Origin of the sequence: Zafaria sp. Z1313 (genome assembly GCF_050563205.1) — a bacterium.
Taxonomy (GTDB): Bacteria; Actinomycetota; Actinomycetes; order Actinomycetales; family Micrococcaceae; genus JAZDCJ01.
Genome location: NZ_JBNWUK010000006.1, coordinates 1 through 111,296 on the forward strand (window position 1 = coordinate 1; position 111,296 = coordinate 111,296).

General features: G+C 71.2%; 106 protein-coding genes, 2 tRNA genes, 2 pseudogenes and 1 riboswitch (1 of these 111 running past the window's edge). Of the genes and pseudogenes, 64 read left to right on the top strand and 46 right to left on the bottom strand.

What is annotated here, in order from left to right; all coding sequences use genetic code 11:
* Positions 1-124 precede the first annotated feature (124 nt).
* Positions 125-1,531, top strand: coding sequence for an IS1380 family transposase (locus ACQ3I4_RS07670; protein WP_430632959.1), 1,407 nt, complete (start codon positions 125-127; stop codon positions 1,529-1,531).
* 222 nt (positions 1,532-1,753) lie between these two features.
* Here ACQ3I4_RS07670 and ACQ3I4_RS07675 read toward each other — a convergent pair whose 3' ends face one another.
* Both ACQ3I4_RS07675 and ACQ3I4_RS07680 read right to left on the bottom strand, forming a co-directional pair.
* Entirely contained in the window at positions 1,754-2,620 is an 867-nt protein-coding gene (locus tag ACQ3I4_RS07675; RefSeq protein ID WP_329861978.1) for a rhomboid family intramembrane serine protease, read from the bottom strand.
* Positions 2,621-2,731: 111 nt separating this feature from the next.
* Complete coding sequence (locus tag ACQ3I4_RS07680) at positions 2,732-3,277, bottom strand: peptidylprolyl isomerase (protein WP_329861979.1); 546 nt, start codon at positions 3,275-3,277, stop codon at positions 2,732-2,734.
* Between the two features lie 161 nt (positions 3,278-3,438).
* Between ACQ3I4_RS07680 and ACQ3I4_RS07685 the strand changes: the two genes are divergently transcribed.
* The gene (locus tag ACQ3I4_RS07685; RefSeq protein ID WP_329861980.1) at positions 3,439-4,389 is read left to right on the top strand and encodes a hypothetical protein; all 951 of its coding nucleotides are present in this window, start codon (positions 3,439-3,441) and stop codon (positions 4,387-4,389) included.
* Between the two features lie 94 nt (positions 4,390-4,483).
* Positions 4,484-5,350 carry a glycosyltransferase gene (locus ACQ3I4_RS07690; protein ID WP_329861981.1) on the top strand — a complete coding sequence of 289 codons (867 nt, stop codon included), beginning with the start codon at positions 4,484-4,486 and terminating at the stop codon, positions 5,348-5,350.
* Between the two features lie 19 nt (positions 5,351-5,369).
* Here the strand turns inward: ACQ3I4_RS07690 and ACQ3I4_RS07695 are convergent, their stop codons facing one another.
* The 12 genes from ACQ3I4_RS07695 to dnaA all read right to left on the bottom strand — a co-directional run bounded on the left by ACQ3I4_RS07695 (position 5,370) and on the right by dnaA (position 18,566).
* Positions 5,370-6,269, bottom strand: a complete 900-nt coding sequence (locus tag ACQ3I4_RS07695; RefSeq protein WP_329862017.1) for a DMT family transporter — start codon at positions 6,267-6,269, stop codon at positions 5,370-5,372.
* A 211-nt stretch (positions 6,270-6,480) separates the two neighbouring features.
* Positions 6,481-6,553, bottom strand: a tRNA-Ala gene (locus ACQ3I4_RS07700).
* A gap of 8 nt (positions 6,554-6,561) precedes the next feature.
* Positions 6,562-6,678 (bottom strand): DLW-39 family protein, encoded by a 117-nt coding sequence (locus ACQ3I4_RS07705; RefSeq protein WP_329861982.1) that lies wholly within the window; start codon positions 6,676-6,678, stop codon positions 6,562-6,564.
* 33 nt (positions 6,679-6,711) lie between these two features.
* Positions 6,712-6,785: transfer RNA gene (locus ACQ3I4_RS07710), tRNA-Ile, on the bottom strand.
* A 100-nt stretch (positions 6,786-6,885) separates the two neighbouring features.
* Positions 6,886-7,464, bottom strand: a complete 579-nt coding sequence (locus ACQ3I4_RS07715; RefSeq protein WP_329861983.1) for a DUF3566 domain-containing protein — start codon at positions 7,462-7,464, stop codon at positions 6,886-6,888.
* The gene (gene gyrA / locus ACQ3I4_RS07720) at positions 7,461-10,133 is read right to left on the bottom strand and encodes a DNA gyrase subunit A (RefSeq protein WP_430633248.1); all 2,673 of its coding nucleotides are present in this window, start codon (positions 10,131-10,133) and stop codon (positions 7,461-7,463) included. The genes ACQ3I4_RS07715 and gyrA overlap by 4 nt, the downstream gene beginning before the upstream one ends.
* A 54-nt stretch (positions 10,134-10,187) precedes the next feature.
* Positions 10,188-12,209: a DNA topoisomerase (ATP-hydrolyzing) subunit B gene (gene gyrB, locus ACQ3I4_RS07725; RefSeq protein ID WP_329862018.1), complete on the bottom strand. Its 2,022-nt coding sequence runs from the start codon at positions 12,207-12,209 to the stop codon at positions 10,188-10,190.
* 413 nt (positions 12,210-12,622) lie between these two features.
* A complete protein-coding gene (locus ACQ3I4_RS07730) occupies positions 12,623-13,276 on the bottom strand; it encodes a DUF721 domain-containing protein (protein ID WP_430633249.1) in 654 nt (217 codons plus the stop codon).
* A complete protein-coding gene (gene recF, locus ACQ3I4_RS07735; RefSeq protein WP_430633250.1) occupies positions 13,273-14,613 on the bottom strand; it encodes a DNA replication/repair protein RecF in 1,341 nt (446 codons plus the stop codon). The genes ACQ3I4_RS07730 and recF overlap by 4 nt, the downstream gene beginning before the upstream one ends.
* A gap of 16 nt (positions 14,614-14,629) precedes the next feature.
* A complete protein-coding gene (gene gnd / locus ACQ3I4_RS07740) occupies positions 14,630-15,517 on the bottom strand; it encodes a phosphogluconate dehydrogenase (NAD(+)-dependent, decarboxylating) (RefSeq protein ID WP_329861986.1) in 888 nt (295 codons plus the stop codon).
* Positions 15,518-15,584: 67 nt separating this feature from the next.
* Complete coding sequence (gene dnaN, locus ACQ3I4_RS07745; RefSeq protein ID WP_430633251.1) at positions 15,585-16,712, bottom strand: DNA polymerase III subunit beta; 1,128 nt, start codon at positions 16,710-16,712, stop codon at positions 15,585-15,587.
* 441 nt (positions 16,713-17,153) lie between these two features.
* Positions 17,154-18,566: a chromosomal replication initiator protein DnaA gene (dnaA, locus tag ACQ3I4_RS07750; protein ID WP_329861988.1), complete on the bottom strand. Its 1,413-nt coding sequence runs from the start codon at positions 18,564-18,566 to the stop codon at positions 17,154-17,156.
* A gap of 523 nt (positions 18,567-19,089) precedes the next feature.
* Between dnaA and rpmH the strand changes: the two genes are divergently transcribed.
* From rpmH to ACQ3I4_RS07790, 8 genes are all read left to right on the top strand, one after another.
* Positions 19,090-19,227: a 50S ribosomal protein L34 gene (rpmH, locus tag ACQ3I4_RS07755; protein ID WP_127513203.1), complete on the top strand. Its 138-nt coding sequence runs from the start codon at positions 19,090-19,092 to the stop codon at positions 19,225-19,227.
* Between the two features lie 104 nt (positions 19,228-19,331).
* Positions 19,332-19,754: a ribonuclease P protein component gene (gene rnpA, locus ACQ3I4_RS07760; RefSeq protein WP_430633252.1), complete on the top strand. Its 423-nt coding sequence runs from the start codon at positions 19,332-19,334 to the stop codon at positions 19,752-19,754.
* Complete coding sequence (gene yidD / locus ACQ3I4_RS07765) at positions 19,741-20,112, top strand: membrane protein insertion efficiency factor YidD (RefSeq protein WP_329861990.1); 372 nt, start codon at positions 19,741-19,743, stop codon at positions 20,110-20,112. Before rnpA ends, yidD begins: the two co-directional genes overlap by 14 nt.
* A 6-nt stretch (positions 20,113-20,118) precedes the next feature.
* On the top strand, positions 20,119-21,078 hold the full coding sequence (yidC, locus tag ACQ3I4_RS07770; protein WP_329861991.1) for a membrane protein insertase YidC: 960 nt from the start codon (positions 20,119-20,121) through the stop codon (positions 21,076-21,078).
* 3 nt (positions 21,079-21,081) lie between these two features.
* On the top strand, positions 21,082-21,624 hold the full coding sequence (locus ACQ3I4_RS07775) for a protein jag (RefSeq protein ID WP_430633253.1): 543 nt from the start codon (positions 21,082-21,084) through the stop codon (positions 21,622-21,624).
* An 88-nt stretch (positions 21,625-21,712) separates the two neighbouring features.
* Entirely contained in the window at positions 21,713-22,360 is a 648-nt protein-coding gene (gene rsmG / locus ACQ3I4_RS07780) for a 16S rRNA (guanine(527)-N(7))-methyltransferase RsmG (RefSeq protein ID WP_329861993.1), read from the top strand.
* Positions 22,361-22,704: 344 nt separating this feature from the next.
* Positions 22,705-23,595, top strand: a complete 891-nt coding sequence (locus tag ACQ3I4_RS07785; protein ID WP_430633254.1) for a ParA family protein — start codon at positions 22,705-22,707, stop codon at positions 23,593-23,595.
* A 622-nt stretch (positions 23,596-24,217) separates the two neighbouring features.
* Positions 24,218-25,447 carry a ParB/RepB/Spo0J family partition protein gene (locus ACQ3I4_RS07790; protein ID WP_430633255.1) on the top strand — a complete coding sequence of 410 codons (1,230 nt, stop codon included), beginning with the start codon at positions 24,218-24,220 and terminating at the stop codon, positions 25,445-25,447.
* Positions 25,448-27,731: 2,284 nt separating this feature from the next.
* Here the strand turns inward: ACQ3I4_RS07790 and trxA are convergent.
* The 5 genes from trxA to ACQ3I4_RS07815 all read right to left on the bottom strand — a co-directional run bounded on the left by trxA (position 27,732) and on the right by ACQ3I4_RS07815 (position 33,112).
* Positions 27,732-28,055 carry a thioredoxin gene (trxA, locus tag ACQ3I4_RS07795; RefSeq protein WP_329861995.1) on the bottom strand — a complete coding sequence of 108 codons (324 nt, stop codon included), beginning with the start codon at positions 28,053-28,055 and terminating at the stop codon, positions 27,732-27,734.
* 28 nt (positions 28,056-28,083) lie between these two features.
* Positions 28,084-29,061, bottom strand: coding sequence for a thioredoxin-disulfide reductase (gene trxB / locus ACQ3I4_RS07800; protein ID WP_430633256.1), 978 nt, complete (start codon positions 29,059-29,061; stop codon positions 28,084-28,086).
* A 102-nt stretch (positions 29,062-29,163) separates the two neighbouring features.
* Positions 29,164-30,792: an ABC transporter substrate-binding protein gene (locus ACQ3I4_RS07805; RefSeq protein WP_430633257.1), complete on the bottom strand. Its 1,629-nt coding sequence runs from the start codon at positions 30,790-30,792 to the stop codon at positions 29,164-29,166.
* Positions 30,793-30,891: 99 nt separating this feature from the next.
* Positions 30,892-32,589 carry a murein biosynthesis integral membrane protein MurJ gene (gene murJ, locus ACQ3I4_RS07810; protein ID WP_430633258.1) on the bottom strand — a complete coding sequence of 566 codons (1,698 nt, stop codon included), beginning with the start codon at positions 32,587-32,589 and terminating at the stop codon, positions 30,892-30,894.
* Positions 32,579-33,112 (bottom strand): NUDIX hydrolase, encoded by a 534-nt coding sequence (locus ACQ3I4_RS07815; protein WP_430633259.1) that lies wholly within the window; start codon positions 33,110-33,112, stop codon positions 32,579-32,581. Before ACQ3I4_RS07815 ends, murJ begins: the two co-directional genes overlap by 11 nt.
* 112 nt (positions 33,113-33,224) lie before the next feature.
* On the opposite strand from ACQ3I4_RS07815, the gene ACQ3I4_RS07820 reads away from it, so the two are divergent.
* On the top strand, positions 33,225-34,673 hold the full coding sequence (locus ACQ3I4_RS07820) for a CCA tRNA nucleotidyltransferase (protein ID WP_430633260.1): 1,449 nt from the start codon (positions 33,225-33,227) through the stop codon (positions 34,671-34,673).
* The gene (locus tag ACQ3I4_RS07825) at positions 34,666-35,256 is read left to right on the top strand and encodes a histidine phosphatase family protein (RefSeq protein WP_329862001.1); all 591 of its coding nucleotides are present in this window, start codon (positions 34,666-34,668) and stop codon (positions 35,254-35,256) included. Before ACQ3I4_RS07820 ends, ACQ3I4_RS07825 begins: the two co-directional genes overlap by 8 nt.
* Before the next feature lie 6 nt (positions 35,257-35,262).
* On the opposite strand, the gene ACQ3I4_RS07830 is transcribed toward ACQ3I4_RS07825, so the two are convergent.
* A complete protein-coding gene (locus tag ACQ3I4_RS07830; protein WP_430633261.1) occupies positions 35,263-36,504 on the bottom strand; it encodes a DUF418 domain-containing protein in 1,242 nt (413 codons plus the stop codon).
* 534 nt (positions 36,505-37,038) lie between these two features.
* Between ACQ3I4_RS07830 and ACQ3I4_RS07835 the strand changes: the two genes are divergently transcribed.
* Both ACQ3I4_RS07835 and ACQ3I4_RS07840 read left to right on the top strand, forming a co-directional pair.
* Entirely contained in the window at positions 37,039-37,185 is a 147-nt protein-coding gene (locus ACQ3I4_RS07835; protein WP_329862003.1) for a hypothetical protein, read from the top strand.
* A gap of 304 nt (positions 37,186-37,489) precedes the next feature.
* Positions 37,490-39,175, top strand: a complete 1,686-nt coding sequence (locus ACQ3I4_RS07840; RefSeq protein WP_430633262.1) for a formate--tetrahydrofolate ligase — start codon at positions 37,490-37,492, stop codon at positions 39,173-39,175.
* Here ACQ3I4_RS07840 and ACQ3I4_RS07845 read toward each other — a convergent pair.
* Positions 39,159-39,674, bottom strand: a complete 516-nt coding sequence (locus ACQ3I4_RS07845) for a DUF2306 domain-containing protein (protein WP_329862005.1) — start codon at positions 39,672-39,674, stop codon at positions 39,159-39,161. The genes ACQ3I4_RS07840 and ACQ3I4_RS07845 overlap by 17 nt on opposite strands.
* 127 nt (positions 39,675-39,801) lie before the next feature.
* Here ACQ3I4_RS07845 and ACQ3I4_RS07850 point away from each other — a divergent pair, with 127 nt between their 5' ends.
* Positions 39,802-40,431, top strand: coding sequence for a MerR family transcriptional regulator (locus ACQ3I4_RS07850; protein WP_329862006.1), 630 nt, complete (start codon positions 39,802-39,804; stop codon positions 40,429-40,431).
* Positions 40,432-40,476: 45 nt separating this feature from the next.
* On the opposite strand, the gene ACQ3I4_RS07855 is transcribed toward ACQ3I4_RS07850, so the two are convergent.
* Positions 40,477-41,562, bottom strand: coding sequence for an inositol-3-phosphate synthase (locus tag ACQ3I4_RS07855; RefSeq protein ID WP_329862007.1), 1,086 nt, complete (start codon positions 41,560-41,562; stop codon positions 40,477-40,479).
* Between the two features lie 65 nt (positions 41,563-41,627).
* The gene (locus ACQ3I4_RS07860) at positions 41,628-42,506 is read right to left on the bottom strand and encodes a hypothetical protein (RefSeq protein WP_430633263.1); all 879 of its coding nucleotides are present in this window, start codon (positions 42,504-42,506) and stop codon (positions 41,628-41,630) included.
* Between the two features lie 94 nt (positions 42,507-42,600).
* Between ACQ3I4_RS07860 and ACQ3I4_RS07865 the strand changes: the two genes are divergently transcribed.
* From ACQ3I4_RS07865 to ACQ3I4_RS07940, 16 genes are all read left to right on the top strand, one after another.
* Positions 42,601-44,079: a glycosyltransferase family 87 protein gene (locus tag ACQ3I4_RS07865; RefSeq protein ID WP_430633264.1), complete on the top strand. Its 1,479-nt coding sequence runs from the start codon at positions 42,601-42,603 to the stop codon at positions 44,077-44,079.
* On the top strand, positions 44,069-45,496 hold the full coding sequence (locus ACQ3I4_RS07870; protein WP_430633265.1) for a phytoene desaturase family protein: 1,428 nt from the start codon (positions 44,069-44,071) through the stop codon (positions 45,494-45,496). The genes ACQ3I4_RS07865 and ACQ3I4_RS07870 overlap by 11 nt, the downstream gene beginning before the upstream one ends.
* Complete coding sequence (locus ACQ3I4_RS07875) at positions 45,493-46,779, top strand: sensor histidine kinase (protein WP_430633266.1); 1,287 nt, start codon at positions 45,493-45,495, stop codon at positions 46,777-46,779. Before ACQ3I4_RS07870 ends, ACQ3I4_RS07875 begins: the two co-directional genes overlap by 4 nt.
* A complete protein-coding gene (locus tag ACQ3I4_RS07880; protein ID WP_329862012.1) occupies positions 46,770-47,399 on the top strand; it encodes a response regulator transcription factor in 630 nt (209 codons plus the stop codon). The genes ACQ3I4_RS07875 and ACQ3I4_RS07880 overlap by 10 nt, the downstream gene beginning before the upstream one ends.
* 106 nt (positions 47,400-47,505) lie before the next feature.
* Positions 47,506-48,477 (top strand): ABC transporter ATP-binding protein, encoded by a 972-nt coding sequence (locus ACQ3I4_RS07885; protein WP_430633267.1) that lies wholly within the window; start codon positions 47,506-47,508, stop codon positions 48,475-48,477.
* Complete coding sequence (locus ACQ3I4_RS07890) at positions 48,474-49,340, top strand: ABC transporter permease (protein WP_430633268.1); 867 nt, start codon at positions 48,474-48,476, stop codon at positions 49,338-49,340. The genes ACQ3I4_RS07885 and ACQ3I4_RS07890 overlap by 4 nt, the downstream gene beginning before the upstream one ends.
* Before the next feature lie 169 nt (positions 49,341-49,509).
* Positions 49,510-50,832: a sensor histidine kinase gene (locus ACQ3I4_RS07895; protein WP_430633269.1), complete on the top strand. Its 1,323-nt coding sequence runs from the start codon at positions 49,510-49,512 to the stop codon at positions 50,830-50,832.
* Positions 50,833-50,869: 37 nt separating this feature from the next.
* Positions 50,870-51,580, top strand: coding sequence for a response regulator transcription factor (locus ACQ3I4_RS07900; RefSeq protein WP_329861312.1), 711 nt, complete (start codon positions 50,870-50,872; stop codon positions 51,578-51,580).
* 9 nt (positions 51,581-51,589) lie between these two features.
* Entirely contained in the window at positions 51,590-51,754 is a 165-nt protein-coding gene (locus ACQ3I4_RS07905; RefSeq protein ID WP_329861304.1) for a hypothetical protein, read from the top strand.
* A gap of 62 nt (positions 51,755-51,816) precedes the next feature.
* Positions 51,817-53,115 carry a M18 family aminopeptidase gene (locus ACQ3I4_RS07910; RefSeq protein WP_430633270.1) on the top strand — a complete coding sequence of 433 codons (1,299 nt, stop codon included), beginning with the start codon at positions 51,817-51,819 and terminating at the stop codon, positions 53,113-53,115.
* Between the two features lie 28 nt (positions 53,116-53,143).
* A complete protein-coding gene (locus tag ACQ3I4_RS07915) occupies positions 53,144-53,770 on the top strand; it encodes a GNAT family N-acetyltransferase (protein WP_430633271.1) in 627 nt (208 codons plus the stop codon).
* A 194-nt stretch (positions 53,771-53,964) separates the two neighbouring features.
* Positions 53,965-54,270, top strand: a complete 306-nt coding sequence (rpsF, locus tag ACQ3I4_RS07920) for a 30S ribosomal protein S6 (RefSeq protein ID WP_329861299.1) — start codon at positions 53,965-53,967, stop codon at positions 54,268-54,270.
* 41 nt (positions 54,271-54,311) lie between these two features.
* Positions 54,312-54,896: a single-stranded DNA-binding protein gene (locus tag ACQ3I4_RS07925; protein ID WP_430633272.1), complete on the top strand. Its 585-nt coding sequence runs from the start codon at positions 54,312-54,314 to the stop codon at positions 54,894-54,896.
* Positions 54,897-54,963: 67 nt separating this feature from the next.
* Positions 54,964-55,203, top strand: coding sequence for a 30S ribosomal protein S18 (rpsR, locus tag ACQ3I4_RS07930; RefSeq protein WP_007269381.1), 240 nt, complete (start codon positions 54,964-54,966; stop codon positions 55,201-55,203).
* 17 nt (positions 55,204-55,220) lie between these two features.
* A complete protein-coding gene (gene rplI / locus ACQ3I4_RS07935; protein ID WP_329861290.1) occupies positions 55,221-55,679 on the top strand; it encodes a 50S ribosomal protein L9 in 459 nt (152 codons plus the stop codon).
* A gap of 143 nt (positions 55,680-55,822) precedes the next feature.
* Positions 55,823-55,939, top strand: a riboswitch (SAM riboswitch).
* Between the two features lie 56 nt (positions 55,940-55,995).
* Entirely contained in the window at positions 55,996-56,502 is a 507-nt protein-coding gene (locus ACQ3I4_RS07940; protein ID WP_329861289.1) for a flavin reductase family protein, read from the top strand.
* Positions 56,503-56,551: 49 nt separating this feature from the next.
* Here ACQ3I4_RS07940 and ACQ3I4_RS07945 read toward each other — a convergent pair whose 3' ends face one another.
* The gene (locus tag ACQ3I4_RS07945; protein WP_430633273.1) at positions 56,552-57,061 is read right to left on the bottom strand and encodes a hypothetical protein; all 510 of its coding nucleotides are present in this window, start codon (positions 57,059-57,061) and stop codon (positions 56,552-56,554) included.
* Positions 57,062-57,605: 544 nt separating this feature from the next.
* Here ACQ3I4_RS07945 and dnaB point away from each other — a divergent pair.
* Positions 57,606-58,979 (top strand): replicative DNA helicase, encoded by a 1,374-nt coding sequence (gene dnaB / locus ACQ3I4_RS07950; protein ID WP_329861287.1) that lies wholly within the window; start codon positions 57,606-57,608, stop codon positions 58,977-58,979.
* Between the two features lie 37 nt (positions 58,980-59,016).
* On the top strand, positions 59,017-60,456 hold the full coding sequence (locus ACQ3I4_RS07955; protein WP_430633274.1) for an MFS transporter: 1,440 nt from the start codon (positions 59,017-59,019) through the stop codon (positions 60,454-60,456).
* 43 nt (positions 60,457-60,499) lie between these two features.
* Here ACQ3I4_RS07955 and ACQ3I4_RS07960 read toward each other — a convergent pair whose 3' ends face one another.
* Positions 60,500-61,015, bottom strand: coding sequence for a GyrI-like domain-containing protein (locus ACQ3I4_RS07960; RefSeq protein ID WP_430633275.1), 516 nt, complete (start codon positions 61,013-61,015; stop codon positions 60,500-60,502).
* Between the two features lie 157 nt (positions 61,016-61,172).
* Between ACQ3I4_RS07960 and ACQ3I4_RS07965 the strand changes: the two genes are divergently transcribed.
* Positions 61,173-64,172, top strand: a complete 3,000-nt coding sequence (locus ACQ3I4_RS07965) for an aminotransferase (RefSeq protein WP_430633276.1) — start codon at positions 61,173-61,175, stop codon at positions 64,170-64,172.
* A gap of 379 nt (positions 64,173-64,551) precedes the next feature.
* Here the strand turns inward: ACQ3I4_RS07965 and ACQ3I4_RS07970 are convergent, their stop codons facing one another.
* The 3 genes and pseudogenes from ACQ3I4_RS07970 to kynU form a co-directional block, all read right to left on the bottom strand.
* Positions 64,552-65,001, bottom strand: a complete 450-nt coding sequence (locus ACQ3I4_RS07970) for a GNAT family N-acetyltransferase (RefSeq protein ID WP_430633346.1) — start codon at positions 64,999-65,001, stop codon at positions 64,552-64,554.
* A gap of 270 nt (positions 65,002-65,271) precedes the next feature.
* A pseudogene (locus ACQ3I4_RS07975) lies at positions 65,272-66,234 on the bottom strand (pirin family protein); the annotation flags it as partial.
* 21 nt (positions 66,235-66,255) lie between these two features.
* Complete coding sequence (gene kynU, locus ACQ3I4_RS07980; protein ID WP_430633277.1) at positions 66,256-67,545, bottom strand: kynureninase; 1,290 nt, start codon at positions 67,543-67,545, stop codon at positions 66,256-66,258.
* Positions 67,546-67,648: 103 nt separating this feature from the next.
* Between kynU and ACQ3I4_RS07985 the strand changes: the two genes are divergently transcribed.
* Positions 67,649-68,152: an Lrp/AsnC family transcriptional regulator gene (locus ACQ3I4_RS07985; protein ID WP_329861281.1), complete on the top strand. Its 504-nt coding sequence runs from the start codon at positions 67,649-67,651 to the stop codon at positions 68,150-68,152.
* 11 nt (positions 68,153-68,163) lie between these two features.
* Here the strand turns inward: ACQ3I4_RS07985 and ACQ3I4_RS07990 are convergent, their stop codons facing one another.
* Both ACQ3I4_RS07990 and ACQ3I4_RS07995 read right to left on the bottom strand, forming a co-directional pair.
* A complete protein-coding gene (locus tag ACQ3I4_RS07990; RefSeq protein ID WP_329861280.1) occupies positions 68,164-68,451 on the bottom strand; it encodes a MoaD/ThiS family protein in 288 nt (95 codons plus the stop codon).
* A gap of 2 nt (positions 68,452-68,453) precedes the next feature.
* The gene (locus tag ACQ3I4_RS07995; RefSeq protein WP_430633278.1) at positions 68,454-69,551 is read right to left on the bottom strand and encodes a WD40/YVTN/BNR-like repeat-containing protein; all 1,098 of its coding nucleotides are present in this window, start codon (positions 69,549-69,551) and stop codon (positions 68,454-68,456) included.
* A 106-nt stretch (positions 69,552-69,657) separates the two neighbouring features.
* Here ACQ3I4_RS07995 and ACQ3I4_RS08000 point away from each other — a divergent pair, with 106 nt between their 5' ends.
* From ACQ3I4_RS08000 to ACQ3I4_RS08040, 9 genes are all read left to right on the top strand, one after another.
* Positions 69,658-70,101 carry an SRPBCC family protein gene (locus tag ACQ3I4_RS08000; RefSeq protein ID WP_430633279.1) on the top strand — a complete coding sequence of 148 codons (444 nt, stop codon included), beginning with the start codon at positions 69,658-69,660 and terminating at the stop codon, positions 70,099-70,101.
* 162 nt (positions 70,102-70,263) lie between these two features.
* Positions 70,264-71,997: an ABC transporter ATP-binding protein gene (locus ACQ3I4_RS08005; RefSeq protein ID WP_329861277.1), complete on the top strand. Its 1,734-nt coding sequence runs from the start codon at positions 70,264-70,266 to the stop codon at positions 71,995-71,997.
* Positions 71,998-74,091, top strand: coding sequence for an ABC transporter ATP-binding protein (locus ACQ3I4_RS08010; protein ID WP_430633280.1), 2,094 nt, complete (start codon positions 71,998-72,000; stop codon positions 74,089-74,091). It begins immediately after the preceding gene.
* A 15-nt stretch (positions 74,092-74,106) separates the two neighbouring features.
* Positions 74,107-74,769 (top strand): pentapeptide repeat-containing protein, encoded by a 663-nt coding sequence (locus ACQ3I4_RS08015; RefSeq protein ID WP_430633281.1) that lies wholly within the window; start codon positions 74,107-74,109, stop codon positions 74,767-74,769.
* A 48-nt stretch (positions 74,770-74,817) separates the two neighbouring features.
* On the top strand, positions 74,818-75,594 hold the full coding sequence (locus ACQ3I4_RS08020; RefSeq protein ID WP_430633282.1) for a CPBP family intramembrane glutamic endopeptidase: 777 nt from the start codon (positions 74,818-74,820) through the stop codon (positions 75,592-75,594).
* Positions 75,595-75,596: 2 nt separating this feature from the next.
* A complete protein-coding gene (locus ACQ3I4_RS08025) occupies positions 75,597-76,817 on the top strand; it encodes an MFS transporter (protein ID WP_430633283.1) in 1,221 nt (406 codons plus the stop codon).
* The gene (locus ACQ3I4_RS08030) at positions 76,814-78,163 is read left to right on the top strand and encodes an MATE family efflux transporter (protein ID WP_430633284.1); all 1,350 of its coding nucleotides are present in this window, start codon (positions 76,814-76,816) and stop codon (positions 78,161-78,163) included. The genes ACQ3I4_RS08025 and ACQ3I4_RS08030 overlap by 4 nt, the downstream gene beginning before the upstream one ends.
* Before the next feature lie 50 nt (positions 78,164-78,213).
* Complete coding sequence (locus ACQ3I4_RS08035) at positions 78,214-78,801, top strand: hypothetical protein (protein WP_430633285.1); 588 nt, start codon at positions 78,214-78,216, stop codon at positions 78,799-78,801.
* A 47-nt stretch (positions 78,802-78,848) separates the two neighbouring features.
* The gene (locus ACQ3I4_RS08040; RefSeq protein ID WP_430633286.1) at positions 78,849-79,145 is read left to right on the top strand and encodes a hypothetical protein; all 297 of its coding nucleotides are present in this window, start codon (positions 78,849-78,851) and stop codon (positions 79,143-79,145) included.
* Positions 79,146-79,167: 22 nt separating this feature from the next.
* On the opposite strand, the gene ACQ3I4_RS08045 is transcribed toward ACQ3I4_RS08040, so the two are convergent.
* Complete coding sequence (locus tag ACQ3I4_RS08045; protein WP_329861266.1) at positions 79,168-79,479, bottom strand: hypothetical protein; 312 nt, start codon at positions 79,477-79,479, stop codon at positions 79,168-79,170.
* A 64-nt stretch (positions 79,480-79,543) separates the two neighbouring features.
* Positions 79,544-80,086, bottom strand: coding sequence for a CGNR zinc finger domain-containing protein (locus tag ACQ3I4_RS08050; protein WP_430633287.1), 543 nt, complete (start codon positions 80,084-80,086; stop codon positions 79,544-79,546).
* Between the two features lie 86 nt (positions 80,087-80,172).
* Between ACQ3I4_RS08050 and ACQ3I4_RS08055 the strand changes: the two genes are divergently transcribed.
* Positions 80,173-81,120, top strand: coding sequence for an EamA family transporter (locus tag ACQ3I4_RS08055; RefSeq protein WP_430633288.1), 948 nt, complete (start codon positions 80,173-80,175; stop codon positions 81,118-81,120).
* Positions 81,121-81,174: 54 nt separating this feature from the next.
* On the opposite strand, the gene dctA is transcribed toward ACQ3I4_RS08055, so the two are convergent.
* Positions 81,175-82,668 (bottom strand): C4-dicarboxylate transporter DctA, encoded by a 1,494-nt coding sequence (dctA, locus tag ACQ3I4_RS08060; RefSeq protein WP_430633289.1) that lies wholly within the window; start codon positions 82,666-82,668, stop codon positions 81,175-81,177.
* Positions 82,669-82,793: 125 nt separating this feature from the next.
* On the opposite strand from dctA, the gene ACQ3I4_RS08065 reads away from it, so the two are divergent.
* Complete coding sequence (locus ACQ3I4_RS08065; RefSeq protein WP_329861260.1) at positions 82,794-83,741, top strand: TAXI family TRAP transporter solute-binding subunit; 948 nt, start codon at positions 82,794-82,796, stop codon at positions 83,739-83,741.
* Between the two features lie 4 nt (positions 83,742-83,745).
* Here the strand turns inward: ACQ3I4_RS08065 and ACQ3I4_RS08070 are convergent, their stop codons facing one another.
* Genes ACQ3I4_RS08070 through ACQ3I4_RS08090 form a run of 5 tightly spaced genes read right to left on the bottom strand, consistent with a single transcriptional unit; the run spans position 83,746 to position 88,757 of the window.
* Positions 83,746-85,122, bottom strand: a complete 1,377-nt coding sequence (locus tag ACQ3I4_RS08070) for an ATP-binding protein (RefSeq protein ID WP_430633290.1) — start codon at positions 85,120-85,122, stop codon at positions 83,746-83,748.
* Positions 85,119-85,820 (bottom strand): response regulator transcription factor, encoded by a 702-nt coding sequence (locus tag ACQ3I4_RS08075; protein WP_329861257.1) that lies wholly within the window; start codon positions 85,818-85,820, stop codon positions 85,119-85,121. The genes ACQ3I4_RS08070 and ACQ3I4_RS08075 overlap by 4 nt, the downstream gene beginning before the upstream one ends.
* 30 nt (positions 85,821-85,850) lie before the next feature.
* Positions 85,851-88,139 (bottom strand): heavy metal translocating P-type ATPase, encoded by a 2,289-nt coding sequence (locus ACQ3I4_RS08080; protein WP_430633291.1) that lies wholly within the window; start codon positions 88,137-88,139, stop codon positions 85,851-85,853.
* A gap of 44 nt (positions 88,140-88,183) precedes the next feature.
* Positions 88,184-88,411 carry a heavy-metal-associated domain-containing protein gene (locus ACQ3I4_RS08085; RefSeq protein WP_329861255.1) on the bottom strand — a complete coding sequence of 76 codons (228 nt, stop codon included), beginning with the start codon at positions 88,409-88,411 and terminating at the stop codon, positions 88,184-88,186.
* A 16-nt stretch (positions 88,412-88,427) separates the two neighbouring features.
* Positions 88,428-88,757 carry a metal-sensitive transcriptional regulator gene (locus ACQ3I4_RS08090; RefSeq protein WP_329861254.1) on the bottom strand — a complete coding sequence of 110 codons (330 nt, stop codon included), beginning with the start codon at positions 88,755-88,757 and terminating at the stop codon, positions 88,428-88,430.
* Between the two features lie 83 nt (positions 88,758-88,840).
* Between ACQ3I4_RS08090 and ACQ3I4_RS08095 the strand changes: the two genes are divergently transcribed.
* The gene (locus ACQ3I4_RS08095) at positions 88,841-89,989 is read left to right on the top strand and encodes a lipid II:glycine glycyltransferase FemX (protein ID WP_329861252.1); all 1,149 of its coding nucleotides are present in this window, start codon (positions 88,841-88,843) and stop codon (positions 89,987-89,989) included.
* A 7-nt stretch (positions 89,990-89,996) separates the two neighbouring features.
* Here ACQ3I4_RS08095 and pstS read toward each other — a convergent pair whose 3' ends face one another.
* Positions 89,997-91,115 carry a phosphate ABC transporter substrate-binding protein PstS gene (gene pstS / locus ACQ3I4_RS08100; protein WP_329861250.1) on the bottom strand — a complete coding sequence of 373 codons (1,119 nt, stop codon included), beginning with the start codon at positions 91,113-91,115 and terminating at the stop codon, positions 89,997-89,999.
* Between the two features lie 21 nt (positions 91,116-91,136).
* Positions 91,137-92,510, bottom strand: a complete 1,374-nt coding sequence (gene nhaA / locus ACQ3I4_RS08105; RefSeq protein ID WP_329861249.1) for a Na+/H+ antiporter NhaA — start codon at positions 92,508-92,510, stop codon at positions 91,137-91,139.
* Between the two features lie 153 nt (positions 92,511-92,663).
* On the opposite strand from nhaA, the gene ACQ3I4_RS08110 reads away from it, so the two are divergent.
* Positions 92,664-92,831 (top strand): hypothetical protein, encoded by a 168-nt coding sequence (locus tag ACQ3I4_RS08110; protein ID WP_329861247.1) that lies wholly within the window; start codon positions 92,664-92,666, stop codon positions 92,829-92,831.
* Between the two features lie 22 nt (positions 92,832-92,853).
* Here the strand turns inward: ACQ3I4_RS08110 and ACQ3I4_RS08115 are convergent, their stop codons facing one another.
* Positions 92,854-93,273: a VOC family protein gene (locus ACQ3I4_RS08115; RefSeq protein WP_329861246.1), complete on the bottom strand. Its 420-nt coding sequence runs from the start codon at positions 93,271-93,273 to the stop codon at positions 92,854-92,856.
* Positions 93,274-93,453: 180 nt separating this feature from the next.
* Between ACQ3I4_RS08115 and ACQ3I4_RS08120 the strand changes: the two genes are divergently transcribed.
* From ACQ3I4_RS08120 to ACQ3I4_RS08155, 8 genes and pseudogenes are all read left to right on the top strand, one after another.
* Complete coding sequence (locus ACQ3I4_RS08120) at positions 93,454-94,791, top strand: GAF domain-containing protein (protein WP_430633292.1); 1,338 nt, start codon at positions 93,454-93,456, stop codon at positions 94,789-94,791.
* Positions 94,792-95,095: 304 nt separating this feature from the next.
* Positions 95,096-96,619, top strand: coding sequence for an acetaldehyde dehydrogenase ExaC (gene exaC, locus ACQ3I4_RS08125; protein ID WP_329861243.1), 1,524 nt, complete (start codon positions 95,096-95,098; stop codon positions 96,617-96,619).
* A gap of 111 nt (positions 96,620-96,730) precedes the next feature.
* Entirely contained in the window at positions 96,731-97,762 is a 1,032-nt protein-coding gene (gene adhP / locus ACQ3I4_RS08130) for an alcohol dehydrogenase AdhP (RefSeq protein WP_430633293.1), read from the top strand.
* A gap of 115 nt (positions 97,763-97,877) precedes the next feature.
* Entirely contained in the window at positions 97,878-98,297 is a 420-nt protein-coding gene (locus ACQ3I4_RS08135) for a DUF779 domain-containing protein (protein WP_329861239.1), read from the top strand.
* A gap of 109 nt (positions 98,298-98,406) precedes the next feature.
* On the top strand, positions 98,407-99,489 hold the full coding sequence (locus ACQ3I4_RS08140; protein ID WP_430633294.1) for a hypothetical protein: 1,083 nt from the start codon (positions 98,407-98,409) through the stop codon (positions 99,487-99,489).
* Entirely contained in the window at positions 99,486-100,109 is a 624-nt protein-coding gene (locus ACQ3I4_RS08145) for a DedA family protein (protein WP_430633295.1), read from the top strand. Before ACQ3I4_RS08140 ends, ACQ3I4_RS08145 begins: the two co-directional genes overlap by 4 nt.
* Before the next feature lie 200 nt (positions 100,110-100,309).
* The gene (gene rlmN, locus ACQ3I4_RS08150; protein WP_329861234.1) at positions 100,310-101,785 is read left to right on the top strand and encodes a 23S rRNA (adenine(2503)-C(2))-methyltransferase RlmN; all 1,476 of its coding nucleotides are present in this window, start codon (positions 100,310-100,312) and stop codon (positions 101,783-101,785) included.
* Positions 101,786-101,813: 28 nt separating this feature from the next.
* Positions 101,814-102,601: pseudogene (locus ACQ3I4_RS08155) on the top strand (amidohydrolase family protein); the annotation flags it as partial.
* An 83-nt stretch (positions 102,602-102,684) separates the two neighbouring features.
* On the opposite strand, the gene ACQ3I4_RS08160 reads toward ACQ3I4_RS08155, so the two are convergent.
* Complete coding sequence (locus ACQ3I4_RS08160) at positions 102,685-103,173, bottom strand: septum formation family protein (protein ID WP_430633296.1); 489 nt, start codon at positions 103,171-103,173, stop codon at positions 102,685-102,687.
* Between the two features lie 64 nt (positions 103,174-103,237).
* On the opposite strand from ACQ3I4_RS08160, the gene ACQ3I4_RS08165 reads away from it, so the two are divergent.
* Positions 103,238-104,053, top strand: a complete 816-nt coding sequence (locus ACQ3I4_RS08165) for an oxygenase MpaB family protein (protein ID WP_430633297.1) — start codon at positions 103,238-103,240, stop codon at positions 104,051-104,053.
* 1 nt (position 104,054) lies between these two features.
* Here the strand turns inward: ACQ3I4_RS08165 and ACQ3I4_RS08170 are convergent, their stop codons facing one another.
* On the bottom strand, positions 104,055-104,291 hold the full coding sequence (locus ACQ3I4_RS08170; RefSeq protein WP_329861229.1) for a PLD nuclease N-terminal domain-containing protein: 237 nt from the start codon (positions 104,289-104,291) through the stop codon (positions 104,055-104,057).
* 69 nt (positions 104,292-104,360) lie between these two features.
* On the opposite strand from ACQ3I4_RS08170, the gene ACQ3I4_RS08175 reads away from it, so the two are divergent.
* Positions 104,361-105,569, top strand: a complete 1,209-nt coding sequence (locus tag ACQ3I4_RS08175) for an aminotransferase class I/II-fold pyridoxal phosphate-dependent enzyme (protein WP_430633298.1) — start codon at positions 104,361-104,363, stop codon at positions 105,567-105,569.
* Here the strand turns inward: ACQ3I4_RS08175 and ACQ3I4_RS08180 are convergent.
* Positions 105,493-106,152 carry a GAP family protein gene (locus tag ACQ3I4_RS08180; RefSeq protein ID WP_430633299.1) on the bottom strand — a complete coding sequence of 220 codons (660 nt, stop codon included), beginning with the start codon at positions 106,150-106,152 and terminating at the stop codon, positions 105,493-105,495. The two genes, ACQ3I4_RS08175 and ACQ3I4_RS08180, sit on opposite strands and share 77 nt — an antisense overlap.
* A gap of 12 nt (positions 106,153-106,164) precedes the next feature.
* Positions 106,165-106,602: an acyl-CoA thioesterase gene (locus ACQ3I4_RS08185; protein ID WP_329861226.1), complete on the bottom strand. Its 438-nt coding sequence runs from the start codon at positions 106,600-106,602 to the stop codon at positions 106,165-106,167.
* Between the two features lie 154 nt (positions 106,603-106,756).
* Here ACQ3I4_RS08185 and ACQ3I4_RS08190 point away from each other — a divergent pair, with 154 nt between their 5' ends.
* The 5 genes from ACQ3I4_RS08190 to ACQ3I4_RS08210 all read left to right on the top strand — a co-directional run bounded on the left by ACQ3I4_RS08190 (position 106,757) and on the right by ACQ3I4_RS08210 (position 110,629).
* Positions 106,757-107,152: a DUF2695 domain-containing protein gene (locus ACQ3I4_RS08190; RefSeq protein WP_430633300.1), complete on the top strand. Its 396-nt coding sequence runs from the start codon at positions 106,757-106,759 to the stop codon at positions 107,150-107,152.
* A gap of 75 nt (positions 107,153-107,227) precedes the next feature.
* A complete protein-coding gene (locus tag ACQ3I4_RS08195; protein WP_430633301.1) occupies positions 107,228-108,187 on the top strand; it encodes an ABC transporter ATP-binding protein in 960 nt (319 codons plus the stop codon).
* Entirely contained in the window at positions 108,184-108,936 is a 753-nt protein-coding gene (locus ACQ3I4_RS08200; RefSeq protein WP_329861220.1) for an ABC transporter permease, read from the top strand. The genes ACQ3I4_RS08195 and ACQ3I4_RS08200 overlap by 4 nt, the downstream gene beginning before the upstream one ends.
* Positions 108,933-110,021 carry a sensor histidine kinase gene (locus ACQ3I4_RS08205; protein WP_430633302.1) on the top strand — a complete coding sequence of 363 codons (1,089 nt, stop codon included), beginning with the start codon at positions 108,933-108,935 and terminating at the stop codon, positions 110,019-110,021. Before ACQ3I4_RS08200 ends, ACQ3I4_RS08205 begins: the two co-directional genes overlap by 4 nt.
* The gene (locus ACQ3I4_RS08210; RefSeq protein ID WP_430633303.1) at positions 110,015-110,629 is read left to right on the top strand and encodes a response regulator transcription factor; all 615 of its coding nucleotides are present in this window, start codon (positions 110,015-110,017) and stop codon (positions 110,627-110,629) included. The genes ACQ3I4_RS08205 and ACQ3I4_RS08210 overlap by 7 nt, the downstream gene beginning before the upstream one ends.
* A 19-nt stretch (positions 110,630-110,648) precedes the next feature.
* Here the strand turns inward: ACQ3I4_RS08210 and purB are convergent, their stop codons facing one another.
* Positions 110,649-111,296 carry the end of an adenylosuccinate lyase gene (gene purB / locus ACQ3I4_RS08215; protein ID WP_430633304.1) on the bottom strand. It continues 762 nt past the right edge of the window, so the window shows 648 of its 1,410 coding nt (coding positions 763-1,410); its start codon lies beyond the right edge, outside the window — the gene reads right to left on this strand; its stop codon occupies positions 110,649-110,651.

Sequence of the window (111,296 nt, forward strand, 5' to 3'; positions counted from 1 at the left end):
AGCCTTGATCCACCGACCGTCACGCTTGAGGTGGGACGTAATTAAGCACGAAATGCCCGTCTGACCGGGAAGAATGGGACTTGTTCAGGGTTCCGTTCCACCGCGATGAGAGGGCATCTCGTAGATGCAAGTTTCCCACACCCGGGCCGCACTGTCAGTTTCCTTCGACGAACCGAACCTCGTCGGTTCCGCGGGGTTGGTGCCGGTGATGGAACTGGCGCGAGAATCGGGCTTGCACTCACTGGCCGGCAGGCAGCTGACGGTGCCGACGGACAAGGGCGCCAATGCCGGGGCGAAGGTCGCGGCCTTGGTGGCTGGCATGTGTGCCGGCGCCGATTCGATCGACGATATGGCGGTACTGCGCCATGGGGCGATGAAGCGGGTCTTCAGTGCCTGTTATGCGCCCTCGACGTTGGGCTCGTTCCTGCGCGCCTTCACCTTCGGGCACGTCCGCCAGCTCGACGCGGTCGCCACCCGGCTCTTGGCGAACCTGGCCGACCGGGCCCCGCTACTGGGCGCTCCGGCAGACGGCGCAGGAGGATTCGTGTTCGTGGATGTGGACGACACGATCATCGAAGTCCACGGCTACGCCAAGCAGGGCTCCGGATACGGATACTCCGGAGTCCGCGGGCTCAATGCCCTGTTGGCCACCGCCAGCACCGAGACTACGGCCCCGGTGATCCTGGGCCAACGCCTGCGCCGCGGCGCGGTGGGCTCCCCACGCGGGGCCTCCCGGTTCGTCGCCGACGCACTGGCCACCCTGAAGCGAATGCCTCCGGCCGCCGGCACCCGGGTACTGGTTCGCGCCGATTCCGCCTTCTACGGACACCCCACCGTGGCTGCCGCGCTCACCGCGGGGGCCGATGTCTCCGTCACCGTGCGGATGGACAAAGCAGTCAAGAAGGCCATCGCCACCATCGACGAGCAGGCCTGGACCGGCATCAAGTACCCACAGGCGATCTACGACGAGGGCACCGACACCTGGACCTCGAAGGCCGAGGTCGCCGAGGTCCCCTTCACCGCCTTCACATCCCGGAAGAAGGCCGAGAGGATCCCCGGACGGCTGGTGGTGCGCCGGATTCCCGAGTTGAACCCCAAACACGGCGACGGGCAGCCGACCTTGTTCGACACCCACCGGTTCCATGCCTTCTTCACCACCACCGATCCCGAGGTCCTGGATACCGTGGCCGCCGACAAGGCCCACCGACAACACGCGATCATCGAGCAAGTCAACGCCGATCTCAAGGACAGCGCCCTGGCCCACCTGCCCTCCGGACACTTCTGGGCCAACAGCGCCTGGCTGGCCTGCGCGGTGATGGCCTACAACCTCACCCGTGCAGCCGGGATCCTCGCCGCCGGGACCTTCACCCGGGCCCGCACCGGCACTATCCGGGCCCGGCTGGTGAACCTGCCGGCCCGGATCGTCTCCAGCGCCCGCAGAATCCGGATACGCCTGCCCGAGTCCTGGCCCTGGCAGCAAGCCTTCGAACGACTCTTCACCGCCCGCCACCGGCCACCGCAGCCCGCATAGAAGCCATCCACCAGCCGACACCGGCGCGACAGAGGGAACCCACCGTGGAACACGACCGGCAGCGAGGCCGGCTACACGGTCATGCCAAAATCCCGCTCAAGGCTGCTTCAGAAATCCAGCCCCCGACTACATCGCCCGTCGGTGGATCGAGGCTAAGTGAATTACACGGGTGTGAGTTATTAACAGTGTGGATAAACCCTGTGGATGGTTCGTGCTCCGTGGTCAGGCGCCGAAGACGCGCGCGGGGACGGTCTGCCATCCCACCCACGTCAGGACCGTCAGCAGGACCGCGACGGCAGCGATGCCGGCCCATTGAACAGTGGCACGGTGCTTCCCCCGCGGCGCGTACGCCATGATCGCGGCGAGCGCCGCCCCGGTCGCCAGTCCGCCGACGTGGGCCTGCCACGAGACGTTGAGCCCCGGAATGAAGCCGATCACCAGGTTGATGCCGATGATCACGAGGATCGGCGTGAAGTTCCCCCCACGCGCCCGCATCACCACCAGCAGCGCGCCGAAGAGGCCGAAGACCGCACCGGAGGCGCCCACGACGCCGATCCTCGGGTCTTCGAGCATCAGCACGGCGACGGAACCGCCGAAGCCGGACAGGAGGTACAGCGCGAGGAAGCGGATCCGGCCCAGCATCGGCTCGAGCGCCTGGCCGATCACGAAGAGCGCGTACATGTTGAACGCGATGTGCATCAGGAAGCTCGTCGAGTGCAGGAACGTGGCGGTCAGCATCCTCCACGGCTCGCTGCCGGTGTAGACCCCCGCGTAGAGCAGGCGGTCGGAGAGCGTGGGCAGCAGGAACTGTCCCAGGAACACCACCGCGCACAGGACCATGAGCGTGTAGGTCACCACGGGCCTGCCGTCCCGGGCGCGGCCGCCGAGGGCGGTGCGCTGGGTCGGCATCCGCTTCCGCGCCTCGTCGACGCAGTCTGCGCACTGCACGCCGACGGCCGCAGGACGCTGGCATTCGGGGCAGGCGGGGCGCCCGCAGCGCTGGCAGCGGACGTAGGAGGGGCGGTCCGGGTGTCGGGGGCAGACGGGGACCTGGCCCGCTGGCTGCTGCTCGGGAAGGCCGTAGGCCATGGGATCTCCTGCAGTGGAATCGTCGGTGGTTAAACGGAAGGGGTCCTGCCGCAGGTTCCATGGTCCCTGCGGCAGAACCCGCCGTGTTGCGCGGCCCTGGCCGCGCCGTGACTAGGCCTCGTCGATGTCGATCGAGGTGACGACGACGTCCTCGAGCGGCTTGTCGCGGCCGTCGGTCGGGACGGAATTCAGCTCGGCGACCAGCTTGCGCGAGGCCTCGTCGGTCACGTCGCCGAAGATCGTGTGCTTGCCCTGCAGCCACGTCGTCGGAACGGTCGTGATGAAGAACTGCGAGCCGTTGGTCCCGCGGCCCATCTGGATGCCGGCGTTGGCCATGGCCAGCTTGTACGGCTGGGTGAAGTCGAGGTCCGGGTTGATCTCGTCGTCGAAGCGGTAGCCCGGGCCGCCGACGCCCTGGCCCAGCGGGTCCCCGCCCTGGATCATGAAGTCGCTGATGATGCGGTGGAAGATCGTCCCGTTGTAGAGCGGGGTCCCGGTCTTCTCCTCGCCCGTCTCCGGGTGCACCCATTGCTGCTCGCCGGTGGAGAGGCCGATGAAGTTCTTGACCGTCTTCGGGGCGTGGTTGCCGAAGAGATTGACCAGGATGTCGCCCCGGTTCGTGTGAATGGTGGCCTTGTGCGTGGGGATTGCAGTCATGCGCCCCATTCTTCCACGACGCCCCCGCCCGCCTTGCTGATCCGCTACGCGGACAGTGAACAACCGGGGAGCCCGGGCCGCATATGCCCCGGACGGAATAGCACGCCCGGGGGCCACGGCGTAGGCTAGGCCACGATGCTCCAACAAATCGGGAGGAACGTGTGAAGAAGACAGAACGCATTGCCCGCGACCTGGGAGAGACGGTCGGCAACGGAGTCGGCGAGGCCCGCGACTGGGCCGCACCCCGCGTGGAGGCAGCCGTCCAGTGGGCCGTTCCCCGTCTGGAGAAGGGGATCGAGACCGCTTCGCCGAAGATCCAGGAGGGCCTGCACCGGGCCGCCACGGAGATCGCCGACGGCGTCGCCCGCGTGACCCCGAAGATCCAGGAAGGCCTGGACAAGGTCGCTCCGAAGATCTCGCAGGTTGTCGACCAGGCATCGCCCAAGCTCCAGGAGACGCTCGACAAGGCGACGCCGGCCCTGCAGCATGCCCGCGACGTCGTGGTGAAGGACTACATCCCGGCCGCCAGCGCGAAGCTCGGCGAGGCCGCGGACTTCACCGCCCACAAGCTCGACTCCGCGCGCTTCCCGCTGCCGGTCCACCAGGCCGTCGCGAGCGTGACCGGTGACAAGAAGGCCCTCAAGCGCGCCCAGACGGCCGCCGCCGAGGCCGCCAAGCAGGCCTCGAAGCAGCTCAAGAAGGAGCAGGCCCGCAAGGGACGCAAGCGCGGACTGCTGATCTTCGGGATCATCGCGGCCGCTGCTGCGGCGGGCGTCGCCGCGTGGCGCGCCTCGAAGCCGGTCGAGGATCCGTGGAAGGCGCCGGCCCCGGTCGAGCCCGCCCCGGTCCCGTCCTCCTCGGCGGCCCCGACCTCCGCCACGGCCGATGTCCCCGCGGCGGATGCCGCCGCTGCCTCGGCGCCCGAGGCCCCGGAGACGGAGTCCACGGTCGAGGAGGTGCGCGCCCACCTTGAGGAGGCCGCCGCTCCGGAGGACGCCGGCGACGTCGACGCCGAGCTCGCGGCCGACGCTGCCGGGGAGGCCGAGGATGCCGCCCCGAAGCCCGGTCCCCGCGGCGGGCGCCGGGCCTCTTCGGAGGACACCGCCACGTAGCACCCCGGAGGCCGCCAAGCGGTGGTCCGGGAAGGGGAGGCCTGTTGGCGCGGGCCTCCCCTTCCGTGCGTCCGGGCGCTGGTAGATTGGCGCTGTGATTGAGGACCAACCCTTCGGCGGATCCGGGCCCTACAGGCCCGCCGTCTCGATCGTCATCCCCGCCTACAACGAGGAGAGCGTGATCAGGCAGTGCCTGGTCGCCGCGATCTACCAGACCGTACCCGCGCACGAGGTGATCGTGGTGGACAACATGTCCACGGACGCCACGGCGGCCATCGTGACGCAGATGCAGGCGGAGTACCCGGAGGCCCCGATCCGGCTCGTCTCCCAGGACCGTGAGCAGGGGCTGATCCCGACCCGCAACTTCGGCCTCGCCCAGGCGAGCGGCGAGGTCCTGGGCCGCATCGACGCGGATTCCGTCCTCGAACCGGATTGGGTGGAACAGGTCTCCTCCGCCTTTATGGACCCGGAGGTCATGGCGGCCACGGGACCGGTCGTCTACTACGACATGCCCATGCGCCGCTGGGGCCTGAAGGCGGACGACAAGATGCGCCAGCTGGTCCTCAAGGTCGCCTACAAGCAGTACCACTTCCTCTTCGGTTCCAACATGGCGCTGCGGGCCTCCGCTTGGGCCGAGATCGCGGGCGAGGTCTGCCGCGACGAGGCGGACGAGTTCCACGAGGACATCGACATCTCGCTGCACCTGGCGGACCACGACCTGCTGATCCGCTACGTCCCGGCCATGGTCTCGGGGATGTCGGCACGCCGTCTCGAGGACTCGCCGAAGGACTACCGGTACTACGTCACGCGGTTCGACCGCACGTACAAGGCCCACCAGATCAACAAGCAGGTCCTGAAGATCCCGATGCTGATCTTCATGTCGATCTACTACCCGGCGAAGATGCTGCGCTACCTCCACACGGCGCGCAGTTCGCAGCCGGTGCGCCGCGGCGGCATCTGAGCCGAGCGGCAGCGTGACGTCAGTCGGCGCCGAGCCCGGGTTCGGCGAGGACGACGCCGGGGCCACGGCGCCGCTGTCCCCGCACGACGGCCACGAGGCCCGCGAGGATGAGCACGAGCCCGCCGTAGGTTCCCGCGGGCAGCCGCTCGCCCAGGAAGCCGGCGGCCAGGAGCGCCGCGGCGGGGATCTCGAGCAGGATGATCGTGGACACGGTGAGCGGACCGAGGGCGTTGAGCAGGTGGTTGAAGACGCTGTGGCCGAGGAGCTGGGCGCAGACGGTGAGCGCGATGATCCCGAGCCAGCCCTCGGGCGGGAAGCCCCACAGCGGTTCGTCGAAGACGAGGCACAGGGCCAGGAGGATCAGGGCCGTGAGGACGTAGCAGAGTCCGGTGTACGCGCCGGTCGACATCGTCTCGCGGGCCTTGGACCCCGCGAGCGTGTAGGCGCCAGCGAGCGCCCCGCCGACGAGGGCGAGGAGGTCTCCCCGCAGGGCCTCGGCCGAGCCGCCGAGGTCGAATCCGGTGATGACGACGACGCCGATGAAGGCCACCCCGATGCCGATGCCCACGAGCGGCGGGAAGCGCACGCCGCGCAGCACCTGGAACAGGGCGATCCAGGCGGACTGGAGGCAGACGAGTGCGGTGGCGGCGGCGACGGACGTCATGCGGATCGACGTCGTGAAGCAGACGAAGTGCAGGGCCAGCGCGAGGGCGGCCGCCGCGCTCCAGCCCCATTCACGCCGCCCCGCCCTGAGCAGGGAGGCGGGACGGCGGACCAGGACGGGTGCGGCCATGACGACGCCGCCGATCGCGTTGCGCCAGAAGGCCATGGCCATCGGGGGCACGCTGGGTGTCGCGGCGATGAGCGGGCCGGACGCCCCGACGCCGAGGACGCCGATGGCCGCCAGGAGGAAGATCACCCCACCACTGTGCCACCGCCGCCGGGCGGCTGCGTCGTCGGACACGATCCGTGACGCTTCTTCCCGCTTCCCGGTGCTCCCGTGCTCCGGAACCCGGCGAGTCGCATCGACCCGCCATGCCACGCTCGGGAGAAATGGGCAGTTGTCCTCGCGGATTCGATCGGGATGCGCGAAGGGCCCCGGGCTGCTGCCCGGGGCCCTTCGTCGTCGGTGGAGGCAAGGGGACTCGAACCCCTAACCCCCTGCTTGCAAAGCAGGTGCGCTACCAATTGCGCCATGCCCCCGTACGGGGCTAGTCCACCGAATCGGTCGACCGGCTCCAGGTGGACTTCTCCACCTCGGCATCCTTCCACTTATTGTAGGTAGCGATGCCCACGAGCGCGGCCGCGAGGAACAGCAGTCGTTTCATGGGGATCCTCCCGGACCGTCAGTGGGGATTCCGTGGGCGTACCAGGACTTGAACCTGGGACCTCTTCGTTATCAGCGAAGCGCTCTAACCGCCTGAGCTATACGCCCTCACCGTCCCATCAGGACGAGATATGACTTTACCCGACGATTCCGCGGGAAAACAAATCGGCCGCCCCCCGTGCGGGGAGCGGCCGAGGCGTTCCGCGGTTCAGTCGTCGGTCAGCGTGATGCCGATGCCGCCGACGAGCGTCGAGGAGATGTTGTAGAGCACGGCCGAGAGCATCGACAGCGCCGTGAGCAGGACGACGTTCACGACCGCGATGATCGTCGCGAAGGAGGCCACCTGTCCGAGCGAGGCGAGCTCCTGGAGGTTGAAGCTGCTCTCGGTCCCGGCGACCTCGCGCAGCAGGTCGTTGACCCGGTCGAAGATGCCCGTGAGGTCCAGGACGGTCCAGAGCACGACGGCGGCGACGACGGTCACGATGCCGAGGGCCACGGAGAGCAGGAAGGACATCTTCAGCACGGACCAGGGATCGATCTTGCTGACGAGCAGGCGGGCCTTGCGGACCTTGGCCTTGGGCGCCGGGCGCACGAGCTGCTGGGGGCGCTGGGCCGGGCGCTGCCCCGCCGGACGCGGCTGTCCGGGGCGCTGCTGGGTTCCGGCGGGACGCTGTCCCTGCGCCGCCGGGCGCTGGCCGGACGGGGCCTGCCGCGGTGCGGCCGGACGGCCACCCGGCTGGGAGGCCGGGCGCTGCGCTCCCGGGCGCGGGGTGTTGGGGGTGCTCACGCATTACCTCCGTCATTCTCGGTGCCTTCGGTGCCGTGGCCGGCGTCGTCCGCGGCCTCCGCTGGGGATCCCGCGGTACCTGCCGGGGCTTCCTGCGACGGACCGCTGCCGACGGCGTCCCGGGCTTGATCTGCATCCAACGGTACTGCATCGTCCTCGGGCTCGGCCGCCAGGCCGCGTTCGGTGTTCCTCGCCACGGCGATGATCCGGTCCTTCTTGTCCGGCTTCGCGAAGATCACGCCCATGGTGTCGCGGCCCTTCGCCGGCACCTGGGTCACGGCGGAGCGGACCACCTTTCCGCCCTCCATGACGACGAGGACCTCGTCCTCCTCCTGCACGATCAGCGCGCCGACGAGGTGCCCCCGGTCCTCGGCGAACTTGCCGACCTTGATGCCGAGGCCGCCGCGTCCCTGCACGCGGTACTCCTCCACGGAGCTGCGCTTCGCATAGCCGCCGTCGGTGACGATGAAGGAGTAGGAGCCCTCGGTCACGACGTCGGCGCTGAGCAGTTCGTCGTCTCCGCGGAACTTCATGCCCGTCACGCCGCTCGTCGCGCGGCCCATCGGGCGCAGCGCCTCGTCGGTCGCGGTGAAGCGGACCGACTGGCCGTTGCGGGAGACCAGCATGAGGTCGTCCGTCTCGGAAACGAGCTGCGCCGAGACGAGCTCGTCGCCCTCGCGCAGGTTGATCGCGATGACACCGGCCGAGCGGTTGGTGTCGTAGTCCGCGAGCCGGGTCTTCTTGACGAGGCCGTTCTTGGTGGCGAGCACCAGGTACGGGGCCTGGTCGTAGCTGCGCAAATCCAGGACCTGGGCAATCGTCTCCCCGGGCTGGAAGGCCATGACGTTGGCCACGTGCTGGCCCTTGGAATCGCGGCTTCCCTCGGCGAGCTCGTAGCACTTGGTCCGGTACACGCGGCCGAGGTTGGTGAAGAAGAGCAGCCAGTTGTGGGTCGTCGTGACGAAGAAGTGCTCCACGACGTCGTCGCCGCGCAGCTGCGCGCCGCGGATGCCCTTGCCGCCCCGGTTCTGCGAACGGTAGTTGTCGCTGCGCGTGCGCTTGACGTAGCCGCCGCGGGTGATGGTGACGACCATCTCCTCTTCGGGGATCAGGTCCTCCATGGACATGTCGCCGTCGTAGCCCATGAGGATCCGGGTGCGGCGGTCGTCTCCGTGCTTGTCGACGATCTCCCCGAGCTCGTCGGAGATGATGCCGCGCTGCTTGACCGGATCGGCGAGGATCGTCTTGTATTCGGCGATCTCGAGCTCGAGCTTGGCGTGCTGGTCCTGGATCTTCTGCCGCTCGAGGGCGGCCAGGCGGCGCAGCTGCATGTCCAGGATGGCCTGGGCCTGCACGTCGTCGATGTCCAGGAGCTCCTTGAGCCCCTCGCGCGCGTCCTCGACCGTGGAGGAACGGCGGATGAGGGCGATGACCTCGTCGAGGGCGTCGAGCGCCTTGAGCAGGCCGCGCAGGATGTGGGCCTGCTCCTCGGCCTTGCGCAGGCGGAACCGCGTCCGGCGCACGATGACCTCGACCTGGTGCGCCACCCAGTGCCGGATGAAGGCGTCGAGGGACAGCGTGCGCGGCACGCCATCGACGAGCGCGAGCATGTTGGCGGAGAAGTTGGACTGCAGCTCGGTGTGCTTGTAGAGGTTGTTCAGCACGACCTTGGCGACGGCGTCGCGCTTGAGCACGATCACGAGGCGCTGGCCCGTGCGGCCCGAGGACTCGTCGCGCAGGTCGGCGATGCCCTGGATCCTGCCGTCCTTGACGAGGTCGGCGATCTTGATGGAGAGGTTGTCCGGGTTGGCCTGGTAGGGAAGCTCGGTGACCACGAGGCACGTGCGGCCCTGGAGCTCCTCGACGTTGACTACCGCGCGCATCGTGATGGAACCGCGGCCGGTCCGGTAGGCGTCCTCGATGCCCTTGTGGCCCAGGATCAGCGCGCCGGTCGGGAAGTCGGGTCCCTTCACGCGCTTGAGCAGCTCCTCGAGCAGCTCCTCGCGGCTGGCCTCGGGGTTCTCCAAGTACCACTGCACGCCGTCGGCGACCTCGCGCAGGTTGTGCGGCGGGATGTTCGTGGCCATGCCGACGGCGATGCCGGACGAGCCGTTGACCAGCAGGTTCGGGAACCGCGCCGGCAGGATCGTCGGCTCCTGGTTCTTGCCGTCGTAGTTGTCCTGGAAGTCGACCGTCTCCTCGTCGATGTCCCGGACCATTTCCATGGCCAGCTGGGCCATCTTGGTCTCGGTGTAGCGGGGAGCGGCCGCGCCGTCGTTTCCGGGGGAACCGAAGTTGCCCTGGCCGAGCGCCAGCGGGTAGCGCATGGTCCAGTCCTGGATGAGGCGGACCAGGGCGTCGTAGATCGCGCTGTCGCCGTGCGGGTGGTACTGGCCCATGACCTCGCCGACCACGCGGGCGCACTTGTTGTAGGAGCGGTCGGGGCGGTAGCCGCCGTCGTACATCGCGTAGATCACACGGCGGTGCACGGGCTTGAGGCCGTCGCGCACGTCCGGGAGGGCGCGTCCCACGATCACGGCCATCGCGTAGTCGAGGTAGGACCGCTGCATCTCGGTCTGCAGGTCGACCTGCTCGACGCGGTCGGTCACGCGGCCTTCGAGGGGCTGCTGCCCCGGGTCCTGCGGGGTCTCGGGCGTCTCGTCGCTCATCGGGTTCTTTCTCTCAATTCACAAAGTCTGCGTGGCTTCGGCGGGCGGTCCGGGCTAGATGTCCAGGAAGCGCACGTCCTTGGCGTTCTGCTGGATGAAGTTGCGGCGCGATTCGACGTCCTCGCCCATGAGCACGGAGAAGATCTGGTCCGCGGCCGCGGCGTCCTCCATGGTGACCTGGCGCAGCGTGCGGCGGTCGGGGTCCATCGTGGTGTCCCACAGCTCGGTGTAGTCCATCTCGCCGAGGCCCTTGTAGCGCTGGATGCCGTTGTCCTTGGGCAGGCGCTTGTTGGCCGCGGCGCCGGCGGTCAGGGCGGCGTCGCGCTCCTTGTCCGTGTACACGTAGTCGTGCGCCGCGTTGGACCACTTGATCCGGTACAGCGGCGGCTGGGCGAGGTAGACGTAGCCGTTCTCGATGAGGGGGCGCATGTAGCGGAACAGGAGGGTCAGCAGCAGGGTCGTGATGTGCTGGCCGTCCACGTCGGCATCGGCCATGAGGACGATCTTGTGGTACCGCAGCTTGGCCATGTCGAATTCCTCGCCGATGCCCGTGCCGAACGCGGTGATCATCGACTGCACCTCGGCGTTGCCGAGCGCCTTGTCGAGGCGGGCGCGCTCGACGTTGAGGATCTTGCCGCGCAGGGGGAGGATCGCCTGCGTGCGGGGGTCGCGGCCGCGCTTGGCGGAACCGCCCGCGGAGTCGCCCTCCACCATGTAGACCTCGCACTCGACCGGGTTCTTCGAGGAGCAGTCCGCGAGCTTGCCGGGCATGCCGAAGGACTCCAGCGGCGACTTGCGGCGGGCGTTGTCGCGGGCCTTGCGGGCCGCGAGCCGGGCCTGGGCCGCGAAGAGCGCCTTGCGGATGATGTCCTTCGCCGTGTTCGGGTTGCGCTCGAGCCAGTCGCCGAGCTCCTCGTTGACGACTCCCTGCACGAAGCCCTTGGCGACCGAGTTGCCGAGCTTGGTCTTCGTCTGGCCCTCGAACTGGGGCTCGCCGAGCTTGACGGAGATGACGGCCGTGAGGCCCTCGCGGATGTCGTCGCCCGTGAGGTTCTCGTCCTTCTCCTTGAGGATGCCCTTGTCCTTGGCATAGCGGTTGATGAGCGAGGTCATCGCCGCGCGGAAGCCCTCCTCGTGGGTGCCGCCTTCGTGCGTGTTGATGGTGTTCGCGTAGGTGTGCACGGACTCGGAGTAGGCCGTGGTCCACTGCATCGCGATCTCGACGGAGATCTTCTTGTCCTCGTCCTCGGACTCGAAGGCGATGACGTCCTCGTGGACGAGCTCCACCTTCTTGGACGCGTTGAGGTGCTTGACGTAGTCCAGCAGGCCGTCCTTGTAGAGGTAGTCCACGACGCGGTGCTTCGGCTCGGCCGCCTCCTCGGCGCCCTCCTCCGACTCCTCGGCGATCTCCTCGCCGGCTTCCTCGAGGACCCGCTCGTCCGTGAGCGTGATGCGCAGGCCCTTGTTGAGGAAGGCCATCTGCTGGAAGCGGGCGCGCAGCGTCTCGAAGTCGAAGTCGATCGTGTCGAAGATCTCCGGGTCCGGGTAGAACGTCTGCGTCGTGCCCGTCTCAGCGGTCGCCGGGCCCTGGACGAGCTCGCCCTGCGGCACGCCGCCGTTGGCGAAGCCCATGCTCCACACGTGGCCCTGCCGGCGGACCTCGGTGTCGACGCGCACGGAGAGCGCGTTCACGACGGAGATGCCGACGCCGTGGAGGCCGCCGGAGACCGCGTAGCCGCCGCCGCCGAACTTGCCGCCGGCGTGCAGGATGGTCATGACGACCTCGACCGTGGGCTTGCCCTCGGTGGGGTGGATGTCCACGGGAATGCCGCGGCCATTGTCCACGACGCGGACGCCGCCGTCCTCGCGGAGGGTGACCTTGATGTGGTCGCAATAGCCGGCGAGGGCCTCGTCGACGGAGTTGTCGACGACCTCGTAGACCAGGTGGTGCAAGCCGCGCGCGCCGGTGGAGCCGATGTACATGCCGGGACGCTTGCGGACCGCCTCGAGCCCCTCGAGCACGGTGATGGCGCTCGCGCCGTACTCGTTGGTCACCTTGCGGTTGCCGTTGGCCATCCGCTCGTCGTCGCCGGTGGCCTCCGGCGCCTCCGCGGCGGTGTCGGAGGATCCTGCCCCGGTGTCTGCCGCGTCGTCGGACGGATCGTTCGGGGTGGTGTTCTCAGTATCCACAGGCGCTGCAGACTCCTTGTCCAGGGACGGCGGGCCGCCGCCGCTCGGCGGAGACCACATGAACCGGCGTCTCACCCTCACGGCGAGACGCCACGTCTACGATTCTACCGCTTAAGCCCCGCCGGAGCGCGTCGATTCGGCCCCGAACACCACCCATTAGCCAAAAATGCCGCTCAGGACGCGTTGGACACCCCCTCCACGAGGGTCTCCACACCCGCTAGCCCCACGGGCCGCTAGGGCGCGTCCCTGTCGAAGTCCTGTCACATGGAACCGCGGTCCGCCCCGGCGACCCGTCCGGCTCATCCGTAGGTGTCGCGCGGTCCGCGCCCGGCAATGCGCCGGCGCCCCTTCTGCCAGCTGGGCGCCGAGGGTCCCAGCACCTGGATCACGGTGACGACGCCGGGGCCCAGCTTCTCGTCGAACGTCTTCAGGAGACTGTTGCTGAGCAGGCGGAGCTGGGTCGCCCACGCGGTCGAGTCGCAGCGCACGACGACGGTGGTCCCCTCGAAGCTCTCGGGCCGGCAGTGCGCGGCGACCTGGCCTCCCACGAGCGCGTCCCATTCCGTCAGGACGGAGCCGACGGCGACGGGGGAGGACCATCCGCGGTCGCGGAGCATGCGCTCGAACACGGTGCCGATCCCCTGGGGATCGCGCCCGTCGTCGTACTCAATGCCCCGCGGTCCGGCCCTCCGGGCGGCCCGGTCGGCGGCGCGGCGTTCCCCCGCACGCTGGGCGCGGGCCGCGTCCATCCGCACCTCGCCGCGGCGGGCTGCCGCCTCGCGCATCCTGTTCACCATGGCCCGGGCGGCGTCCAGCTCCGCCACCTCGTCCGGCTCGAAGGCCTGGCCACGGCCCGCGGCGGGGCCCGGCCTGACCGGCGGCAGCAGCGGCTCCGGTGCGTCGCGGTCCGGGTCGTCCCGGGGCCGGTCCCAGCCGTCGCGCGCCGCGCTCATGAGGACCCCGGTTCCCCGTCGCCCGGAACCACGGCGTCGTCGAGGGCCACGTCGCCGTCCGTGACCGCGCCGTGGTCCGATCGATCGGCGTCGCCCGGATCCGCGGGACCGGTCGCGGCCGTGCCGACCCCGCCGAGCGGGACACCGGCCGCTTCGGCCGGGATCCCGATGCTTCCCGGTGCGACGGCGAAGACCCGCCCGCCGAGGGAAGCGGGCACGTCGGAGGCGACGGCGGCCGTGACGATGACCTGCTCGGCGTCGGCGACGAGCGCGGCGAGCCGGGCCCGGCGGCCCGTGTCGAGCTCGGCGAAGACGTCGTCGAGGATGAGGACCGGTCCGGCCCCTTCCCGGGGATCGTCCTCGAGCAGCGCGCGGTAGGACGCCAGGCGCAGCGCGAGCGCGAGGGACCACGTCTCGCCGTGGGACGCGTAGCCCTTCGCCGGAGCCCCTCCCAGCGTCAGGTGCAGCTCGTCGCGGTGCGGACCGACCAGCGTCAGCCCCCGGTCCAGCTCGCGCTGGCGCTGCGCCACGAGCTCGGCGAGGAAGCGCTCGGCCAGCCCGGCCGTCGTCGCCCGGGCGAGTTCCGCACCGGCGCCGTCGTCCCCGGCCGGGGCCCCGTCGTCGTCCACCTCGCCCGTGATGCTCGAGCGGTAGAGGGCGCCGACGTCCTTGGACCCGTCCGTGATCCCCGCATAGGCGCCGTCGAGGTGCGGTGCCAGGCGTTCAAGCGTGTCCAAGCGGCCGCGCAGGAGGCGTGCACCGGCCTCGGCGAGGTGCTGGTCCCACACCTCGAGCGTCGCCTCGTGCGCCGAGGTGAAGCGCCCCGCGGCCCGGGCGGACTTGAGCAGGGCGTTGCGCTGCTTGAGCACCCGCTCGTAGTCGCCCCGCGTCGCGGCCTGGTGCGGCTGCAACAGCACGAGCAACTCGTCGAGGAAGCGCCGGCGGCTCCCGGGATCGCCCTTGACGAGGGCCAGGTCCTCGGGGGCGAACAACACCGTCCGGATGATCCCCGCGGCGTCCTTGGCCCGGACGGGATTGGCCCGGTTGATGCGGGCCCGGTTGGCCTTGCCCGCCGTGATCTCCAGCTCGACGGCGGTGGCCTGCGTCCCGCGGACCGCGCGGGCGCGCACGATCGCCCGCTCAGCGCCGAAGCGGATCAGCGCCGCATCGGTGGAGACGCGGTGGGAGGAAAGGGTCGCGAGGTAGCCGATGGCCTCGGCGACGTTGGTCTTGCCGACCCCGTTGGGCCCGAGCAACACCGTGGTGCCCGGCGAGAGCTCGAGGTTGGCCTGCGCGTAGCTGCGGAAATCGGTCAGCGAGACATGGGAGACGTACACGGCGGAACGCCCCCGTTCACTCGCCCGGGCGCTTGACGGCGTGGCCGCCGAACTGCTGGCGCAGGGCGGCGACGGCCTTCATCGCCGGGGAGTCGTCCTGCCGGGAGGCGAAGCGCGCGAACACGGATGCGGTGATCGCCGGCGCCGGGACCCCGTTGGCGATCGCTTCCTCCACGGTCCAGCGGCCTTCGCCCGAGTCCTCGACGTATCCGGCGATCCGGGACAGCTCCGGGTCCTGGCGCAGCGCCTCGACCATGAGGTCCAGGAGCCAGGAGCGGATCACGGTGCCCTTCTGCCATGCGGCGAACGTCCCGGGGACGTCGCGGATGATGTCCTTGGCCGCGAGCAACTCATAGCCCTCGGCGTAGGACTGCATGAGGCCGTACTCGATGCCGTTGTGGACCATCTTGGCGTAGTGTCCCGCGCCGGCTGCCCCGACGTGGACGAAGCTGTCCGCCCGCTCGCCCTGGGGACGCAGCGCGTCGAAGACGGGCAGGAGTTCCTCGACGTCCGCCTCCGCGCCGCCGACCATGAGCCCGTAGCCGTTCTCGAGGCCCCACACCCCGCCCGAGACGCCGCAGTCGACGAACCGGATGCCGCGGCCGGCCAGCTGTTCCGCATGGCGCTGGTCGTCGCTGAAACGGGTGTTGCCGCCGTCGATCACGAGATCCCCGGTCGACAATCGCGAGGCGAGGTCGTCCACGACCGAATCCGTGACGGCGCCGGCCGGCACCATGATCCAGACGATCCGCGGCGACGGCAGCGCGGCGATGAGCGCGTCGAGGTCGGCGACGTCAGAGACCTCCGGGTTGCGGTCGTAGCCCGTGACGTCGACACCTCCCCGGCGCAGGCGTTCGCGCATGTTGAAGCCCATCTTGCCGAGACCGATGAGTCCGATGTGCACGTTGTCCTCCTGGGTGGGGTCCTGGGATGGGGCCGCCGTACGGGGATCGCCGGCGGCGGCTCTCCAGCTAGGCGCCGGTGGGCAGCCGGACCGGCATGACGAGGTAGCGGTAGTCCACCTCGTCCTCGCCGTCGATCGTCTTCTGCGCCGTCATCATGGCCGGCTTGGGGGCCGAGGTGAAGGAGAACCGCACGAACTCGCTGTCGAAGGCGTTCAGGCCCTCGCTCAGGTAGGCCGGGTTGAACGCGACGGTGATCTCCTCGCCGTCGAGGTGCGTCTCCAGGGCTTCCTCGGCCTGCGCGTCCTCTCCCGTGCCGGCGTCGAGCGCGAGCTGCCCGTCCGTGAAGGCGAGGCGGACCGGGGTATTGCGTTCCGCGACGACCGCGACGCGCCGGACGGCCTCCACGAGCTCGCTCGTGTTCACGGTCGCGTGGATCGGAGTGCTCTCGGGGAAGAGCGAGCGGATCTTCGGGTAGTCCCCGTCCACGAGCAGCGAGGTGGTGCGGCGGTTGCCGCTCTCGAAGCCGATCAGGTCGCTGTCCTCGCCCAGGGCGATCCTGAGCTCGCCGGATCCGCCCAGGGTCTTCGCGACCTCGTTGAGCGTGCGGGCCTTGACGAGCGCGGAGGTGGAGAGTCCCGGAACGGTGGGCTTCCAGGAGACCTCGCGCATCGCCAGGCGATAGCGGTCGGTGGCGAGGAACGTGATGAGGTCGTCCTCGATCTCCATCTTGACGCCGGTGAGGATCGGCAGGGTGTCGTCCTTCGACGCGGCGACGATCACCTGGCTCACGGCCTGGGCGAAGGCCTCGCCGTCCACGACCCCGGCCAGTTCCGGCAGCACCGGGAGCTCGGGGTAGTCGCCGACCGGCATGGTGGCGAGGTGGAAGCGGCTGCGTCCGCAGCTGACGGTGACCTTGGTTCCCTCGGTCTCGATGGTCACCCGCGCCTGGGGCAGGCTGCGCGAGATCTCCGCGAGGAGCTTGCCCGAGACGAGGACGGAGCCCTCTTCCGTGGTGTCCGCGGGAATCTCGATCCTGGCCGAGATCTCGTAGTCGAAGCCGGCGAGGGCGACGATCCCGTTGCCGGCGGTGATCAGGATCCCCGAGAGGACCGGTGACGGCGGACGCTGGGACAGTGAACGGGCGGTCCAGGAAACGGCTTCCGCAAGGACGTCCCTTTCGACGCTGAACTTCACCTAGTGTTCCGCCTTTCACAGCCATGGAGCGACAAGTATTCGGTGCAAGCTTAGCCCCTAGGCGCCAGGGCACCGCACCGGATCGTCCGCATCGGTGGATGGCGTTCATCCGGGGAACGGGGTCGTTCGGCAGGGAGGGGACTTGTTATCTGGATTCTTCGAAAAAGGGGGATTCGTAGTGTTAATAACTGCTGTGGATACTGTGGATAACCCGCCTGCGCCGTGCGGCGTCCCGGATCTGCCCTGTTGACAAGGTGTTGGGTCGGCTCCGGTGAACTACAGGATCCCGGTGGATAGAAATCCGCGTCGTTTAAGGGATCCACAGGAGGGGGTGGGGTTATGCGCAGGCCGACCCGTCTCGTCCACTTAAGAATCCACAGAATTATCCACAGCTGTGGCTTTCGGCACGATGGGGCTCCACGCACCGTTCCCGTGGGGTGGTCAGCCGTCGCGCTGCTGCTGCTTGATCCGGTTCGTGAGCTCCGTGACCTGGTTGAAGATCGCCCGGCGTTCGGCCATGAGCTCGCGGATCTTGCGGTCCGCGTGGATCACGGTGGTGTGGTCCCGGCCGCCGAGGATCTGCCCGATCTTCGGCAGGGACATGTCCGTCAGCTCGCGCAGCAGGTACATCGCGATCTGCCGCGCGGTGACGAGCGTCCGGGTCCGGGACTTGCTGTTGAGCTCCTCGATGCTGAGGTTGAAGTAGTCCGCGGTCTGGGCGATGATCGCCTGCGGCGTGATCTCCTGGGCGCCCTCGTCCGTGATGAGGTCCTTCAGCACCTGCTCCGCCAAGGCCATGTCGACTCCCTGGCTGTTGAGCGAGGCGAACGCCGTGACGCGGATCAGCGCGCCCTCGAGCTCGCGGATGTTGGTGGAGATCTTCGACGCGATGTATTCCATGACGTCGTCCGGCGCGGACAGGCCCTCCGCCGTCGCCTTCTTGCGCAGGATCGCGATCCGCGTCTCCAGTTCCGGCGGCTGGATGTCCGTCAGCAGGCCCCATTCGAAGCGCGACCGCATCCGGTCCTCGAAGCCGGCGAGCTGCTTCGGCGGCAGGTCGGATGTGATGACGACCTGCTTGTTGTGGTTGTGCAGGGCGTTGAAGGTGTGGAAGAACTCCTCTTGCGTCGCGTCCTTGTTCGCGAGGAACTGGATGTCGTCGATGAGCAGGATGTCGACGTTGCGGTAGGTCTGCTTGAAGCTCGCGCCCTCGTCGTCGCGGATCGAGTTGATGAAGTCGTTCGTGAACTCCTCGGAGTTCACGTAGCGGACGCGGATCCCGTTGTAGAGGTGGCGCGCGTAGTGGCCGATCGCGTGCAGCAGGTGCGTCTTGCCCAGGCCGGAGTCCCCGTAGATGAAGAGCGGGTTGTAGGCCTTGGCGGGCGCCTCGGCGACGGCGACCGCAGCGGCATGGGCGAAGCGGTTCGACGCGCCGATGACGAAGGTGTCGAAGATGTACTTCGGGTTCAAGCGACCGAACTCCTGGGAGTTCGACGGCGGCGTCGGCTGCGGTCGCGTGCCGGGGACCCGGTCCTTGCGGATCGGCTGCTCCTCGGGTTCGGGCTCGGGTGCCGGCTCGGGAACCAGATCGGCGTCGATGCTGAACGCGCACAGGATGTCGTCCTGGAAGACCTGGCGCAGCGCGTCATCGAGGGGCGCCTTGAGCTGGGTCTGCATGACCTCGCGGGTCAACTCGTTGGGCACGGCGAGCAGCAGGGTCGTTCCGATGAGCCCGAGGGGATGGGCCAGCACGACGAATCCGCGCTGGCGCGGCGTGACGCGGTCGTCCTGCTCGAGGTTGCGGACCACCTGGCGCCAGGCGCTGCCCACGCTGTTCGACTCGTCGGTACTCACGGATGCGGCCCCTTGGCTGGTCGTTCGGGTGTCGTTGATCGGTCCGATCCGGACCGCGTCCGGGCCCCCGTGGTGCCGGGGCCGCTGGAGTTCCGATTCTAGCCGTCATCCACAGCGTTATTCACAGTCGGTGGATAACATCGCCCCCGCCGGCACGGCGGCGCGCCCGGGATGCGACACGGCGGGAATCCCGTGGTTCCGGGGATGAGGCGGGCAAGATGGTGCGCGACGGGCCGATCCCCTCACACCTGATTCGTCCACAGCTGTGGATTCCGTCCCCACAGCATGTGGACGCCGATGCCGCCTGCCCGGTTTGACGCGGAGCCCCGGCCTCCCGTACCGTTGTTTAGTCCTGTGTGTGCGTTTTCCGCGCTCCCGTACGCCCTTCCCACCGCCTGTCAGGGTGGAGGAAGCGGTCCTGGAGAGCGGCGGGCGCACCACGTTGAATACGAGCGTCAGCCTGTTCTTCCCCCTTGTAGCAACGGGTTAAGGCGCATCACATGATCGTCTTGGAGTTACTACTGTGAGCAAGCGGACTTTTCAGCCGAATAACCGCCGTCGTGCCAAGAAGCACGGCTTCCGTCTTCGTATGCGCACCCGCGCCGGCCGCGCCATCCTGGCGGCCCGCCGTTCCAAGGGCCGCACCGAACTCTCCGCCTAGGAACCCGGCGGTCCACTCCGGTCTGCCGTACGCGCCATGATTCGGCCCAACCGCCCGATCGGCCACTAGCCGTGCTGCCTCGACAGCACCGCCTGCGGACCTCCGTGGATTTCAGCACCACCGTACGTTCCGGTGCCCGCTCAGGGCGCCGGAACGTCGTGCTATATGCCCGGCGCCTCCCGGACGGCACGCCGTCACGGTTCGGCTTCATCGTCTCCAAGGCCGTCGGGAACGCCGTCGCCCGCAACCTCGTTAAACGAAGGCTGCGTGCCGTCGCTGCCGGGTTGCTCGGGCGCGGCCCCGCGGCGGGTGCGCCCGGTGCCGACGGCTACGCGACGGGATACGACGTCGTCGTCCGGGCCCTGGCTCCGGCCGCTGGCGCCGGATGGGACGCCCTGAGGGACGAGACGGTGGCGGCCCTCGCCACGGCGGCCGCCAAGGCGTCGAGGGCGCAGGACGGGCGGGACCAGACAGAGCGGTACCACACCGGGAATCCCCCGGGGAAGGGCAGCGATGGCGGGACATGAGGACCAGGCGGGCACCGGCGTCGTCCGCTGGATCATCGACGTGCCCCGGAGCCTGTTGATCCTGCTGCTCAAGGCCTACCGTCGCATCGTCTCGCCGCTCTACGGCGACGTCTGCCGCTACTTCCCCAGCTGTTCCGCCTACGCGCTCGAGGCCGTGACGGTCCACGGCGCGGTGAAGGGGGCCGGCCTCGCCGCCTACCGGGTCCTGCGCTGCAACCCGTGGAGCCACGGCGGAATCGACCATGTCCCGCCCGGCCGGAGGATTTGGCCCGAAGGCGGGACCCCGAAGATCATGGTGTTGAATCATCCGCCGATTCCCGCCGACGATGAGGCCGCTGACGCGGCACAAGGAGCATGACCGTTCATGGAATTCTTTGACACGCTGCTGTGGCCCTTCCGCCAGGTGGTCTCGTGGATCCTGCTCATGTGGCATGAGGGCCTGACCTTCATCGGCATGGACGGGGACTCCGGCTGGACGTGGACGCTGTCCATCATCCTGCTGGTGCTCCTGATCCGCACCGCACTGATCCCCGTCTTCGTCAAGCAGATCAAGGCCCAGCGCGCCATGCAGGCGCTGCAGCCGGACCTGCGGAAGCTGCAGGCCAAGTACAAGGGCAAGAAGGACCAGCTCTCGCAGCAGGCCATGATCGCCGAGCAGCGCGCCCTGTTCAAGAAGCACAAGACGAACCCGCTCTCCTCCTGCCTGCCCATCCTGGTGCAGATGCCGTTCTTCTTCGCGCTCTTCACCGTGCTGAACAACGCCTCGCGGGCAAGCGCCGACGGCACCGGCATCGGCGCCCTGCAGCCGCACCACGTCCGCAGCTTCGACGAGTCCTCGATCTTCGGGGCCAAGCTCTCCGAGACCTTCCTGGGCACCATCAATTCGGGTTCGCCGTCCGTGTCGGTGATCATCGTGGCGATCGTGATGATCCTGGCCATGACGGCCTCGCAGTTCATCACCCAGAAGCAGATCATGTCCAAGAACATGACCAAGGAGGCCCTCGAGGGCCCGTTCATGCAGCAGCAGAAGATGATGCTGTACATCCTTCCCCTCGTCTTCGGCATCGGCGGCATCAACTTCCCGATCGGCGTCCTGATCTACTGGACGGCCTCCAACCTGTGGACCCTGGGCCAGCAGTTCTACGTCATCCGCAACAACCCGACCCCCGGCTCCCAGGCGGAGCGAGAGCTGAACGAGCGGCGTGCCGCCAAGGGCCTGCCGCCCATCGGCCAGAAGAAGGCCGAGGCCGAGGAGCCGCCGCAGGTCGAACAGCCCAAGGGCCAGCGCCAGCAGCCGCAGCGTAAGAACAGGAAGAAGAAGTAGCCCATGAGCAACGTTGAAGAGACGGCCGTCCAGCCCGAGGCCACCGAGGACGCCGAGCAGGAAGCCCCCGCAAGCCGCCTCGAGGAGGAGGGCGACGTCGCCGCGGACTACCTCGAGGAGCTGCTCGACATCGCCGACATCGACGGCGACATCGACATCGAGGTCCGGTCCGGCCGCACGTACATCTCGATCGTCAACGAGGAGGGCGGGGATTCGCGCCTCAAGGAGCTGATCGGCCGCGACGGCGAGGCCCTGGAGGCCCTGCAGGAGCTGGCCCGCTTGGCCGTGCTCACCGCGACGGGCAACCGCTCGCGCCTGGTCCTGGACATCGACGGGTACCGCGAGGGGCGGGCCTCCGAGCTGCAGAAGATCGCCGAGGACGCCGTGGCGAAGGCCCGTGAGACGGGTGAGGACGTCGCCCTCGCGCCGATGAGCGCGTACGAGCGCAAGCTCGTGCACGACGCCGTCGCGGCCCTGGGTCTGGACAGCGAGTCCGACGGCGAGGGCTCGGGCCGGCACATCGTCGTCTCGCTCTCCGGGGCCTAGGACGTCCCCCGGCCGCCGGTCCCCACCGGCGGCTCCCACACCGGACCCGGCAGGGTCCCGACGGCACGAACGGAAGCGGAGGTCCCCCGTGGTCGAATCCCATCAGGCAACGGAGCAGGAGCTGGACGCGGCGCAGGCCGTGTTCGGTGACCGGCTGGCCCTCGCCGAGCGCTACGTCGGGCACCTGGCCACGTCCGGCATGGAGCGGGGCCTGCTCGGCCCCCGCGAGGTTCCCCGCTTGTGGGGGCGCCACGTGCTCAACTGCGCTGTCGTCTCGTCGCTGATTCCGCGAGACGCCGCCGTGGCCGACGTCGGCAGCGGTGCCGGCCTGCCCGGGCTGACCTTTGCCATCGCGCGGCCCGATCTGGCCATCACGCTGATCGAGCCGCTGGAACGACGCTGCATCTGGCTCGGCGAGGTCGTCGAGGACCTGGGGCTGGACAACGTCCGCATCCTGCGGGGACGGGCCGAGCAAGTGGTGGACGAGGTGGACGCCGACGTGGCGACGGCGAGGGCCGTGTCCGCGCTCTCGAACCTGGCCGGGCTGACCATTCCCCTGCTGCACGGCTCCGGTCAGGTCCTGGCCATCAAGGGACGCAGCGCGGCCGAGGAAGTCGAGAAGGCGGCCAAGGTGATCAAGCGCCTTGGAGGCCGCGGAACCGAGGTGCTGACCGTCGGCGGGGACGTCCTCGAGGAATCCACGACCGTGGTCCGCATCCGCGTCGGTTCGGCCTGAACCGCTAGTCTGTAGTGGTGGTACGTCGCCCCGACGGTTGAAAGGACGCCCAGTACGTGAGCAAGACCGGACAGAAGATTCCGCCCTTTGCGGCCTTGTTCGGTGGTGCCTTCCGGGCTGCGGCGGAGAAACAACCAGAAGCCGTTGGTTCCACCGCTTCGGAGGTTTCACGTGAAACACCCCGCGTGGGTCGGGACGGCCTCGCGGAGGCGGCCGCGGTGTCGCCGCTCGGCGAGGTAGAGGCGGCCACCGAGTCCCCCGGCCAGGATGCGCGGTCCGCATCCCCGGAGACGTCACTGGAAGAAGCAGTTCACTCCCCATCAGAGGCACCGGTTCGGAACGTTATGGACACTATGGACGAGAGCACTCCGCTGGCGAGCCAGTTGGCCAGCGAGAACAAGCGCAGGGAACGGCTCAACGCGCGCGAACTGCCCCGACCGGAGTCGACGCGGTTCCTCACGGTCAGCAACCAGAAGGGCGGTGTCGGCAAGACCACCACCACGGTCAACATTGCCGCCGCGCTCGCCTCCGCCGGCCTGAACGTCCTCGTGGTGGACATCGACCCGCAGGGCAACGCGTCGACGGCGCTGGGGATCGAGCACCATGCCGACATCGACTCCATCTACGACGTCCTGATCAATGACGTGCCGCTCGCGGAGGTCGTGGCCCCGTGCCCCGACATCGACCACTTGATGGTTGCCCCGGCCACGATCCACTTGGCAGGGGCCGAGATCGAGCTCGTGTCGCTCGTGGCCCGCGAGCAGCGGCTGCGGCGCGCCCTCGACGAGTACGCGAAGCATCGCGCCGAAGCCGGCGAGCCGCGCCTTGACTACGTCTTCATCGACTGCCCGCCCAGCCTCGGCCTGCTCACGGTCAACGCGTTCGTGGCGGCCCGCGAGGTACTCATTCCCATCCAGTGCGAGTACTACGCGCTCGAGGGACTGAGCCAGCTCCTGAAGAACATCGAGATGATCCAGAAGCACCTCAACGCCGACCTGGTGGTGTCCACGATCCTGCTCACGATGTACGACGGCCGGACCAACCTCGCCGCGCAGGTGGCCGCCGAGGTGCGCGAGCACTTCCCACACCAGGTCCTGGGAGCAGTCATCCCGCGCAGCGTGCGGATTTCCGAGGCGCCGAGCTACCAGCAGACGGTCATGACGTACGACGCCAACTCGACCGGCGCACTGTCCTATCGGGAGGCCGCGACGGAGATCGCCGAACGCGGACAGTAGTCCGCACCGCCGTCGAAAGCGTCCGTGGCTCGTGCTTCATCCACCCTCCGGCGGTTGATTCCGGCCCGTCGAAGGCCTGTTCCCCAGGACGGCACAGTAGACTCGTCCCTGAGTATTCATGCCCTGCGGACGGGCGACACTGGTGCCGGGAGGAACACAGATGGCGGAAAAGCGACGTGGCCTAGGACGTGGACTGGGTGCCCTGATCTCCAGCGCCCCGGCAGCGAGCGACGAACGTGCGGACGAGGCAGTTCCGGTTCGGGGTACTTCACGTGGCGCATCGGCTGCCGCTTCGCCTGCCGCCCAGACCGAGGAGAATGGTTCGGCCCCCGCTGGCAAGGGGGCCTCGAAGACCTCCCGTGCTACTAGGCCTGCCTCCGGAGCAAAGTCGTCGACCGCAGTGAAGGCGGGTTCTGCTGCGAAGGCGAAGTCTCCGGCCACGAAGAATGGCGGCTCGAAGGCTTCGGGATCTGACCATGGTTCCGCCAGTGGAGCAATGTCAGGTGGTGCCGTTGGGACTGGGGCTACCTCGACCAAGGAAACCGAAACCGCGTCGTCGGCGGAGAGCACTCCGACAACCGCCCAGCGCACTTCTACGGTCAAGAAACCGCGTCCGGTTGATATGTTCTTCACTCCCGGGCGTTCAGCCGACGACGAAGCTGTCCAGGCATCGAATCAGAGCTCCACTTCGCGTCCGTCGTCCAAGGGCGGTTCACGCAGGCCTGCCATTCCCGATGTGCTCGGAACCGGTCGGGCCGCCGGACGTGCGGCGACTTCCCCGGAGGGAGACGATGATGCCGGGGCCCCGACGAGCCTCGCTCCCGTGGGCTTTGACGGCGGCGAGGCCAAGTCTGGTCTCGATCTGGGTGCTTCCGACGTGTCCGCGGCTCCTGAGCCCGTTGCGTCGAATGGAGATCTGGAAGAGGAGGCCGAGGCTCCGGTAGCCGCCTCCACCGGAGTCGCGGCGGCTGTCAGGGAAGCCGGCGATTCCGTGGACAAGGATCCGGCCGTTTCACGTGAAACGCTCGTGGCCGTCCCCGGTGCCAGCTACGTCGAGGTTCCGGTGGGAGACATCCACCCCAACCGCAAGCAGCCGCGTCAGGTCTTCGACGAAGAGGACATGGCCGAGTTGGTCCACTCCATCAAGGAAGTAGGACTGCTTCAGCCCATCGTCGTGCGGCCGAGCTCGGAACAGGGAGCGGAGAAGTACGAGCTCGTCATGGGCGAGCGACGTTGGCGGGCGACACAACAGGCGGGCCTGACGGCGATTCCCGCGATCGTCCGGGAAACCTCTGATATCGACCTGCTGCGTGATGCGCTCCTCGAGAACCTTCACCGCTCGCAACTGAATCCCTTGGAAGAAGCCGCGGCCTATCAGCAGCTTCTCCAGGAGTTTGGTTGCACGCAGGATGAGCTCAGCGAACGTATTGGTCGTTCTAGGCCGCAGATCTCCAACACGATGAGGTTGATGAAGCTTCCTGCCCTCGTGCAGCGTCGTGTGGCAGCCGGCGTTCTGAGCGCCGGCCATGCTCGTGCGCTGCTGGCATTGCAGGATCCCGCCGATATGGAGCGTCTGGCGCAGCGCATCGTCTATGAAGGCCTCTCCGTTCGTGCCACTGAAGAGATCGTCGCCTTGTCCGACTCCCTTCGTCGCCCATCACGTGAAACCAAGCCCCGCTCGTCGGCACGCCATGAGCGTCTCGACTACTTGGCCACGTCTCTCTCTGATCGTTTGGATACCAACGTGAAGATCACTCTGGGGGCGAAGAAGGGCCGCGTGAGCATTGAGTTTGCCAGCGTTGACGACCTGAATCGCATCATGTCGGTCATTGCACCTGAGGGCCAGAGCTAAATGGACCAAGAGGTCTGCTGAAGATCGAATCTTCAGCTGTTGGACCAACGGTGGCCCTGTTTCACGTGAAACGGGGCCACACGTGTCTGTGTCTGTATCTGACTCTGCTTGACTGACGAATGGGTACCAACGGTCGGATGGACCCTTGTCTCTCAGAGAATGTTTCGTGTGGAGTGCGCTTCACGCCGCTAGTGTCCGGTGTGATCGGTGATCGGTGGTCGAGGCTGGGCCTACCCTGCGTGCACAGCAATGAATGGTGAGGCAGACACTAACCTGGGCGGGATAGGCGGCTCCTGTTGAACGTAGCCGGCATCCTAAACCGAGCCGTAAGCCTTGTGGAGTTCAGAATCCTGTTGAGCACCGCGTTTCACGTGAAACCCGCTAGCGGCTGCGCCAGAGTCGGAGTTGTAGGTGGATTCCGTGCCGCTCGCGTTCGCGGCTCTTGATCTCCCACGCGTTTGATCCACCACGAGGGTGCCTGGACCCCGCAACTACACCACATTGACGCGTGCCCAAAGTACGGAGTTCTTGGTAGCAACGGTTTCACGTGAAACAGGCTCTCCGCGCGCAGTTTCTCGCCTCGTGTTCAGACCGGGTGTTCGCCCAAACACCAAACAACAAACCCCCGACCTGAGGCACCAACGCGCTCATAAGAATTGCTGAACGGGAATCCAGTCTGGCAACGCGAACTTCGTTGCTACGGGTACTAGTCTCCAGGAGGCACTCGAGAGGCGATGCCGTTTACCGCGGGCGAAATAGTTCAGTATCGGGGTGGCACTCCGCATCGGAGAGCCCCGGCCGCGTACTTAGCGCCTGGGTTTCACGTGAAACGAGCCACTTATGCACAGAATCGCTGTGGAAAACTGCAGAGAGCTGTGAACAAGTCGAGCCAAACCGCCGATGGCACTCGAATTTGGCGCATCCGTGGAGCAACGAGGACTCCTCATCACGCGAGGCTCGCATCGGTCGTATCGATATTGTGGGGACCGTGGGTCCCCTCCTGGCAGTAGTGCTTGAACGCTGCCTGTACTTTTTGGACGATGATTTATGCGGGCCTCTGTTTCACGTGCAACGCCCGCAGGTGGGGTGTGCGGTCGTACAATGCTTGCCCGACGCGACCAAAGTCGCCGGGACGTAGCGTTGCCGTCTACCACCGCGATGTCGAGGTGAATGTTGTTTGAGTGCTTGGTGCCTGCTGTCTGATGCCTGAATCCTGGCTCCGACTCGGACAAAGACGTCAAGCCGGACTCGTCGATAGGCCAGCGTCCGGCCTCGCTCGTGTCCGACTGGTCTGATCCTGAACGCCTGCGCCGACATTCACTGAGACGAGGACGTGGAGTCGAACGTCGGCACGATTCTGGATGGGGACCGGGACGCGTGGATCCGCAGAGGGTCGATTGTCGCGCGACCACTGTAGGTCGCGGTGATACCTCGCTACAGGGAGGTTTTGTCCTTGATGTTCGCCGGGATTCATTGAGACCTGACCCGACGTAGGGAATCGAAAGGGAATCAACCGCTCAAGTCTCACGTGGACCTGGGGTGCGTGGACGGCATGCTTGTTTCACGTGAAACGCCGATCCTGATGGATGCTCATTGCCTACTGCAGGGAAGGCTGGGCGTCATGGAGTACGTGTTCGGCTATTGGTAGTGCTCCGATGGGCTCGTCTTCTCGGTATGAGAAGCCGGTCGAGTTCTGCGTAGCTTGTCCCTGCAAGGGCTCACGTCGGCCACGAGGTTGTCCTTAAGGGTCTCCCTTGCCTTCCGGAGGGACCGCAATTCCGCCACGAGGATGAGTGTGTGGCAGGCCGATGGCCTGCTCCTCTTGCGTCTGGCAGCATGTGACAGTGAGGCCGGCCGTGTTTCACGTGAAACGGCAGGGACTTCAATGCAATGTCTAAGGCAGCATCCAGGGCAGCGCTGGCTCAAGTTCTGCCCACCGTACCTGTCGAATCGAAGGCCTCCATCAAGTACTACTCGGCGGGGGGCACCCACTGCGGAGGAAGGCCGCGGGTGACGCGATGCGCGCCATCGATCATGATGGCTGGACAGACCGCCGCGACGACCGTGGGCGTGGAATGGAGTGTTGCTTTCGGGCGGTGAGCCCACCAAGCGTCCCTGGGCGCGTTGCGGCGACGAGAACCACCGTTATAAGTTGCTTCAGGAGGCAAATTCACCTGATGGCCTTCAGTGGCGGGCCTCGCCCAGAGACTCGCCCATCAAGGCGAATCCCCCCACCGAAACTACTTGGTGGGGGGATCCAGAAGGCCTCTTCGGGGAGCGGCGGCTAGAGGTACTCGGCGAACTCCTGCTCGATGACCTGCTTCGGCTTCGCGCCGATGGACGTGGCGACGTGCTCGCCGCCTTGGAACACGAAGACCGCGGGGATGCTCGTGATGCCGTACTTGGCGGCGATGCCCGGGTTGTCGTCGACGTTGACCTTCACGACCTCGACCTTCTCCGCGTGCTCAGCGGCGATCTGGTCCAGGATCGGGCTGAGCTTGCGGCACGGTCCACACCACTCGGCCCAGAAGTCCACGATGACCGGCTTGGAGGCCTCGAGGACATCGGACTGGAAGGTGGCGTCGGTGACGTCTTTTGCGTGGCTCAAGGTGGGCCCCTTTCGGTGGTGGTGGACGCTAGCTGACGGAGGCGCTCGCGGCGGGTGCCGCGGCATGGTTGGCGAGGTAGTGCTCGACGTCGAGGGCGGCGACGCAGCCGGATCCCGCGGCCGTGACGGCCTGGCGGTACGTGGGGTCGATGACGTCGCCCGCGGCGAAGACGCCCTCCAGGTTGGTCTTGGATGTGCGACCCTGGACGGAGATGGTGCCCTCGGGCGTCAGCTCCAGGACGTCCTTGATCAGCTCGGTGCGCGGGTCGTTGCCGATCGCGACGAAGACGCCGGTGACGGCGAGCGTGGTCTGACTGCCGTCGACGAGGTTGCGCAGCTTCACGCCGCTGACCTTGGCCTCGCCCTCGAAGGCCTCGACGGCGGTGTTCCAGATGAACTCGATCTTCGGGTGCTCCAGGGCGCGGTCGGCCATGATCTTGGAGGCACGCAGCGAGTCCCGGCGGTGGATGACCGTGACCTTGGAGGCGAACTTCGTCAGGAAGAGCGCCTCTTCCATCGCGGAGTCCCCGCCGCCGACGACGGCGATCTCCTGGTCGCGGAAGAAGAAGCCGTCGCACGTCGCACACCAGGACACGCCGTGGCCGGAGAGCTCCTTCTCCCGCGGGACGCCGAGCTCGCGGTAGGCGGATCCGGTGGAGAGGATGACGGCGCGGGCCCGGTGGACGTCGCCGTTACCGAGGACGACCTGCTTCACGGGGCCTTCGAGCTCCACGGAGACGACGTCCTCGAAGAGGATCTCCGCGCCGAATCGCTCGGCCTGGGCCTGCATGTTGTCCATGAGGTCCGGACCCATGATCCCCTCGCGGAAGCCCGGGAAGTTCTCGACGTCGGTCGTGTTCATGAGCTCGCCGCCGGCGGTCACGGAACCGGCGACGACGAGCGGGTTCAGGTTGGCGCGCGCCGTGTAGACGGCGGCGGTGTACCCGGCGGGGCCGGAACCGACGATGATGACATCGCGGACGGCGTCGTTTGCTTCAGTGGCCACGCGCGGTGAACCTCCCTGTTGGTCCGGCGGCGCCGGAGGATGTGATCGAGTCTGCCCAGCACAACGGTACGGTGCCCGGCGGTATTCCCTGCCTCTGCTACGTCAGGACACCTTGATTTCGGCCACCTGCAGGCCATACGGCCGCGAGCTGTTGGCCGCGGATGCGAGCCGCGGGAGCTCGGTCACGTTGATGAACACGTATTGCGCCCGGGCCGGTCCGTCGCCCTCGCCGCTCACGGGAACGGTGACGGTCGGTCCCGTGAAGGAGCCGGAGGTGACCTCAGTGGCGGATCCGAGGTCGTCGCTGTTGCCGACCCGGATCTCGAACGCCCCGCCGCTGCCGTTGAGGCCGGAGAGCTCGACCTGCGAGACGTCGGATTCCTCCTCGAGCTCGACGACGAGCACCATGTTGGAGGCGAATCCGCCGAAGCGGGGCTGGGTGTAGGAGTAGGACGCGTAGATCGTGGCCGGGTTGCCGTCGATCGCCCGCACGAGCGTCGAATCCGTGTCCGCGTTGAGCTCCTGGTTGCCCGGGACCACGCGGGTCAGACCCGCGATGACGGGCGTCACGGGCTCCACCTGCGGCGGCTCGGCGCTGCTGCTGCCGGGCTCGGAGCTCGTCGCGCCATCCGGCGAGGACTGGCTCGTCGTGTCGCCGGCGACGGGGCCCCCGTTGCGGGGCAGCAGGTTGTTGAAGGCGAAGACGACGGCGAGGATCAGCACGACGCCGAGGATGCCTCCGACCACGAGGCGCCCGATCCGGTTGCCGCCCTCCTGCTCGTCCTCTTCCTCGTAGTAGTCGTCCTCGGTGTTCTCGTATTCGTAGTCACGGGCCGCGGCGGGGAACACCGACGCGCGTCGCTCGTCCGGGGTGGGCTGGCGCGGCGCGGCGGGGACGGTCCCGAGCGCGCTCGTCGAATCGCCGGCCGGCTGCCCGATGGGCCCGGTCTCCTCCGGGGGTTCCTGGGCGTCGTCCCCGGTGTAGAGGGAGACCTTGTCGGAGGTCCGCGGCGGGGTGCTCGGGCGCGGGGGTACGACGCCGGAGCCGGGCTCGGGCGCGTCCGCCGCCTTCGGTTCGGGCTTCCGCGAGGATGCCGCGGCGGCACCGGCCGCAGCTGCGGCGCCGGCCGCGCCCACTGCACCCGCACCCGCACCCCGGGCGCGCCGGTCCGCGGAGGCGGCATCGGCGTCGTCCTGGTCCCCGTCCCGGCCCCGTCCGAGGCGGGCCTTCCAGCCGGACAGCTTCTCGCCCAGGTTCAGCTCGGGAAGCTTGTCCATCACGCCGGGACGGTTCTCCTCCTGCTCGGCGAGCTCGCGGTAGTACTCGTCGTCGTCCTCGTAGACCTGCGGCTCGTGGGAGCGGGCCACGCCGAAGATCTCCGAGCCCAGCGTGTCGGTGTAGAAGGGCTCGACGTAGGGGGCGTCGCGCTCGATCACGAGGTCCAGCAGGTCCGCGGCGTCCGCCGTATTGGTGATGAGGTACGTGGTCCCGTCGGAGATCCCCAGGTCCAGGACCTGCATGGCGCCGTAGCGTTCCCCCGTGGCGATCTCGCGCGCGCTCGTGGCGATCTGGCTCGCGTTACCGGCCGAGGCGACGAGGATGCTCACCCGCCGGTTCAGGACCTGGTCGACGCCGTCGAGGACCACGTCGCCGTCGGCGGACGTCAGGATGTGGTCCGTGACCTTGTAGCGGCCGCCGAGCACGGCTCCGACGTCGATGGGCTGCGACACTATGTACTCCCGGGGATCGGTGTGTGGGTAGGGTTCACCCGTTCACTGCTGTTTCCATGCTACCCGCGTGCGTCCGCTCCACCCGGGAACGGTCCGCGCTCAACGACGTCGTCGGCGGCCCGGGGCGGGGATCCGACGGGCCACGGGGCCCAGGAAGTCCTCGAGCTCCGGCACCCGCGCGTTGCGCAGCAGCACGAGGTATACGGCCGCCATCACGGCGCCGACCACCGCGCAGCTGACCAGGGCGCCCTGGATCGAGGACCATGCGAAGCCGCGCGAGTATCCGCCCAGGAGCCACAGCACCGCGGCGCCGGCAGCACCGGAGACCACGGCCATCCAGCCCACGCGCACGTAGGTGTCGATCACCCCTCCGACGCCGTAGCGCCCGTAGCGGCGCACCACCAGGACGTGGGCGATCACCGCGGAGAGGATGTTCGTGACGCCGAACAGCAAGGCCATGAAGACCGTGATCCGCGTGGCCGGCAGCAAGGCCGAGGCCGTGAACGCCGCGGCGAGCCCGGCGACGGCGACGACCGACTGGATGAGCATCGGGGTCTTCGTGTCCTCCTCCGCGTAGAAGACGCGGATCAGGAAGAAGTGCGCGCTCTTGAAGGGCAGCCCGAGCGCCGTGAGCAGGAGCAGCTGCCCGATCAGGGCGCCCTGCTCCGCGCTGTTCGGCGCCGTGCCGCCGAAGAGCCGGCCGAGCGGCCCGGCGAGGACCACGATGGCGACGGTCGCGAAGACCATCGGCACCGCCGTCGTCCGCAGTCCGTGGGAGAGCAGCTCCGGGATCCGCTTCCGCTCGCCGTCGTGGAATGCCCGGGTGAGCTCGTTGAAGAGGACCGTGGCGAGCGACAGGGCGAAGATCGAGTGCGGCAGGACCGTGATGAGCTGGGAGGTGTTGAGCGCGTATTCGCCCGCGACGGGGCCGCTGCCGGGCGGCAGTTGCTCGCGCGCCGCCGTGGCCTCGGAGACGAGGCGCGAGTAGAGCAGCGAGGCGATGTTGCCGACCGTCATCGACGCAAGGGTCCACGCGGCGATCCTGCCGACGTGGCGCAGGCCCATGCCGCGCCAGCCGAACGAGGGACGGATGTGCAGCCCCGTGCGGCGCAGCGGCAGGAAGAGGACGAGGGCCTGCAGGGCGATGCCCAGGGTCGAACCGCCGGCCAGGAGCACCGTCTGGGTGCCGGTCCAGGCCGCGAGCTGCCCCGGCTGGCCCGAATACGCGCCGAAGAGGCCGATGAAGGTGCCGATCACGGCGATCTGCACGACGTTGTTCACAACCGGCGCCCACATGTACGCGCCGAAGCGGCCGTGGGCGTTCAGGACCTGGCCCACGACGGCGTAGACGCCGTAGAAGAAGAGCTGGGGCAGGCACCAGTAGGCGAACGCCGTGCCCAGGGCCAGCATGTCCGGTTGCCAGTTCAGGGTCAGTACCTTGATGATTGGCCCGGCCAGGAGCGTCAGCAGCACCGTCGCGGCGGCCATCACCACCACGGTGAGCGTGATCAGCTTCGAGGTGTACTCGGCGCCGCGGTCCGCGGCCTTGGAGGCCTTGATGAGCTGGGGGACGAGCACGACGTTGAAGATGCCGCCCGCGAGCAGCATGAAGATGATCGTCGGGATGACGTTGGCTTTTTCGAAGATGTCCGCGACGGGCGTCGCGGAGCCGATGGCGACGGCGAGCAGGGCGGTGCGGACGAAGCCGAGCACGCGCGAGACCGTGGTCCCGCTGGCCATGAGCGCGTAGGCCCTGGAGCGGCCGCCGGAGGCCGGGGTGTCCGGCCTAGTCGACATGGCGCGGAAGGACGTCCCTGGCGAGCTCGGCGATGCGGCGCTCGTTGGGGAAGGACAGGCGCTTCCCCAGCTCGGCGATGGGCACCCAGGCGACGTCGACGGCCTCGTGGTCCGGGTCGTTGTCGATGGTCAGCTCGCCGCCCGTGGCCTCGAGCAGGAAGTGGTGGACGGTCTTGTGCACGCGGTAGCTCGTGACCGTGAACCAGTAGTCGATGCTGCCGAGTGGGGCCAGGACGCGTCCCGCGATCCCGGTCTCCTCCTCGACCTCCCGCACCGCGGCCTCCTCGTTGGACTCGCGTCCCTCGGGATGGCCCTTCGGCAGGCACCACTCGAGCCGTCCCCCGCGGTTGTACCGGGCGATGATCGCCACGGGCAGCTCCGGCCGGCCCAGGTCCACGACGACGCCGCCGGAGGAGACCTCCTCGACCGTCGGGAGGCTGTGGTGGCCCGGCTGCGCCTGCGCATGCGCCATTGACGCAGTCAACGGCGTGCGCTTCGGGGCGCTGGGGACGGGATGGGCCATGCAGTCCACTCTAGCGATGTTTGCCGCCCCGGGTGCCGGACCCGTGGGGGGCCCGCGCGTCCGGCGGCGCGGGCGGGGCAATCGCGTGAAAGTCTGGCAAGGTTAAAGGACTATGCAGCAGCTTCCTCCGCCCTCCGCGCTCGAAGGGCTCCTTCCCGATGTGGTGTTCGAGCTGGCGCGCCGTTTCGCGGCGTCCGGCCACGAGCTCTCCCTCGTCGGCGGCCCCGTCCGCGACCTGTTCCTGGGGCGCGTGTCCCCGGACCTCGACTTCACGACGGACGCGACGCCGGACGGCACCCTCGAGGCGGTGGCGGGCTGGGCGGACGCGACGTGGGAGGTCGGGCGCGCCTTCGGGACGATCGCGCTGCGCAAGGGCGAGCACACCATTGAGGTCACGACGTACCGGGCGGAGGCCTACGACCCCGCCTCGCGCAAACCACGGGTGGCCTTCGGGACCTCGCTCGAGGACGACCTCTTCCGCCGGGACTTCAGCATGAACGCGATGGCCCTGCGCCTGCCCTCGCTCGAGCTCGTGGACCCGTTCGGCGGCTACACGGACCTCGCGGCGGGCGTGATCCGGACCCCCGGGGCCGCCGAGTCCTCCTTCTCCGACGACCCCCTGCGCATGATGCGCGCGGCGCGGTTCGCGTCCCAGCTGGGCGTCCGCGTCTCCGACGGGGTGCGTGCCGCGATGACGGGGATGGCGGATCGGATCGGGATCATCTCCGCCGAGCGCGTCCGCGACGAGCTCGTCAAGCTCGTCAACGGGGCCGCGCCGCGGGCGGGTGTGGACCTGCTCGTGGAGACGGGCCTGGCGGACCACGTCCTGCCCGAGGTCTCCGCGCTGCGCCTTGAGCTCGACGAGCACCACCGGCACAAGGACGTCTACCAGCACTCCCTGCAGGTGCTCGAGCAGGCCGCCTCCCTCGAGTCCGGTCCGGACGGGCCCGTGCCCGGTCCGGACTTCGTCCTGCGTTTCGCGGCACTCATGCACGACGTCGGCAAGCCGGCGACGCGGCGCTTCGAACCGTCCGGGGCGGTCTCCTTCCGCCACCACGATGCCGTCGGGTCCAAGCTGGTCAAGAAGCGGATGCGTGCGCTGCGCTTCGACAACGACACCATCAAGGCCGTCGCCCGGCTCGTGGAGCTGCACATGCGCTTCTACGGCTACGGAGACGCCGGATGGACGGACTCCGCGGTGCGCCGCTACGTCACGGACGCCGGCCCGTACCTTGAACGGTTGCACCGGCTGACCCGCTCCGACGTCACCACGCGCAACCGCCGCAAGGCCGAACGGCTCGCGTTCGCCTACGACGACCTCGAGACGCGCATCGCCGAGCTTGCCGAGCAGGAGGAGCTCGACGCCGTCCGCCCCGACCTCGACGGCGGCGCCATCATGGAGCTGCTGGGCCTGGAGCCCGGGCCCGTCGTGGGCCGCGCCTATCGCCACATGCTCGAGATGCGCCTCGAGAACGGCCCCATGGACCGGCCGGCCGCCGAGGCCGTGCTGCGTGCCTGGTGGTCCGGACAACCCGAAGCAAAGGAACCCACCCATGAATGAGCTGCCCCGCCTCTGGCTGCTGCGCCACGGCGAGACCGAATGGTCCCGCAGCGGCCAGTACACGGGCCTGACCGACCTTCCCCTGACGGCCGAGGGCGAGGAGCAGGCGCGCGGCGCGGGCGGCCGACTGGCCGCGGTGCGCGAGGCCGGTACCGCCTTCGACCTGGTCATGACGAGCCCGCTGCAGCGGGCCCGGCGCACGGCCGAGCTGGCCGGATTCCCGGACGCCGAGCAGGTTCCGTGGGCCCACGAATGGGACTACGGCGGATACGAGGGCGTGAACTCGGCGGACGTGCGGGCGGAGAACCCCTCCTACCTGATCTGGGACGACGGCGTGCCCGGGGGCGAGACCCTCGAGCAGGTCGGGGCCCGGGCGGACAGCGTGATCGACCGCGTCCGCACCGAGCTCGCCGGAGGAGGCAACGCGCTCCTGGTCTCCCACGGCCACTTCTCCCGCGTCGTCACGGCCCGCTGGCTCGGGCTCGACGCCGGCTACGGCCGGCACTTCATCCTCGGGACCGCCGGCCTGTGCCGTCTCGGCTGGGACAAGCGCTCCCCGGCGATCGAGGCCTGGGGGCTGTAGGCGCGGCTACGCGGCGGTGTCCGCGGACCGCGGCGCCCACGTGGGGCGGCGCCAGTAGGTGGCTGCCCGCAAGAGCCCTTCCACGGGCCCGTAGCCGAAGCGCGCCATCCACAGGGCGCTCACGGCGAGCTGCAGGGCGTAGACCCCGAGGCACAGCGCGACGACGGAGCCGGGGTGCAGGGAGCCCGCCAGGTCCAGCCCGTAGTCCGTGAACACGAGGCACATCACCACGGACTGGGCGAGGTAGTTGCTCAGGGCCATGCGCCCGGCGGGCGCGAGGGCAGCGCGCAGCCGGCCGCCCGGCGCGGTCCGGAAGGCGAGCAGCAGCAGACAGACGTAGGCGGCGGTGAGGAACGGACCCGTCAGGGTCGACGCGGCGAACGCGGCCACGAAGCCGGTGTAGGACTGGGAAAGCTCGGCGCCCCAGGCGCTGACCGCTGCGCCGGGCAGGCCCACGGCCAGGCCGGTCAGCGCGGTCCGGCGCAGCGTGCGCGGGGTGATGCCGCGTTCCAGGAGCCGGGCCTTGCCGGAGGCGAGGCCGAGGAAGAAGAGCCCGAGCACCAAGGGGACCTGGCCGATCAGGATGCCGCCCAGGGTGGTCGGGTAGAGGGCGAGGTTGGAGGCCAGGTGCCCTTCCTCCGCCGGACGTGCCGCCGCCTCGAGCGCGGCGGTGAACGCGGGATCGGAGGCCAGCCACGGCTCGATCAGGGCCATGAGGCCGGCCAGGAGGCCCATCAGGACGCCGATGGCCGCCACGATCCAGATCCCGAGGCGCGTGGCCGTGCGGACGCGGATCGCGCGGGAGGCGAGCAGGACGGCGCCGCCGATCGCGTAGCCCACGAGGATGTCGCCCGTGAAGAGCAGCAGGCCGTGGGCCAGGCCGAGGGCCAACAGGGAACCAAAGCGGCGCAGGGCGACGGGAACGATGTCCTGCCCCCGTTGGTGGCACGCGTTCCAGAGCAGGACGAAGCTGTAGCCGAAGAGGAACGAGAAGAGGATGTAGAACTTCCCGGTGAACAGCGCGGCGACGAACGCGAGGACGGCCGTCCCGGCCGGGTCCTGCGGCGTGGGGAGCCCCTCGAAGCGGGCCGGATCGGCGAAGAACTGCACGTTGACCAGGAAGATCCCCAGCAAGGCGAAGGCCCGGAGCGCGTCGAGTTCGGCGAGGCGCCGGACCGCCGGTGCGCCAGCCGGGAGACCGGCGTCGCTGGACCCTGCGGCCAAGGGAGACTGCTGCTGTTCGCTCATGCCTCCAGCGTAGGAAGCCCGTCGCCGACGCGAACCGCCCGGAAGGACGATCTTCGGCGTCAGCCTCAAGGAGCACGTCGCCACGGCACCCTGACCCGCCACGCCTGAAGCGCGGTGGCGGGGCGAAGCCTCCCGTTTCCCGGCGGCACGGGAACCGTTCGTTCGGCGTGTCGTGCGGGACACGCCGGGAGTCGATGGATTTATCCGGGAATTCCCTCCGGGGGCTGGCGGTGCATGAGGATCGTGATGTACCTTTGAACCTGTGATTGAGAAGTCTCAATGAGACTTGCCCGGTCACAGGACCAGATCGGACCGCCGGCTTGCCGGCCTGTTCACCTGAAGGAGGTGGGAATCGTGATGAACAACTTGGACTTCGGCGGAGTGTTTACCGCTCCGACCGGCATCGGCCGTCGTGCCCGTGCCATCGCACCCGCCTCTGGAACAGCGCCCCGCTAGAACCGCGCACCAGCCGTCCCGACGGACGCTGCTCCCGAGGCCTCCCCATCCCAGAGGTTCTCAGCAGGAAGAGCAGCGATGTCCGCCCAATCCACCACCCCCACCCTGACCCCGGCGCGTTCCGCCGAGTTCATCTTCTCCGGCCCCGAGGTGCTCAGCGCCCGGCCGGCGAAGCGCACGCCGGCCCTGCCGGCGATGTCCCTTCGATCCCAGGATCGGAGGTGATGCAGATGCAGCAGCGACGGCACAAGCGGGACCGGACGACCACCCGGTTCAACCCGCAGCACCGTACCCGCCACGAGTCACAGCTACCCGTGGAAATGCTCTACCGCCTTCGTTAGGCGGGCACGCCGCCGGCACCGCCGGCCAGTTCAGCGGCCCACCCAGGAGGAGACATGAGACGACTGCCAGCACCGACCGCAAAGCCCGCCGGCTTGACCGGCGGGCTTTGCCGCGTCCGGGGGTCCTGATTGGTAGCTTGGTTGCAGCGCCGCGGAGACCCCGGGGCCCCAGGACAGGAACGGAATCCATGACAACGACGTCCGGAACCGACATGAACGACCTCGCGATCGCGCAGCGGGCCACGCTGCGTCCCATTGCGGACATCGCCGCCGCGGCGGGCATCCCGGCCGAGGCGCTCGAGCCCTATGGGCGGGCCAAGGCGAAGATCGACGTGGGACGCCTGCCCGCCGCGACGGGGGAACCGGGGCGGGTGGTCCTGGTCAGCGCCATGTCCCCGACTCCCGCCGGCGAGGGCAAGTCCACGGTCACGGTCGGGCTCGGAGACGCCCTCGCCCTCACGGGGCACCGGACCATGATCGCCCTGCGCGAGCCGTCGCTGGGGCCGATCTTCGGGATCAAGGGCGGCGCCACGGGCGGCGGATACTCGCAAGTGCTCCCGATGGAGGACATCAACACCCACTTCACGGGTGACTTCCACGCGATCACGAGCGCCAACAACCTCCTCATGGCGCTCGTGGACAACCACCTGCACCAGGGCAACGAGCTCGGGATCGATCCGCGGCGGATCACCTTCAAGAGGGTCCTGGACATGAACGACCGCGCGCTGCGCAACATCGTGATCGGCCTGGGCGGCCCCACGGAGGGGATGCCACGCGAGGACGGCTTCGACATCACCGTGGCCTCCGAGGTCATGGCGGTCTTCTGCCTCGCGACCGGCCTGGAGGACCTCAAGGAGCGGCTCGGCCGGATGACCATCGGCTACACCTTCGACCGCCGCCCGGTCTCCGTCGCGGAGCTCGGGGCAGAGGGCGCCATGGCCATGCTGCTCAAGGACGCCGTGAAGCCCAATCTCGTCCAGACCATCGCCGGCACCCCGGCGCTCATCCACGGCGGACCGTTCGCCAACATCGCGCACGGCTGCAACTCGGCGATCGCCACGAACACGGCCCGCCGCCTCGCCGACGTCGTCGTCACCGAGGCGGGCTTCGGCTCGGACCTCGGGGCCGAGAAGTTCATGGACATCAAGGCGAGGTACGCCGGGTGCCAGCCGTCCGCCGTCGTCCTCGTGGCCACCGTCCGGGCGCTGAAGATGCACGGCGGCGTCCCCAAGGACCGCCTCGCGGGCGAGGACGTCGAGGCCGTGCGGGCGGGACTGCCGAACCTGGCCCGGCACGTGGAGAACATCCGACGCTTCGGGGTGGAGCCGATCGTGGCCGTCAACCGCTTCGGCGCCGACACGGCCGCGGAGCTCGACGCCGTGACGGGCTGGTGCGCGGAGCACGGCGTCCGCGCGGCCGTCGCCGACGTGTGGGCGCGCGGCGGCGACGGCGGTCGCGAGCTGGCCGCGCACGTCGCCGACGCGCTCGCCTCGCAGGAGTCGGCGCGCCCGCTCTACCCGCTCGAGCTGGGGGTCGAGGAGAAGATCGGGCTCATCGTGCGCGAGCTCTACCGCGGCGGGACCGTCGAGTTCTCGGCCGCTGCCCGCCGCCGGCTCGGGGAGATCCGCGCCAACGGCTGGGACACCCTGCCGGTGTGCATGGCCAAGACGCAGTACTCGTTCTCCGACGACGCCTCCCTCCTCGGCGCGCCCGAGGGCTTCACGCTGCACGTGAGGGACCTGATCCCCAAGACGGGGGCGGGCTTCATCGTCGCACTGACGGGCAACGTCATGACCATGCCCGGGCTGCCGAAGCAGCCGGCCGCCCAGCGCATGGACGTCGACGCCGAGGGAAACATCACGGGGCTGTTCTAGCCCGGTCCGGCTGGCGGCCGGCGGGCGGCGGGGTCAGCGCCGGGGCGGCGCGGAACGTGGCCACCAGGGCGGCCGCGGTGGCCAGGACGACCGCGACGCCGATGCCGAGCGTGGCCGGGTACTGGGCGGCCAGCTCGGGGATCGAACGTCCGGGAACCGCCGTGGCGAAGCCGAACGCCGCGACCGTTCCCAGATACGAGCCCAGCATGTTGTAGCGGTGCGCCGGCACATTGCCGCGCAGGATCGAGAACACGCCGAGGCCCACCGAGAACAGGGTCCAGAGGGCCAGGACGTGGAGCCAGGAGAATCCATGGCCGATCCAGAAGCTGCTGACGCAGACCACCGCCATCGCGGCGACCCACGATCGCCCGACGGCCCGGTGAAGCCTGTCGCGTCGTCGGCGCAGCAGCTGGAACGGGCCGAGCACCAGGACGTAGGCAGCAGCCACGGCGTGGAGGTAGACCACCGGTTGGGTCAAGAGCGGATTCTGGCCGTCCATGCTTATAGGATAGTTACACTATCCAGCTGGGGGAAGCAGGATCTTCGCGGGCGCGCGCACTCTCCACGGGAGCCTGTGGCCCGGAGGGCAGCGGAATGAGGACAACGGAATCCACGTCGAAGGGAGCATGATGAAGCTCAGCGAACTCGCGGCGCACACGGGCGCCAGCACCGCGAGCCTGAAGTTCTACCTGCGCGAGGGGCTCCTGCCGCCGGGCGAGGCGGTCCACGCGACCCTCGCCGACTACGGTCAGCGCCACGTGGACCGCGTCGAGATGATCCGGGCCCTCCGCTCGGTGGCCGGACTGTCGATCGGCGCCCTCCGCGGCGTCGTCGAACGCATCGACGTCGGGGATCCCCTCGAGCTGCTCGGCTATGTCCAGGCGGCCGTGCTGGGACTGGACCAGGACGCGGTGGACGCGCCGGCGTCGGACCCCGCAGCCGACGCGCTCGAGGCGCGGCACGGATGGGGTGGGCCCGGCGGCGCCGCGCACGCCGCCTTGCGGGCCCAGCTCGCGCTCATGCGCTCCCTGGGGGCCGAGCCCGTGCCCGGCCGGCTCGACGTCTACGCCCGCGCGGTCCAGCAGATCGCCGAGGCGGACCTCGCGACCTCCCTGCGGACCGCCGGAGAACGCGGCCTCGAACAGATGGTCATCGAGGCCGCCACCGCGATGCACCTGCAGAACGGCCTCCTGGTCCGGATGCTCGCCGTCGCCCAGGCCAGCCAGGCCGGGCGCCGATTCGGCGCCGAACAGTAGGGCCCCGGCGCGTGCCGGGGCCGTAGGCCGCCGTGAAGTTGCGGGTCAGCGCTCCACGTCGCCGCGGATGAAGGCCTCGACCTTCTCGCGCGCGGCGTCGTCGTTGTACTGCTCCGGCGGGGACTTCATGAAGTAGGACGACGCCGAAAGCAGGGGGCCGCCGACGCCCCGGTCCAGGGCGATCTTGGCCGCGCGGACCGCGTCGATGATCACGCCCGCGGAGTTCGGGGAGTCCCAGACCTCGAGCTTGTACTCGAGCGAAACGGGCGCGTCGCCGAAGTTGCGTCCCTCGAGGCGCACGAACGCCCACTTGCGGTCGTCGAGCCAGGAGACGTAGTCCGAAGGGCCGATGTGGACGTCGTCGTCGCCGAGCACGGCCGAGGTGTTGGACGTGACAGCCTGCGTCTTGGAGACCTTCTTCGACTCGAGGCGGTCGCGCTCGAGCATGTTCTTGAAGTCCATGTTGCCGCCGACATTGAGCTGGTAGGTGCGGTCCAGGACGACGCCGCGGTCCTCGAAGAGGCGGGCCATGACGCGGTGCGTGATGGTCGCGCCGATCTGGGACTTGATGTCGTCACCGACGATCGGCACTCCCGCGGCCGTGAACTTGTCCGCCCACTCGCGGGTCCCCGCGATGAAGACGGGCAGGGCGTTGACGAACGCGACGCCGGCGTCGATCGCGGCCTGCGCGTAGAACTTCGCCGCCTCCTCCGAGCCCACGGGCAGGTAGCAGACCAGGACATCGACCCGGGCCTCCTTGAGCGCGGCGACCATGTCCACGGGCGCCTCGGCGGACTCCTCGATGGTCTGGCGGTAGTACTTGCCCAGGCCGTCGAGGGTGTGGCCGCGCTGGACCGTGACGCCCGTGGCCGGGACGTCGGCGATCTTGATGGTGTTGTTCTCGCTCGCGAGGATCGCGTCTGCGAGGTCGAGTCCGACCTTCTTCGCGTCGACGTCGAACGCCGCGACGAACTCGACGTCGCCCACGTGGTACGCCCCGAACCGCACGTGCATCAGGCCGGGGACCGTGGCCTCCGGATCCGCGTCCTTGTAGTACTCGACGCCCTGGACGAGCGACGCGGCGCAATTGCCGACGCCGATGATTGCTACCCGGATGGGGTGTGACGACACGGGGGACTCCTCAGCAGAAACTCGTGGAAAAGCGGCGCGCCGAACGGGCCGGGGCCGCTAAGAGTCTAAGTCAGAAGGCCGTGGCGGTATTCCCGCGGATCCATCAGGTGGACGCCCCGGAGGCCAAGGAATCCAAGGAAGGGCGCGAGCGCCGAGGACCGCTCGGCGAGCAGCTGGTGTCCTCGTCGCAGCCTGTCCAGCAAGGCGACGACCGGTGCCGTGTCCCTTTCGACGTGCACTCCGGGGATGGCGTCGACCGCCGCGAGCATCGTCGAGGAGTCCTCCGTGGCGGCGAGGTAGACGACGCCGGAATCCGAGGCCAGGACGGTCAGAAGCGCCATGGTGTCGCCTATCGGGCGCCGCTGGAGAAGGTCTCCGACGACCACGAGCCGCTGGATCCACGGACGAGGGTCCGGCCGGCCCGGCCAGCACTCGAAGCGTTGTTCCTCCCATCGGCCGCCGCGCCCCGCGAACTCGCGGAGGACGACGGGTTCCACGGACAGTCCCGAGGTCAGCACGAGCCGGCCGGCCCGGAGGAGCCCGGTCATTCCGTCGGGGATGCCGGTGCCCCGCGACAGGGCCGGCACGAGCTGCTGGAGCGAGGTTCCGTCGTCGATGACGACGCCCTCGGCGGATCCGGAGTCGAGCACAGGGCGGATGGCGTGCCAGGTCCCGGGGGCCGCGACCCAGCGGTCGGGGGTATCCCCGTCGGCGAGGTGCGCATGAGCAGCCCCGCCCCTGACGTGCAGACCCCGGGGCGGGCAGGGGAGCAGGGCGTCGGCCCATGCGCCCGAGAAGGGGTGGAGGATTTCCGTCCGGTGGCCCAGCAGTCCGGCCTCGTGGGCGGCGACGACGCACACGAGCTGTTCCGGCGACTGGACCCAGGCCCGGGCCAGTCCGCTGCGCGGCCGCGCGACTTCTGGCCTTCCGGCGTCCCTGCTCACCCGACACACTCTAGGAGTGCCGGATGACGCAGCGGCCACGGACGGGTGAAGTTTGGTCGGCCGCACCGGGTGCGGCGCCGATAGGCTGGTCCGTATGCACCCGACCACGAGCCACACTCCTCCGGAGCCGCGCCGCGGCCCCGTGCGGATCACGGTTCCGAGCCGCAACGACCCACTGCTGCGCCGGCTCGTCGAGGTGCTCGGGGGCCCGCTGGGCCGCCACACCGATCCCGGTCGCGTGAGCCCGGGGTTCTGGACCATCGAGCGCGTGCTCATCCTGATGACCACCGTCGCCGCCCTCGCGGCCGTCGGCGCGAAGAACATGTGCCGCACGCAGGGCTGGGGCGGCACCAACAGCTACATCTGGGCGTGCTACTCCGATTGGCCGGCGCTCTTCCACGCCCGCGGCTTCGCCGAGAACGCGTTCGCGCCCTTCGCGGCCGGGGCACAGTTCGAGTACCCCGTCCTGATGTCCGTCGTCGCGAGCCTGACGGCCCTGATGGTCGTGCCCGGGGACTACGACCGCTCGCTCGCGTTCTTCGACCTCAACGTCTTCTTCGTCGCGGCCCTGTGGATCGCCACGGTCGTGGCGACCGCCCGCGCCGCGGGCCGCCGCCCGTGGGACGCCGCCCTGGTGGCCGTCGCGCCCGGCATGATCCTGGCCTCGACGATCAACTGGGACCTGTGGGCCGTGGCCCTGCTGGCCTTCGCCGTGCTGGCGTTCGCACGGAACGAGCCGTTCCTCGCGGGCGTGCTCGTGGGCCTCGGCATGGCGATGAAGCTCTACCCCGTCCTGTTCCTCGGCGCGGTCGTGGTCCTCGCGTTGCGCACGGGCCGGCTCCGCCCGCTCCTGGCCACCGCGGGCGGCGCGGCGGCCTCCTGGCTCGCCGTGAACCTGCCGTTCATGCTCTCCAACCCGGCGGCGTGGTCCCACTTCTGGGAGTTCACCCGCGACCGCGAGGCGGGACTGTCCTCGCTGTGGCACGCCTGGAACGTCGCGGCGGCCGCCGTGCCGGGGGCCCCGCAGCTCAGTGCGGAGTTCATCAACTCCGCGGCGTTCTGGCTCTTCCTGCTCAGCTGCGCCGGCATCGCCGCGCTCGGCCTCGCCGCGCCCCGCCGCCCGCGGCTGGCGCAGCTGCTGTTCCTGATCGTCGCCGCGTTCGTCCTCGTCAACAAGGTCTACTCGCCCCAATTCGTGGTGTGGCTGATCCCGCTCGCCGCGCTCGCGTGGCCGCGCTGGCGGGACTTCCTCGCGTGGCAGCTCGCGGAGGCGCTGCACTTCTGGGCGATCTGGATGTACCTCTACGCCAACGCGGCCGACATCCAGGAGCAGCACACCTTCCCCACGGCCTTCTACGTCCTCGCCGTCGCCGGTCATATGCTTGCCACGGCATACATCATGTACCGGGTCGCTCGCAGCATGCTCCACCCGGAGGAGGACCCCGTGCGGCGCGTGGGCCAGGACGATCCCCAGGCGGGCCCCTTCGCGGGCGCGCCGGACCGCTTCACCCTTGGCGGCGCCCTCGGGGCGCTCCGGGAACGGGCCGGCCGGGAGCCGCGCGGTGGCGCCTGAACCGGGCGGCCGCGCCGACGCCGCGGTCGTGGGCTCCGGCCCCAACGGCCTCGCCGCGGCGCTGACCCTGGCCCGCGCGGGGCTCTCCGTGCGCGTCTACGAGGCCAACGCGACCGTGGGCGGGGCCGCGCGCACGCTCGCCTGGGCTGGGACGGGGGCGGTGTACGACGCCGGCTCGGCCGTCCACCCGATGGCCCTCGCCTCCCCCTTCTTCCGTGCGTCGGGCGTCCTGGACCGCGTCCGCTTCGCCGTCCCGGAGGCGTCCTACGCCCACGTGCTGCCGGGCCGGGCGGCGATCGCCTGGCGGAGCCTCGAGCGCACCGTCGACGGGCTCGGCGCAGAGGGCCCGGCGTACCGGCGGCTCGTCGGCCCGCTCGTCGACCGCGTTCCGGAGCTCGCGGAGCTCCTCCTGCACCCGCTGCTGCGCCTTCCGCGCCCGTCGACCCTGCCGGCCGCGGCGCTCTTCGCGGCCCGCGCGGGGATCCTGGCCCTGCGCGATCCCCTGCCGGCCCGCGCGGCCGCCCTCCTCGCCGGCGTCCGCGCCCACACCGCGGGAGGCTCGCGCGGCCCGGCCGCGCAAGGCGCCGCCTTGATCCTCGCGGCGACGGCGCACGCGGGGGGCTGGCCCGTGCCGATCGGTGGCTCGCAGGCCGTCACCGACGCCCTTGCCGGGCTCCTCGCCGCGCACGGGGGCCACATCGAGACCGGCCGCGGGATCGCCGACCGGCGCGAGATCCCCGAACCCGTCGTCCTCTTCGCGACCTCACCCGGCGACCTGGCCCGCGCCGTCCCCGCCCTGCCCGACCGCTACCGGGAGCGGCTGCTGCGCACGCGCCGGGGGCCGGGCTCCGCCGTCGTCCACTTCCTCCTCGACGGCCCCGTCCCGTGGGCCGATCCGGAGCTCGGCCGCGCCGGGACCGTCCACCTCGGCGGCAGCGCGTCCGCCGTCGCCGCCGCCGAGCGCCGGGCCCGCCACGTGCCGCCCCGGGAACCGTTCGTCCTGCTCTCGCAGCCCGGGGTCGTGGACCCCTCGCGCGCCCCGGAGGGCCGCCACGTCGTCTGGAGCTACACCCACGTGCCGCACGGCCACCCCGGGGATCCGGCGGAGGCGATGGCCGACGTCGTCGAGGCAGCGGCCCCGGGCTTCCGCGACCGGGTGCTGGCCACCCGGAGCGACACCGCCCCCGCGCTGCAGGCCGCGAACGCCAACCTCGTCGGCGGGGACATCGCGGGCGGCGCCGTGGACCTCGCCGGAATGCTCGCCCGCCCCGTGCCCGGACCAGAGCCGTGGCGCACCCCCGTTCCCGGCGTCTACCTGTGCTCCTCCTCGACCCCGCCGGGGCCCGCCGTCCACGGGATGTGCGGCCACCTCGCCGCCCGCAGCGCGCTGCGCCACGAGTTCGGGATCACCGCATGAGCGCCGGGGCCCCCACCGCCGGCGCGGCCGTGCTGCGCGTGCTGCGCCTCGGCCTGCACGTCGGCTTCGCGTCCCTGCTCGCCGTGGGCCTGATCCGCGTCGCCGCGACGGAGGGGACCGCGAGGGCCGCGTGGGCGGCCGTCGTGGCCGCCGCCCTCGGCGGCGTCTACCTCGCCGGGACGGTCTGGGAGCACCGCTTCGCCACGGGCCGCGCGGGCGACCCGGGACGCCATGCGCGGACCTGGCTCGCCGCCGTCGTCCTCCTCTGGCTCGTGCTCATGGCGATGCACCCGGACTTCAGCTGGCTCGCGTTCCCGCTCTTCTTCCTGCAGCTGCACCTGCTCTCCCGCCCGGCCGCGGTCTCCGCGGTGTGCCTGACGACGGCGGCCGTCGTCGCCGGGCAGTGGTTCCACGCGGGATCCCCGAGCCTGCCGATGCTCGTCGGCCCCGTCGTCGGGGCCGTGTTCGCCGTCGTCATGGCCATGGCCTACCGGGCGCTCTACGAGGAGGGAGTGGCGCAGCACCGCGCGCTCGAGGAGCTGCGCCGGGCCCGCGCGGCCCTCGCCCGGGAGCAGCACCGGGCCGGGGTCCTCGCCGAGCGCACCCGGCTGGCCCGCGACATCCACGACACGCTCGCGCAGGGCTTCTCGAGCATCGTGCTGCTCGCCCGCGCCGCGGACCACGCGCTCGCCGCGGGCGACGCGCCGCTGGCAGCCCAACGGCTCGAAACAGTCGGGGAGGTCGCCTCGCAGAACCTCGCGGAGGCCCGGGAGTTCGTCCGCGGCGCCGCGCCCTCCGCCCCGGACGGCGGGGCCCTGGACGCGGCGGGGCTCGCGGCCCGGCTGGGGGCGCTCTGCGCCGCGGCGGAACGGACGGCGGAGCCGGGCGGGGGCCTGGACTGCCACTTCCGCCAGGACGGCGAAGCGCGCCTCCTCCCGCAGGAGACGGCCCGGACGCTCGTGCGCGCCGCCCAGTCCTGCCTCGCCAACGTCGTCGCCCACGCGGGCGCCCGCCGTGCGGTCGTGACCCTCGGCTACCTCCCGGGCGAGGTCGTCCTGGACGTGTACGACGACGGGGCCGGCTTCGATCCCGCCGCGCTGCCTTCCGCGCCCCGCGCCGACGGGACGGGGTTCGGCCTGGCCTCCCTGCGGGAGCGCGTCGCCGGGCTCGGGGGCAGCCTCGAGGTCGACGCGGCGCCCGGGGACGGCACCGGCGTCGGAATCCGCCTGCCCGCCCCCGCTGACGGCGTTGACGGCGGAACCGGGGGTGCGCCATGGACCTGAGGCTCCTGCTCGTCGACGACCACCCGGTGGTCCGCGCGGGCCTCAAGGCGGTGCTCTCCGAGCAGGCGGGGCTCGAGGTCGCCGCGGAGGCGGCGGACGGGGCGGCCGCCCTCGCCGAGCTCGCGCGCCTGGCGACGCTGGGCACACCCGTCGACGTCGTCCTCATGGACCTGCAGATGGCGGGGCTGGACGGCGTCGAGGCCACGCGCCGGATCCGCGCCGCCTCCGGTCCCCCCGTCCTCATCCTCACGACGTACGACGCCGACGCCGACATCCGCTCCGCCCTCGACGCCGGGGCGGCCGGCTACCTCCTCAAGGACGCTCCGCTGGCCGAGCTCGCGGCCGCCGTCCGCGCGGCCGCGGCGGGCCGGCGGGTCCTCGCCCCCGGGCTGGCCGCCCGGCTCGGGCCCGCCCGCAACGACCCCGGGGACCTGAGCCCGCGGGAGTCGGAGACCCTCCAACTGCTCGCCCGCGGGCTCGCGAACCGGGAGATCGCCCGCGAGATGTTCATCTCCGAGGCCACGGTGAAGACCCACCTCGTCCACATCTACGCCAAGCTCGGCGTCGAGAACCGCACCGCGGCCATCGACGCGGCCCGGCAGCGGCGCCTCATCCGCTGAGGCCACGCGGGCCCGGCCGCGTCCTCCGGAAGGGTGAGGCGGTGCCGGCCCAAGATCATCCGCCCGGGCGGCGACGCGGGCCGGGGCGGTGCGTAGCGTGGAAGCCATGATCCAGGCAGACTCTCTGGCCAAGAACTACGGCCGCAAGCGCGCTGTGGACGGCATCTCGTTCACCGTCCAACCCGGCAAGGTCACGGGCTTCCTCGGCCCCAACGGCGCCGGCAAGTCCACGACCATGCGGATGATCGTGGGCCTCGACCGCCCCACCTCCGGACACGTCACCGTCAACGGCGGGGACTTCACCCGCCACAAGGATCCGCTGCGCCAGGCCGGGGCCCTCCTCGAGGCCAAGGCCGTCCACAAGTCGCGCAGCGCCCGCAACCACCTCAGGATGCTCGCGGCGACGCACGGGATCCCCCACGGCCGCGTCGACGACGTCATCGCGCTCACGGGCCTCGACGGCGTCGCCCGCAAGCGCGTCGGCGGCTTCTCGCTCGGCATGGGGCAGCGGCTCGGCATCGCCGCGGCCCTGCTCGGCGACCCGCAGACCCTCATCCTTGACGAGCCCGTCAACGGGCTCGACCCCGAGGGCGTGCTGTGGGTGCGCAACCTCGCCCGCGGCCTCGCCGCGGAGGGTCGCACCGTGTTCCTCTCCTCCCACCTCATGAGCGAGATGGCGCAGACCGCCGACCACCTGATCGTCATCGGCCGCGGACGCATCCTCGCGGACGCGCCCATCACCGAGATCATCTCGGCCTCGAGCCGGGCCCGGACCCGGGTCAAGACGCCCGACCCGCAGGACCTCATGCGGATCCTGGCGGCCGACGGCGTGACGCTCACGCCCACGGGGCCGGATGAGCTCGAGGTCGTCGGCGTCCCCGCCCGGGCGATCGCCGAACGCGCCTTCGACCACCGCGTCCTGGTCTACGAGCTCACGCCGCTCGAGGCCTCCCTCGAGGAGGCGTACATGGAACTGACCAAGGACGAGGTGGAGTACCACTCCGGCGGCATGGCGGGCCCCGGGCCCGTCCAGACCGCACCCCACGCCGCCGAACTGGAAGGACAGGCCCAGCGATGAGCACCCTCACCCACGCAGCCCCCGGGGCCGGGCCCCGCCACGCGCCGAACGGCAAGGACCTCACCTTCGCGCGCATCCTGCGCTCCGAGTGGATCAAGTTCACGACCCTTTCCTCCACGTACGTCCTGCTGGCCTGCACCGTCGCCGTCATCGTCGGCATCGCCCTGATCTCCACCTGGAGCTTCGGCTGGGTCCTGGAGCAGGCCGCGGCCGACCCGCAGATGGCGGGGGCCGTGGAATCCGATCCGGAGTTCGCCACGCTCGGCGCCACGCTGCTGTCCGGCGGCATCTCGTTCGCCCAGCTCATCATCGGCTCGCTCGCCGTGATGATGATGAGCTCGGAGTTCGCCACCGGCACCGCCCGCGCGACCTTCACGGTCGCGCCGCGCCGGCTCAACGTCCTCGGGGCCAAGGCGCTCATCGCCGCCGTGACGGCGTTCGCGACGACCGTCGTGGCGATGCTCGCGGCCTACGTCGCCGTCCAGCCCCTCGCGGACCGCTACGGGATCGAGTTCGACCCGGCGGGCGAGGCGTTCCAGCGCCAGCTCTGGATCGGCGCCGCGTTCGTCGTCGCCATCGCACTGATCGGCCTCGCGCTCGGGACCCTGCTGCGCAACTCGGCCGGAGCGATCGTGACGCTGGCCGGACTCGTGTTCGTCCTGCCGATGATCCTGATGGCGTTCTCGGCCGACCTCATCGTCACGATCCGGCAGTACCTGCCGGACGCGGCCTACGGGAACCTCATCGCCTCCGAATCGTTCCCGGACGCCCCCGAGCAGTGGGTCTCGGCCCTCGTGCTCGCGGCCTGGGCCATCGTCCCCCTCGTGGTCTCGGCCCTCGTGCTGCGCCGCCGCGACGTCTGACGCCAGCCCCGCCGGACCCCCGGGTCCGGCCCCACAGACCGCGCCCACCGGTCCGGAACGAACGGCCGGACCGGTGGGCGCCACCGTCCCCGGCGGGACCCCTGGGAGCGGGTCCCGCCGGGGACGGTCCACCCGTTCCATGCCCCGCGAGGAAAGCTAAGCTCTAGACATGACCGCCGCCGCGCCCTGGGAGGGACCGGGAACGCCCGATCCCACCTTCGCCGAGCTCGCCGACCGGCGCCGCGGCCCCGTGCTCCGCTTCATCCGGCAGCGGCCGGGCGTGGTCGACCTCCTCGTGGTCGCCGGCTACCTCCTCGTCTCCGCGTTCTCCGCCGCAGGGGCCCTGGACCGCGGGACCTGGGTCCCCGCGGCGGCCGTCGCGGGCATCGCCGTCGCGCTCGCCGTCCGGCGGCGCTGGACTTTCGCCGTCCTGGCCGCCGTGATGGTCCTCGAGGCCGCCATCATGATCGCGGACCCCCTCTTCGGGGCCGGCAGCATCGGCTTGTGGATCGCCCTCTACACCGCAGCGACGAAGTATGCCTCGAAGCGCATGTTCATCATGGCCGTGCTCGTCAGCGCCGTCGAGATCCTGCTGCTCATGCTCTGGGTCGTTCCGGCGCTCGACGCCGCCGAGGACATCACGGCGTTCCTGGGCCCCGGAGACCCCCGCCCGTCCGACGTCGTCTGGCTCATCGCCGCGTTCGTCCTCGTCTTCAACTCGGCCGCCGTCGGCATCGGGGCCGCCGTGCGCAGCAACCGACTCCACGACGCCGAACTGACCAACTGGGGGCTGCGCGTGCGGACCCTGGCCCAGGCCGGGGAACGGAACCGGATCGCGCGGGAGATGCACGACGTCGTCGCCCACTCCCTCTCGGTGATGATCGCGCTCTCCGACGGCGCCGCCGTCGTCCTCAAGCGCGACCCCGACCGGGCCGCGGAGGTGCTGCGCGAGCTCTCCTCCACCGGACGCGGCGCGCTCGCCGACATGCGCCGCGTCATCGGCGTGCTGCGCGACGGTTCCAACGCCCCGCTCGCCCCGCAGCCGGCGTCGTCCTCCCTCAAGGAGATGCTCGACGGCTTCCGCGTCGCCGGGGTCCCGCTGCGCTGCAGCCACGAGGGACCCGCCCTCCCCACGGACGCCGCCTTCCAGCTCACCGTGTACCGGATCGTCCAGGAATCGCTGACCAACGTCCTGCGCTACGGCCGCGGCGTCACCCGCGTCACGGTCGAGCTCTCGCGCGACGGGGACACCGTGCGGATCAAGGTCGCCGACAACGGGCAGCTCGCCGGGACGCCTCGCGAACCCGTCGGCAGCGGCCAGGGGCTCAAGGGCATCGCCGAACGCACCGCCATCTACGACGGGTCCGTCTACGCCGGGCCCGGACCGCAGGGGGGCTGGGTGGTCCATGCCATCCTCACCGCCCCCCGCGGTCCCGAACCAACCACCGGCCCCCAGGGAGAAGACAGTGACGAACCAGCAGACGCCCGCTGACCGCGCGGCGGAGCCCGAGCGCGGCCCCGACGCCCCCATCGGCATCCTCCTCGTCGACGACCAGCCGCTCCTGCGCATGGGCTTCCGGCTGATCCTCGAGGGCGAGGAGGACCTGCACATCGTCGGCGAGGCCTCCGACGGCCAGGAGGGCGTGGAGCGCGCCGAGGAGCTGCGCCCCGACGTCGTCCTCATGGACGTGCGGATGCCGCGCATGGACGGGATCGAGGCCACGCGCCGGATCGCCGCCGCGCACCCCGACGCCCGCATCATCATCCTCACCACCTTCGACCTCGACGAGTACGCCTTCGCGGGACTGCAGGCCGGGGCCAGCGCCTTCCTGCTCAAGGACGTCGCGCCGGAGGAGCTCGTCCACGCCGTGCGGCTCGTGGCCAGCGGCGATGCCGTCGTCGCGCCCCGCGTCACCCAGCGCCTGCTCGAGACCTACGTCCGCAGCGCGGGGACGGCCGGGCGCGGCACCACGGGGGCGGCCCACGCGACGACGCCCCACGCGCCGGAGCGCGACCCGCTCCTCGAGGACCTCACGCCGCGCGAGCTCGAGGTGCTCGGCGCGATCTCCGAGGGGCTCTCCAACGCGGAGATCGCCCACCGCTTCTTCCTCTCCGAGGCCACCGTGAAGACCCACGTGCGCCGGATCCTCACCAAGCTCCACCTGCGCGACCGCGTCCAGGCCGTCGTCTACGCGTACGAGACCGGGCTCGTGGTCCCCAGCCAGGGACTGGACTACTAGGCGGTCCGCGTGAACATCGAGTTCCTCCGCAGCCCCTGGTTCATGCTCGCCGTCGTCTTCCTCGCCGGCGGCGCGTTCATGGCCTCCGTCCTGGGCTGGGGCATCGCCGGCTGGGGCAGCATCCTGCTGGGGCTGGGCCTCGTGGTGTTCGCCCGCTACCGGCAGGGCGTCTAGATCCCGGTAGCATCGAGACAGCCGAGCAGAGACCCAGACCACAGATCGGACCGAAGCAGAGCATGGCCAGCACCAGCACCGCCTCCCAGGACGCCCTCGATCACGCCGCCGACCTCGGCGCGTTCGTCGCGGCCTCGCCCTCCAGCCACCACGCGGCCGCCGAGGCCGCCCGCCGCCTCGACGCCGCCGGATTCACGGGCCTCGACGAGGCCGCGGACTGGCCCGCCGGCCCGGGCGCCTACTACGTGCTCCGCGACGGCGCAGTCATCGCCTGGACGGTCCCGGAATCGGCCGGCCCCACGACCGGGTTCCACCTCGTGGGATCCCACACCGACTCGCCGTCGTTCAAGCTCAAGCCCCGGCCGACGACGGGGGCGCACGGCTGGCTCCAGGCCGGCGTCGAGGTCTACGGCGGGCCGCTGATGAACTCGTGGCTCGACCGCGAGCTCGAGCTCGCCGGACGGCTCGCCCTGCGCGACGGCGGCACCGTCCTGGCCCGCACGGGCCCCCTCCTGCGCTTCCCGCAGCTCGCCATCCACCTGGACCGCAACGTCAACGAGTCCCTCGCCCTCGACAAGCAGCGCCACATGAACCCCGTGTGGGGCCTCGGCGATGCGGCCGGCGCCGACCTGCTTGGCCTGCTGGCCGGGGCCGCGGGCGTGGATCCCGCCGACGTCGGGGGCTACGACGTCGTCGCGGCCGACACCCAGGAGCCCCGCGTCTTCGGGCAGTCGGACGCGTTCTTCGCGAGCGGCCGGCTCGACAACCTCTCCTCCGTCCACGCCTCGCTGGCGGCGCTCGCCGCCCACGCGGCCGACGGGGCGCCCGGTGAACGGATCGCGCTCCTCGCCGCGTTCGACCACGAGGAGGTCGGCTCCGCGACGCGTTCCGGTGCGGCCGGCCCGTTCCTGCAGGAAGTGCTCGAGCGGATCTCCGCGGGACTCGGGGCCGACGACGCGCAGCGGTACCGGGCGTACGCGGACTCCGTGTGCGTCTCGGCCGATGCGGGCCACGCCGTGCACCCGAACTACGCCGAGCGGCACGATCCGGCGAACCACCCGGTCCTCAACGGCGGCCCGCTCCTGAAGATCAACGCGAACCAGCGCTACGCGACCGACGCCGTCGGGGCCGCCCTCTGGGCCCGGCTCTGCGACGACGCCGGGGTCCCCTACCAGGAGTTCGTCTCCAACAACGTCATCCCGTGCGGCTCCACGATCGGGCCGCTCACGGCGACGCGCCTCGGGATCCGCACCGTCGACGTCGGCATTCCGTTGTTGTCCATGCACTCCGCGCGCGAGCTGTGCGGCGTCGAGGACCCGCTGCGCCTGTCCCGGGTCTGCCGGGCCTTCTTCGCGGCGTAGCGGCGCGGCGGACGGGAAGGGACGGCGGATGGTGGACGGGCAGGGACGGCGGATGGTGGACGGGCAGGGGACGGCGTTCGCGCACAAGCCCGTGCTCGACGGCGGGCCCGTGCTGCTGCGTCCGTTCACGGACGAGGACATCGAGGCCATGGGCCCCGTGCTCGCCGACCCCGAGGTGCTGCGGCTGACCGGATCCGTGCACGATTCCGCGGCGGCCGCGGCGGCCTCGCCCCGGATCGACGAGGCGACGGCCGCCTGCTACCGCGGCCGCGCCGCGCAGCCCGACCGGCTCGACCTCGCCGTCGTCGACGCGGAGGGCGGGGGCTGCGTGGGGGAGATCGTGCTCAACGAGTGGGAGCCGGCCAACCAGTCCTGCAACCTGCGCATGCTCATCGGGCCGGGCGGGCGGGACCGCGGCCTGGGCACCGCGGCGCTGCGCACGCTGCTCGGCTACGCCTTCACCGAGACGGAGCTGTTCCGGATCGGCCTCGAGGTCTACGCCTTCAACCCGCGGGCGCAGCGCGTCTACGAGAAGGCCGGGTTCGAGGTCGAGGGCCTCCGCCGGGCGGCCCTCGTCTACGACGGGCAGCGGATCGACGCCGTCTGCATGGGACTGCTGCTGCCGGACTGGATGGCGGGCGGGGGAGCCGCGTAGGGCGCCCTGCGGAAGGCCCCTCACAGGCGTCCCGCGGCGGCGCCCGGGCGTTTAGGGTGGATCGGGAGGCATCCGGTAGGATGGTTCAGGCTGTTTGTGCCGTGCCCGGTTCGCGGGCCGGCGGGACAGCCAACGCAAAGAACCTCCTGTTACGGAAAGACCGTGACCGTTTAGCCCAAAGGAGGTGGGTTCACATGCGTGCTTACGAGCTGATGGTACTGATCGACCCCGAGGTCGACGAGCGTACCGTGGAGCCGACCCTCGGCAAGTTCCTGGACGTCGTCCGCAACGATGGCGGGACCATCGACAACGTCGACATCTGGGGCCGCCGTCGTCTGGCCTACGAGATCAAGAAGAAGACCGAGGCGATCTACGCCGTGGTCAACTTCACCGCCACCCCGGCCACTTCCGCCGAGCTTGACCGCCAGCTGTCTCTCACCGAGACGATCCTGCGCACCAAGATCATCCGCCCGGAAGACCAGAAGGTCTCCGCAGAGTAGTCTGCGCGGAACCGCAGTAGAAACCGACCAGAGGAGGCACCATGGCAGGCGAGACCGTCATCACGGTCATCGGTAATCTCACCGGCGACCCGGAACTTCGTTTCACCCCGTCGGGGTCCGCAGTGGCGAACTTCACCATTGCCTCGACCCCCCGGACCTTCGACCGCCAGAGCAACGAGTGGAAGGACGGCGAAACGCTGTTCCTCCGCGCGTCGGTGTGGCGCGAGGCTGCCGAGAATGTCGCCGAGACGCTGACCAAGGGCATGCGCGTCATCGCCCAGGGCCGGCTGAAGTCGCGTTCCTACGAAACCAAGGAAGGCGAAAAGCGCACCGTGATCGAGCTTGAGGTCGACGAGATCGGCCCCTCGCTGCGGTACGCCTCCGCGACCGTCAAGCGCGTCCAGCGCGGTGGCGGCGGTGGCGGCGGCGGGTTCGGCGGAGGAAACTCCGGCGGATTCGGCGGCGGCAACGCGGGAGGCTTCGGCGGCGGCAACGCCGGCGCGGGCTCCGGCGCGTCTTCCGGCGGCTGGAACAACGCCCCGGCCGAGGACCCCTGGTCCTCTCCCTCGACCGCCGGCAGCGGCGGCTGGGGCAGCAACCCGGGCAACGACGAACCGCCCTTCTAAACACCTAGATATATCCACCATCCCGCAGAACAGTTCTGCGGGCTCCACCTGATAAAGGAGCTCCACGATGGCTAAGGCTGAACTCCGTAAGCCCAAACCAAAGTCCAATCCCTTGAAGGCCGCTGACATCACCGTCATCGACTACAAGGACGTCGCCTTGCTGCGCAAGTTCATCTCCGACCGCGGAAAGATCCGTGCCCGTCGCGTGACCGGCGTCTCCGTCCAGGAGCAGCGCAAGATCGCCCAGGCCATCAAGAACGCGCGCGAGGTTGCCCTGCTGCCTTACTCCGGCGCTGGCCGCGGCTAGGGAAGGGGAAACACACCATGGCAAAGCTCATTCTGACCCACGAAGTGACGGGTCTTGGCACCGCTGGCGACATCGTCGAGGTGAAGAACGGTTACGCCCGTAACTACCTTCTCCCCCGCGGCTTCGCCATCACCTGGACCAAGGGCGGCGAGAAGCAGGTCGAGTCGATCAAGGCCGCCCGCGCCGCGCGCGCCGTTGCCTCCCTCGAGGATGCGCAGCAGCTCGCCGCGTCGCTGACCGGCAAGCCGGTCAAGCTGACCGTCAAGGCCGGCGAGTCCGGACGCCTGTTCGGCACCGTCAAGGCCGAGGACGTCGCGAAGGCCGTCGAGTCGGCCGGCCTCGGATCCATCGACAAGCGCAAGGTCGAGCTGCCGGAGCACATCAAGTCGCTCGGCAACTACCAGGCCACCGTGCGCCTGCACGAGGACGTCTCCGCCACGATCGACCTGCAGGTCGTCCCGGCGAAGAAGAAGTAGCATCCCGGTCCCGGAGCCTCTCCGGAGCCCGTGAAGGACCCCCGTCCCTGGTGGACGGGGGTCCTTCCGCGTTCGGGCCCTCCTTGCGAAATGTTGCGCCGACCTTTGACCCGCCCGTCCGGGTGCGCCTAGCGTTGGTGGTGAATCAAGAGTGTCGACATCCAAGCCCTGGCTCGTCGGCCGGCAACCCTCTCACGGTAGTGGGGTGCTCCAGGTGATGATTCGGCCGGCCGGACGCCCCGGTGCGGCAAGTACCGCGCATCGACGGTGCACCCTGAGGGTGCGCGCCCCGGTGTGCCGCACACCGGAGGAAGCCATGTCCCTGTCCCAGGACCTCAGCCCCAATACCCTGCGCAACGCCTTTGCCCAGCACCCGTCCGGGATCGCCGCGCTGTGCGCGATCGTCGACGACCAGCCGCAGGGGATCGTCGCCTCGTCCTTCACCGTCGGCGTCTCGCTCGAGCCCCCGCTCGTCCTGTTCTCCGCCCAGAACAGCTCCCGCACGTGGCCGAAGCTGCGCGACTCGGCCCGCATCGGCGTCTCGATCCTCGGCGAGGGGCACGACGGCGTCTGCAAGCAGATCGCCTCGAAGTCGGGGGACCGCTTCGCCGGGCTCCGGCTCGACTCCACGGACGAGGGCGCCCTCTTCCTCCACGACGCCTCGCTGTGGCTCGACTGCAGCATCGAGCAGGAGATCCCGGCCGGGGACCACACCGTCGTCCTGCTGCGCGTCCACGGCCACGCCACACACGACGGGGCGAACGCGCCGCTCGTCTTCCACGGCTCGGCGTTCCGCCGCCTCCACTCCGAGACGTTCGTCTAGGACGAGGTTCGTCGAGGAACCCGTCGGGGAAGCGGTTCCCGGTCCGGCGCTACTTCCCCGCGAGCGAGTCGATGAACTGCTTGGCTTCGGTCAGCGAGATCCCCGTGTCCTGGCGGACCTTCTTGATCGCGGCGATGTGCTGGCCCCGCCGCACGAGTTCGAGGACCGCCTGGTAGTCGGCGTTGGAGGCGCTCGGGGCCGCCGTCGGATCGACCGCCGTGCGCCGCCCGAAAGCCGTCGGGTCGCTCGGCGCCGCCTCGGCCGCGGCCCGCGAGGCGCTGATGCCGGGTCCGCGCGTGGTGGGCACCTCCGGCCGGCCGCTGCGCTCCCGTGCCGCGCGCTGGGCGGCGAGCGTGCGCTCGGTCGTGGCCCGGCGGAGCTCGTCGGCCTTGCGTGCGTCGTCGAGCTGGTGTTGCGCGGCCTCCGCATTGAGCCGCTGGATGTAGACGTCGGCCTCGTTGAGCTCGTTGCGGGGCCGCGTGACGAACACCCAGCGGATGAGGGCGGCCGCGCCGACGATCAGCGCCGTCCAGATGAGGATCGTGGCCATCAGTTCCATGTCGGGGCTCCCAGCGTCGTTGATTCCCGCCCGGGACGGGGCCCACGGGCTTCGGGATCGGCCATGCCCCAGTATCCCAGCGCCGGGACGCCCGGAACAACCACACGCCCGGCCGTTCGTGCACAGATCCCGGGCGTGTCTGTGGATACCGGCCGGTCACCTGTGGAGAACGCCGTTCCAGCGGAGGGTTTTCCCCAACGAAACCTGCAAGTGGCACCTGAATGTTGATGACAAACTTTCTTCCATCAACAGCTAGCAGAGGATGTTTTACCTAGTCAGAGCCGGATTGATTCTGAAATTGGCATTTCATCCACAGCTTCCTCCCCAAGCTGTGCACATAACGGGCCCCTCTTCCCACAGCTTCTCCACATGGGCTGTGGATAACTGTCTTGGGAACGGGCGGGAGAGGGGCTAGGGTGACAGCACTCCACCACTATCCACAGCCGTCCATGCCGCTCCCTGCGCGCGGCGGCGGCTGGGATACTGGGGAGGGCATCATGGGCCCGCCGCCGGCGGCCCCGGGGCAGCGGGCGAAAGGAACGGCGTGTCACTGGCGCAGACCGAACAGGGCGGATCGAGGGACGCCGACCTCGCGCGCACCCCGCCGCAGGACCTCGTCGCCGAACAGAGCGTGCTCGGCGGCATGATGCTCTCCAAGGACGCCATCGCCGACTGCGTGGAGGTGCTCCGCGGGATCGACTTCTACCGCCCGGCCCACGAGTCGATCTTCGAGGCCATCATCGACCTCTACGGCCGCGGCGAGCCCGCCGACGCGGTCACCGTCTCGGACCTGCTCACCAAGCGCGGCGAGATCTCCCGCATCGGCGGCCCCGCCTACCTGCACACCCTCATCCAGTCCGTGCCCACGGCGGCCAACGCGGGCTTCTACGCGGAGATCGTCCGCGAGCGCGCCGTCCTGCGGCGCCTCGTCGACGCCGGCACCAAGATCGTCCAGATGGGCTATTCCCACGACGGCGAGGTCGACGAGATCGTCAACCAGGCGCAAGCGGAGATCTACGCCGTCGCCGAGCGCCGCACGGCCGAGGACTACGTGCCGCTGCGGGACGTCATGGAGAGCACGGTGGACGAGATCGAGTCCGCCGGCAGCCGCGGGGAGGGCATGACGGGCGTCCCCACGGGGCTCTACGAGCTCGACGAGCTCACGCAGGGCCTGCACGGCGGCCAGATGATCGTCGTCGCCGCGCGCCCCGCCGTCGGAAAGTCGGTGTTCTCGCTCGACATCGCCCGCTCGGCGGCCATCAAGAACAACCTCACGACCGTCGTCTTCTCCCTCGAGATGGGCCGCAACGAGATCGCGATGCGCCTGCTCTCGGCGGAGGCGAGCATCGGGCTGCAGGACCTGCGCAAGGGCACCATCAAGGACGAGCAGTGGGGCAAGATCGCCACCACGATGGGCCGGCTCAACGAGGCGCCGCTCTTCATCGACGACTCGCCGAACATGTCGCTCATGGAAATCCGCGCCAAGTGCCGCCGGCTCAAGCAGCGCCACGACCTCAAGCTCGTGGTGCTCGACTACCTCCAGCTCATGAGCTCCGGCAAGCGCGTCGAGTCCCGCCAGCAGGAGGTCTCCGAGTTCTCGCGTGCGCTCAAGCTCCTCGCCAAGGAGCTCGACGTGCCGGTCGTCGCCCTGTCCCAGCTCAACCGTGGTTCGGAGCAGCGCACGGACAAGCGCCCCATGGTCTCCGACCTGCGCGAGTCGGGCTCGATCGAGCAGGACGCCGACATGGTGATCCTGCTGCACCGCGAGGACGTCTACGACAAGGAGTCCCCGCGGGCCGGCGAGGCGGACATCATCGTGGCCAAGAACCGCAACGGCCCCACCAAGACCATCGTCGTCGCGTTCCAGGGGCACTACCAGCGCTTCAACAACATGGCGAGCGAGGGCGGCGGCTTCTAGTTCGGCACCCGCGTCCGGGCGGCGCTAGAGTCGGCGCATGGACACGCCGCATTCCGGCCCGCCCCGGAGCGGCATCCTGGCCCCGGGCCTCGCCGCCACGACGGTCGGTTCGTTCGTCCTGGTCTTCCTGGCCGCGTTCGAGTCGCTCGCCGTCACCACGATCATGCCCGTCGTCAGCGCGGAGCTCGGCGGGGCGCAGCTCTACGCCCTGGCCTTCGCCGGACCCCTGGCCGCAGGGGTCGTGGGCATGGTCGCCGCGGGTGCGTGGGCCGACCGCACCGGACCCACTGGACCGCTCTACGCCGCGTCGCTCCTGTTCAGCGCCGGGCTGCTCGTGTGCGGACTCGCCCCCGGCATGGAGGTCCTCGTCGCGGGGCGCCTCCTGCAGGGGCTCGGCGGCGGGGGCATCACGGTGGCCTTGTACGTCGTGGTCGCCCGGATCTACCCGGGCGCCCTGCATCCGCAGATCTTCGCCGCCTTCGCGGCCGCCTGGGTCGTGCCCTCGATGATCGGCCCGTTCGTGGCGGGGACGACGGCGGAGACCGTCGGCTGGCGCTGGGTCTTCCTCGGCGTCGTCGTGCTCGTCGCGGCCGCCCTGCTGCTCGTGAGGCCCTCCCTCGCCGCCCTGCCGCCGCGGCCTGCCCCGGAGTCCCGACCTCTCCCCGATCCCCGGCCCGGAGAGGCCGCGCCCGGCCGAGCCGGGGCGGGCGCGACCCGCCCACGGACCCGACTGCTCTGGTCGGTGCTCGCCGCGGTGGCCGTCCTCGCCCTGGACCGCGTCGGTGCGCTCCCGTGGCCCGCGGCCCTGTGGTCGGTGGCCGCAGCGGCCGCGGCCCTCGCCGCGCTGCGCCGCCTGGTGCCGCCCGGGACGCTGACCGCGCGCCGGGGCCTGCCCACCGTCATCCTGGTCCGGGGCGCCGTCTCCGCCGGGTTCCTCGGCGCCGAGGTGTACCTGCCCTACCTCCTGATGGAGCGCTACGCGTTCCCCGCCTCGCTCGCGGGGCTCGCGCTGACGGGGGCCGCGTTGAGCTGGGCGGGGGCGTCCGCGGTCCAGGGCCGGCTGGGCGGGCGACTGGACCACACGCGCGCCGTCGCCGGCGGGGCGCTGCTCGTCCTGACGGGCATCACAGGCGTGCTCGCGACGACGCTGCTCGGCTGGCCGGCCGCCGTCGCGATCGCCGCGTGGACCGTGGCGGGCGCCGGCATGGGGCTCATGTACCCGCGGCTGAGCGTCATGACGCTCGCCGCCTCGCCGCCCGGGCAGCAGGGCGCCAACAGTTCCGCGCTGTCGATCGCCGACTCGATGGGCGCGGCGCTCGCCCTCGCGCTGACGGGCATCGTGTTCGCCGCGGTACCGGCCGCGCCGTTCGCCGCGGTCTTCCTGTTCGCCACCGCCATCGCGCTCGGCGCGGCGCTGGCGGCCCCGCGCACCCGCGCCGCGGCGACGGCGGGGCCCGGCGTGGCGCCCGGCGGCTGACGGCCCGTCGGTCGCCACCGTCCTGTCGGTCTCCGAGGTGGGGTCAGCCGCTGACCGGGAGGTAGAGGTCGGTCCGCATCGTGTCCGGGTCGGCTTCCGGGCCGGGCTCCGTCACGTAGACCTCCCAGAACGGCAGCCCCGCGGCGTGCCCGGTCCGCGCCGCCCAGTCCACGAGGCCCTGCCACGCCTCGCCGAGCCCGTCGTAGGAGCCCAGGTGGGAAACGGTCGCGACGGCGCCCGCGGGAAGCCTGGACTGCTCGACAACGAGCCCCGACTCCGTCGTGTGCCGGCCGACGAGCGGGTGGTCGATCGCGAAGCCGACCTCGAGGTCCACCGTGGCGGCGGGCATCCTCGGATAGAGCGAGAAGGCGGGGCCGACGGGGCTGAGCTGTTCCCGGGCGAGGACCGCCCCGAGCGCCCCGAACGCCGTGTCGAAGAAGCCGCGCAGCCCGCCGGCGTCGATGCCCGCGCCCCGGACGACGGCGGTGCGCGCCTCCGCGACGTGCAGGACCACGGGCTCGAGCCGCGGTTCCCCCCAGTGTCTGCTGTGCTCTGTCATGTCATGTCCTGCTCCTCGGTGCGGGGCGGGGTGATGGTGAGCGCCACTCTACGCCGCGGCCCGGGGACGTCCAAGGGGTGCGCCAGCGGGTGGTCCCGGGCCGCCGGGCGGCAGGACATAATGGGAGCACGCCACCGCACCGCCCCCTGGAGGAACCGTGCCCGCCCCACGCCGTCTCGCCGTCGAAGAGACCGGAACCGCATCCACGCCGGGCCGCGGCCTGCGCCGCCCCGAGGCCGATCCCCGCGACGCCGAGGCGCTGGCCCACGCGCTGTTCGGCCTGGACGGGACGGCGCGGGAGCTCGGCGGCAACCAGGATCGAAACTTCCTCGTCGACGGCGCGGACGGGTCCCGCGGCGTGCTCAAGCTGGATAACACGGCCTTCTCCGCCCGGGAACTCGAGGCCCAGCTCGAGGGCATCGCCCACGTCAACGCGGCCCGCCCGGGGCTCGCTGCCGCGGCCCTGCCCGGACTCGACGGCGCCATGCTCCAGCGCGTGGAGCTGCAGGACGGACCCACCCAGCACGTGCGCCTCTTCGAGTACGTCGAGGGCGGCACGCTCTACGCGGCCGGGCACCTCGACGACGCCGTGCTGCGCCGGCTCGGCGAGGCGGCGGCCGGCCTGGACGGCGCCCTGGCCGGCTTCGACCACCCGGGGCTGGACCGGGAGCTGGGCTGGGACCTGCGCCGCGGCCTCGAGCAGGTGCAGGCCGGCCTCGGCTCGATCGGCGACGCCCGCCGGGCCACGGCCGTGGCCACCGCTGCGGCCCGCGCACACGGGCTCATCGCCCCGCTGTCCCTGGACCTGCCGCTCCAACCCATCCACGGGGACCTCACCGACGACAACGTCGTGGACGCCCCAGGCCGAGGCCTGGCCGTGCTCGACTTCGGCGACCTGCACCGCGGCTGGCGCGTCGCCGAGCCCGCGGTGCTGTGCGCGTCGCTCCTGCGCCACCGGGCGGGCGATCCCCTCGCGGTCCTCGCCGCGGCGGAGGCCTACCACGCGCGCCTGGCCCTGTCCGAGGCCGAGGCGCGGGCGCTGTGGCCGCTCGTCGTGCTGCGGACCGCCGTGCTCGTCGCCGCGGGCTGGGAGCAGACCGCCCTCGAGCCCGGCAACGACTACGCCGCCGAGCGCATGGAGCACGAGTGGGCCGGGTTCCTCGAGGCCGTCTCGCTGCCCGTCGAGGCCGGGACCGCCGCGGTGCTCGAGCGGCTCGGCTTCGCGCAGCGGGAGGAGGACGACGACGGTGCCCCCGGCCCGCTGGCACGTCTCGGCGGCGCGCACGTGCTGGACGTCGGCGTGGAGTCGCCGCTGCTCGACGCGGGCGCGTGGACCGATCCCGACGCCGAGGACCGCCTGGCCTCCGAGGCGCTGACCCGGCACCCCGTCGTCGTCCTGCCCTACGGCGCCCCGCGCCTGACCCGCACGCCCGCGCTCTCGCGCCGTCCGGCGTCGACCATCCCGCTCGGCCTCCAGCTCTACACGAACGAGCCGTTCCCGCTCACGGCGCCGTGGGACGGGCGCGCCCTGGCCTGGGACACGCACTCCGTGGAGCTGCGCGGTGCCGACGGGCGGCGCCTGCTGCTCACCGGCGTCGTCCCCGCCCGCTGGGCCGACCCCGACGGGCGGGTGCCGCGGGGCGCGCTCCTGGCCACGGCGCCGACGTCGTACCCGGGGCTCGGCGGCGCCGTCGGGATCCAGTGGACCGCGCCGGAGGCGCCCGAGGACCGCGCCGAGGTCCCCTTCCTCACCACGGGCGCGCTGGCCCCGGCCTGGCGGCGGCTGACCCGCGACCCCGCCGTGCTGCTCGGGCTGGCCCCCACGGCCGCCGAGCCGTCCGCCGCGGCCGAGCAGCGGCGCCGGGACGCCCACGCGAGTTCCGCGCAGGAGCGGTTCTTCGCCGAGCCCCCGCGGTTCGAGCGCGGCTGGCGGCACCACCTCGTGGACTCCTCGGGCCGGTCCTACCTCGACCTGGTCAACAACGTCTCGGTCCTCGGCCACGGCCACCCCGGCGTCGCCGGGGCCGCGGCGTCCCAGCTGCGCCTGCTCAACACCAACTCGCGCTTCCTCTACAAGGCGCTCGCCGACTACTCGGAGCGGCTCGTCGAGCTCGCCCCGGAGGGGTCCGGCCTGGACACCGTGCTGCTCGTCAATAGCGGTTCCGAGGCGGTGGAGCTGGCGCTCAAGCTGGCCCGCACGGCCACGGGGCGCACCGGCGTCGCGGCCCTGCGCGAGGCCTACCACGGGTGGACGCCCGGCGCCGACGCCGTGACGACGAGCGCGTTCGACAACCCGCACGCCGCCGGCACGCGCCCGGACTGGGTGGTGCTCGCCGATGCGCCGCATCCCCTGCACGGGCGGGTCCCGGGAGGGGAAACGGCGGACGACGCCGGGGCCCGGCACGCCGCGGACCTCACCTCCCGGCTCGCCGAGCGCGAGGCGGCGGGCGCGCCCGTGGGGGCGTTCATCAGCGAGGCCGTGCTCGGCAACGCGGGCGGGGTGCTGCTGCCGAAGGGCTACCTCGCGGCCGTCTACGACGCCGTCCGGGCGCACGGGGGGCTGTGCATCGCCGACGAAGTGCAGCTCGGCTTTGGCCGGACGGGGCGGCAGTGGGCGTTCGAGCGCGAGGGAGTGGTCCCGGACATCGTCGCTCTGGCCAAGCCCATGGGCAACGGCTTCCCGCTCGGCGGCGTGCTCACGACGCGGGCGATCGCCGACTCGCTCGCCGCGGAGGGCTGGTTCTTCTCCTCCACCGGCGGCTCGCCGGCCGCGTGCCGCGTGGGCCTGGCCGTCCTCGACGCCCTGCGCGAAGAGGACCTCATCCGCAACGCCCGCCGCACGGGCAAGCGGCTGCGCGCCGCGCTGCGGAACCTGGCCGAGGCGCACCCGCTGATCGGGCACGTGCACGGCGCGGGGCTCTACCTCGGCGTGGAGCTCGTGCGCGCCGACGGGTCGCCGGCCGCCGAGGAGGCCGCGTGGGTCTGCGAGCGGCTCCTCGGGCTCGGCGTCATCACGCAGCCGGGCTCGGAGCGGCGGAACGTGCTCAAGGTCAAGCCACCGCTGACGTTCGACGCCGAGGCCACGGAGTTCCTCGTCGACGCGCTGGACGCGGCGCTGGGCGAGGCGGAAGAGCGGCACGCCTCCCTCCCGCGTTAGTCCTCCCTGCCCCGTTCGCTCCCATTCCACGTTCCGCCTCCCTGCCCACTTCACGTCATCTGGGCGAGGCCACGGGGTCTACTGGGTGGTCTGGCCTGTAGAGGGTCGACTCGCCCAGATGACGTGAACTGGGTGAGGCGGGTCAGCGGGTCAGCGGGTCAGCGGGGCGGTGTCGGTGCGGGTCAGCGTGGGCTCGTAAACGCGTGGACGCGTGGGCTCGTGGGCTCGTAAACGCGTGGACGCGTGGACGCGTGGGTTCGTGGGCTCGTAAACGCGTGGACGCGTGGACGTGGGGGCTTGGGGACTCGGGGAGGCAGGGCGGTCTGGGCGGGTGGTCGTGTGGGCCGGCCGGAGGCGTTCAGCCTGGCCCGTGGGGCCGTCAGGCGCGGGGAAGGGCCTGGAGGTGTTCCGGCGTGACCGCGTCGACGCTGTCCGCGGTCCCGGCGTGCTTGCCGAGGTAGGCCTTGATGTACGGGCAGACCGGGACGATGCGGAGCCCCTCGGCCACGGTCCCGTCCAGCGCGGCCGCGGCCAGTCGGCCGCCGAGCCCGCGCCCGCCATAGGCCTCGTCCACCGTGGTGTGGAAGAAGATCCGCTGGTCCTGGCCGAACGGGAGGTAGTGGGCCGCGCCGATGACCGCCTCGCCGTCGAGCAGCTCGTAGCGGCGCCGCTTGGCGTTGTGGCGGACGGTGATGGCGTCCCCGGCGGCGTCGTTCTTGCCCTCGTCCCGGCCGTCGTCCTGGGCTGCGGCCTCGGCGTGTTCCATGGCGTCCTCCTGGTGGTTCGTCCGGTTGTTCCGCTGTTCGGCGGGCCCGCCGCGGGGCCGCATCCGCGCGTTCGGCAGCGCTGGAGCGGGCAGTGGGTCCGGCTCGCCCGGCGGGAAAGTGCCGAACCGCAGCCCGTCCGCGGGCGGTGGGGCCCCGGCGACGTCCCCTCCGGCCTCGTCGGTCCCGGGTCCGCCCGAGCCAGCGACGTCCCCTCCGGTCCTGTCCGTCGCAGGTTGGTCCGTCCGGGGATCGTCCGGCGCCGGTACGGAGGTCCCGGCGCCCGCTCCCCCCGCCTGGGCCGCGAGGCTGCCGGCCGCCGCGCCGAGGGGTCCCTCGGCGCCGATCTCCCGCTGCCAGTCGGCGCGGTAGGCGGCGACCTCCTCGTGGCTGCGGCCCACGAAGTTCCACCACATCACGATCTGTTCGTCGAACGGCTCCCCGCCGATCAGCAGGGCGCGGACCGGCTCGGCCCCCGCGCGCAGCACCAGCCGCGCGCGGCCCGTGGGCAGGTAGGCGAGGTGGTCCCGGACCGCCGCGATGCCGCCCCGGGCGGTCGCCGCGCCCGGGGCGGTGGTTGCGCCCTGGGCTTCCTGGCCGGTGCCGACCGGCCCCGGGGCGTCGGGGGCCGGGCAGTCCAGGTAGAGGTCGCCCGCGTCCAGCAGCAGTCCGTGCTCAAAGGACGGATCGAGCTCGAGCTCCAGTTCGGCGCCGCCCTCCAGGAGGATCTCGGCGCCGAGGAGCGGGGTGTGCGTGGCGACGGGCGAGGTGCTGCCGGCGAGGGAGCCGATGAAGACGCGCAGGCTCCAGCCCGGCCCCTCGACGGCCTGGGGCGCATAGTGCTCGAACGTCGGGGCCGTGTGGCGGGCGGCCTCGGGCAGGGCGAGCCACAACTGGGCCCCGTGCAGGAGCGTCGTCGACGGGGTGGAGAACTCGGAGTGGCTGATGCCACGGCCGGCCGTCATCAGGTTCAGCTCGCCCGGGCGGACCAGGGCGTGGAAGCCCGCGGAGTCGCGGTGCTCGATCTCCCCCGTGAAGAGCCAGCTGACGGTCTGCAGACCCGTGTGCGGGTGGCGGGGGACCCGCATGCCGCCGGACGCCGCGACGTAGTCCGGGCCGTAGTGGTCCAGGAAGCACCACGCGCCGATGAGGCTGCGCCGCCGTTGCGGCAGCGTCCGGCGCACGTCCATGGCCCGCGGCCCGCCGAGCGGCACCGCACGGGGCTCGAGCAGCTCGATCTCCCCGGTGCCTCCGGCGGCGCAGAGCACCTCGTCCGGAAGGGTCTCCGCATTGCTCATGGGGCCAGCATATGCCGATCCTCAGGTCACGGCATGGCGCGTGCGGTGCTCCGGGGCGTCCCACGCCTTCGAATCCAGGACGTCGCGCAGCACCTCGACGGCGTCCCACACGTCCGCGTACCCGACATAGAGGGGCGTGATCCCGAAGCGCAGGACCTCCGGTTCGCGGTAGTCGCCGATGACGCCGCGGGCGATGACCGCGCTCATGACCGCGTAGCCCTCCGGGTGGCGGAAGCTCACGTGGCTGCCGCGGGCGGCCTGTTCCCGGGGCGTCACGAGCCGCAGCGGGTGCTCCGCGCAGCGCTCCTCGACGAGGCGGATGAACAGATCCGTCAGTGCCAGGGACTTCTCCCGGACCAGGGCCATGTCCGCCTCGAGCGCGACGTCCAGACCCGTCTCCACCAGGGCCAGGGAGGTCACCGGCTGCGTCCCGCAGAGGAAGCGGCGGATGTCCGGGGCGGCACTGTAGGAATCGGCCATCGCGAACGGGGCGGCGTGGGACCACCAGCCGGACAGCGGCTGCCAAAAGCGGTCCTGGTGGCGCGGGCTCACCCAGATGAACGCGGGGGCGCCGGGGCCGCCGTTGAGGTACTTGTAGGTACAGCCGACGGCGAAGTCGGCGCCCGCTCCGTTCAGGTCCACGGGTACGGCGCCGGCGGAGTGCGCAAGGTCCCAGATCATCAGGGCCCCCGCCGCGTGGGCCCGGGCCGTGACGCCCGCGAGGTCCCACATGGCGCCGGTGCGGTAGTTCACGTGGGAGAGGGAGACGACGGCGGTGTCCTCGCCGAGCGCTTCCCCGAGCGGGAGCGAGTCGTCGACGAGGCGGACCTCGTAGCGGGTTCCCGTGTGCTCGGCGACGGAGTTGAGGAAGTCGGCGATGCCCTCCGCGATGTAGATGTCCGTGGGGAAGTTGTCCCGCTCCGTGACGATCACGCGGCGGGCCGGCGCGTCCTGCTGCTGGATCCGGATCGCGGCGGCGAGGGCCTTGAAGAGGTTCAGGCTCGTGGTGTCGGTGACCACTGTCTCGCCCGGGGCTCCTCCGATGAGGCGGGACAGCTTGTCCCCGAGCGTGCGGGGCAGCCCGAACCATCCGGCCGTGTTCCACGAGCGGATGAGGCCGCGGCCCCATTCGGCGGTCACGACCTCCTGCGCGCGTTCCGCGGCGCCGCGGGGCAGGGCGCCCAGCGAGTTCCCGTCGAGGTAGACGACGCCGTCCGGCAGCTCGAAGCGGCCGCGGAACCCGGCCAACGGATCCGCGGCGTCGAGCGCGAGGCAGTCGGCGCGGGTGAGTGGTGCCGTGGTGGTGTCCATGCCCGGTGTCCTTCGTTGAGGTGGATTCTCCGCCCAGTCTAGAATCGACGTGAAGAACGCGTCCTCTTCAGCGAATATTCATCCAGAAAGCAGAGGGAGTTCCGTGATCAATTCGGATCTGATCCGAAATCACCAGGAGGGCCGGAATCGGGTTCGGCTCGACGAGGCGGACCTGGTGATCCTGCGCGAGCTCGCCGCCGACGCGCGTCTTCCCAACAACGTCCTGGCCCGCAAGGCCGGGATCGCGCCGTCGACCTGCCTGGCCCGCGTCCGGGCACTCAAGGACTCCGGCGTGATCACGGGCTACCACGCCGAGCTGGACCTGGCCCGTCTGGGTCTGCACGTCTTCGCCATGATTTCCGTCCGCGTCAACCCTCAGGCCCGCCACCGGATGCTCGAGCTCGCGGCCGCGCTCCGGGACCTCCCCGAGACGCTGGGAGTCTTCCTGTTGGCCGGGGACCGCGACTTCCTGGTCCACGTGGCCTGTGCCGGCCCGGAGGAGCTGCGGGACTTCATCAACGTCCGGCTCGCCGACCCGGCCGTCGCCTCGACCCAGACCAGCCTGGTCTTCGAGCACCTCACGCCCCGCGCCGGCGCGGGGCGCTGACGCGCCGCGGATCAGCCGCCGGCGACCGACTGGATCACCAGGATGCGGGCCCCGTCCGGCACCGGCGTGTCCAGCCCGGCCAGGTCGCGGATGTTGTCCTGCCCCACGAACACATTGACGAAGCGCCGCACCGCGCCCGTCTCCGTCCGGATGCGCCGCGCGAAGACGGGGTGCCCGGCCCCCACCCGGTCCAGCAGGGCACCCACGGTCGCTCCGGCGTCGTACTCCAGATCCAGCGTCCGGCGCCCGCCGAGGGTCGGCGCGAGCACCGCGGGCACGTCCAGGATCGCGCTCGGCACGGCTACGCCACGACGGCGGCGCGGACGCTGAGCACGTCCGGCAGCCGTTCGGCGACCTGGCTGAAGGACGCCCCCTCGTCGCTGCTCGCGAAGACCTCGCCGGCCCGCGTGCCGAAGTAGAGCCCCGCGACGCCGTCGTGCTCGTCGACCCACGCCGCGTCCCGCAGCACCACGTTGTACTCGCCGTCCGGGAGGCCTTCGCGCTGCTCCGCCCAGGTCAGCCCGGCGTCGTCCGTGCGCCAGAGCGCCAGCCGGCCTCCGACCGGGATGCGCTGGAAGTCGGAATGGAGCGGAATGGTCCACGCCGTGCCCGCCCGGCGCGGGTGCGTCAGGAACGTGAAGCCGAAGTCGGCCGGCAGCCCGTCGGCGATGCTCACCCACTCGTCCCCGCCGTTGTCCGTCCGGTAGACCCCGCCGTGGTTCTGCGCGTAGAGCCGGTTGTGGTCCGCGGCGTCCGCCGTGATGCGGTGCACGCACTGGCCGAACTCCGGCTCCTCGTCCGGCATGAACCCGGCGCTGATGCCCTTGTTGCGCGGCTCCCAGCTGCCGCCCGCGTCCCGGCTGCGGTACACGCCGCCCGTGCTCATGGCCACGTGCAGCGTCTTGGCGTCCTCGCGATCCGGGATGATCGTGTGGGCCGCGGGGCCTCCGAATCCCTCGCCCCACTCCTTGCGGTGCGGGTGCTCCCACAGCCCGCGGTTCAGCTCGAAGCTCTCCCCGGAGTCCGTGGACTTCCACACGGAGATCGGTTCGCAGCCGGCCCAGACCACGCCCGGCCGCTCGTCGGTGTCCGGGCGCAGGTGCCAGATCCGGGCGAGCTCCGCGCCCGTGTCCGCCGGAAACTTGATGGCCCCGTGCTCCGGCTCGGTCCACGTGGCGCCGAGGTCATCCGAATGCACCACGGCCGGGCCCCAGTGCCAGTCGTTGATGCCGGCGAGGACGCGGGTCCGGCCGCCGCGGGTGTCGATGGCCACGGAGGCCACCTCGATGTTGAGGAAGTACGGGCCGTCCAGGATCCAGCTGGCGCGGTCGGTGCTTCTGGCGAGCCACAGGCCCTTTTTGGTGCCGATGGCGATCACGGTCTCTGCTGCGTTGCCCATGGGCCATAGTCCACCACCGGGTGCGGCGGCGGACAAGGGGTGGTGGACCCGGATTCGGGACCGCGGCGGCGTCGACCCCCGGACCGCGGACGGGTACTCTGGCGCCATGGCCGATGGAACCCTGGTGATGGAACGCGACTTCGATGCGCCGCGGGAGAAGGTGTGGGAGGCGTGGACCGATCCCGACGCCCTCGCCGCCTGGTTCGGCCCCGAGGGCTGGAGCGTGACCGCGGGGTCCGTGATGGTGGAACCGCGCCCCGGCGGCGTGTGGCGGCTCGTTATGGCCTCCGACGAGGACCCCCTGTCCGTCTCGCCCATCGAGGCCGAGCTCGGCGCGTTCGAGCCGCCGTCGCTCCTCGTGGGGCGTACCGCCGCGACGCCGGAGTCCGGCGGACAGGTCATGGAGCTGCGGGTCGAGCTCGAGGAGTCCGGCCGCGGCACGCGGATGCGCCTCAGCCAAGGCCCCTACCCCGAAGAGGTCCTCGAGATGGCGGGCGGCGGCTGGGAGCAGTCCTTCGCGAAGCTCGAGAGGCTCCTCGCCCGCGGCTGATCCGCCGGCGGAGAAATCATCCTCTCGACGGATTGAATTGTCCCAACTGGGGACTAGAGTTCCTTATGCTCCGGAGGCAGCCGGCCTCCGCGTGCCCTCCCGCCACCCCGCCCCGCCCCGGGGCGCGCCGTGGGCGGAACCGCGCAAAGGACCACTTCCACCATGCTGCTTCGACTGATCCTGAAGTACTCCAAGCCCTACACGATGTGGATCGTGGCCGTGATGGTCTTCCAGCTGGCCACCACGATCGCCACGCTCTACCTGCCCAGCCTCAACGCCCGCATCATCGACGAGGGCGTCGCCAAGGGCGACACCGACTTCATCTGGCGCACCGGCGGCGTGATGCTCGGCGTCGCGTTCGCGCAGGTGCTCACCGCCGTCGCCGCCGTCTACTTCGGCGCCAAGACGTCCATGGCCATCGGCCGGGACATCCGCCGCGCCGTCTTCCACTCCGTCGCCGGCTTCTCGGCGCGCGAGGTCAACCAGTTCGGTGCCCCCACCCTGATCACGCGTGGCACGAACGACGTCCAGCAGGTCCAGATGCTCGTGCTCATGGGCCTGAACTTCATGGTCGCGGCCCCCATCATGTGCATCGGCGGCATCATCATGGCGCTGCGCGAGGACGCCGGGCTGTCCTGGCTCGTCTGGGTCTCCGTGCCGCTCCTCGTGGTCATCGTCGGCATCCTCATCCGCTTCCTCATGCCCCTGTTCCGCATCATGCAGGACCGCATCGACGGCATCAACGGCGTGCTGCGCGAGCAGATCACCGGCATCCGCGTGGTCCGCGCGTTCGTCCGCGAGGACTTCGAGACCGAACGCTTCCGCGGCGCCAACGAGAAGCTGACGGACGTCGGCGTCAAGGTCGGCCAGCTGTTCGTGCTCATGTTCCCGGTCATCGGCATGATCCTGCACGTGGCCACCGCCGCCGTGCTCTGGTTCGGCGGCCAGCGGGTCGATGCCGGCCAGGTCGAGGTCGGTGCGCTCACGGCCTTCCTGCAGTACCTCCTGCAGATCCTCATGGCCGTCATGATGGGCACGTTCATGGCCATGATGATCCCGCGCGCCATGGTCTGCGCCGAGCGCATCGGCGAGGTGACCGCCGTCGAACCCTCCCTCCACGATCCCCACGCGCCGCGCGCGACGGGGCCCGTCCGCGGCGAGGTCGAGTTCCGCGGCGTCAGCTTCGGCTACCCCGGCGCCGAGGAGCCCGTGCTCAAGGACATCAGCTTCACGGCGAAGCCGGGCCAGACGACGGCGATCATCGGCTCGACCGGCGCCGGCAAGTCCACGCTGCTGAACCTCGTGCCCCGGCTCTACGATCCCGGGTCCGGCGAGGTCTTGATCGACGGCGTCCCGGTCTCCGGGCTCACCCGCGAACAGCTGTCCCGGCGCGTCTCCACCGTCCCGCAGCGGCCGTACCTCTTCTCCGGAACCGTCGCGTCCAACCTGCGCTACGGCAAGGGCGACGCCGACGAGGCCGAGCTGTGGGAGGCCCTGCGGATCGCCCAGGCCGAGGACTTCGTGCGCGAGAAGCCGGACGGGCTCGAGACCAGGATCTCCCAGGGCGGCACCAACGTCTCGGGCGGCCAGCGGCAGCGCCTCTGCATCGCCCGGGCGCTCGTCGCCCGGCCGGCCGTGTACCTGTTCGACGACTCGTTCTCCGCCCTCGACGTCGCCACCGACGCCCGGCTGCGGCAGGCCCTGAAGTCCAGCATCCACGACGCGACCGTCATCATGGTCGCCCAGCGCGTCGCCTCGATCACCGAAGCGGACCAGATCCTGGTCCTCGACAACGGCAGGATCGTGGACCGCGGTACCCACGACGAGCTCCTGGCCTCCTCGGAGACCTACCGCGAGATCGTCGAATCCCAGATCAGCGCGGAGGAGGTGGCCTAGATGGCGCAGACCCAGGTGGAGAACACCGAAGAGAACACCGAGGAAGAGTTCGCCGACATGTCGCTCGACGACGGATTCGGCGGCCAGACGTCGATCCGCAAGCCCAAGCACTTCTGGCCCTCGGCCAAGCGCCTGCTGGGCCTGCTCGGCACGGAGAAGGCCGGCATCGGGATCGTCCTGGTCTTCGTGGCCATCGGCGTCGTGCTCAACGTCATCGCCCCGAAGGTCCTCGGCTACGCCATGGACATCATCTTCGCGGGCGTGCTCGGCCCCATGATGCCCGCCGACGTCACCCAGGAGCAGTTCATCGCGGGCCTGCGGGCCAGCGGCCAGGACGACTTCGCCGACATGCTCTCCGGCATGACGGTGGTCCCCGGCGCCGGGATCGACTTCCGCGAGCTCGGGATCGTCATCTCGATCGTGCTGGCGATGTACTTCGTCGCCAACGTGTTCATGTGGGCCCAGGGCTTCATCCTCAACAAGCTCGTCATGCGCGTGGTCTACAACCTCCGCAAGGACGTCGAGCACAAGCTCAACCGGCTGCCGCTGAACTACTTCGACACGCGCCAGCGCGGCGACGTGCTCTCGCGCGTGACGAACGACGTCGACAACATCCAGAACGCCCTCCAACAGGCGTTCGCGCAGCTCGTCCAGGCGCTCCTGACGGTGGTCGGGATCGTCATCATGATGTTCATCGTCTCCTGGCAGCTCGCGCTGATCGCGCTCATCGCGCTGCCGCTGTCCGCCGTCGCGGCCGGCGTCATCGGCGTGCGGGCCCAGAAGCAGTTCACGGCCCAGTGGAAGTCCACCGGCGCCCTCAACGGGCAGATCGAGGAGTCCTTCTCCGGCCACGAGCTCATGAAGGTCTTCGGGCGCGAGGAGGAGGCGCTGGCGCGCTTCGACGAGCGCAACGAGGAGCTCTACAAGGCCTCCTTCGGCGCCCAGTTCGTCTCCGGCACCATCTACCCGGTGATGAACTTCATCTCCTACCTGGCCTACGTGGGCATCGCCGTGGTCGGCGGCCTGCGCGTCGCGAGCGGGCAGATGACCCTCGGCGACGCGACGGCCTTCATCCAGTACTCGCGCGAGTTCACGCAGCCGCTCGGGCAGATGGCCGGCATGGCCAACATGCTCCAGTCCGGCGTGGCGAGCGCCGAGCGGACGTTCGAGCTGCTGGACGCCGACGAGGAGGAGCCGGAGACGGTCACGGGACACCTCCCGGAGCGCACCGACGGCCACGTGGAGTTCCACGGCGTCTCGTTCTCCTACGATCCGGCCAAGCCGCTCATCGAGGAGCTGTCCTTCGAGGCGCACCCGGGCCACACGGTGGCGATCGTCGGACCCACGGGCGCGGGCAAGACGACGCTCGTGAACCTGGTCATGCGCTTCTACGAGCTCGATTCCGGGCGCATCACGCTCGACGGCGTGGACGTCACCGCGCTGTCCCGCGCGGAGCTGCGCTCCAAGGTGGGCATGGTGCTGCAGGACGCCTGGCTGTTCAACGGCACCATCATGGACAACATCCGCTACGGGCGCCTGGACGCGAGCGACGAGGACGTCTTCGAGGCGGCCCGCGCCACCTACGTCGACCGCTTCGTCAAGGCGCTCCCGGACGGCTACCAGACGGTGATCGACGACGAGGGCACCAACGTCTCGGCCGGCGAGAAGCAGCTCATCACGATCGCCCGCGCGTTCCTGGCCAACCCCTCGCTGCTGATCCTCGACGAGGCGACCTCCTCCGTGGACACGCGCACCGAGGTCCTGGTCCAGCACGCCATGGCCGCCCTGCGCAGCGACCGCACGAGCTTCGTGATCGCCCACCGGCTCTCCACGATCCGCGACGCGGACACCATCCTGGTGATGGAGGCGGGCCGGATCGTCGAGCAGGGCAGCCACGAGCGGCTGCTCGAGTCCCGCGGTGCGTACCACCGGCTCTACATGTCCCAGTTCGCGGGCCCGGCCGAGGACCCCGACGCCGCCGCGCTCGCGGACGCCGCCTCGGCGCCGCAGGCCGGGGTGGAGCCGGGGGACGACGGCGGTGCGGAGCCGGTCCCCGACGCCGCCTCGGCGGACGCGTCCGGCCGGGAGGGCTGAGTGGGGCGGGAGGCGGTGCCCGCCCGGCCCGCGCCCCAGGCGCCCCGCCTGCCGTCCTTCGCCCCGGCGTCGTACCCCGGGGCCGGCGACCTGACCGCGCTGGATGCCGACGGGCGGTGCGAGGGCCTGCGGTTCGAGCAGGACGACGCCGCGGGAGCGGACCTCGAGGACGCCGTCTTCACGGCCTGCTTCTTCCGCGGGGTCTCCCTCGCCGGGGCGCGCCTCGAGCGGGCCTCCTTCGGCGACTGCCGCTTCGAGGAGCTGCTCGCGCCGACGCTCTCCGCCCCGGACTCTGCCTGGTGGAACACGCGGATCGCCCGCGGGCGGATCGGCTCCGCCGAGCTGTACGGGGCCACGCTGCGCTCCGTGCTGTTCGACGGCGGCAAGCTCGGCTACGTCAACCTGCGCTCGGCCGAGCTCAAGGACGTCCTGTTCCGGGACGTCATCATCGAGGAGCTCGACCTGGGATCCGCGACGGCGACCCGGGTGGCCTTCGAGGACTGCCGGATCGACTCGCTCCTGCTCCACGGGGCCCGGCTCTCGCACGCCGACCTGCGCGGTGCGGGCCTGAGGTCCATCACGGCCCCGGCGGGGCTGCGGGGCGCGACGATCGACGCCCTGCAGCTCCAGGACCTCGCGCCGCTGCTCGCCGCCGAGGCCGGGATCCGGGTGCTCTGAGGGTCCCGGCGTGAAGCGCGGCCCGGGGCGAATCGGTAGGGTTGGGGCATGCGTTCCCACCCCCAGCCAGGACCGGCCGGCCCCTACCCGTTCCCCGGGTCGCGGCGCCGGCAGCCCGTGTTCGATCCCGGCCGCTTCGGGGTCGGCGACGGCGTCACGGTGGGCCTGTACATCCTGCTGTTCGTCGTGGGCCTGGCCAGCTTCATGGTCCTCGTCCCGGGCTTCACGGACACGTTCTCCACGCCGGACACGGCGACGTTCGCCGTCAACCTGATCGTCTACGCCGTCCTCTTCACGGCCGCGATGATCGTGGCCTTCGGCGCGTTCCGCGAATCCCTGCGCACGTTCGCGTTCCACCCGTGGGCCAAGGGCTTCGGCATTCCGGGCGCCTGGTTCGGCTCGCTCATGATCACGGCGGCGATCCTCATGGGCATGGGGGAGGTGGTCAAGAGCGAGAACCAGCTGGCGATCGAGGGCATGACCTACTCCGTCCCGTTCCCCACGATGTTCGTCGTGGCCGTGGTCATGGGGCCGTTCGTGGAGGAGTACGTCTTCCGCCACCTGCTCATCGGCAAGCTCAGCCGCTACGTCAACGTCTGGCTCTGCGTGGTGGTCTCGATCGCGCTCTTCGCCGGGATCCACTTCATCGGCACCGGCTCGTTCGACGTCAGCTCGCTCGTGCCCTACCTGACGCTCGGCACGGTGATCAGCGTCGCCTACGTCCTGACCGGCAAGTCGCTCGCCTACGCCTACATCCTGCACTTCTTCAACAACGCGGTGGCCCTCTCCCTGGCCTACACGGTGCTGCCGCTGCTGAACCCGTAGCGTTGGCCGGCGGGGACGCGTTCGGCGGGCACGCGCACGGCTCGCCCGGCTACCGGCGCATGATCCTGGCGCTCTTCGCCGCCGGCGTCGCCACGTTCTCCCAGCTCTATTCGGTCCAGGGCGTCCTGCCGGAGCTGGCCCGCGACCTCGCCGTGTCCGAGGCGCAGGCCGCGCTCGCGGTCTCCGCGGCCACGGCGGGCCTCGCATCCTCCGTGATCGCCTGGTCCGCTGTCGCGGACCGGATCGGGCGCCTGCGGACCATGAAGACGGCGGTCGTCGCCGCCGTCGTCCTGGGCCTGCTGGTCCCGGCAGCCCCGGGGTTCGAGGCGCTCCTGGCGCTGCGCTTCGTCGAGGGGCTCGCCCTGGGCGGGATCCCCGCGGTGGCGCTCGCGTACCTGAGCGAGGAGATCGCGCCGCTGCACTCGGCCGTCGCCGCGGGCACCTACATCTCCGGGACGACCCTCGGCGGGCTCGCCGGCCGCCTCGTCGCCGGCCCGTTGAGCGAGTTCCTCACGTGGCGGGCCGGGACCCTCGTCGTGGCGCTCCTCGCGGCCGCGGCGGCGACGGCCTTCATCCTCGCCGCTCCCGCCCCACGCGGGTTCACGCCCGTGCCACGGCGCACGCCGGGCGCGCCGGGACTCGCCGCGAAGCTCGCGGCCAACCTCGCGCGGCACCGGCTGCTCGCGCTCTACGCGCAGGGCCTGCTGCTCATGGGCGGATTCGTCGCGGTCTACAACTACCTGGGCTTCCGGCTCGAAGCGCCGCCGTTCCTCATCCCCGCCTCGCTGGCCTCGTTCGTGTTCCTGGCCTACCTCTCCGGCACCTGGTCCTCGCGCCGGGCGGGGGCGCTCGTGGGCCGGCTGGGCCGCCTGCCCGTCCTGCTCGGTTCGACGGGCGTCATGGCCGCCGGCCTCGCGGTGACCGTGCTGGACTGGCTCCCGGCGGTCGTCGCGGGCCTGCTCCTCTTCACGGCCGGCTTCTTCGGAGCGCACGCCGTGGCGAGCGGCTGGGTCCCGGTGCTCGCCGTGGGCGGGCGCGCCCAGGCCGCGAGCCTCTACAACCTCGCCTACTACGCGGGCTCGAGCGCGTTCGGCTGGGCGGTGGGGCTCGCGTTCGCGCCGTTCGGCTGGCCCGGGGCCGCGGCGTGCGTCCTGGCCCTGGTGGCGGCGGCCGCCGTGATCGCCGCGGCGTGCCTGCGCGGCGGGGATAGGCTGGCCGGGTGAGCGACGCGTCCCCCCGATCCCGTACGACGCCGGGGCCGCGCCTCGGGCGCCGCATCCTCGCCCTCGCGCTCCCCGCCCTGGGCGCGCTCGTCGCCGAACCGCTCTTCCTCATGGCGGACACCGCGATCGTCGGCCACCTCGGCCTCACCGAACTCGCCGGGGCGGGCCTCGGCACCACCGTGCTGCACACCGCCGTGGGGCTCATGATCTTCCTGGCCTACTCGACGACGCCCGCCGTCGCCCGGCGCTTCGGTGCGGGGAGGATGGCGGATGCGCTCGCCGTGGGCCGGGACGGGATCCAGCTCGCCTTCGCCCTCGGGCTCGTCCTCGCCACGGCGGGCTGGCTCGCGGCTCCGGCGCTCCTGGCGGCGATGGGCGCCCGGGACGGCGTGCTGGGCTTCGCGATCGACTACGTGCGCTGGTCCATGCCGGGGCTGCCGGCGATGCTCCTGGTCCTCGCGGCGACGGGCGTGCTGCGCGGCCTGCAGGACACCCGGACCCCGCTCGTGATCGCCGGGGCCGGCTTCGCGGCGAACATCGTGCTCAACCTGGTCCTCGTGTACGGGGCGGGGATGTCCGTCGCCGGCTCCGCGCTCGGCACCTCGATCGCCCAATGGGGCATGGCCGCGGCGTACCTGTGGATCCTGCTGCCGCGGATGCGTTCGGCCGGGGTGGCGCTGCGCCCGCACGCCGCCGGCATGGCCTCCACCGGGGCCGTCGGCTCGTGGCTCATGCTGCGGACGCTGAGCCTGCGCGCGGGCATCCTCGCCACCGTCTGGGTCGCGACCTCGCACGGCGCGCTGACGCTCGCGGCGCACCAGCTCGTCTTCACCGTCTTCACCTTCCTCGCGTTCGCCCTCGACGCCCTCGCGATCGCCGCCCAGGCGCTCATCGGCAAGGAGCTCGGCACCGGGGACAAGGAGCTGGCCCGCCGGCTGACGCGCACCATGACGTGGTGGGGCGTGGCGTTCGGGGCCGCCACGGGTGCGGTGCTGGCCGCGGCCGCGCCGTTCGCCGGGGCGCTCTTCACGTCCGATCCCTCCGTGCGCCAGGCGGCCGCCGTGGGACTCTGGGTGCTCGCCGCGGCCCAGCCGCTCTGCGGGCTCGTGTTCGTCCTCGACGGGGTCCTCATCGGGGCCGGCGACGCCCGCTACCTGGCCCTCGCCGGGCTCGTGGCCCTCGCCGCCTACGCCCCGCTGCTCTGGGCCGCGTCGTCCCGCGAGCTGCCGGGCACCGGGGGCATCCTCTGGCTCTGGCTCGCCTTCGGCGTCGGCTACATGGCGGCCCGCGCCGCGACGCTCGCGTGGCGCGTGCGCAACGACGACTGGATGCGCACCGGAACCTGAGCCGCACCCCGCGCCGGGGGCGTGCGGCACCGGGTGGGTAGACTGCTGGGGTGCCTTCCGTGACCACCCCGCCCGAGACCGCAGCCGCCCTGTGGAAGCCGATCCTGTTCCGCGCCGTCGTGGCGCTCGTGTTCGGGCTCGTCTCCGTCTTCTGGCCGGGCCTGGACCAGAAGCTCGGCGGGTCCGGGCCGAGCGATGCCCTCGTGGCCTACACGATCGCGGGCTACCTGGTCCTGACCTCTAAGGCGGCGTGGGACTTCGCCCAGGCCCCGGTGGTTCCGTCCCCGGTCCGCGGCTTCCTCGGCGGCGCCGCGATCGCGTGGTCGCTCGCCGCCGCCTACGTGATCTTCGTCCCCACCGCGGCCGGCGTGATCGCGGGCGCGGGCACGGCGCTCCTCGTCGCGGGCGTCGTCGAGGTCGCGGCGTGGGCCCGCCACCGGCGGGAGCTGGTCCCGGCCCGCGAACTGCTCATCACCGGCGTGATCGGCGCGGGGACGGGCGTCTCGCTCTACGTCGGCGGGTTCAACGGGCTCGACGCCCACGGGATCCTTGGCCTCGCCGGCGGCGGGGCCGTGATCATCGGCGTCTTCCTGGCCATCGCGGCCTTCGGCTACCGGCACGACGCCCGGCGCGCCTGAGCGCCGGTAGACTAGGGGGCATCCCCATCCCGTCAGGAGGCACATCCGTGGGCAGCAACCCGTCCAAGCCGCAGTGGCAGCAGAGCATCAAGGCGCCGCTGATCTTCTCCCTGGTCATGGGGCTGATCGCGGGCGTCACTGGTGCCGTCGCCGCCACTGGGGGATCGGACAAGGCCCTGCGGATCGACGTCGGACTCACGGCGTTCGGCATCGCCTTCATCGCCTGCCTGCTCGTGATCTCCGTGATGAGCATGGCGGGCAAGGAGAACCCCAAGGACATGGGCACCGGCTCCGGCGTGAACCGCTCCTCCGCCAACCCGGACCAGAAGCCCAAGGGCCACTAGCCGGCCGCGGCGGCCACCGCAGCTAGGGGCGTCCGCCCCACTCGCGCAGGAACTCCTCGCGCGTCATCTCCTCGAGGTCGCGGCGGATCAGGGCCACGAGGCCCTCGGCCTCGTCGATGTTGTTCCCCGTGATGCGCAGGACCTCTTCGTCGTTGTCGATCCGCCGCACCACGGCCGTCGCGCCCATGACGTCCGAACCGTCGCCGCCCAGCACGGCGTCCGCGAGCCCGACGACCCAGCGTCCGGCCGCCTTGAAGGCGCCGTCGTTGGCCCGCTCGAGGTCGACGTCGTAGTCCTCGGACGCGTGGTGCTCTTCGCCATTCGGGATGCTCATGTGCGTTCCTTCCGCCGGGCCCGGGCGCCTCGTCGGCCCGGATACCACCAGCATAGGACCCCCCTCAGCCGCGGCCGCGCCGGGCGCGGTAGGCGCGCACGTGTTCCCGGTTGGCGCAGTTGCCCGTGCTGCAGTAGCGCTTGGAGCGGTTGCGGGACAGGTCCAGCACCAGGTCGGTGCAGTCGGCTGCCGCGCAGACCCGGAGGCGGCCCAGCTCGCCCGTGCGGATGACGTCGACGATCGCCATGGCCGCCTCGACCGCCATGCGCTCCACGAGCGGCGCCTCCGGGATGGTCGCGTGCAGGTGGTAGTCCCACTGGTCGTGCCTGACGAGCTGGGGCAGGGCGCGCGCGTTGCGGAGGATCCGGTTCACGGCCTCGACCGCGTCGTCCTCCGTGGAGGTCCAGATCCCGCGGAGGACGCTGCGCAGCTGGCGGACGTCGCGCAGCTCGGAGGCGGTGTGCGTGCGGGAGCCCGTGAACTGCTCGCGCTCCAGGAAGGCGTCGAGGTCCGCGAGGGTCAGCAGGCCGTCCGCCCCGCCGGACTCCGTGTTGACGAGGTTCACGACACTCGCGAGCGCCACTTCCGTGTCAGGGGCAAACGTCATGATGACTCCTGTCGTTTCCGGCGAACCGGCCGTACCCTTAGGGTAAGCAGTATAACCTCCCACGCTCCTGACAACCGAGGCAGAACATGGCATCCACCGCTCCCGTCACCCTCCAAGCCACGCCGCGGCCGTCCCTGCGCGGCATCTGGATCGCCCTCTTCAGCTCGGCCGTCTTCGGGATCTCCGGCTCCTTCGCCAAGCCGCTCCTCGAGGCCGGCTGGACGAGTGGCGCGGCCGTCGGCGCCCGGATGTCCGGGGCGGCGCTCCTCCTGCTGATCCCCACGCTGTTCATGCTCCGCGGCCGCTGGGGGTCGGTGCTGGCCAACTGGCGCCCGATCCTGCTCTTCGGCGTCTTCGGGGTGGGCATCTGCCAGTTCGCCTACTTCCAGGCCGTCGAGCGGCTCAGCGTCGGCGTCGCCCTGCTGCTCGAGTACCTGGCCCCCGTCCTGATCGTCCTGACGCTCTGGGTCCGCACGCGCCGGCGGCCCCGCGGACTGACGATCGCCGGAGCCGCGCTCTCCCTCGGTGGCCTCGTCCTGGTGCTCGACCTCACCGGCGCCCAGCGGGTGGACCCGGTCGGCGTGCTCTGGGGGCTCGGCGCCGCCGTGGGCCTCGCCGTCTACTTCTTCATCACGGCCAAGGCGAACGACACGCTTCCGCCCCTCGTCCTGGCCACGGGCGGCCTGTTCGTCGGCGCCGTCCTGATGCTCCTGCTCGGCGCCGCGCGGCTGCTGCCGATGCGGGCCGTGTTCGGACAGGTCGAGTTCTCCGGCTTCGCCCTGCCCTGGTGGGCGGCGCTCGGCGGGCTCGTGCTCATGGCCACGGTGCTCGCCTACGTCTCCGGCATCATGGCGGCCCGTGCGCTCGGCACCAAACTGGCCTCCTTCGTCTCCCTCACCGAGGTGCTCTTCGCCGTGCTCTGGGCGTGGCTGCTGCTGCAGGAGCTCCCGGCCGCGATCCAGCTCCTCGGCGGCGCCCTGATCGTCCTCGGGGTCCTGCTCGTCCGGGCCGACGAGTTGCGCAGCGTGGGCTGACGACGCCGGCAGCCCCGCCGGGAAGGCGGGGCGGCCGGCGTCGCCCGGGAGCGCTCAGCCCCTCCGGGCCGGCTCGGGTTCCCGCCCGGGCTCGCGCCCGCCCGTGGGGCCGTCGACCGGGGCGGAGGCATCGGCGTCGTGCCTGGAGTAGTCCCCCGTGGCGATCGCGGCCTTGCGCTCCGCGGCCTCGGCGGAGAGGGCCAGCCCCTGGCCCGGGGCGTCGCCGTCCCGCATGAGCTCCTCGACGTCGACGCTGTCCGGGTTGTCCAGGACAAAGCGCAGGCGCTCCCGGTCCAGCGCCCCCGTCCAGCGGGCGATCACGAGCGTGCCGATGCCGTTGCCGGTCAGGTTGGTCAGCGCGCGGCCCTCGGACATAAAGCGGTCGATGCCGACGATGAGGGCCAGGCCCACCATCGGGATGATGTGGTCGAAGGCCGCGATCGAGGCGGCCAGCGTCACGAGGCCGGCGCCGGAGACGCCCGCCGCGCCGTTGGAGGAGACCAGCATGAACAGCAGCAGGCCGATCTGCGTGGCCAGCGGGACGTCGATCCCGAAGGCCTGGGCGATGAACATGGCGCCCATGGTCATGTAGATCGCGGTGCCGTCCAGGTTGAAGGAGTAGCCCGTCGGGATGGTCAGGCCCACGACGTGCTTCGGCGTGCCCGCGGCCTCCAGCTTGGTCATCATGCGCGGCAGCACGGTCTCCGAGGAGGAGGTGCCGAGCACGATCAGCAGCTCGTCCTTGATGTAGCGGATGTACTTGAAGATGCTGAAGCCCGACGCGTAGCAGATGGGGCCGAGGCACAGGAAGATGAAGATCAGGCAGGTCAGCCAGAAGGACCCCATGAAGAACGCGAGGTTTCCGAGGATCTCGTGGCCGTGCTTGCCGATCGTGAACGCGATGCCGCCCATGGCGCCGATCGGGGCGACCCACATGACCATCTTGATCACGCCGAACATGACCTTCGCGAAGACGTCGAGGGCACGCACCACGGGCTTGCCGCGCTCGCCGAGCATGGCGATCGCGACGGCGGTGAGGATGGCGAGCAGGAGGACCTGCAGGAGCTGTCCGTCGACGAACGCCGACATGAACGAGGTCGGCACGAGGCCCAGGACGAAGTCGGAGATCCCGGAGCCGGCGACGGCGCCGGCGGACTCGATGGTCGCGTCCGCCGCGGAGCCGTCGAAGGAGGCGACGTCGTAGTTCAGGCCCGCGCCCGGCTTGAACAGGTTGATCGTGACGAGGCCGAGGCCGAGGGCGATCACGGTGGTGATGTTGAAGTAGACCACGGTGCGCAGCGCGAGGCCCCCCGCCTTGGCCAGGTTGCCCAGGCCGGCGATGCCGACGACGACGGTCGCGAAGATCGTCGGGGCGATCACGACCTTGACGAGGTTGATGAACAGGGTGGCGAGCCAGCGCATTTGCTCGCCGACGGCCGGCCAGACGACGCCGATCACGATGCCGACGGCGATGCCGATCAGGACCCACACGTAGAGGTGCGAGTACCAGGGCTTCTTCTTTTTCTGCTGGACGGTGGGGGAGGACATGGTCGGGGCCTTTCACGCGGCGTTGCATGTAGGTTGGGTCACATCCACTCTGGGCGCCGTGGTGTGATGTGACCACGGGCACACTGGATTCTTAAGGTTGTCTTAACGTAGGGGAGGTGGCGGCCGTGGGGTACGACGACGGCGGGGCCGGCGGTCCGCGCCCGACCCGCCGCAGCCTCCTCGCGGGCCTGCTCGCGCTTCCCCTCGCCGCGTCCGGCTGCGCCAACGGCACCGAGCGCCCGGGGCGGACCCTGCGTCTCGCGACCGGACCGGAGGGGGCGGTGTACCGCGAGATGGGGCAGGCGCTCGCCGGACTGCTCAACCGGAAGTGGGGCGCGGGGAGTGTGGAGGTCGTCTTCACCGACGCCTCGCAGGAGAACATCCGGCTGCTGAACACGGGCCAGGCGGAGATCGGCTTCGTCAACACGGACACCGGTGCGGAGCAGGGACCCGGGCTGCGGGCGCTCGCGCGCGTCTATGACTCCGTGATGCACTGCGCCGTCCGCGTGGACTCGTCCGTCCATCGGCTCGCCGACGTCGACGGCCTCGTCGTGGCCGGCGGGCAGGACGAATCCGGGACCCGGTACACGCTCGGCCGGCTGCTGGAGCGGGCCGGCACCTCGGTCGAGCTGCGCACCATGACCCAGAGCGAGTCGGTCCGCGCCCTCCTGGACGGCGGGGTCGACGCCCTCTTCAGCCTCACGGGGATGCCGACGCCCGCGCTGCAGGAGGCCGTGCGCGCCGGGAGGATCCGGCTCGTGGACCTCGCCGACGAGGCCGCGGACGTCGTCGCCGCGTTCCCGCTCGAGTACGTGGCCGTCACGATCCCCGCCGTCACCTACGGCACGCCCGAGCCCGTCGGTGCGCTCGGGGTCCCGACGCTGCTCGCCGTGCACGGATCCATGGAGGACGCCGAGGCGCACCTGCTCACGGCGGCGCTGTACGACGTCGCGGCGGAGCTGTCCACGATCCGCCCGGAGGCGCTGCAGATCTCGAAGACGTTCGGCATTGCCACGGTTCCGCTGCCGCTGCATCCCGGGGCGCGGGCCTACTACCAGGAGTCCAAGCCGTAGTGCCTCAGGCCCCCGGGGCCCTCCGCGGCAGCCGGATCCGGGCCACCAGGCCGGTCCCGCCGCCCGCTGGCGGCGACTCGAGCTCGAGCGATCCGCCGACGTCCCGCACGGACTGCTCCACGATCTGCAGTCCGAGCCCCGTTCCGGGGATGTTCTGGTGGGCGGGGGAGCGCCAGAACCGTCCGGTGGCCTGCGCTGCCTCCGCCGGGCTCAGCCCCCGCCCGTCGTCGGCGACCTCGATCACGTAGTCCCCGCGCCCGCTCCGGCCGGTCACCCCCACGCGGGTCCCGCCCGAGAGCCGCAGCGCGTTCTCGACGAGTTCGTCGAGGACCTGGGCCAGGCCGCCGGTGGGTTCGGCGACGCCGGACGCCGGCTCGATGGCGGCGCTGAACCCGAAGCCGCGCGCCGCCGCGGCCGCGGCCCACAGCTCCTCGCGTCCTCCGAGGCCGGCGGAGGTGTCCACGGCCCCGGTCGCCACGGGCCCCGCCTGCGTCGCGGCGAGCATCGATTCGACGAGGGCGCCCATGCGGTCCAGCTCCTGGACAGCCTCCCGCTGGATCTCCCGGCCGTCGTCCGTGGTGAGCTCGGGCTCGAGGTTCTCGACGGCGAGCCGCACCGCGGTCAGTGGCGTGCGCAACTGGTGGGAGGCGTCGTGGACGAACTGCTCCTGGCGGCGGAACGTGTCCTGCACGGAATGCGCCATGCGGTTGAACGTCCCGGCGAGGGCACGGAGCTCCGGTGGCCCGGCGTCGCCGCGGGCGCGCGCCCCGAGCTCGCCGACGGCCACGCGGTCGGCGGCGGCCGCGAGCGTCCGGATCGGCTTGAGCACCCAGCGGCTGAGCGGCCAGAGAATCCAGACGGCGGCGGTCATGGCGGCGGCGAGGACGACGGCGGCGCGGAGCCACCCCTCGAGCACCGCGTCCTTCACCCGGGTCGTGGGCACCTCGATCACGAGGGCGGCGGTGACCTGGGAGTCGATCCCCACGGGTGCGGCGACGTAGACGGCGTCCGGGCCCCACGGCCAGAGCACGCCGCCGACCTGGGGCAGCTGTCCGGCCAGCGCCGCGTCGATCGTGCCCGAGGCCCCGGCCGGGAGGGCGCCGCCGCCGTGCGCGTGCAGCACCTCCCGTTCCCGGTCCACGACCCAGACGGGCGAGCCGAAGAGCTCGGCGTAGTCGTCGAGCTCGCGTTCCAGCCTGACGCCGTTGTCCGCCGTGAGCGAGTGCAGCGTGGCCATGGCGAAGCGGGTGGCGTCGGCGATCCTGTCGTTTGCGAGCGCGGTGGAGTGCCGCTCGGCGATGGCCGTGGCCCACGGGATGCCGATCGCGGCCATGAGGGTCAGCAGCAGCGGCAGGGCCAGTAGGATCAGCCGGCGGGTCATGGCGCGGGATCCGCGTCGCCGAGCCGGTAGCCGAGGCCCCGGATCGTGGTGATGACGGCGTAGCCGCGCAGCTTGGCGCGCAGGGCGGCCATGTGGGTGTCGAGGCTGCGGGACGCGCCGGCGTCGGGCACGGTCTCCCAGACCGACTCGATGAGGAACTCCCGGGGCACCGCCTCCCCACCGCTCGCGGCGAGGAGCGCGAGGATCGCCGATTCCTTGGCGGTCAGGGGTACGACGCCGGCGCCCGCCTCATCGACCAGCTCCCGCGCCGCCGTGCGGAGGACGAGCGGGCCGACGGGGTGCTCGGCACCGTCGCGGGCGGCGGTCGCCGCGCGTGCGGCGAGGGTGCGCCGGGAGACGGCCTCGATGCGTGCCAGGAGCTCGGCGACGCTGAACGGCTTGACGACGTAGTCGTCGGCCCCGGCCCGCAGGCCGACGACCCGGTCCTGTTCCCGCCCGTGGGCGGTGACGACGATGACGGCGGTGGCGGGGTGGGAGCGCAGGGCCTTGACGACGGCGGTGCCGGAGCCGTCGGGCAGGCCCAGGTCGACGAGCGCGATGTCCGGGGCTCCCTCCGCGATCCGCTCGAAGGCGTCGGCGACGGTGGCCGCGCGGACCACGTGGTACCCGGCCCGGGTCAGGGCGCGCGAGAGGCCGCGGGCCACGCCGTCGTCGTCCTCGCACACCAGTACGCGCATGGCTCCAAGATAGCGCGCCCCGCGCCCGGGCTACCGGCCGAAGCGGCGCAGGCGGAGGCTGTTGGCCACCACGAGCACGGAGCTCGCGGCCATCGCGGCCCCGGCGAGCATCGGGTTCAGCAGCCCGAGCGCGGCCACGGGGATCCCGAGCGTGTTGTAGAGGAACGCCCAGAACAGGTTGACCTTGATGGTGCGCAGGGTCCGCCGCGAGAGCTCGATCGATTGCGCGACCTGTCCCAGTTCGCTGCCCATGACGGTGATGTCCGCGGCTTCGATGGCCACGTCCGTCCCGGAACCCATGGCGATGCCGAGGTCTGCCCGGGCGAGCGCGGGGGCGTCGTTGACTCCGTCGCCGACCATCGCCACGACCGCGCCGGCTTCCTGCAGGGTGCGCACCGCGTCGACCTTGCCCTCGGGAAGCACCTCGGCGAACACCGCGTCCGGGTCGATCCCGACCTCGGTGGCCACCTGGCGGGCCACTGATTCGTTGTCGCCGGTGAGCAGCACGGGCCGCAGCCCGAGCGAGCGCAGCCGCTCGATCGCCGCCTTCGAGCCGGGCTTGACGGTGTCGCGCAACTGGAGCAGCCCGGCGGGTTCGCCGTCGACGGCAAGCAGCACCGCCGTCGTGCCCTCCGCCTGGGCGGCGGCGAGCGCCGCCGCCTGCTCCGGGGCGAGTACGGCTCCGTTCCCGGCGAGCCACGCGGCCTTGCCGACGACGACGGTGCTGCCGCCGACCGTGCCGCGCACTCCGCCGCCTGGGGTGGAGGCGAAACCGGAGACGGGCTCGGTGTCGCCGGCGGCGGCCACGATGGCGCGGGCGATCGGGTGCTCGGATCCCGCTTCGACGGCCGCGGCGAGCTCCAGGACGCGCTCGGGGGAGAGGGCGCCGAAGGACTGCGTGCCGGTCAGGGACAGCTCGCCGGCGGTCACGGTGCCGGTCTTGTCCAGCACCACGGTGTCCACGCGGCGGGTGTCCTCGAGGACCTGCGGGCCGCGGATCAGCAGGCCCAGCTGGGCGCCGCGGCCGGTGCCGACCAGCAGGCCCACAGGCGTCGCGAGGCCCAGGGCGCACGGGCAGGCGATCACGAGCACGGTCACGGCCGCCGTGAACGCCGGCTGCAGGCCGCCGCCGAAGGCCATCCAGGCGATGAACGTGGCCACGGCGATGACCAGGACGATCGGCACGAACACGGAGGAGATGCGGTCCGCGAGCCGGGCGATCGGCGCCTTGCCGGTCTGCGCCTCCGAGACCAGGCGCCCCATCTGGGCCAGCGTCGTGTCCCGGCCCACGCGGGTGGCCCGGACCAGGAGGCGGCCGGAGGTGTTGATCGTGGCGCCCGTGACGGCGTCGTCGGGTCCGACGTCGACCGGTACCGATTCGCCCGTGATGAGCGAGGCGTCGACGGCGGAGTGCCCGTCGAGGACGTATCCGTCGGTGGCGATCTTCTCGCCCGGCCGGACCACGAGCGTCTCGCCCGGCACGAGGTTCGCCGCGGGGACCCGGACTTCGCGCCCGTCGCGGAGCACCGTGGCCTCCTTGGCCCCGAGGTCCAGGAGCGTCTTCAGTGCGTCCCCGGCGCGCGACTTCGCGCGGGCCTCGAGCCAGCGGCCGAGCAGCAGGAACGTGGCGACGACGCCGGCGGTCTCGAAGTAGAGCTGGTGGGCGGACATGTCCATGTCCATGCCCGCCATCCCGTCGTGGGCCGTGAGCTGCGGGTCGGCGACGAGCTGCCACACGGAGAAGAAGTAGGCGGCCAGGACGCCGATCGACACGAGCGTGTCCATCGTGGACGCGCCGTGGCGCGCGTTGACCGCGGCGGCGCGGTGGAAGGGCCAGCCGGACCACAGCACCACCGGCGTGGCGAGGGCCAGGGCGACCCAGCCCCAGTGCGGGAACTGGGCGCCCGGGATCATCGAGATGACGAAGAGCGGGAGCGTGAAGACGGCGGCGACGACGAGGCGCGGCCTCAGCTCCTCGGCGGAGCCTCCGTGGCCCAGGTGGTCCGTGCCGGCGTCGTGGTCGTTCCCGTGTCCGCCGCCCTCGTGCCCCGCCGGGTGCCGGTCCGCCTTGACGCTCGCGCGGTAGCCGGCGGCATTGACGGTGTCGACGAGTTCGTGGTCGCTGACGTGGGCCGGCACGGTGACCCGGGCCGATTCGAGCGGCAGGTTCACGAGCGCCTCGACGCCGTCGAGCGTGCCGAGCTTGCGTTCCACCCGGTTCACGCAGGAGGCGCAGGTCATGCCCTGGATGTCCAGCTCGACGACGCGCTGGCCGCCGGGCTGCGGCTGCGCGGCCGGGCCGGTGGTGTCCGTGTTCATGGTGGTGCTCCCTTCGTTCGGGGGTGTCCGGGCGGTGCCGCGGTTCAGGCGTGGTTGCCGACCACCGTGTAGCCGGCCTCGGCGACGGCCTCGGAGACCGTGGCCTCGTCGAGCGGTCCGGCGGAGACCACGGTGGCCGTGGAGACGCCGCCCGCGTTGAGTTCCACGGTGACGTCCTCGACGCCGTTGATGGCCTTGATCTCCTCGGTGACGGAGGCGACGCAGTGGCCGCACGTCATGCCGTCGATGCTGACGGTGAGCGTGTTGTTCATGGTGTTCCTTCCGGGGTCAGCGCAGCAGGCGGCCGATGGCGGCCGATGCCTCGCGGACCTTGTCGTTGACGATGTCCGGGTTTCCGGTTTCCTGGGATTCGTGGGCGGCTCCGACGACGCAATGGGCGATGTGTTCCTCGACCAGGCCGAGGCTCACCTTGTGCAGGGCCGCGTTGACGGCGGAGATCTGCGTCAGGATGTCGATGCAGTACTTCTCCTCGTCCACCATGCGCGCGATGCCGCGGACCTGCCCCTCGATGCGGCTGAGCCGCTTGAGCAGGGCGTCCTTGTCCGCGGAGTAGGCGTGGTCGCGCAGCGGATCGGCGGGCGTCGTCGTGCTTTCCATGCCTCGAGCATACCCCTCTGGGGTATAAAGTCAAGTACCCCTAGGGGGTATCAGGCAGGGTGCCCGTTGCTAAGCTGGCACGCGTGTCAGCCAACCAGTTCTCCGTCCGCACCATCACCGTCGACGAACACCGCTCCTTCATAGCGGACCGCCCCGGAACGAGCTTCCTCCAGTTGCCGGCCTGGGCGCGCGTCAAGGCGGACTGGCGGGCCGAGCACCTGGGCTGGTACGACGCCGGAGGCGCCCTCCGCGGCACGGCGCAGGTCCTGCACCGGCCCACCCCGGTGGTGAAGTGGACCCTCGCCTACCTGCCCGAGGCGCCCGTCCTGGACTGGGAGGCAGCCACCGTCGCCGAGGTCGCCGCGCCGATGCTCGCGCACTTCAAGCGCCATCGCGTCTTCCTGGTCCGCATGGGCGTTCCCCTGCTGCAGCGCGGCTGGAAGGGCGCGGCCGTCCGCAAGGCGCTCTCCGGCGGCGGCCACGCGGTGATGGGTGAGCTCGATCCCGCGATGGAGGACCCGCAGGCGCCCCTCGTCGCCGCCCAGCTGCGCGCCGCCGGCTGGCGCAAGCAGGATGCCGGCGTCGACTTCGCCGCGGGCCAGCCCGAGTTCCAGGCGCGCATCCCGCTCGTGGCGGCAGACGGCTCCCGTCTCGACCTCGACGGCGCCCTCGCCCAGATGAACCAGAACGCCCGCCGCGAGGCCAAGCGCGCCGCGTCCGGCCCGCTCGAGGTCGAGGCGCTGGGTGCCGAGGGCGTGGAGCGCTTCCACGCGCTCTACCGCGAAACGGCAGAACGCGACGGATTCACGGGCCGGCCGGCCGGCTACTTCACGCGCATGATCACCGAGCTCAATGCCGACGCCCCCGGGAGGTGCACGCTCTACATCGCCTCCCACGAGGGCCGCGACCTCGCGGCGGCCATCCGCGTCCACAGCGGGTCCGGCGCCTGGTACGTCTACGGTGCCTCCAGCGCGGCCGAGCGCAAGCTCTTCGCCCCCAAGGCGCTCATCCACCGGATGCTGGGCGATTCGATCGCCGAGGGCTGCGACTACCTCGACCACGGCGGGGTCTCCGCGACCTTGGACAAGGAGCACCACCTCGCGGGCCTGACGCTGTTCAAGGCGACGCTGGGCTGCGACGTCGTCCAGACGCTGGGCGAGTGGGACTACCCGCTCAACCGCCCGCTCGCCGCGGCCTTCGACTTCTACATGAAGAAGCGCTCGAAGCACTGAGGGAGCGCTACCGCGCGTGGATCGTCTCCAGCACGGCCGATGCCCGCTGAGCGAGTTCGCGGGGAACGGGCGCGCTGCCGGCCGCCTCGGCCGCGATCTGCTGCCCGTCGGCGCTGAGCGCATGGAGCCCGAATTCCCGCGCCAGCTCGGCCATCTCCGCGTCCTCGTAGGAGCGGCAGAAGATCTGGTAGGAGACCAGGACCAGCGGGTAGGCGCCTTCCGCCGTGGTGGTGCGGTCCAGGTGGAGCGCGAAGTCCTCCTCGCCCCGGCCCGGGGCGGGTGAGGATGCCGCGACGGCCCGGCCCGCGGCGTCGGCGCCGACGGCCACGAAGCCGTCCCCGACCTTGATCCGCGCCTTGCCGGAGTCCCTGCCTACCACGGAATCGTCGACGTAGCCGATCGCGCCCGCGGTGCGGGTGATCGTGCTCATGACGCCCGCGTTGCCCTGGGCGTTCTCGCCCGCGACCGCTGCGGGCCACGAACCGCTGGGATCGTGCGGCCAGTGGTTCGGCGCCGTCTCGTGCAGGTACTCGGTGAAGTTCTCCGTGGTGCCGGAGTCGTCGGCCCGGTGCACGGCGCTCACGCGCAGGTCCGGGAGCTCGACGCCGTCGTTGAGCGCGGCGATCGCCGGGTCCTGCCAGTGGGTGATCTCCCCGCTGAAGATCTTCGCGATGGTCTCCGGGTCCAGGTCGACCTCCCGGATGCCGGGGAGGTTGAACGCGAGGGCGATGGGCGCGATGTAGGTGGGCACGTTGACGGCGCCATCGGGCCCGCAGAAGCCCGTGGCCTCCTCCATCTGCGCCTCGCCCAGGAATGCATCGGAGCCCGCGAAGGCCACGCCGCCGGCCAGGAACGCGGCCCTCCCGGCACCGGACCCGGCGGGGGAGTACTGGATGTTGACGTCGGGGTTCAGGGACGTGAAGTCGGCGATCCAGGCGGACATCGCGGCACCCTGGGCCGAGGATCCGACGCCGGTCAGGGTGCCGGAGAGGTCCGAGGAGTTGGCTTCCGCCGCGCGGCGTTGCTCCTCGCCGAGCGGATAGTCGGAGCCGCAGGCGGTGAGGGCCAGAAGGGCGGCCAGGCCTGCGGCGGAGGCAGTGGTACGGGCGGTCGCGCGGTAGGGCATGGCCCCGAGTCTACGTGCCGTTCACCGTCCGTTTCCCTCTTGGTAGACATCGGGGATCCCGTCCTCGTCGGCGTCGACCGCCTCGGCCTCCGCGATCTTGCGGTAGCGGCGGTTGCGGGTGGAGAGCACGGCCGCGGCGAGCCCCGCGGCGGTGAGGGAGGCGAGGAAGATGGCGACCTTTGCGTGGTCGTTCTCCTGCGTCCCGGCGCCGAAGCTGAGTTCGGCCACGAGCAGGGACACGGTGAAGCCGATCCCTGCCAGGAGGCCGACGCCGGCGAGGTCCACCCAGCGGATGTCCTCCGCGAGCGAGGCGCGGCTCAGGCGGGTCGTGAGCCACGTGGTGGCGAGGATGCCCACCGGCTTGCCCAGGACGAGTCCGGCCACGATCCCGAGCGCGACCGGATCGGCGAGCGAGGCCGAGAACCCCGTCCAGCCGCCAATGGCGACGCCGGCGGAGAAGAACGCGAAGACCGGGACCGCGAAGCCCGCGGACAGGGGGCGGAAGCGGTGCTCGAAGACCTCGGCCAGCCCGGGTCCCGGCTCCCCGGGGTGCCCGGCACCGGCGTCGTCCGCCGTCCTCTTGCGGTGCAGCACGGGGACCGCGAAGCCCAACAGGACCCCGGCGATCGTCGCGTGGATCCCGGAGGCGTGGACCAGCGCCCACACCACCGCGCCGAGTGGCAGCAGCAGGAACCAGGCCGCGCCCGGCCGCACATGGAAGAACGTGCGGTGTCGTTGCGCCAGGAAGGCGTAGAGGAGCAGCGGCGGGACGGCCCAGGCGAGCGGGGCGAGCTGCAGCTCGGAGGTATAGGCGACGGCGATGATCGCGATCGCGATGAGGTCGTCGACGACGGCGAGGGTCAGCAGGAAGATCCGCAGCGTGGAGGGCAAGTGCGAGCCGATGATGGCCAGGACCGCCACCGCGAACGCGATGTCCGTCGCGGCCGGGATCGCCCAGCCGCGCAGCCCCGCCGGGTTGGACCAGTTGACGGCCGCATAGACCAGCGCGGGCACCGCCACGCCGCCCAACGCGGCGGCCACGGGCACCAGGGCTCGGCGCGGATCACGCAGCTCCCCCGCCACGAACTCTCGCTTGAGCTCGAGGCCCACGAGGAAGAAGAACACGGCGAGCAGCCCGTCGGCCGCCCAGGCGCCGACGCTCAGCTCCAGGTGCCAGGGGGCGTAGCCGAACTCGAGGTCCCTCAGGGCGAAGTAGTGCTCCGCCCAAGGTGAATTGGCCCAGACGACGGCCGCGGTGGCCGCCGCGACGAGCAGGATCCCGCCGACGGTCTCGCGGCGCAGGAGCTCGCCGACGCGGAGGGCCTCGGCGTAGCTCCCGCGGAGCGGGAAGACGGAACGCGATGCGGGGCGGGGTGAGGGGTCGGTGGATGGCATGGGTCTCCCGGGTGGGCTCGGCAAAGAAACATGCCGACCAGACTTCCCGGCTCACCTGGTCCACCACCTTACACGGCCGTCGCACCGCGCCCCTTACGTTCGGGCACGCGGAGTCCTAGAGTGGCGGTACGCACCCATTCACGGGAGGTTGTCATGGGCGAATACCGCACCTACACGGACGCCGAGAAGGCGTCCTACGTCGCACCGGCCTGCGAACGCTGCGGGCAGCACCGGCACATCGTCTGGGAGGACAAGGGCGCCTCGGACGCGCACTGGGTCCCCCGCGACGCCGGCTGCTCCAACGAGGCCTGCACGGGATAGCCGGGCTCCGGCGTCGTTCCCGCTACTGCGGAGCGCCGCCGGAGAAGTCCATCCAGGCGAGCTCCCAGACGTGGCCGTCCGGGTCCGTCACGGCGCCGCCGTACATCATTCCCGGCACCTCCTCGGCGGGCTGGCGGTAGATCGCGCCGCCGGTGGCGGCCGCGGTCTCGGCGAGCCGGTCCACCTCCTCCACGGAGGCGCAGGAGAGCGCGTTGAGCATCTGCTTGGATCCCTCGCCGAACGCCGCGACGTCTCCGCCGCGCAGGAACGACGAGTAGAACGCCTCCTTGAGCACCATGACGAAGATCGAGTCGCTGATCATCCAGGAGCTCGCGTTCTCGTCGGAGAAGTCGGGGTTCTTGGTGAAGCCGAGCGCTCCGTAGAACGCGTCGGAGCGCTCGAGGTCGCGCGTGGGCAGGTTGACGAAGATCATGCTGGGCATGGCGGTCCTTTCCCGGGGCGCCGGGCGGACCCCCGGCGCGGACGCGTCCAGCCTTCCACTCCCGGACCCTCCTGCCAAGGTCCATGCGGCCCCGATCTGCCCTAGACTGTGCCGTAGACCACACCAGCATCCCGGCGCCCGGACCGCGGGCACCGACCCCAGCGCAGCGGAGGATGCCAGATGCCGATCGCCACGCCCGCCTCGCGGACGCTGCAGCGCCGCGCCCAGGCCGCCCACGCAGTGCTGGGCCAGGGCGGTGCCCTCGACGGCCTGCGCCCCGTGGTGCGCGACTCGTGGCAGCGGTCCCTGGCCGTGCTTCCCGATCCGGACCATGTGGAACCCGTCCTCGGCCTCGCCGGCCCTGAGTTGGCCGCGTACCGGTCCGGTCACCGGCTCGCCGGCGTGATGCCCGTCTTCGAACGCCTCCTCATCCAGCCCGCGCGGGACACCGGCCTGCTCGTGGCCGTCGGCGACGAGGCCGGACGGCTCCTGTGGGTCGAGGGGGATCCGGAGGCCGTGCGCCGGGCCGAGGCCATGGCGTTCGTGCCGGGAGCCGACTGGTCCGAGCGCTCCGTGGGAACCTCCGCCCCCGGGACGGCGCTGGCGACCGGCCGGGGCGTGCAGGTCAGCGGGGCCGAGCACTTCAGCCGCATCGCGCACCGCTGGAGCTGCACCGCGGTGCCCATTACGTGTCCCGTGACCGGGCGGATCCTCGGCGTCGTGGACCTGACCGGCAACGCGGATGCCGTCGCGGCGCATTCACTCTCGCTCCTGCACGCGGCCGTCGCCGCCGCCGAGGCCGAGCTGCGGCTGCAGGAACCGGCGACCGCTTCCGCGCCCCCTCCGGCGCGTGGTGGCGCGTGGAGCGGCGGTTGGTCAGCCGGCGCCGGCGGTGGCACCGCACGGACGTTGCGGCTGCGCGTCCTGGGGCATGACGACGGACTCCTGTCCCGTGATGGCGCCGAGCTGCGTCTGGGCGGGCGGCACTCGGAGATCATGACGCTGCTCGCGTGGCACGGCGGTGGCCTGCGGGCCGACGAGCTCGCGGCGGCCCTGTTCGGTGATGCAGGCCAGGCGGTGACATTGCGCGCGGAGATGGTCCGCCTCCGCCGCGCGCTCGCCGCGTGGAGCGGTCCGGGGGCCGCGCCGGAGCTGGCGTCCAAACCGTATCGCCTCGACGCCTCCGTGGACCTGGACGCCCGGCTCGTGCTGGAACGGCTCGCCCAGGGTCGTCATGCGGAGGCCCTGGCCATGTACGGCGGCGAGTTGCTCCCGCGGTCCGAGGCTCCCGGAATCGCCCGGATCCGGGCCGAGGTCTCGGCCGCGCTCCGCGAATCCGTGGTGGGCGATGCGGGGCCGGACGAGCTCCTGGCCTACCTCGATCTTCCGGAAGCCGCGGACGACGCCGATGCCTTGGCTACGGCGCTTCAGGTCCTTCCGCGGCGCTCGCCCCACAGGGCGTTCGTGGTGGCGCGGTTGGAGCGACTGCAGCAGGTGGCCGGAGCAAGACGCGGCTAAGGTCCGCTGGACGGGGCGGCGCCGTTCCGCATGGAGAGGTTCCCACTTCTCGCCATCACGGCACGGCGTGTCCGCGCGACACGCCGTGTTTCGTGCGCCTGGCGGAGCGGGAAGTGGGAAGAAGTGTTGGCGCCATGATGCCGGCGGGCGGCCACAGGGCGCGGGCCGGTGGCGCAGGATGCTAAGGGCGGACCCTCATGCAACCTCGATGCAACGTCGCCGGGCGTAGCGTGACATACATCACGCAACGGCCGTTGCCGCGGCCGCAGCCGCAAGCAGGACCGGAGTCAACAAAGGAGTTGCCATGACCGTCTACGCCCAGCCAGGTACCGAGGGATCGATCGTCACGTTCAAGCCGCGCTACGAGCACTACATCGGCGGCGAATGGAAGGCGCCCGTCAAGGGCGAGTACTTCGAGAACGTCTCCCCGGTCACGGGCCAGGTCTTCACCGAGGTCGGCCGCGGCACGGCCGAGGACATCGAGGCGGCCCTCGACGCCGCCCACGGAGCCGCCCCCGCCTGGGGCCGGACCAGCCCCGCCGAGCGCGCGCTCGTCTTGCACCGGATCGCCGACCGCATCGAGGAGAACCTCGAGGTCCTCGCCGTCGCCGAGACGTGGGACAACGGCAAGGCCGTCCGCGAGACCCTCAACGCGGACCTGCCCCTCGCCGTCGACCACTTCCGCTACTACGCCGGCGCCATCCGCGCCCAGGAGGGCAGCCTCTCCCAGCTCGACGAGAACACCACGGCCTACCACTTCCACGAACCGCTCGGCGTCGTCGGGCAGATCATCCCCTGGAACTTCCCGATCCTCATGGCCGTCTGGAAGCTCGCCCCCGCCCTGGCCGCCGGCAACGCCGTGGTCCTCAAGCCCGCCGAGCAGACGCCGGCGTCGATCCTGGTCCTCATGGAGATCATCGGCGACCTCCTGCCCCCGGGCGTCGTGAACATCGTCAACGGATTCGGCCTCGAGGCCGGCAAGCCGCTCGCCTCCAACAAGCGGATCCGCAAGATCGCCTTCACGGGCGAGACCACCACCGGCCGGCTCATCATGCAGTACGCCTCCGAGAACCTGATCCCCGTGACGCTCGAGCTCGGCGGCAAGAGCCCCAACATCTTCTTCGAGGACATCGCCGCCGCGGACGACGCGTTCTACGACAAGGCCCAGGAGGGCTTCACGATGTTCGCGCTCAACCAGGGCGAGGTCTGCACCTGCCCATCCCGCGCGCTCGTCCAGGACTCCATCTACGACCGCTTCCTCGGCGACGTCACGGCCCGGACCCAGGCGATCGTGCAGGGCAATCCGCTCGACACGAACACCATGATGGGCGCCCAGGCCTCCAACGACCAGCTCGAGAAGATCCTCTCCTACATCGACATCGGCAAGCAGGAGGGCGCCAAGGTCCTCACAGGTGGTGCCCGGGCCGAGCTCGACGGCGACCTGGCCGGCGGCTACTACGTGCAGCCAACGATCTTCGAGGGCGACAACTCCATGCGGATCTTCCAGGAGGAGATCTTCGGTCCCGTCGTCTCCGTGGCCCGCTTCAGCGGCTACGACGACGCGCTGAAGATCGCCAACGACACCCTCTATGGCCTCGGCGCCGGCGTCTGGTCGCGCGACGGGGGCACCGCCTACCGTGCGGGACGCGAGATCCAGGCCGGCCGCGTGTGGGTCAACAACTACCACGCCTACCCGGCGCATGCGGCGTTCGGCGGATACAAGTCCTCCGGCATCGGACGGGAGAACCACCTGATGATGCTGGACCACTACCAGCAGACCAAGAACCTGCTGGTGTCCTACAGCCCCGACAAGCTGGGCTTCTTCTAAGCCCCGACGCCTGCGGCGGCGCTCCCGGCCGTCTCCCCCGACCGCCCCCATCCCCCAGGGCGGGAGCGCCGCCGTGCCCCACGACATCCCCCGATTCGAAGGAGCACCACCATGGGAACCATGAAAGCAGCGATCGTGAAGAACTTCGGCGACGAGCTCGACGTCGCCTCGGCCTCCATCCCGGAGCCCGGACCGGGCCAGGCCCTCGTCCGCCTCATCGCCAGCGGCGTGTGCCACACCGACCTCCACGCCGCCGAGGGCGACTGGCCCGTCAAGCCCTCGCCGCCGTTCATCCCGGGCCACGAGGGCGTGGGCACCGTGGAGAAGCTCGGCGAGGGCGTCGACGACCTCGCCGTCGGCGACCTGATCGGCAACGCCTGGCTGTGGAGCGCCTGCGGGACGTGCGAATTCTGCCGCACGGGCTGGGAGACGCTGTGCGAGTCGCAGCAGAACGGCGGCTACTCCGTGGACGGCTCGTTCGGCGAGTACATGCTCGTCGACGCCCGCTTCGCGGCCCGCATCCCCGACGGTGCCGACCCCTACGAGATCGCCCCCGTGCTGTGCGCCGGAGTCACCGTCTACAAGGGGCTCAAGCAGACAGAGGTCCGCCCGGGCCAGTGGGTCGTGGTCTCCGGCATCGGCGGGCTCGGCCACATCGCCGTGCAGTACGCCGTCGCCATGGGCATGCGCGTGGTCGCGGTCGACGTCGCGGAGGAGAAGCTCGCATTGGCCCGCAAGCACGGGGCCGAGGTCACGGTCAACGCTTTCGCCGAGGACCCGGCCGAGGCCGTGCAGGCCGCGACGGGCGGCGCTCACGGCGTCCTCGTCACGGCCGTCCATCCGGCCGCGTTCGGCCAGGCGATCGGCATGGCCCGCCGCGGCGGGACGATCGTCTTCAACGGCCTGCCCTCGGGCGACTTCCCGGCGCCGATCTTCGACATCGTGCTCAAGGGCCTGACGATCCGCGGCTCGATCGTCGGCACCCGCCAGGACATGGTCGAGGCGCTCGACTTCTACGCGGCCGGCAAGATCAAGCCGACCTTCCACAAGCGCCCGCTCGAAGACGTCAACGCCGTGTTCGACGAGATGAAGCACGCCAAGATCGACGGCCGCGTCGTCATCGAGTTCGACCACCGCGGATAGCACCCCGACGGCACCGGACGGCCCGCCCCGGGTGGGCCGTCCGGCGTCGCACCCCCTGGTGGCGCGCGGTGCGCGGCGGGACGATGCAGGGAAGGCCCCACGGAAGGAGTACCCCATGGACACGACCGGCGTCCTCGCGGCCCGTCCCGAGATCGAGGGAGAGCGGCGTTCCCGCGTCGCCCTCAGTGCGTCGGCGGTGGCATTGCTGCGCACGTTGTGGGCGCGGCACGGGCCGCTCATGTTCCACCAGTCCGGGGGCTGCTGCGACGGCTCCTCGCCCATGTGCTTCCCCGACGGCGATTTCAAGGTGGGCGGCTCGGACATCCTCCTGGGCACGTTCGAGTTGGAGGACGACGCCGGGGCCCGGCTGGGCGAGATCGGGTTCTGGATGTCGCGGGAGCAGTTCGACTACTGGAAGCACACGCACCTCACGGTCGATGTGGTTCCGGGGCGCGGCTCCGGGTTCTCGGTCGAGGCGCCGGAGGGCAAGCGCTTCCTGATCCGGAGCGAGATCATGGAGCCCGAGGGGCCCTGACCCGCGCCCGGAGCGGCGCTCCCGCCGGGCGGAGCTGGAGTAGCCGGCACCCTCCCGTGACAGAATCGACGGCAGGGACAGCAGCCGGCGATCGAGGGGAGGACGTTTCGTGGGAGCACCGGGCCGCCGCGAGGCGCCGCGCGTCGCCGTCGAATCGCAGGCGATCTGGGCGGGAACCGCGGCCGCCGCGGTGTCCGTGCTCGTGGGGCTCATCGGCTTCCACGGGCGCCGCCCCGCCCTCGCGGGCGACGGCTCCGTGGCGTTCTACGCCTCCATCCTCGCGGGCCTCGCCGTCGCGGGCGCCTTCCTGGCCGGGTACCTCCAGCACGCGCGCGCCGTCCACGCCTGGCTCGGAACACGGCCGGCGCTGCGCCAGGCCGTCGACGTCGCCGCGCTCATGGTGGTGCACGCCTCGATCGCCGTGATGTCCGCGCTTGTGGTGTTCCGGCTGTTCCAGGAGGCGTTCTTCGGCCTCACCGTGGACACGATCGCCGGCACCGCGATGCTCGTCAGCATGATCTTCGCCGAGAACCCGCTCTGGTGGCATTCGATGTTCAGCGAGCTCGGCACGGGCCAGGCCGGGACGACCTCGTTCTGGACCTTCAACACCACGATCACCGTCTCCGGGATCATCCTCACGACCCTCGCCGCCTTCATCACCCGCGACCTGCGCCAGTGGACCGGGCTCCTCGACGCGCGCGACGCGGCGGCCGGGCGCAAGCGCCGCCGCGTGGTCCGCCCGCGGCCTTCAGTGGTGCGCGTGTGCCTGCTGGCGAGCGGGATCTGCATGGCGGGGATCGGGCTGTTCCCCGTGAACCTGTTCGATCCCGTGCACTCCTTCTTCGTCCGCGCGCTCGCCGCGATCTTGCTGGTGCTGCTGCTCGGGGCGCCGGTCTGGCTGCCCGGGTTCCCGCGCGCCTTCTACTTCATCAGCGTCGTCGCGGTGGCAGGGCTCGCGGCGGCCGCGTACCTCTGGGCGCCGCTCGGCTACTACAACCTCACGGCGTTCGAACTCGCGGCGGCGGGCATCGTCTTCGCCTGGCTCGTGGTGTTCATCCGCACCACGACGGCCGTTGTCGCATCCGCGGGACTCGACCCCGCGCGTCTCGGCGAGGCGCTCCCGGAGCCGGGCTCCGGCGTCGTCCCCGGGAACGACGCCGGGGCCTCCCTGCCGGGGCAGGTGCGCCCGTGAACGAGCTGGGGGAGGCGCTGCGGGAACTGGATTCCTGGTGGATCTACCCCGTCGGGGCGCTGTTCGTCGCGGTGTCCGCGCTCCTGCCGCCCGTGCCCAGCACCACCTTGTTCGTGGCCCTCGGCTCGCTCGCCGTCAACACGGGCGAGCTGGACCTGATGCTCCTCGGGGCCGCGATGTTCGTCGGCGGGGTCGCGGGGGACGCGGCCACGTTCCTGTTGGCGCGGCGCTTCAACCTCACGGAGCTGCCCGTGTTCGCGGGCCGGCGCTGGCAGTCCACCTTCGCGGCGGCGCGGGCGCGGCTGGACCGCAACGGCCTGCCGCTCGTGCTCACGGCGCGGTTCGTCCCGCTGGGCCGGCTGACGATAAACGTCGCGGCGGCGCTCGTGCCGCAGGCGACGCGGCGGTTCATGGCGTGGTCCGTGATCGCCTCCGTGGTCTGGTCCGCCTACTCCGTGGGCGTCGGCGCGCTCTCCGGGGCGTGGCCGAGCCTGTCCACGGAGTTCGCCGTGGTGCTCGCGATCGCCGTGTCCCTCATCCTGGGGCGGCTCATCACCTTCGCGATCACGTGGTGGGAGAACCACCAGATCCCGCGCTGGCGCCGGCGCGGGGACGGGTAGGCGCGGGACGCCGCCGCCGGAGGGGCGGGTGACGCCATGATGCCGAGCGTAGGCGTGGCGCGCCGGGGGCCTCAAGGGGGAGTCCTCCCCGTGCGGTTAACCACATTCATGGCCCGGAGGGCTTGACGGGCGCGCCCGGCCGGTCGTGTCCGGGCGCCGCGCAGGGAGCGGTGGTGGACATGCGTGGGACAATGGGGGCGATGACCACCACCCAGCCCCAGCCCGAAGACCGGAAGCACGAACCAGCCGGCCCGGGATCGCCCGCCCGGCACGCCGCCGAGGAACTGCACCCCGCGGACGGGCACCACCGGACCGGGACCTCGCGCGCCCACGCGCGCCGTCCCGAGGCGCCGTCGGCGGGACCGCTCGCCGGTGTCGCCGGGGCCGAGGGGACCCGCCCGTCGGACCGTTCGGCCGCGCCGCGCCACCCCGCAGCGGGCACCGGGGCGCCGGTCTCCGACCGCGTCTCCGAGCTGCGGGCCCGCCGGGAGGGCCGCGCCCAGGTCCGGCCGACGCCTGAGGGGTGGAAGCAGGCCATGGGACCGGACGGCCGGCCGCAACTGCAGTTCGCGCAGCGACCGCGCGTCTCCCAGCCGCCGCAGCACCTCGCGGACCTCACGCTGGCCGAACGCCAGGACAAGCTCAAGGAGCTCGGGCTGCCCGGCTTCCGGGCCAAGCAGCTCTCCGTCCACTACTTCCAGCACTACACGACCGATCCGGCGCGCATGACCGACCTGCCGCAGGAGCGCCGGGCCGAGCTGGCCGCCGCGATGTTCCCGACCCTCCTGACCGAGGTGAAGCGGCTGACGACGGACAACGGCGACACCGTGAAGTTCCTGTGGCGGCTCTTCGACGGCTCGCTCGTGGAGTCCGTGCTCATGCGCTATCCCGGCCGCGTGACGCTGTGCGTGTCCAGCCAGTGCGGCTGCGGCATGAACTGCCCCTTCTGCGCGACCGGGCAGGCGGGGCTGACCCGCAACATGTCCACCGCCGAGATCCTGGACCAGATCGTGCAGGCCAACCGCTACATCGCCGACGGCGGCCTCGGCGGGAAGCGCCGCGACGGCGGGCACGACGCCGAGCGCGTCACCAACATCGTCTTCATGGGGATGGGCGAGCCGCTCGCCAACTACAAGCGCGTCATGGCCGCCGTGCACCGCATGGCCGCCGAGGCCCCGGAGGGCCTGGGCATGAGCGCGCGCAACATCACGGTCTCCACCGTGGGCCTGGTGCCGGCGATCAACAAGCTCGCCGAGGAGAAGCTGCCGTTCACGTTCGCCTTGAGCCTGCACGCGCCCGACGACGAGCTGCGCGACGAGCTGATCCCCGTGAACTCGCGCTGGAAGGTCGACGAGGCGATCGACGCGGCGTACGGCTACTACCAGGCCACGGGCCGGCGCGTGTCCATCGAGTACGCGCTGATCAAGGACATGAACGACCATGCGTGGCGCGCCGAGCTCCTGGCGAAGAAGCTCAACAAGCGCGGCCGCGGCTGGGTCCACGTGAATCCCATCCCGTTGAACCCGACCCCGGGCTCGATCTGGACCTCCTCGGAGCGGGACGTGACGCGCGAGTTCATCGACCGGCTCATCGCGGCAGGGATCCCGACGACCCTGCGCGACACCCGCGGCAAGGAGATCGACGGGGCCTGCGGGCAGCTCGCGGCGGCCGAGTAGCCCCCGCCCCGAGAGGACGTCCCACGAGATGCTGATCCGCAACGCGCGCCCCTGGGGTGGTGCCGCGTCCGACGTCGTCATCGAGGACGGCGCGATCCGCGCCGTCCTGCCCCACGACCCGCAGCGCCGGCCGGCCGGCGACGTGGTCGACGTCGTCGAGGGGCGCGGCCGGCTCCTGTTGCCGTCCTTCTCCGATGTCCACGTGCACCTGGACTCGACCCGGATCGGGCTGCCGTTCCGCGAGCACACCGGGCCGCCGACGTCCACGTCATGGTCTTCCCGCAGGCCGGGATCCTGCGGGAGCCGGGCACGGCCGGCCACCTCGAGGCCGCCCTGCGGGCCGGAGCCGACGTCATGGGAGGGATCGACCCCTGCGAGCTGGACCGCGACCCGAAGGGGTACCTGGACGTGGTCTTCGGGCTTGCCGAGAAGTACCAGGTGGACGTCGACGTGCACCTGCACGAGCCGGGGGCGCTCGGCGTCTTCAGCGCCGAGCTGATCGCCGAACGCACGCGGGCCCTCGGCATGCAGGGCCGGGTCAACCTCTCCCACGCCTACCAGCTGGGGAGCGTCAACGAGGCCGTGAGCCGGCGCCTCATCGAGACGTTCGCGGAGCTGGACATCTCCCTGACCACGGTGGCACCCAGCGCCGCGGGGCAGCTGTCCCTGTCCGAACTGACCGGGGCGGGCGTCCGCGTGGGGCTGGGCGAGGACGGGCAGCGCGACTACTGGAGCCCCTACGGCAATTGCGACATGCTGGACCGGGGCGGCGACCGCACCGTCATCCACGCCGGCCGCGTCGTGGCCGACGAGCTGAGGGTGTTGGGCACCGGGCGGGTCTACTAGGCCACCACCAGAGCCCGCACGGCGGCGGAATCACCTGCCACCGACCCTACGCGTCAGCGGGCGGCGCCGCGCAGGCTTCCCGTGACCGGCTCCAGGGTCGCCTCGCCGATGAGGCACTGGACCTTCCGGTCGCCGAAGGCCCACGACTCGTCGGTCGGCGCGAAGGGGAACACGTCGAGCCCGGAGTCCTCGTACGCGATCCCCGCGAACTCGGTGAACGCCGCGCCGTAGCACTCGTCGAGGATCCGCTCCCAGGCGGCGTCGTCCGGCAGGGAGTCCTGCGTGACGTTGAACGCGTGGAACATCTCGAGCTCGTGCGGCTCGCCGCAGGGGATCGCGCCGACGGTCTCGAACTCCTCGCTGCCGGGCTCGTTGAGACAGTCACCGGTCTTGATGGCGTCGACGTGGGCCGCGCCGGCCTGGACCACCTCGCCATCGACGCCGCGCGGGGCGTCCTGCGTGATGCCCAGATACGAGCAGCCGGACAGCAGTGCGGCGATGGATGCGCAGGCGAGCGCGCGGACGGCGACAACCGGCCTCATGATTTCCCCCCATGGTCGTGAATGCTCTGAGCATAAGGCAGGGAGGGGCGGATAGCATCGCACCATGGCCCTCCACCACGCGCGCGTCCCGGCGCCGGCCGCGATCGCCGACGTCGCGCCGGAATCGGTGCTGCTGCTGGCGGCCGGCCGGGCGGTCCTGCTGCAGCTCGCCCACCCCGCGGTCGGACACGGAGTGGCCCGGCATTCGGACTTCCCAACCGATCCGCTCAAGCGGCTGCACGGCACGCTCAGCTACATCTACGCGCTCACCAACGGCACCCCGGGCCAGGCGGCCGCGGTGCGCGAGTGGGTGGACCGGGCCCACGCCCCGGTCCGTTCGGAGGCGGGCGCGGACGGGACGCACCCGGCCTACGACGCGCGGAACCCGGAGCTCCAGCTCTGGGTCGCGGCGACGCTCTACGACTCGGCCCTGCTGGTCCACGAGGCGGTCTTCGACCCGCTTCCGCCGCGGGCGGCGGAGGCGCTCTACCGCGAGTACGCGGTCCTCGGCACCGCCCTGCAGATGCCGGCCGGCGCCTGGCCCGCGGACCGGGCGGCGTTCCGGAGGTACTGGAACGACGCCGAGGCCCGGCTGGGAGTGGACCCCGCGGTCCGGCGCGTGGCGGGGGAGCTGCTCGCGGCCCGGAACGCGCCGTTCTGGATCCGCGCCGCCATGCCCGTGGCGCGGGTGCTCACGGCGGGGATGCTGCCGGCGCGCCTGCGGGAGGAATTCGGGCTGCCCTACGGACCCTGGCGGGACCGGGTGTTCCGCGCGGTCCTGCGGACGGCGGCCGTCCTCTACCCGCGGCTACCGCGGGGGCTGCGGCACGCCCCGATGCACCACTACCTGCGCCGGCTGCCGGCCGGGCCCGGCGCCTGACTCAGGCGGCCCCGCGCGAGGCGCGGCGGTCGTGGACGAACCAGGCGAGGACCCCGACGACGGGCAGCGCCAGGACCGCCAACGCCCACCACATCGTCGCCATCGGCTCGCGCCGGGCCTTGGTGCGGTCGATCCGGACCAGGGCCACCACGACGAGGACGACGAAGACCAGGGCGACCCCCGTGACGGTCCACTCCCACACGGCGGGCAGCAGCGGATTCGCGGAGGCGGGGATCATGGCTCCACCCTACCCAAGGTGTGGCACGCTGGGAGCGGAAGTCCGCCGTCGTACCCCGGGAGCAGCACCATGACCCAGCCCTTGACCATCGCCAGCCGCGCCCAGGTCCCGCCCTTCCAGGTCATGGACATCCTCCAGCGCGTCGCCGAGCTGCGGGCCGCGGGGCGCGACGTCGTCTCGCTGTGCGCCGGCGAACCCGGCGGCGGCGCGCCCGGCCCGGTCTCCGCGGCCGCCGCCGCCCTGCACGCCTCCGGCACCACGCTCAACTACACCCCGGCGCTCGGCACGGGCGAGCTGCGCGCGGCCATCGCGGGGCACTACCGGCGCTGGTACGGGATCGACGTCCCCGCCCGGAACGTCGCCGTCACGACCGGCTCCTCCGGGGCGTTTATGCTGACGTTCCTCGCCGCCTTCAACCCCGGCGACCGGGTGGCGCTCGCCCGCCCCGGGTACCCCGCCTACCGGAACATCCTGCGCGCCCTCGGCGTCGAGGTCGTCGAGCTCGAGTGCGGCCCCGCGACCCGCTACCAGCCCACCCCGGAACTGCTCGACGCCGCCGCGCGCGAGCACGGTCCGCTCACCGGCCTCATGCTCGCCTCGCCGGCCAACCCCACGGGGACCATGGTCTCCCGCGCCGAGCTCACGGCCCTGGCCGGATGGTGCGCCGACGCCGGCGTGCGCCTGGTCAGCGACGAGATCTACCACGGCATCACCTACCCGCTCCCGGGCGCCGAGGACCCGCGCGGGGTGTGCGCGTGGGAGCTCGGGCGGGAGTCCGTGGTGATTTCCAGCTTCTCGAAGTACTGGGGGATGACGGGGTGGCGGCTCGGCTGGGCGCTCGTGCCCGACGACCTGCTGGCCTCCGTCGACGCGCTCGCCGGGAACGTGGCGCTGTGCCCGCCGGCCCCGGCGCAGGCCGCCGCCGTGCACGCGTTCGGCGAGGCCTCCTACGCGGAGGCGGAGGCGTCCGTCGCCGAGTTCGCCGGCACCCGGGACGCGCTGCTCGCCGCGCTGCCGCGGCTCGGCTGGGGGCCGGCCGCCCCCGCCGACGGCGCGTTCTACCTCTACGCCGAGCTCGGCCAGGCGTTGGCCGGATTCCCGGACTCGGCCGCGTATTGCGCCGCGCTGCTGGAGGAGGAGGGCGTGGCCCTGGTCCCGGGCGCGGATTTCGACGCCGGGGCCGGGCGGAAGGCGGTCCGGCTCAGCTTCGCCGCGGGTCGGGCGGCGGTTCAGGAGGCGGTGGAGCGGATCGTGCGGTTCCAGGCGGCGCCGCGGTAGGAGGCGGTGGGAATCGGGCCGCGGGGACGGGGCCGAACGCGCGCGGGGCCACGCTGTTCAGGAGCAGCGGCAGCAGCACGCTGCCGGAGGCGGCCACCGCGAAGGCGAGCACGGTAAGCGAGGCCGCGCCGAAAGGGAGCGCGGCCTCCCCGACGGCGAGCCCGGCGCTGAGGGCGAAGGCCAGCTCCTTCGGGTTCGCGACGCTGACGGCGAACCCCAGGAGAGGGGCCTGGCCCGGGGGCATGGTGTCCAGGGATCCCATCCACTGCGGCAGCTCGCCGCCCTTCGCGGGGCGCGCGCCCGGGCGGAGCGGGAGCTTGGAGGCGGCCAGCACCACGAGGCCAGTGCCGAGCAGGATCTTCAGCACCGCTTCCGCCGTCGTCACCGTCCGCGACTCCGGGACGGCGTCGGCGGCGACGGTGAACAGGGCGACCGCGGCGGCGATGCCGGCGATGCGGCCCGCGGCGAACGCTGCCGCCGCGCCGCGGCGCCCGGAGAGCAGCAGGACGAGCGCGATCAGCGGCAGGGGACTGAGGCAGAAGGCGATGACGAGGGGGAGCAGTTCCCCGATGACGGGCAGCACGGCCGGCTCCGGCTAGGCCGCGGGACCGGGCGGGAGCAGGTGCTGGTGGGGAACGCGGTCGCGTTCGTAGGTGATCTCCGTGTAGCCGTGGGCGGCCGGGAGCCCGTCGTCGCCGAGGTTGACGAAGACGATCTGCTCGATGGTCAGGATGGACTGCCGCGTGAACATGTTGCGCACCTCGGCGCGCATGGTCAGGGAGGTCCGGCCGAACCGGGTCGCGGTCAGCCCCATCTCGATGAGGTCGCCCTGCTGGGCGGAGGAGACGAAGTTGATCTCCGACATGTACTTGGTGACGGCCCGGCCGTTGCCCAGCTGGACGATCGCGTAGATCGCCGCCTCCTCGTCGATCCAGCGCAGGAGGCTGCCGCCGAAAAGCGTGCCGTTGGCGTTGAGGTCCTCCGGGCGCACCCACTTGCGGGTGTGGAACGTGATGTCGCCGGCCGTGTCCATGACTTGAGGGTATCCCGGTGCGGGCCCCTCCTCCACAGGTGGCCGGCGGCGGCCGCGAATCCACCGGCCGGTGGGCAGCCGCCCCGGCCGCCGGTTCCGCCCGGCATCCTCGTTCCAGCGGGCGTTGGTCCGCGGGAGCAACGAGGAGGAAGCCATGGGACCAGAGGGACTGACGGAGATCGAGGCGGAGCTGCGCGAGCTCTCCGATGAGCTGACGGCGCCGCGGGCCGGCGAATGCCTGATGTGCTACCTGTACCGGATGATCGAGTTCGGCTGCCGCGGGCACGGGTTCACGAGGCGGTACCAGGAGGCCGCCGCCCCGCGGGCCACGGCCCTGCTGCGGCGGCTCGCCCGGATGGGCGCCTGCTGCTGCGAGTGCGAGGTGTTCTGGAACGCCTACCACCTGGATGCCGACTACTTCGAGTTCGACGCCGCGGGGGAACCGGTGATGGAACCGATGCCCGCCTGCCACGGCGTGCGCAAAGGCTCGACCCAGCCGTGCCCCCTCTGGCAGCCGAACCCCCTCTGGAGCGTGCGGCGTCGGAGGTAGCGGATGACATGTGTCATGCGCATCACGTGACCGCGCCCCCGTGCGCATCCCGGCGCCGGGCGGGAGACTGGAGGCATGAAAGCACACGAGGACGCGCCCTCCGCCATCCGGCTCAGCGGGCTGCGCAAGAGCTTCAAGTCCAGGGAAGGCGAGGTGGCCGCCGTCGCCGGCGTGGACCTCGTCGTTCAGCCCGGGGAGATCGTGGCCTTCCTCGGCCCCAACGGGGCGGGCAAGACCACCACGATCGACATGGTCCTGGGCCTCACCGATCCCGACGGCGGCACGGCCGAGGTGCTGGGACTGAACCCGCGGCAGGCGGTCCGCGCCGGGCGGGTCTCGGCGGTGCTGCAGACCGGCGGCCTGCTCCGCGACCTCACCGTGCGGGAAACGGTCCTGTCGATCGCGTCCCTCCACGGGGCCAAGGGGCGGGTGGAGGAGGTCATGGACCGCACGGACATCGCCCGCATCGCCGGACGGAAGGTCTCCAAGTGCTCCGGCGGCGAACAGCAGCGGCTCAAGTTCGCGCTCGCCCTGCTGCCGGACCCGGACCTCTTGATCCTCGACGAGCCGACGGCGGGCATGGACGTCAACGCGCGCCGCGAGTTCTGGGACACCATGCGCCAGGACGCCGACTCCGGCCGGACCGTGGTCTTCGCGACCCACTACCTGGAGGAGGCCGAGCAGTTCGCCCACCGCACGGTGCTGATCGTCAAGGGGCGCATCGCGGCCGACGGCCCCACGGCCCAGGTCCGCTCCATGGCCGCGGGCCGCACGGTCTCCGCGGCCGTGCCGGGCCTCGAGGACGGAGCGGACGCGGTGCTCGATCGGCTGCGGTCCCAGCCCGGGGTCCGCCGCCTTGAACGCAACGGCTCAAGGGTCTCCGTGGTCACCACCGACTCCGACGCCCTCGCCCTGGCCCTGTTGCGGGACTTCGGGGCGCATGACCTCGAGGTCTCGTCGCCGAGCCTCGAGGCGGCCTTCGTGGACCTGACCGCGGGCCTCGAGAACGAACCGGCACCGAGGAGCCTCCGATGAACGCCACCTATCTCCGCATCGACCTGACCCGCCAGCTGCGGGACACCTCCAACATCATGTTCGTGTTGCTCATGCCGCTCGTGATGTACCTCGTCTTCGGCGTCTCGATCAGCTCGGGAGACCAGCCGATCGGCGACTCCAACGTCGCGTTCTACGTCATGAGCTCCATGGCCGCCTACGGCGCGGCGCTCGCCGCGACGACGGCGACCGGCGGCGCCGCCGTCGAACAGATGCAGGGCTGGGGCCGGCAGGTCGGGCTGACCCCCGTGAGCCCCGCGTCCGTCGTCGTGGGCAAGGTCCTGACCGCCCTGGCGATCACCGCGGCCAGCATCGGGGTCGTGCACCTCGGCGGCCTGGCCACCGGCGCCGTCGCCCCGGGCGGGATGTGGCTCGCGACCTTCCTGCTCACCCTCGCCGGGGCCTCGGTGTTCGCGCTCTTCGGCTTCTCCGTCGCGATGCTCTTCAAGAGCGAGTCCGCGCTCGGCGTCGCGACGGGCGTCCTCGTGCTCATGTCCTTCGTCGGCAACGTGTTCATGCCGCTCAGCGGCGCCATGCTGGACTTCGCGCGCTTCACGCCGATGTACGGGTTCGTGGGGCTCGTCCGCTGGCCGCTCATGGAAGGCCGCCAGGCCGCCGCGGACGTCGAACCGGATTCGCTCGCCCTGCTGCTGGCCAACGTCGTGGCCTGGGCGTTGGTGTTCGGAGCGGCGGCGGTCGTGGGCGTGCAGCGGGGACGGCGGCGGCAATGAGCGCCGACGGACCGCGCCTGAACGCCTGGGAGCGGTACGGCTGGCTCATGCCCGGCGTCTGGCTGGTCTTCCTGGCCTACACGGTCTTCGCCGTGCTCGGCGCCGGGCTGGCACCGGCGCTGACGGCGCTCGGGCTGCTCCTCGTGGTCCTGTTCGGCGCGGTCTACCTCGCGGCGTTCCTCGTCCTGCAGGGCCCGCGCGACTACCGGCTCGGGTTCCGGCACTGGAACTGGGTGGGGCTGGCCGTCCTGTGCGCCATCATCGCCGCGGCGGCCCCGCTCATCGGCTTCGCGGCCCTGTTCATGTCCCCCTACGTCGTCGGCTACGCCTGCTACATCCTGCCGCGGAAGGGCGGTTGGATCGTCGGGCTCGGGGCCACGGCCGGGACGACGGCCCTCCTGGCGCTCGCCGGGATGCTGCCGGAGTACCTGTTCCTGGTGTTCATCATGCTCGGGGTGTTCGTGCTCAACACGGCCGAGGCGGCCCTCCTGGATTCCGAATCCAAGCGGCAGGCCGTCTCCCGGGACCTGGCCGTGGTCTCGGAACGCGAGCGCGTCGCCCGCGACGTCCACGACGGGCTCGGCCACACCCTGACCGTCGTCGCGATGAAGGCCGAGCTCGCCGAGCGGATCATGGACGCGGACCCGGCCCGGGCACGGGCGGAGCTGGGCGAGCTGCACGGACTCATCCGCGAGGCGCTCGCCGAGGTCCGGGCCACGGTCGGCGGGCTGCGCGCGAACGACTTGCCGACGCAGGCCAGCGCACTGCGGCTGGCGCTGGAAGGCGCAGGCATCGACGTCGTCATCGAGGGGGACCCGGCCGGGGTCCGGACGGAACTTCAGGCCACGCTCGGGTGGATCCTGCGGGAGGCCGGCACCAACGTCCTGCGGCACGCCCGCGCGCAGCGGTGCCGGCTCGAGTTCTCGCCGCGGCGGATGGCCGTGGAGGACGACGGCGTAGGGCTGGGATCGGCGCCCGCCGGCCACGGGCGCCGGGGCATGGCCGAGCGCGTCGACGAGGCCGGAGCCTCGCTGCGGGTCAGCCCGGGAACCGGGGGCGGAACGCGCGTGGAGGTGGCGTGGTGAGGACGATCCGCGTGCTGCTTGCCGACGACCAGGCGCTCGTGAGGGGAGCGATGGCGGCGCTGCTGAACCTGGAGCGCGACCTCGAGGTCGTCGCGGAGCTGCCCGACGGCACCGGCGTCCTGGACGCGGTGATCGAGCACGCCGTGGACGTCTGCGTCCTGGACATCCAGATGCCGGGCATGGACGGGATCGAGGCCGCCGCCACCGTGCGCGCCGGCGCCCCGGGCTGCCGCACGCTGATGGTCACGACCTTCGGCCGCACGGGGTACCTGCGCCGCGCGTTGGAGGCCGGGGCGAGCGGCTTCGTCGTCAAGGACACGCCGGCCTCCCAGCTCGCGGAGGCGATCCGGAAGGTCCATGCCGGCCTGCGCGTCGTCGACCCGCAGTTGGCGGCCGAGTCGCTGGCCGAGGGCTCTAACCCGTTGAGCGAACGGGAACGCGAGGTGCTGGCGCTGGCCCGGGACGGCCTGCCGGTCGCCTCGATCGCGGCCCGCGTGCACCTCTCGGCCGGGACCGTGCGCAACCACCTCTCGGCCGCCATCGGCAAGACCGGGTCCGCCAACCGGATCGCGGCGGCGAAGACGGCGGCCGAGCGCGGTTGGCTGTAGGCGCGGCCCCGGCGTCGTCCTACCGACCCAGGTGGTCCACGAGCCGGTCCGCGATCCCGTGGTAGGTGGCCGGGGTGAGGCGCAGGAGGCGGTCGCGGGCGTCGTCGGACAGGCCCAGCCCGGAGACGAACTCCTTCATCCGGGCGGCGTCCACGCGCTGGCCCCGCGTGAGGTCCTTGAGGCGTTCGTACGGGTTCTCCATGCCCTCGACGCCGGCGACGGCCTCGGCGCGCATCACCATCTGGATGGCCTCGCCGAGGACCTCCCAGTTCTGGTCCAGGTCCTCGGCGAGCACGTCCCCGGCGACATCGAGCCGGTCCAGGCCCTTGGCGACGTTGGAGATCGCCAGGAGGGAGTGGCCGAACGCCGTGCCGATGTTGCGCTGCGAGGAGGAGTCCGTGAGGTCGCGCTGCCAGCGGGAGGTCACGAGCGTCGCGGCGAGCGTGTCCAGGAGGCCGTTGGAGATCTCCAGGTTCGCCTCCGCGTTCTCGAAGCGGATCGGGTTGACCTTGTGCGGCATCGTCGAGGAACCGGTGGCGCCGGCCACGGGGATCTGCGCGAAGTAGCCGATCGAGATGTAGCTCCACACGTCCGTGCAGAAGTTGTGCAGGATCCGGTTGAACCGGGCCACGTCCGCGTACAGCTCGGCCTGCCAGTCGTGCGACTC

Excerpts from the sequence above, each read along its gene's own strand:
- ACQ3I4_RS07865 (WP_430633264.1), top strand. The coding sequence starts at position 42,601 with ATGCACCCGACCACGAGCCACACTCCTCCGGAGCCGCGCCGCGGCCCC.
- ACQ3I4_RS07960 (WP_430633275.1), bottom strand. The coding sequence starts at position 61,015 with ATGACAGAGCACAGCAGACACTGGGGGGAACCGCGGCTCGAGCCCGTG.
- dctA (WP_430633289.1), bottom strand. The coding sequence starts at position 82,668 with ATGTCCTCCCCCACCGTCCAGCAGAAAAAGAAGAAGCCCTGGTACTCG.
- ACQ3I4_RS08055 (WP_430633288.1), top strand. The coding sequence starts at position 80,173 with ATGGCATCCACCGCTCCCGTCACCCTCCAAGCCACGCCGCGGCCGTCC.
- ACQ3I4_RS08175 (WP_430633298.1), top strand. The coding sequence starts at position 104,361 with ATGACCCAGCCCTTGACCATCGCCAGCCGCGCCCAGGTCCCGCCCTTC.
- ACQ3I4_RS07680 (WP_329861979.1), bottom strand. The coding sequence starts at position 3,277 with ATGACTGCAATCCCCACGCACAAGGCCACCATTCACACGAACCGGGGC.
- ACQ3I4_RS07895 (WP_430633269.1), top strand. The coding sequence starts at position 49,510 with ATGACCGCCGCCGCGCCCTGGGAGGGACCGGGAACGCCCGATCCCACC.
- ACQ3I4_RS08185 (WP_329861226.1), bottom strand. The coding sequence starts at position 106,602 with ATGGACACGGCCGGCGACATCACGTTCCACACCCGCAAGTGGGTGCGC.
- ACQ3I4_RS07910 (WP_430633270.1), top strand. The coding sequence starts at position 51,817 with ATGGCCAGCACCAGCACCGCCTCCCAGGACGCCCTCGATCACGCCGCC.
- ACQ3I4_RS07730 (WP_430633249.1), bottom strand. The coding sequence starts at position 13,276 with ATGAGCGCGGCGCGCGACGGCTGGGACCGGCCCCGGGACGACCCGGAC.
- gyrA (WP_430633248.1), bottom strand. The coding sequence starts at position 10,133 with ATGAGCGACGAGACGCCCGAGACCCCGCAGGACCCGGGGCAGCAGCCC.
- ACQ3I4_RS07775 (WP_430633253.1), top strand. The coding sequence starts at position 21,082 with ATGAGCAACGTTGAAGAGACGGCCGTCCAGCCCGAGGCCACCGAGGAC.
- ACQ3I4_RS08135 (WP_329861239.1), top strand. The coding sequence starts at position 97,878 with ATGGACACGACCGGCGTCCTCGCGGCCCGTCCCGAGATCGAGGGAGAG.
- ACQ3I4_RS07970 (WP_430633346.1), bottom strand. The coding sequence starts at position 65,001 with ATGCGGCCCCGCGGCGGGCCCGCCGAACAGCGGAACAACCGGACGAAC.
- ACQ3I4_RS08005 (WP_329861277.1), top strand. The coding sequence starts at position 70,264 with ATGCTGCTTCGACTGATCCTGAAGTACTCCAAGCCCTACACGATGTGG.
- ACQ3I4_RS07890 (WP_430633268.1), top strand. The coding sequence starts at position 48,474 with ATGAGCACCCTCACCCACGCAGCCCCCGGGGCCGGGCCCCGCCACGCG.
- pstS (WP_329861250.1), bottom strand. The coding sequence starts at position 91,115 with ATGCCCTACCGCGCGACCGCCCGTACCACTGCCTCCGCCGCAGGCCTG.
- ACQ3I4_RS08070 (WP_430633290.1), bottom strand. The coding sequence starts at position 85,122 with ATGACCCGCCGGCTGATCCTACTGGCCCTGCCGCTGCTGCTGACCCTC.
- ACQ3I4_RS07875 (WP_430633266.1), top strand. The coding sequence starts at position 45,493 with ATGAGCGCCGGGGCCCCCACCGCCGGCGCGGCCGTGCTGCGCGTGCTG.
- ACQ3I4_RS08020 (WP_430633282.1), top strand. The coding sequence starts at position 74,818 with ATGCGTTCCCACCCCCAGCCAGGACCGGCCGGCCCCTACCCGTTCCCC.
- yidC (WP_329861991.1), top strand. The coding sequence starts at position 20,119 with ATGGAATTCTTTGACACGCTGCTGTGGCCCTTCCGCCAGGTGGTCTCG.
- ACQ3I4_RS08110 (WP_329861247.1), top strand. The coding sequence starts at position 92,664 with ATGGGCGAATACCGCACCTACACGGACGCCGAGAAGGCGTCCTACGTC.
- ACQ3I4_RS08160 (WP_430633296.1), bottom strand. The coding sequence starts at position 103,173 with ATGAGGCCGGTTGTCGCCGTCCGCGCGCTCGCCTGCGCATCCATCGCC.
- ACQ3I4_RS07995 (WP_430633278.1), bottom strand. The coding sequence starts at position 69,551 with ATGGGCAACGCAGCAGAGACCGTGATCGCCATCGGCACCAAAAAGGGC.
- ACQ3I4_RS07670 (WP_430632959.1), top strand. The coding sequence starts at position 125 with ATGCAAGTTTCCCACACCCGGGCCGCACTGTCAGTTTCCTTCGACGAA.
- exaC (WP_329861243.1), top strand. The coding sequence starts at position 95,096 with ATGACCGTCTACGCCCAGCCAGGTACCGAGGGATCGATCGTCACGTTC.
- rpsR (WP_007269381.1), top strand. The coding sequence starts at position 54,964 with ATGGCTAAGGCTGAACTCCGTAAGCCCAAACCAAAGTCCAATCCCTTG.
- ACQ3I4_RS07790 (WP_430633255.1), top strand. The coding sequence starts at position 24,218 with ATGTTCTTCACTCCCGGGCGTTCAGCCGACGACGAAGCTGTCCAGGCA.
- ACQ3I4_RS08120 (WP_430633292.1), top strand. The coding sequence starts at position 93,454 with ATGCCGATCGCCACGCCCGCCTCGCGGACGCTGCAGCGCCGCGCCCAG.
- yidD (WP_329861990.1), top strand. The coding sequence starts at position 19,741 with ATGGCGGGACATGAGGACCAGGCGGGCACCGGCGTCGTCCGCTGGATC.
- ACQ3I4_RS08190 (WP_430633300.1), top strand. The coding sequence starts at position 106,757 with ATGGGACCAGAGGGACTGACGGAGATCGAGGCGGAGCTGCGCGAGCTC.
- ACQ3I4_RS07885 (WP_430633267.1), top strand. The coding sequence starts at position 47,506 with ATGATCCAGGCAGACTCTCTGGCCAAGAACTACGGCCGCAAGCGCGCT.
- ACQ3I4_RS08115 (WP_329861246.1), bottom strand. The coding sequence starts at position 93,273 with ATGCCCAGCATGATCTTCGTCAACCTGCCCACGCGCGACCTCGAGCGC.
- ACQ3I4_RS07840 (WP_430633262.1), top strand. The coding sequence starts at position 37,490 with ATGACAACGACGTCCGGAACCGACATGAACGACCTCGCGATCGCGCAG.
- ACQ3I4_RS08085 (WP_329861255.1), bottom strand. The coding sequence starts at position 88,411 with ATGAACAACACGCTCACCGTCAGCATCGACGGCATGACGTGCGGCCAC.
- ACQ3I4_RS08080 (WP_430633291.1), bottom strand. The coding sequence starts at position 88,139 with ATGAACACGGACACCACCGGCCCGGCCGCGCAGCCGCAGCCCGGCGGC.
- kynU (WP_430633277.1), bottom strand. The coding sequence starts at position 67,545 with ATGGACACCACCACGGCACCACTCACCCGCGCCGACTGCCTCGCGCTC.
- ACQ3I4_RS08170 (WP_329861229.1), bottom strand. The coding sequence starts at position 104,291 with ATGATCCCCGCCTCCGCGAATCCGCTGCTGCCCGCCGTGTGGGAGTGG.
- ACQ3I4_RS08075 (WP_329861257.1), bottom strand. The coding sequence starts at position 85,820 with ATGCGCGTACTGGTGTGCGAGGACGACGACGGCGTGGCCCGCGGCCTC.
- ACQ3I4_RS07820 (WP_430633260.1), top strand. The coding sequence starts at position 33,225 with ATGCAGCAGCTTCCTCCGCCCTCCGCGCTCGAAGGGCTCCTTCCCGAT.
- ACQ3I4_RS07915 (WP_430633271.1), top strand. The coding sequence starts at position 53,144 with ATGGTGGACGGGCAGGGACGGCGGATGGTGGACGGGCAGGGGACGGCG.
- ACQ3I4_RS07850 (WP_329862006.1), top strand. The coding sequence starts at position 39,802 with ATGATGAAGCTCAGCGAACTCGCGGCGCACACGGGCGCCAGCACCGCG.
- ACQ3I4_RS07815 (WP_430633259.1), bottom strand. The coding sequence starts at position 33,112 with ATGGCCCATCCCGTCCCCAGCGCCCCGAAGCGCACGCCGTTGACTGCG.
- murJ (WP_430633258.1), bottom strand. The coding sequence starts at position 32,589 with ATGTCGACTAGGCCGGACACCCCGGCCTCCGGCGGCCGCTCCAGGGCC.
- ACQ3I4_RS07825 (WP_329862001.1), top strand. The coding sequence starts at position 34,666 with ATGAATGAGCTGCCCCGCCTCTGGCTGCTGCGCCACGGCGAGACCGAA.
- ACQ3I4_RS08045 (WP_329861266.1), bottom strand. The coding sequence starts at position 79,479 with ATGAGCATCCCGAATGGCGAAGAGCACCACGCGTCCGAGGACTACGAC.
- ACQ3I4_RS08090 (WP_329861254.1), bottom strand. The coding sequence starts at position 88,757 with ATGGAAAGCACGACGACGCCCGCCGATCCGCTGCGCGACCACGCCTAC.
- ACQ3I4_RS08000 (WP_430633279.1), top strand. The coding sequence starts at position 69,658 with ATGGCCGATGGAACCCTGGTGATGGAACGCGACTTCGATGCGCCGCGG.
- ACQ3I4_RS07705 (WP_329861982.1), bottom strand. The coding sequence starts at position 6,678 with ATGAAACGACTGCTGTTCCTCGCGGCCGCGCTCGTGGGCATCGCTACC.
- ACQ3I4_RS07835 (WP_329862003.1), top strand. The coding sequence starts at position 37,039 with ATGTCCGCCCAATCCACCACCCCCACCCTGACCCCGGCGCGTTCCGCC.
- ACQ3I4_RS08195 (WP_430633301.1), top strand. The coding sequence starts at position 107,228 with ATGAAAGCACACGAGGACGCGCCCTCCGCCATCCGGCTCAGCGGGCTG.
- nhaA (WP_329861249.1), bottom strand. The coding sequence starts at position 92,510 with ATGCCATCCACCGACCCCTCACCCCGCCCCGCATCGCGTTCCGTCTTC.
- ACQ3I4_RS07675 (WP_329861978.1), bottom strand. The coding sequence starts at position 2,620 with ATGGCCTACGGCCTTCCCGAGCAGCAGCCAGCGGGCCAGGTCCCCGTC.
- ACQ3I4_RS07925 (WP_430633272.1), top strand. The coding sequence starts at position 54,312 with ATGGCAGGCGAGACCGTCATCACGGTCATCGGTAATCTCACCGGCGAC.
- ACQ3I4_RS07880 (WP_329862012.1), top strand. The coding sequence starts at position 46,770 with ATGGACCTGAGGCTCCTGCTCGTCGACGACCACCCGGTGGTCCGCGCG.
- rplI (WP_329861290.1), top strand. The coding sequence starts at position 55,221 with ATGGCAAAGCTCATTCTGACCCACGAAGTGACGGGTCTTGGCACCGCT.
- ACQ3I4_RS07845 (WP_329862005.1), bottom strand. The coding sequence starts at position 39,674 with ATGGACGGCCAGAATCCGCTCTTGACCCAACCGGTGGTCTACCTCCAC.
- rlmN (WP_329861234.1), top strand. The coding sequence starts at position 100,310 with ATGACCACCACCCAGCCCCAGCCCGAAGACCGGAAGCACGAACCAGCC.
- ACQ3I4_RS08010 (WP_430633280.1), top strand. The coding sequence starts at position 71,998 with ATGGCGCAGACCCAGGTGGAGAACACCGAAGAGAACACCGAGGAAGAG.
- ACQ3I4_RS08050 (WP_430633287.1), bottom strand. The coding sequence starts at position 80,086 with ATGACGTTTGCCCCTGACACGGAAGTGGCGCTCGCGAGTGTCGTGAAC.
- rpsF (WP_329861299.1), top strand. The coding sequence starts at position 53,965 with ATGCGTGCTTACGAGCTGATGGTACTGATCGACCCCGAGGTCGACGAG.
- ACQ3I4_RS07785 (WP_430633254.1), top strand. The coding sequence starts at position 22,705 with ATGGACACTATGGACGAGAGCACTCCGCTGGCGAGCCAGTTGGCCAGC.
- ACQ3I4_RS07945 (WP_430633273.1), bottom strand. The coding sequence starts at position 57,061 with ATGGAACTGATGGCCACGATCCTCATCTGGACGGCGCTGATCGTCGGC.
- adhP (WP_430633293.1), top strand. The coding sequence starts at position 96,731 with ATGGGAACCATGAAAGCAGCGATCGTGAAGAACTTCGGCGACGAGCTC.
- gyrB (WP_329862018.1), bottom strand. The coding sequence starts at position 12,209 with ATGGCCAACGGCAACCGCAAGGTGACCAACGAGTACGGCGCGAGCGCC.
- ACQ3I4_RS08205 (WP_430633302.1), top strand. The coding sequence starts at position 108,933 with ATGAGCGCCGACGGACCGCGCCTGAACGCCTGGGAGCGGTACGGCTGG.
- ACQ3I4_RS08165 (WP_430633297.1), top strand. The coding sequence starts at position 103,238 with ATGGCCCTCCACCACGCGCGCGTCCCGGCGCCGGCCGCGATCGCCGAC.
- ACQ3I4_RS07830 (WP_430633261.1), bottom strand. The coding sequence starts at position 36,504 with ATGAGCGAACAGCAGCAGTCTCCCTTGGCCGCAGGGTCCAGCGACGCC.
- ACQ3I4_RS07940 (WP_329861289.1), top strand. The coding sequence starts at position 55,996 with ATGTCCCTGTCCCAGGACCTCAGCCCCAATACCCTGCGCAACGCCTTT.
- ACQ3I4_RS07955 (WP_430633274.1), top strand. The coding sequence starts at position 59,017 with ATGGACACGCCGCATTCCGGCCCGCCCCGGAGCGGCATCCTGGCCCCG.
- ACQ3I4_RS08200 (WP_329861220.1), top strand. The coding sequence starts at position 108,184 with ATGAACGCCACCTATCTCCGCATCGACCTGACCCGCCAGCTGCGGGAC.